Genomic DNA, 105,032 nt, shown 5'->3' with positions numbered 1-105,032 from the left:
CCGCCCCGGCCGTGAGCCTGGTACGCGCGCCATCCGGAACCCGACAGAACAATCGCAAGCCAGCCCAACAGGGCGACAGTCAGTGGCGGGGTCAGAGCCCCGGAGACGCCCTTACATCATCATTGTCGGTGGTCGCCCCTACGCTTGCGAGCAGATGGACGACGTGGCCGCCGACTCGAAGGGGATCGTCAAGATGAGCGAGGTCAGGACCGCGGAGGGGACCACCCTCGACGTCGGGGAGACCGGCCCGGGGGGCGGGCAGACACATCAGACGCACGACCTGGAACAGTTCCGCACCGAGCTCACGGCCTACGCCTACCGCATGCTCGGTTCCGCGTTCGAAGCGGAGGACGCCGTCCAGGACGCGATGATCCGGGCCTGGCGCGGCCTCGACCGGTTCGAGGGCCGCTCCGCCCTGCGCTCCTGGATGTACCGCATCACCACCAACGTCTGTCTCGACATGCTCAAGGGCCGCGAACGCCGGGCCCTCCCGATGGATCTGGGTCCGGCCCAGAAGACGGCCGAGGTGGTGCTGGGCGAACCGCTCGGCGAGGCCACCTGGATCCAGCCCATCCCGGACGGACGGGTACTGAGCGGCACAGCCGATCCGGCCGAGGCCGCCGTCCAGCGCGAGACGGTGCAGCTCGCCTTCGTGGCGCTGCTCCAGAACCTGCCGCCCCGCCAGCGGGTGGTCCTGATCCTGCGCGAGGTGCTGCAGTGGCGGGCCTCCGAGGTGGCCGAACTGCTCGACACCTCGGTGGCCTCGGTGAACAGCGCCCTGCAGCGGGCCCGGGCCACGCTCGCCACCGACGGCACCACGCCCGAGGAGGCGATCGCCAAGGCCACGGCCGGCGCCCGCGCGGGTTCCCAGGCGCAGGACGCGCAGAGCGAGTCGGCCCAGCTCCTGCAGCGCTACCTGGAGGTCTTCGAGAACTACGACATGGAGGGTCTGGTGGCCCTGCTGCACGAGGACGCGACCATGTCGATGCCGCCCCTCGACCTGTGGCTCAGCGGCCCGGAAGAGATCGTCGCCTGGATGCAGGGCCCGGGCCACGAGTGCGCCGGTTCCAAGCTCGTGGCCACCTCGGCGAACGGCATGCCCGCGTTCGGCCAGTACCGGATCGCGCCCGACGGCGGTTACGCCCCGTGGAGCCTCCAGGTGCTTCAGGTGGTGGACGGCCGCATCACCGAGGTGACCACGTTTCTCGACACGCCCACCCTGTTCCCTTACTTCGGCCTTCCGGATCGGCTCGGCTAGTGAGCCCCTCCCTCGAGGAGGCCGCGGCTGAGCTCTACGCGGTCGAACCGGGCCGGTTCACCGCCGAGCGCACCCGCCTCACCAAGGAGGCCCGTCAGGCCAAGGACACCGAGGCCGCCAAGGCCATCGGGGAACTGCGTCGCCCCACCACCTCGGCCTGGCTGCTCAATCAGCTGGTCCGAGGTGAACAGGGGGCGGGTGAAGAGATCGATCGCCTCGAGCAACTGGGCCACGAGCTGCGCGAGGCCCAGGCCGCCCTCGACGCGCAGCTCATGCGTGAGCTCACCAAAGAAAGACACCAGCTGGTCGCGGCCCTGGTCCAGCGGGCCGAAGAGATCGCCGAGCAGGCAGGGCAGAAGGTCAGTGCGGCCGTGCGCCGGGAGCTGGAAGACACGCTGGGCGCCGCAGTGGCCGACGAGCAGGCGTCGTTGGCGGTGACGTCCGGAAGGCTCACCCGCGCGCTCACCTACGCGGGGTTCGGCGAGGTCGACGTCACCGAGGCCACCGCCACCCCGCTCAGCGCCGTACATCCGTACAAGGCCCGGCGCAGCGACACCTCGGGAAAGCCCCTGCCCGCAAGCGCTTCCAGCAAGGCAGAAACGGCCGGCGGCGAGAGTGGCACGGTAGGCGACGAGAGCGGCACGGCGGGCACAGGCACAGGCACAGCAGGGTCTGGCCCCCAGAACGCCCCCACAATGAAACGCCGAGACTCCAAACTGGCTCCTGCACACCCCAAGTCCTCCCCCGACGACGACACCGACAGCACCGGCACTTCTTCCCGCGCCCACTCACGCCCGGCCGGCAAGCCTGAAAATCCCGAAAAACCCCGGCAATCCCCGCAAGAAGCCAAGGCAGCCAAGCTCGCGGCCCGCCGCGCCGAGGCCGAGGAACTGGTCAGCAGAGCCCGCGCCGACTTCGAAGCAGCCGAACAGTCGCTACGCCAGAGCGAACAGGAACTCGACGCAGCCACCTCCGAACAGGCCGACCTCCAGGCCAGGCTCAACGAACTCCAGGCCGAGATCGTCGTCGTGCGCCGAAAACTCGACGCCGGCGACCGACGGGTCTCGCACGCCGAACGCGACCTGACCCGACAGGAACGCCAGGTCAAAGACACCACCAAGGCCCTCGACCGAGCCGAAGCAGCCCTGGACCGCCTCGACCACGCCTGACCCGCCCCGCCAAGCCCGGCCCGGCCCGCCCCGGCCCGGCCCGCCAACCCAGCAGACCACCTCAGCAGACTGCTGCACGAGCATAAGGACAACGCCAGAGGTGGGTGCGCCGACCCGTCAGGCCGAACCCATAGGCCGAGCCGCCAGGGCCAACCCCGCACGCCGAACCGCACGCCGGACCCGTCAGGCCAACCCCGTAGGCCGACCTGTCAGGCCAAACCCGCACACCGAGCCGTCAGGCCGAACCCGCACGCCGGGCCGGGAAGTGCGTCATGTTCTGCACGATCTCCCCGGCCCAGGGCTCGTCCACCTCGTCCAGGCCGGCCGTCACGATCAGATGGCACAACTGCCCGTAGGCCAGAAACGCCTGCACTGCCGCAACCCCGGCTCCCGACCGAGACCGCGCGTACTGCCAGATCCGCCGGTTCCCGTCGGCCAGGGCCGCCCGGATCTCCGGCACATCACTGGCACTCTGGGCATGCACCTGCATCATGAGCAACGACCGGTCAGCGATCAGCCCGGCATAGGCATCGCCCATCGCCGTCAGGAGTTCGTCCGGCGAAGCGCCCGGCGCAGCAACTGCGCCGGCCTCCAGCGCTCGCTCGATCTCGTCGAAGGTGTGCTCCAGAGCCGCCAGGAACAACCCCAGCTTGTCCCTGAACAGGCGGAACACGTACGCCTGGGAGATCCCGGCAGCATCGGCCACCGCAGTCACCGGCGTGGCGTGATAGCCGGTCGCCGCGAACACCGGGATCGCCTTGGCCACGACCGTCGCCCGGCGCACCTCAGCGGTCGACCGGCTCCGCTTCTCGTCCATGTGAGTGAGTACATACTCACCACAGCCGGGCGTCAAACCCCTCAGGGCTCGTAGTCGTCGTGCAGAACCACGCGGGAGAACTCGATCTCCTCGGACATCCGCCAGAAGTGCAGCCGCCGGGCCTGGGGCGCGTTCCGTTGCAGCGCAACGCGGTAGCAGGTGGCGCCGTCCTCCCGCCGCACGGCCTGCTCATTGGGCCCCTGCCCAGTACGCAGCACATGCATCTGCCGGCCCGCCGAGGTGTCCGCCAGACCGGTCAGCACCTCCACCACCACATCAACAACCTTCGCCCGGTCGACCCCCGGGGTCTCCTCCAGCGAACTCACGAAACGCGGGCCGAGCCGGTACGGCCCCAGCGGGCGCTCGGCCTTCTCCCCGGCCGGGATCTTGCGGGCCCAGCACACCGTGACGTCGAAGCGGAAACGGTCGTCCGGGTCGGCAAAAAGGTCGTTCGAAGAGAGCGTCTCCCGATGATCGCGCTGGGCGCCCTTACGATTGCGGCGCCGCAGACGTTCCAGCTCCTTCTCCCGCGTGGCCACTTGCCCGTGCTTGCGCGAGAGCTCGGCCTCCAGATGCTGAAGTTCCAAGGTCGACGACCGCAGTTCCTGCTCCAGCCGGGCCTTCTCGAGCAACGTGGCCCGAACGGTGGCCCGCGACTCCTCCAGAGCCCTCTGCGTGCTCTGCAGCGCCTCCTTGCGCACCGGCCGTTCCAGCACCTGCACCGCCCGGGCGGCGAGCATCGTCGGCGAAGGCCGCGGAAGCATCCGCACCGGCGACCCGTTACGCAGCAACGCAACATCGTCGGCAACCTGAACGTCCGGCTTCTCGAGATAACTGGGGACGCCGATGCGCACGTTCGCGGTCAACCGCGGCCGGGTGGGTACGGGGTTGGGCGTCTCCTGCTCGGGCACAACCTTTTCCAGCAGCGGTGGCTCGGGCGCAGGTACCGCCGGATCCGGAAGTACCAGCCAGCCCGGCCCTCCCGGCAGCACCGCCAGCGAGCGCACCGGGGCGTCCTCGTCGACGTCCACGATGCTCAGCGAGGAACCTCCGGACCCGACCCGGACCGGCACCACCTCACCCACCGACAGCAGGTCACGCAGGTCTTCGGTCGAGTCGTCGGTGACCCGGGCCCGCGGGACCGAGGCCGAGATCCCCGGCAGCAGGGCAACCTGGCACGAGGCCGAACCCACCGACTGCACGCAGGCGAGAAGTACCTCCCCGTCCGCCACCTCGGCCAGCCGTTCGCCGGGCGAGGCGAGCATGCCGGACACATCCAGCCTGCGGGAGCTCTCGTCGAACACTCCCCGAACCTGCATACCCCGCTCGAAAAGACGTTCCGAAGGCACCCCCGGGCACAGCAGCCCGACCTGGATCGTTGCATAGCGCCCGTCGGTCAGACTGACCATCGCCTGCGACGGATTCGGGCAACCACTCACCACCCCGGAGACCTCCGGCAGGACCGCCCGGCTCGAGGAGCCCATCGGCAGGGCCAGCAGCCCGGCCGAGGCCGCGGCCTTCAGTCCGTCCTCGAGCAGTCGCTCGGTGGTCGTGATCCCCTCGGCCGCCGAATAGGCGAACCGCAGCCGCGAGCGGCGCAGGTCGTGCACCCACTCCAGGCCGGTCGGATAGACCCGCCCAGCGCCGCCGTACACCTGCGTGAGCTCTGGCATCCCCCGCGAGAAGGCCCAGGAAGCAGCCGCGTCCGAGATCAGGTACACGTCGGCCAGCCCGCTCAGCTCGGTGGCCAGCCGGTCCGCGTCTATGTACGGCCGGGTGGCTCCGCGCGCCATCGTCACCACGACCGTCGGCCGGGTGCGCCCGGGCCGATTCAGTTCCTCGGCAAGTTCCTCGGCCCGCCTGGGACCAGTGATCGTCTGAGCCGCCACAACCGTCCCCCTCGATTGCTCCCCCTGGCGATCATCGGCGGCCACCGGGGCAACCTGAAGATGCGACCAGGCCTGATCGCCGACGTGGTGAACGGCAAGCTGGTTGCCGTACCCCGCGGGGTGATGGCGGCCGGAGCCATCCTCCAGGGCGGGCGCGGCGGGGTGGACCTGCCGGAGAAGGACGTCGACCGGGTGAAGAGCCACCTCGCCAAGTACTACGCCAAGATGGACGACACGGCCCCCTGGGACCGCTAGGCGGTGACCAGGAATCCGGTCACCAGCAAGGCGACCGAGACCAGAGTCAGCCGGAACGCGGCATACCCACCGCGCACTCCGACCTGCCGCGACGCGCCGGCCAGCGCAAGAACGACTCCGGCGAGCAGCAGCACGATCCCGGCAACACGCCGTACCGTTCCGATTCCTTCGGCCCCCAGTACGCCGAACAGCAGGCAGCCCGCCGCCGCAGCGATCAGCACCGCCATTACGGTCAGAGACGCTGCAGGCCCGATTCTTTGGGGTAGGCCGCGCACTCCGGTGAGGGCATCCGCCTCGGTGTCGCCGACCGTGTTCGCGAAATGCGCCCCCGCACCCAGCAGGGCAGCCGCAACAATGGTGGACGTCGGTGGCGGCTGCCCGAGAACGGCCAGTGAGGCGATCACGGGTAACAGACCGAACGAGAGGACGTATGGAAGCGGGCTTACGGGGGTACTTTTCAGGCCTGCGTTGTAGCCGACGGCACTGAGCACCGCGATCAGGTGATACAGACCGGCGTCGTGCGCCAGCTGAGCGGAGACCAGCACGGCGGCGGCGGCCGCCAGGCAGGCCGCCGCCTGGACCACGGCCGCGCTGATCAGGCCGGCGCTGATCGGCTTGTCGTGGCGCTGCGCGGCCTGGTCGCGCTCCGCGTCGAAGCCGTCGTTCGACCAGCCCACACACAGCTGACCAGCCAGGATGGCCGCCCCGACGAGCAGGGCACTGCGCACCCCGGCGGCCGAGAGACCATCCTGGACCGCGAGGGCGTAAGCCGTCGCGAACACTGTGACAGCCGCGCTCGGAAGTGGATGACAGGCGTCCACCATTGCCCGAAAAGAACGCCCCATCAGCGCGTCAGGCCCGTTCGATCATCGCGCTGATGCCGTCCAGCACCCGATCCAGGCCGAACTGCATCTCTGACCAGATCAGGTCTGCCTCCGGCGGCGGTTCCCCCGGCCCGGGCACGTCGGCCTCCAGCGCCCCACTGGTCAGGGTCTGAGCCAGGGCGGGGAACCGCTCGTCGTCGAGAACCCGCCGGGCCACTGCCGCGAAGGTGGCCGCCGCAGGCACGGCGCCCGCCCCGATCTCGGCCGCCAGCAGCCCGTATCCCCGCATCAGGTTGCTCAGCAGCAGGATCGAGGCCAGCTTCTCGCCCTCGGAGAGCCCGGTGCCGCGCAGGCAACGCAACCCGTTCTCCATCCAGAGCATCTGATTGGGCAGCGGCGGCAAGGTGGTGATCGGGATCCGCATCACCCAGGGACGTCTGCGGTAGGTCGCGAGCACTTCGGTGGCCCAGTTCTGGAGACCCTCACGCCAGTCCTGCCCCTCGGGCGGCATCTCGGCCGGAGGGCCCACCCCGGCGTCGAGCATCAGGACCAGCAACTCGTCCTTGTTGCCGATGTGCCGGTAGAGCGCCATGGCGGTGACGCCTACCTCGGCCGCCACCTTGCTCATCGACACCGCCGCCAGCCCGTCGGTGTCGGCGATGCGTACCGCCGCATCCACGATCTCGGTCACCCCGACCGTAGGCCGCGGGCCCTTGACCGGGCGTTCCCGCATGCCCCAGACGGCCGCGATTCCTGCGGACACCGGAAGCTCCGCCTGGTCGTCATCCGCCATGACCCCACCATCTCACCAAGTCTTCTGTGTACACCCTAGACAGTTAGGTATACGCTCTACACAGTTTAGGTCATACACAGAACAGGGGCTGATGTGAACCGAACCGCTCAAGACCACCGATCTGCGAACGCGATCTCCACCCGCGGCCTGACCAAGCGCTACGGCGGCCACACCGTCCTGCGCGACCTGGATCTCGAGGTCGCCGCGGGCTCGATCTTCGCCCTGCTCGGGCCGAACGGCGCCGGTAAGACGACCGCCGTACGCATCCTCGCCACCCTCACCCCGCCCGACGCGGGAACCGCCACCGTGAACGGCCTGGACGTGGTGAGCCGGCGGCGGGAGCTGCGCCGGACGATCAGCCTGACCGGGCAGTACGCCGCTCTGGACGAACTGCAGACCGGGCGGGAGAACCTGCGCATGCTCGGCGCCCTGGCCGGGCTGGACCGTGGCCGGGCCCGGTCGCGGGCCGGTGAACTGCTCGACCAGCTCGACCTCGCCGAGGCGGCCGACCGGCAGGTCGTCACATACTCCGGAGGTATGCGCCGCCGGCTCGACCTGGCCGCCGGCCTGCTGCGCCGGCCCGCGGTGATGTTCCTCGACGAGCCCACGACCGGTCTGGACCCGCGCAGCCGGGAACAGCTCTGGCAGGTGATCACCGAGGTCGCCGAGGGCGGGACCACGGTGTTCCTGACCACCCAGTACCTCGAGGAGGCCGATCGGCTGGCCGACCGCGTGGCGATCGTGGACCAGGGGCGCAAAGTCGTCGAGGGCACCCCCGGTGAGCTGAAGCGGCAGGTCGGAGGGGAACTGCTGCGCATCTCACCGACCGATGCCCAAGCCCTCGACATCCTGACTTCCCGAGCCGGGACCGAGGCGAGCACCGACGTCCTCAATCTGGTTCTCACCATCCCGATCACCGACGACGCGGCCGGGATCCGCGGGCGGCTGGACCTTCTCGACCCCGACCGCACGCTGATCCGGCACTTCTCACTGCACCGCCCGGACCTGGACGACGTGTTCTTCGCCTTCACCGGGCACCCCACCAGCGCACCGATCCGCGACGAGGAGCCCAGCCATGTCTGACCTGACCCTCACCACCGGTCCCGGGACCGCAGCCACCGCGCTCAGCCTGACCGGCCGTACTCTGCGGCTCTCCCGGCGCAACACCGAGGCGCTGGTGATGTCGCTGGTCCTGCCGCTCATGCTGATGCTGGTCTTCGTCTACCTCTTCGGCGGCGCGGTGCAGACCGGCACCGAGTACGTGACCTACGTGGTGCCCGGCGTGCTGCTGCTGTGCGCCTCCTTCGGCGCCTCGCTCACCGCGGGTGCGGTGAGCCACGACATGAGCAGCGGCATCATCGACCGGTTCAGATCGATGGACGTCGGTGGCGGCTGGTTCCTGTGCAGTCACGTGGTTGCCAGCCTGGTTCGCAACCTGGTCTCCACCACCGTCGTCCTCGGGGTCGCCGTCGCCATCGGTTTCCGCCCGCACACCACCCCGCTGCGCGCCCTGGCCGCCGCCGGCGTCCTGTTCGCCTTCGTCCTGGCCCTCTCCTGGCTCTCTGCCGTGGCCGGGCTGATCGCCAGGACCCCGGAGGCGGCCAGCGGTTTCACCTTCGTCCCGATGTTCCTGCCCTACGCCAGCAGCGCCTTCGTACCGATCGACACGATGCCCAGCTGGCTCCGCGCGTTCGCCGAGAACCAGCCGGTGACGCCGGTGGTGGAGAGCGTGCGCGGGTTCCTGCTCGGCACCGAGGTCGGCTCCGCCCCGGGCCTGGCCCTGGCCTGGAGCGGTGGCCTGCTGCTGATCGGCGTGGCCCTGTCCGGGGTGCTCTTCCGACGCCGCACCGCCTGAGCCGAGCGGTCCGGACCCGCCCAGGAAATCCGGTTCGTATGCGTGTCGTACCGTCGGGTCGTGTCTCAGAAGCTGCTGATCATCTCCGATACCCATCTGCCCAAACGCGGCCACGACCTGCCGGCCGAGGTGTGGACGGCGGTGGCGGAGGCCGACGTGGTGTTCCACGCGGGCGACTGGGTGCTGGAATCGCTGCTCGACCGGCTGGAGGGACGGGCCCGCAAGGTGGTCGGGGTGTGGGGCAACAACGACGGGCCCGGCCTGCGCCGACGCCTGCCCGAGGTGGCCCGCGTGGAGGTGGAGGGCGTGCGCATCGCCATGACCCACGAGACCGGCTCCAAGGACGGCCGCGAGAAGCGTTGCGACAAGGCCTACCCCGACACCGACGTCCTCCTCTTCGGCCACAGCCACATTCCCTGGGACACCACCACCCCCAACGGCCTGCGACTGCTCAACCCCGGCTCCCCCACCGACCGCCGCAAGGAACCCGACCACACCTACCTGACCGCGGTGGCCCAGGACGGGGAACTGCGGGACGTCGTCCTGCACCGGATGCCACCCGGCCCTAGCCTGAGGCATGGCTGACGTCCGGATCGGCATCTCGGGGTGGCGCTACCCGCCCTGGCGAGGCACGTTCTACCCGAAGGGCCTCACCCAGGCCCGCGAACTGGAATACGCCGCCCAGCGCCTGAACTCGATCGAGATCAACGGGTCGTTCTACTCGCTCCAGCGCCCGTCCAGCTACCGCCAGTGGGCCGCCCAGACCCCCGACGACTTCGTCTTCACGCTCAAGGGCAGCCGTTTCATCACCCACATGAAACGGCTGAAGGACATCGACACCCCGCTGGCCACCTTCCTGGCCAGCGGGGTCCTCGCTCTCGGGCCGAAACTCGGCCCGATGCTCTGGCAGTTGCCGCCCACGATGCCCTACGAGCGCGACGTCCTCGGCCCCTTCCTGGACAAGCTGCCCACCAGCACCACCCAGGCCGCCCGGCTCGCCCGAGGGCACGACGGCAAACTGAAGGAGGACCGGGTACTCCTGGAACCCGACGCCGACCGCCCGATCCGCCACGCCCTCGAGGTGCGCCACCCCAGCTTCGCCGACGCCGACCTCGTGCAGCTGCTACAAGACCACAACGTCGCTCTGGTGATAGCCGACTCAGCCGGCAAGTTCCCCGTCCTCGAAGACGTCACCGCCGACTTCGTCTACGTGCGCCTGCACGGCGAAGAGGAGCTCTACGTCAGCGGTTACGACACCGCAAGCCTGGACCGCTGGGCAGACCGCGTGCGGCAGTGGCATTCCGGCCGCATCCGCCGCACCCCCAACACCATCACGACCCTGCCGCCCAGCCGCGCCGCCCGGGACGTGTTCGTCTACTTCGACAACGACGCCAAGGTGCACGCCCCGTACGACGCGATGTCGCTCGCCGAGCGCCTGGTGGTCTAGGTTCACCCGATCGGCTGGGCCCTGGCCATCAGGTACGAGCGGGCGGTCTGAACGCGATGGTCCGCGTTCATGAGCACGCGGACGTTGTCCACCCACTGCTCGACCGAGCCCACACCCGGCGGCAGGGCTCGCACGAGCGGGTCTGTGACTGCTTGCAGGAGCAGGTCCGGCACGGGTGCGCGGATGCCGAGTACCGGTCGGTCGACCAACAGCTCGGTGGGGATGCCCTCGCTGGTGGCCAGACCAGCGCCGCGTTGCGCCCGGTGCAGGACGGCCAGCGCCTGGGCCACCGCCTCCTGGCGTTCTGACCAGCGCTGCGCCGTGAGCGCTGCCGTCAGCACCGGCACGAGATCGCCGGCCATGGGGAGTTGGGTCGACATCGTTCCGAGCCACTTCGGATACGGCGGCCAGCGCCGGGAGAGCAGGAAGGCCAGGTGCATCGCCGTATTGACGATACGGGCGCAGATGACGCGGCTGCCGAGGTCGTCACCTCGATGACCAGTACGTCCGAGCACCGGCAGGTCTACCCCCAGACGGATCCAGTCCGCCGCGACGACGTAGCACCACACGTCGTCCGGGTACCAGGCCAGCTTCCGGCGCAGGCCGGTGAGGACGCCGAGGTCGTCGGTGAACACCTGTCCGGCGGTGACTTCCAGCAGCGACTGGCCGGTCAGGCAGAGCCAGTCCAGGCTGGTCATCGTGCCGGAGGCATCCAGACCGAGGCGTGAGGCGACGAAGGCCTCGGCGGTGGCGACCTCGGCCCGCTGCCGGACTGCCGGGTCCCAGCTGGTGGCGAAGCGCGTAGGCAGGCCCCGGTACGTGTCCGGAAGCCGTTCCTCGAGGTAGTCGGTGACAGCCCGAACCTGGTCACCCTCGACCAGGAGCGTCAGCCGCAGGCCCCAGTCGTGGTCGCGGGAGGTCTCATCGTCCAGCCCCAGCACGTCAGAGCCGCTGCCCAGGCGGGCGCCCGCATGAGGCAGCCCCGGCCAACGATCGCGCAGCAGCGGCGCCACCACGTCCTGGTAGTAACTGCGGGCCAATGTGATGCCGTCGGTCACGCCCATCATCGTGTCGGATACACGTCTCGACCCGAAAGCGAGATTATCCGGCCCGGCCCTCGGAGGGTCCGGCCTGAGCGCGAGGCCCGGATCTGCCCTGGGCGGCCTGGCACAGGCCGTCTCGACGGCAAACGCAGAACTGGCCAGGACCTGTTGGTCCTGGCCAGTTCTCGAGGTGGGCCATCAGGGACTTGAACCCCGAACCCGCTGACTCTGCGACGATCGCGCCGGACCTTTGCGGTTACTGCCTCTGAGCTGGGGTTTTGCTACAACGGCCCTACCGTCAGTTGGCGTCATCTGGAGCTGCCTCGGGTTGTTTATCCACCGTAAATCCACCCTGTCGGCGCATCCGCTGCTCGCGCCCGATCAGGCTACGCCAGGTCCAGTTCGAGCTGGATCAACACCGGCACAGCTGGCCGGCCAACCCGTGGCCGACATCGCTCAGGTGGCCAGCGGCTGGCGCAGCCGGGCGGACCTTCCCAAGGCATCGCGCAGCAAAAGGGACCAAAGACCATGCCCGCCTGCATGCCATAGCACCGACCTCCGTGGTGGCGTCGCGGTGGGTACAGGCCGGTCTTGCCGGTGGCGCTGTGGGCATGGGAGACCCGCACCAGAGGCTCGCAATCAGCCCCGCCCCGCCAACGGAAGCCACCCACCTGCACGGAGTGCAGACGCGGCCCGTGCTGAGAAGTGCGAGGTGAATTGGGGGCAAAAGAGGTGATCCACGCCACGTGGTTGCCAACACCCTGAGCGTGATCTACTTCTGAGCGTTGGGAGCCCGTGACATTAAGTAATGTCAGGCTAATCCTCGAGCTAAGGACATCCATGTCTCGCGTCAAGGCCGCAACCAAATCTCGCGCGTCTAAGGTCCTCGGAGTCACGCTTCTGTGCTTGACCGTGTCAGGTGGCATCGCTCAGGCCGCTAGTGTCAGCACCACTGGTTCTAAGGCTTGGAACTCAGGAACGTACGGCAGGACTCTTAACGTAGAGGACACTCAGTCAGAAGGCGACGCCGCGTACGCCAACTGGAACAGCAGCGGAAACAACCGCATTCAGACTGCCAGTGGCAAGGGCAACACGGCTTCGATAAAGGTCAACCCGCTTAACAACTTCCGGGCGTGCCGCGATCAAGGCTCCTTGAACCCGGACAACTGCTCCAGCTGGGTCACGCCCTGATCCGGTAGTCTCGCTTCGTAGCTACACGCCATTCGTATGGAGGTTTGCGGACGTGGATCCGTTGGTCACAGCAGCTGGGCTCACGTTCGCGTACCCCAACGGAAAGGTTCTGTTCGAGGATGTTTCCATTGTCGCATATGCAGGCACACTAACTTGTGTGGTTGGGCGCTCGGGCATCGGAAAATCGACTTTGCTATACTGCCTGGCTGGGGTTCTTCGGTCGGCGGGTGAGATTAAACTTGCTGGCCAGGCACTTTCAACATCAGCTTCTCAGAGGGCGTCCTTACGGCTCAAAAATTGCGGGTTCATTTTTCAGCGCGGTGAGCTTCTGCCCGAGCTGACGATATTGGAGAATGTAGCGCTTCCGTTTCAGCTAACTGGAAATTCCAGAAAGTCAGCTCATGAAGCGGCAGCAAAGTCACTGGACGAGTTGTCTATTTATGATTGCCGCGACAGGAAACCAAATGAGATTTCAGGCGGCCAGGCTCAAAGAGCCTCAGTTGCGCGAGCACTAATACACCAGCCTCCAGTGATTCTGGCAGATGAGCCAACAGCATCATTGGATCCAGTAAGTCGGGACAGAGTACTGGTTGCTCTACGTGCCGCACTCGAAAAAGGGGCGGCTGTCATCTGCGCGACCCACGATCCTGCCCTCGTAGATATCGCCGATGCCTGCCTTGATCTGGGAGACACCTCTCGTGCAGTTCGCAGTACTAGGTAACGCCAGCACGCTAGGTGCCCTCTTCTTCCGTAGGGGACGGTTCGTTACACGTCTATTGACCTTCACCGTAGGCGCAACCATAGCTATCTCTCTGTCCGGTGTCTTTGGGCTGGCTAGCTTCCTGACGAGCGTGGGCGAACGAGGTCAGAGCCGCGAAATAGGTGCCTACCAGAAAACCGGCTGCATCCAGGGAAGTTACCGTTATGACCCCGTTGGACTAGATCAGTACACCAACACGCTCCTGTCAGCAACCTGCGAAACGCCGCAGGTGCCTCCAGGATTGCCGCGATTTCCCCAGCCGGGCGAGGTTTTCCTGTCGCCCGCTTTGAGTGAATTGCGCGACAGCAACATGGCAATCGCGACGAGGTTCCCCAACGTCTCCGGACTAATTTCCCGGGCAGGCCTTACGAGTAGCGATGAGCTGCGATCTGTTGTTGGTGTCTTGCCCCGCAAATCGAGCACTGCTGGCATAACGACGTTCGAAACTTTCGGATCTGACCCACAAATCGACTATCTGAGCAGCTACCTCCGCTTTGACAGAGTGACCTTTTTAGTTATCGCACTCTTCTTTACCCTGCTTCCGTCAGGGTTCTTAATTGCGGCCTGCACCAAGATCAACGCCCGCGTCCGAGAGCGGCAGCTCGGCCTACTTTCAGTCATAGGGGTGCCAAGCCGGACCCTCCGACAGGCCTTCATGTTTGAGTCAGCCATGGGCGTAGGGATAGGCGCTTTACTCGGACTACTGCTTGCGCGCCCCATATTTGCAAATATCACCCCCCAGTTCGTTGCCTGGACCCCCTTCCCCGGAGACCTCCTAATCTCCTGGCATGCCGCGCCACTCATATTCGCGCTGATCGTGTGCACTGCTATCGGCGCGTCTTGGTGGGGTGCCAAGTCGGTTATGCAACATAGCATCCGATCAGGTATGGGAACTTCGCCGGGGCACGTACCTTGGCGTTGGGCAATTCTTGTCGCTGGACTAGCGGCCGGCGCTGTCTCAACTTGGTGGCACAGCGACTCCGCATGGCCATTAATCCTGGCTGGACGCATTGCAACGTTCGTGGGGCTGTTATTGGTTACCGCCCCTCTTTGCATCAGTGTGGGCAGGAAGATTAGTCAACTGGATGACGCGGTCGCGTCACTTGTAGGGAGCAGGCTCAGGCGCCCGTCTGGTGCCCTCACGCGTGCTTTAGGTGCGCTCATTTCGGGTCTTTTTGTTCTGTCCGCAGGAGCAACAACTATTGACGCTCTGGGTGATGATCCTGCGGCAATCGAACGAGCATATACAGCCGACGGCTACAATGTTGTCGAAGTACGACGGCCGTCTGAAGAGGTTCGTTCCATCCTCCGCAGGTATGACGTCGTCAGCGGAGCGCCATCTAACGACTCTGAAATTATGGGTACGTTGTCGGGCCGCTGTGAAACGATTGGCCGAGTAACGGGTGACCAGATCGAATGCACGAAACGCACACTCTTTGGGGTGACTTATGAAGGTCAGTCAGCCCCTACCAAGTACAAGGCAACCCCCGTTAGCCTGATGGGGCCGCGGGCGGAAACGCTGTCGGGTTTCGTTGTGCATGTAACTACCCAAGCAAGCCTTCGCGAAACGGATCAGACGGTTCTGATCCCCCTTCCCGTCGATCAGGCATATCGCCTGTACGACCAACTGGTAGGGGCTGACGCTGTAACAAACGTGCGAATGGGTGGAACCGCAACAGTGAGCGGTGCCAGCGAACTTTCCGCAATCTTAGATGTTTTCAGATGGGGCGCCGCGTTCGCGGTTATTATGTCTATGGTAGCTACGCTTGTCTCACTGGTATCCCTTTCGTATGATCGACAACCAGCCAATAATTACCTTCAAATAATCGGAGTAACGCCGCGAAAGGCAGCGGCCGCCGTGGTTCTGGAGATTATGTCCGCGGCGGGAGCGAGCCTCGCCCTAGGTGTCTTCTCGTCTTGGTTGTGGGCCATCGCAATTCAGAGTCCGGAACGACCGATGAGTCTTGTTCCCGTGATTCTTCCATTCATCGTATGTTTTTTTGCCTTGACGGCCGCTTCGGCAGCGCTCGTTACCGGTGTTTTTCGAAGTGGGAGTGCAAACATCGTGCCCGATCGGGACAACTTGGCGGCTGCCCACGACACGTTTGTAACGAGTGCTTGATCCAGAAGAGAGTAATTCGGCAGTGCACGAGGGTTGCTGATGCCGAGCTGCCGGGTGCCCCGTCGGGTCGGTGCCGCAGGTGCCGCATGCCCGGCGGGGCATCCCGGCCTGATGGGGTCTACTGCTGCGCTTCGTAGCGTTGCCGCCATGCTCTGCATCGGTCGAGGTAGTTCGGCAATTGTTCTGAGCCGAAGGCTTCGACGTCCCACTCACCTGGGGTGAGGGCATGATTGGCCGGGCTGGCATAGACGTAGGCCGGGCCAGCGCTGGTCTCCACGCGGGTGAGGGCGTAGGTGGGGGCCTCGAAGGCGTCGAGGGTTTGCCATTCGGCAACGGTGAGGTCGGTAAAGAGCTGCCCGGTGGCTGTGGCGCCATCGGCCGTGATGATCGTGGGGTACGGCTGGTCGGGTAGGGCGATGACCTGCCATCCGTCGAGGGTGGCCGGCGTCCTGGTGGCGTCGCGGTCTATGAGGACCTGGACGACGTCAGGGAAGAGAAGGCTTCCGTAGACGAACAGGGGCGCCGGGTCCGCCGATACTTGGGCCGTGCGGCCAGAGGCCGGCGAGGTGGGACGGCGTGAGGGGTCGCTGGTAGGCGGCACGAAGGGTCTGCTTCCGTGTCTCTGGGTCGGCGTTGTCGGCGAGGTTGACCCACCAGTCGATCCCCGCCGGGTAGGCCCAGAGGTAGGAGCGCAACAGCGGGTTTGAGCCTCGGCCGGTGAGCATGTCACCAATGCCTGCACTGGTCCAGAACGGGACTCGGGATCGAGCGTGGTCGGCGCATTCGGCAATGGAAACGCCCTGGTTGATGGCCTGGTGCAGCTCGGCCCGGACCAGCTGTAGGTAGTGAGTCAGCCGGACACGAGCGATCACCTGGCGGTCGTCAGGCGCGAGGAACAGGGGCATGGCCTGGGCGAGACCTTCGAACGTCACCTGGTACGGCGCGTTGACCGACAGGAGCCGGACCCAGGGCACGTTGGTCGTGGTGCAGACCTGCGCGTAAGAGGCGAACTGCACCGCGTGGCCCAGGAGCTCGTGCATCGCGAACTGGCGGACCTGGACCTGGGTGAAGGTGGCGTTGCGGCGGTTGAATCGCAGCCGCACGTTCGGGCCGGCGCCGTCGAGCCAGTAGGCCCAGTAGTCGTCGACGTCTGTGACCTCGACGGTGACGTCATAGGGCGCGGTGGTCTCGACCAGCTCGCGTAGGGCAGGGTCCAGGCTGCGGGCGAAGGCAGGGATCTGTTCGGCAGCTTCGTCACTGGTGACTGGCTGCTCAAGCTCGTTGAGCTGCTTGTTCAGGTCCGCTCCCCAAGGGATGCCCAGGTCACCGATGGCCTTGACGGCCTGGTCGCGGACGTCGTCAAGGTAATCCTCGGTCCATCCGCCGGCACTACAGCCCTGGGTCTCGTAGACGTACTGGTCGAGGGGGGTGCTGTGCCCGAGCACTGCGGCGAGGTAAGCGTGGTGGGCTCGGATGACGTCGCTGACGTCGGCGGCCTGGTCCCCGAGTCCGGCGGCTCGGTGGCTGAGCTGGGTGAATTGATCGTAGACGTCGAGTCGTCCTGCTGCCGGGGTGGCGGGCTGGTCGGTGGGGGCGCAGTCGTAGTCGATGACGGCCTCACCGCCTCGGCCGGCCTCGTGTGCGTGCCATGCCCGGATGACCTGCTCAACCTCGTCGCGGAGTTCGGCAACTTCGGCCGTGGCTTCGCCGGCGGGCAGGTTGGCGGGGTTAGTCACGCGGGGTGTCCCATCGCAGGGTGACGGACTGGTTCGGCCTCAGGTTGGTGCGGACGAGTTCGACGTTGATGCCGTCCTCGTCGCGACGCCAGGTCAGGCTCTCGGTGGCGCTGACCTCGGACCCGTCCGGGCGCTCCTCGATTGCAGAGCACTTCGACAGGGACTTGATGCCCGCGTGCCGCAGCCTGATCGTGAACAGGTCGGTGGCGCGGGGGACGCCCTGACGCCAGTAGTGGTCATAGACGAACCGGCCGCCTGTGGCCTGGAAGCTGATAACCGTGGACTCGCCGGCCGGAAGGGCAGGGAACAGACGGCAGGCAAACCGGATCGTGGTCGCGGTCTCGTGCTTGCGCTCGATGATGACGTTGCGCGAGTCGTCGCCCGTGGGAAGGGCTTCGAGCTTGAGCGGTGTCTCCATGTGCTCGAACCACAGTTCCCGGCTGAGGCTGGTGAACGGTGTGTCTGTGCCGTTGTGCAGCTCGTACCGGTAGGTGAGTGTGGACCAGCCGTCCTTATCGATGTCGATGTCGAGCGTCATGGACCGGTCGCGCAGCTCCCCCGGCAGCGAACGCAGAGCAGCCGCGCCATGGGAGGTGGCTGGGACAGCTGCCGTGGGGGTGGGCGCTGTCACGGCGTCTGGGCTGTCTACTTCCCAAGCTCTGGGGGCGAACCCCAGATAGCGGCCGGGGATGTGCAGGCCGTCGCTGATGCGTTCCATCAGCCCGACCGTGGTCACACGCTCGTGCCCGCGCATGATGCGGCTGACCCGCGACTGGGTAAGTCCTTCGACCGGAGCGGCAAGCCGGTCCTGGCTGACGATGTCCCACTGCTTCATCAGCTCGAACATGCGCTTAAAGTCCCGCGCGCGGCATGCCTGCTGGAAGTCCTCCCGCGCAAGAAGGCGCTCCGAGACCACGTAATCCGGTTCGACGGACATACTCACCCTCCCACCTGAGGCGACCTGCTGCGTTGCGACCGGTAGACGGAAGGTTATCGCGCCCAAGTCAACCCTGTATGGCCCGGTTGCCGGTTTCCAAGCGCTCGGGCGCTCCGGAAGCGATCGGCAACCGCTACAGCATGCCCCGCTCGCCTCGGATCATGCCGGGTCGGCATAGTCAGCGCTCACGTTTCCGCAGGTAAGCGCCACGAATCAGGCTTATGTCACCGGCCTTTCCCGGGTCGACGATCGGGGGTCCCCGGGAGAGGCCGGCCTCAAGCGATGTGATGAGAGGGAAGCTGTGAATATCGACGATGTGCCGCGACCCCGTGCGCCAGGTCACGAACCGCGTGAGGAGCGGGCAGGTGGCCCCTCGGAGGGGTGCCAGGAAGGGGCGCCAGCTGGGCGACGTATGAGGAAAGTTGTCCTGCGGGTGATGATTCCCCGACAGAAAACTCCCGGCCGCTGAGCGGTCCGGGGGCGGCGCTCGTCCTGCTCTGGTCATTCCCTCCGCCGGGCCGGACGTTGAGCGCCGGGGTGCGTGCCGGTCGATCCGGACGCGACTGCCGGCACGCACCCATTCATGGCTGCCCGCGCGTGCTCCTGACGGGGAGAGCACGCGCGGGCTCCGTTGTTTTGGCTGGCTTCTTGGGGAGACTACTTGTTGACGTCGATCAGCTCGTAAACCTGCTGCGCGACAATGGAATCGTCGTGCGCCACACGTCGCCTCTGCCGCGCGCGGCGGCCGGTGGTCCGGTCGCGGTGTCAGTGTTCCTCGACCCCACCAGGAACCAACGGGAGGCCGCCCGCGCGTGCTTGCTGGCCGAGCCGGCGGTGGCATCGGTCCGGGTTTCTGGCTTCACGCCGTGGGTCATGTTCGTGACGTTCGCGCCGGTTGGCCTCAGCTCAAGCGCGTGGCGCTGATCCCGGCTCCTCAGCCTGGATGCGCTGCTCGACGCGCGCCAACCGGTCGCCGAGCTGCTGCAACTGCTGCTCGATGCGGTTCAGCACCGTGACCACCTGGTCCTCGACCTGCCCCTGGGCCGGCCTCGCCTGACCTGCCGAAACGAGGATGCCAATCAGGTGATCCTCGGGCCAGTCCAGTGCCCGCGCGATGGCCTCAAGCGTCTTGTTCTGCACCCGGCGACTCGCGCCATGCTGAACCATCCGCAGCGTCGACACCGAAATCCCCGACAGCCGAGCAAGTTCCTGCTGCCCGACCCTGCGTGCCGCCATCCGCTCGTTCAGCGCGGCAGCAACCGCCGGCCAGTCCTCGCCGTCCACCTGTCCACGCGCCGTGTAGACCGCTGACGTTCCCCGCTCAGCCATGCAAGAAATGGTAACGGCGATTCCACCCCCTTTCCGCACCTCCCGCACCCCTATCTCATGCACCATTCGACCACCACATACTCGGCTCTCAATTTCATGCTGACCTCACATAAAGAATGTGAAGTCGATATTGCAGCGCCTACATAAGCGTTGATTCGCGCTTGTCGAGCGGTTCACGATGTTCTCGCAGCTCAGACCGGGCTGACACCGCAGGGAAAGCACTTCGCACCGCTTGATTGAGGCGGTGGGGTGTGGGCGGTTGAATGGCGAGAGTGGGAGCCGAAGAAATGGCTGTTGAGGGCCGTATCAATGTCCGTCACGAGGACGTGTTCACCCAGCCCATCATGGTTCTTTCGGTAGATGCCGTGGAGGACTTCGACAAGCGCAAGGCGGGAAATGTCGACCCGCAGGAACTGGACAAGCAGACCGGCCAGCGCCTGTGGGCGGTCAGCATCCTGGACCCGACCGCGCAGCAGGGACGCCGCGAGATCAAGGTCAAGATCCCGGCCGATCACCAGCCGGTACCGCCGGCCGGTCTGATGGCTCCGGCGGAGTTCGACGGGCTGCAGGTGATCCCCTACCTGGACTCCAACCGCGCCAAGCCACGGGTCGCTATCGCCTACCGGGCAACGGGTTTCCGCGCCCCGGCTCGGGCGCAGCGTCAGGCGTCGTAGTCCAAGTGCTCGCGCTCGGGTGATGTGGCGCCCCGTCCCCCTCGCCGGGTTCGGGGCGCCCCTTCCGGGCATCGCCCGTCGTCATCAGCACACGTTCCCCAGGATTGAGGTTTGAAATGCGTTCCAGCACTGGCAGTAAGCGTCGTGGGCCGTTGGCCAAGCCGTGCCGTACCTGCGCCGAGGTTCACCCGGTGGGGCGGCTGCACTTCGGGCAGTGCCCCGACTGCGCGCACCTGGTCGCGTTGCCGCTGCGGGGTGAGGGTGGCCGGTTCATCTCCTTCACCAACAGCGACCACACCAACGGCGGTGGCCTGTGAGCGGCAACGACTGCGGCGCCCACCAGGCACACCTACGGCACCTGGACGACCTGTTCGCCACCTGCCACGCCATCGGCCGGGCCTCGGTCCTACTGGACGCCGATCGGAACATCCCCGACAGCGACCGCCTCGTCCTGCTGCGCGAGGTCGTGGCCGACCTGCGCCGAGACCTGAACCTGCCTGACACCACCGACACGGCCACCTCGACCACCGCGACTGAGTCCACGGATGGGAGCAACCTCTGATGCTGGTCAACGGCACCCGGGTGGAAGACCTGGCCGGAACCGGCCTCACCACCCGGCAGCGCTACGTCGTCCCGCTGTGGGTCACCGTCCCGCTGTTCCTGGGGAAGCACCTGGCCCGGGCCTCGCGGTGGCTGCTACGGCAGGCGTTCACGTACTGGGGCCTGTCCCTGCCCGCGTTCGTGCTGCTGGTCATCTGGTCCCGCCTGGGCGGGTTGTGGGCGCTGACGGCCCTGACCTGGTGGCTCGCGCTGGGCCTGATCTGGGCCTACCGATGGCCGACCTCCTTCGACGTCGCCGTCTCCCAGCCGACGCGGGGTGTGTGGCGGTGGTGGACGAAGTACAAGCGGCGCTGGCACCCGGCGATGGACGGAACCGGCCTGACCCGCGTCACCCCGGACCGTGAGGTCTACGTCCCGGCCGTCACGAGGGTTCGGTCCACGGCGGTGGTCGACACGCTGCACCTGCGCCTGCTGCACGGCCAGACACCCGCCGATGTGGCGGCTCGGGCTGAGGGCCTGCGGCATGTGTACGCAGCTCACCGGTGCAGTGTGATTGAGGACGCTCCGGGTCGGGTGCGGGTGCTGTTCTACGCCAAGGACCCGTTGCGCCACTTGGTCGCACCGCTGGAACCTGCGCCGGTCCCGGTGCTGGATGCCCTGCCTGTGGCTCTGGGTGAGGACGGTGAGGTGTTCTGTCTGTGGCTGAACGGCCGGCACGTCCTGCTGGCCGGCGCATCCGGGTCTGGGAAGGGCTCGGCGTTGTGGTCGACGGTGCGGGCGCTGGCTCCGGCCGTTGCTGATGGCACGGTCCGCCTTCGCGGGGTGGATCCGAAGGGTGGGATGGAGCTGTTCCCCGGCCGGGCGCTGTTCGCCGAGTACGCCGATGAAGACCTCGACGCCATGCTTGCCCTGCTGGAGCGGGCGGTGGCGGACATGAACGACCGCAAGCGCCGTCTGAAAGACGCTGGGGTACGGGTCTTCACTCCGTCCAAGGCTGATCCGCTGGAAGTGATCGTGATCGATGAGCTGGCGTTCCTGACCGCCTACGCCCCCAAGGACGTCAAGGCGAAAGTCGCTGGCGCGATGCAGGTTCTGCTGTCTCAGGGACGGGCCGTCGGTTACAGCGTTCTGGCGGCGTTGCAGGATCCGCGTAAGGAGGTGCTGCCGTTCCGGGACCTGTTCACCTACCGCATCGCGTTGCGGCTGGCTGAGGACGCACACGTCGACATGGTCCTCGGTGAAGGAGCGCTGGAACGCGGGGCGGCGTGTCATGTGATCCCGGCCAGCTTGCCCGGCATCGCCTACGTCCGCGTCGAAGGAGCCCTGGAACCGGTCCGGGTCCGCTTCTCCTACCTGTCCGACACCGACATCGTCGACATGGCCTCACAGTGGCCAGCACCCGAGAACAGCGACTGGACGCCGCTACCCGACACACCGACCACCGACCCGACCGCCGGCCGGGAGACCGGCCCGGATGAGTCCTACCCCTTCCGCTTCTGGACCACCGGGGAAGGTGACGACGCGTGAGCGAGAACCCGGCCACCCCTGGAACGGCCATGCCAGAACCCAGCCACGACCAGAACCCGACCGGGCAGACCAGCCCGGCGCCCGCCTGGTGGTCCCGCTTCCACAGCCCTACGAACCCCGACCACAACGAGTCCGCCACCGACGAGACCGACCCGGCCGATGACCTCCTCCTGCCTGAATCACCTACCCCGGCGGTGTGGCCGGAAGGCTGGGCCGTCGTCCCTCCGGTTGGCTCGATCGTCACGGATGTCGGCGTCACGTTCTCCCTGGCCCCCATCTCGCTAACAGATCGGCCAGTGAGAGTGCAGTGCACCTCCTGCGACTGGGACGACACCGCACCCCAGCCGCAGGCCGTCGACGCCATCCGGGTCCACGCCCTGCGCCACATCGCCGACCCGCGCCCCGCATCGCTCACCCACCGGGCTGGCTCCACCCTCGACTGAAGGGACGCCGATGACCACCACCCCCGTTCCCACAGCCTCGGCCAACCTGGGCAACCCCATGCAGCCGGCCGCAGCCTCGATCTCGAACCTGACCCGCAACAGCCGCGCCGAACGCGCCCGCATGCCCGTCGCCCTCCACGTCGCCGAAGACGTCGCCATCGCCAACGGCGTCTGCGTCCGACCGATCACCCAGCGGGTCACCGACACCCTCACCGGCGAAGTCACCCTGGTCGACGTCCCCTGCGGGGCAACCCTTGAATCCAAGTGCCCGACCTGCGCCCAACGCGCCCGCCGACTACGCATGCACCAATGCCGAGCCGGCTGGCACGCCGAATCCGACCCCATCCCCGAAGAAGACCTCTCCACCTCCGCCCAGCAAGACCTGGTCGCAGCCCGCGCCGACGTCACCGCCGTCCGGGACGACTTCCTCGCCCGCGGCGACCTCGGCGTAGCTGAGGCCGCGTCAGAGACGCTAGAAGTCATTGACGCCGAGTTGGCCGAGCTGGGCGTGCGCGGACCACTCGAACGCGAACCCTCCGAGACCACCCGCCGGAAGCGCTCAACTCGCCGCCGCCAGGACGCGCCCGATCTGCCCAAGCGCACGATGGCGAAAACCACGGTGGGACAGACGTTCCCTGGCAACGATGGGAAGGTCTACCGGCCGTCCATGTTCGTCACGGTCACCCTGCCGGGCTATGGGCGCGTCGACGGCAACGGGGTGCCTCTCGATCCGGCCAGGTATGACTACCGCCGGGCCGCTCGGGATGCGATCCACTTCCCCAAGCTGCTCGATCGGCTGGTGCAGAACCTGCGACGCGTGGCCGGGTATGACGTGCAGTACTTCGCCACCGTCGAACCCCAGAAGCGCTTGGCCCCGCACGCGCATATCGCGATCCGGGGCACCATCCCGCGTAAGATGGTCCGCCAGGTCATCGCCGCCACCTACCACCAGGTCTGGTGGCCACAGGCGAACACGCCGGTCTACGTCCGCGAAGACGAACTGCCCGTCTGGGACGAAGACGCGGACGCACCTGACCTGGCCGGCAACCCTGCCAGCGAGTCAGTCGGCTACCTCGACCCCACCACAGCAGCCGTCCTGCCCACCTGGGACGAAGCCCTCGACGACCTCGACGCCGATGACGACCTCGAACCCCAGCACGTGGTCCGCTTCGGTATCCAGGCAGACATCCAGGGCCTGCTGGCCGGCTCCCCGGACGCCGACCGGCGCGTGGGCTACCTGGCCAAGTACCTGACCAAATCCATGGGTACGGCACACGGCGAGAACGAGAACCCGGCCGTCAAGGCGCACATCGACCGCCTCGTCCACGCCCTGCGCTACGAACCCTGCTCCCCACACTGCGCGAACTGGCTGCGCTACGGCATCCAACCCAAAGACGCCCGCCCCGGCCTCATCCCCGGCTCCTGCAAGGCCAAAGCCCACCGCCGCGAACACCTCGGCTACGGAGGCCGGCGCGTCCTGGTCTCCCGCAAGTGGTCGGGCAAGACCCTCACCGACCACCGCCACGAACGACGGGCCTTCGTCCTGGCCCTGCTCGGCGTCGACCCCGACAGCGCCGACGCCACCCGCGGCGACAAGACCGCCGACCGGTATGTGTGGGAGCCGGTCAACCCGAACGAACTGCCGCCGCTCTCAACGCGACTGCTGCACGCGATCAGCCAACGCCAAACCTGGCGCTCTGCCTATGAGGCGGCCAAAGACGGACGACCACCAAAACCCCTACAGCACAACACCATGGAAGGTGCGGCATGAACGCCACCAATAGTCAGCCTCGTCGGATCGCACCTCTGTGGAGCGTTGCGGACGTCTCCGAGTACCTCCAGGTCCCAGTGCAGACGCTCTACTCCTGGCGGTCGCAGGGCGGTGGACCTCCGGCCCGGAAAGTGGGCAAGTACCTGCGTTACGTGCCTGAGGACGTCGTGGCGTGGGTCAACGGCATAGGGACGGAGGTGGCCTGATGGCGCGTCCCTCGTTGCCCCTGGGCACCTACGGGAAAATTTCGACCCGCAAGGTGGGCCCGAGTTTCGTTGCCAGCACCTACTTCCGCGACCTCGACGGCGTGCGTAGGCCGGTGAGCCGAGCGGGCAAGAGCCGGACCGCAGCCGAACGTGCGCTCAAGGAAGCGTTGGCGGAGCGGCAGACGCCGATCAGTGCTGGTCAGCTCGGGCCGGCCTCGCCGTTCAGCAAAGCGGCCGAACTCTGGTTCGTCGAGCTGGAACGGCTCGTGGATGCGGGTGAGCGTAGTCCCGGAACGCTCGACACCTACCGATACATCTACGGCACACACGTCGAACCGGCTTTGGGCTCACTCCGGCTTCAGGAGGTAACTACCCCGGTCGTCGACCGCGCCCTGGTCACCATCCGGAAGAAATCTGCAAGCCGCGCTCGTTCGTCCAAGATCGTGATTTCGGGGATCATGCGCCACGCTGCCCGCAATGGCGCTGTGACGTCGAATCCGGTGCGAGAGGTCGGTCGGATCGAAAGCAAGCCGAAGCGCCGACCCAAGGCGCTCACCGCCTCCGAACGGCGGATCTGGTTGAAGGCAGTCCGGGAGAACGAGATCGCCAGCCGCTGGGACCTTCCGGACCTCACGCTGATGATGCTGGCCACCGGGTGCCGGATCGGCGAAACGCTGGCTATTGGCTGGACCGAGGTGGACCTTGAGGCCGGCACCGTCGATGTGGCCTGGCGCCTGATCCGCCGTCGCGGTCACGGCCTTCTGCGGCTGCCCTCGACCAAGAGCGGCGAGAAGGGCGAACGAACCATCCCGCTGCCCGACTGGGCCGTGGTCATGCTCAAGGACCGGCGAGAGCGGATCAGGGACGACGTCGAGCCGGTCTTTCCCGACAGCCTGGGTGCGTGGCGTGATCCGACGAACGTGCGCCGGGTTTGGCGCCAGGTCCGGGACAAGCTAGAGATGGAGGGCATGGTCAGCCACACCCTGAGGAAGACCGTGGCGAGCTTCCTGGATGACGCCAACGTCTCGACCCGGAAGATCAGCGATCAGCTCGGGCACGCCAAGGTGAGCATGACCCAAGACCGCTACCTGGGCCGGCGACTGACCGACCGCCAGACGGCAGAAGTGCTTGAAGAGATGTTCCCCGAACTGGAGCCGTAGTCCAGACCCACGCAGTGCAGAACGCCCCGGCCACCTAACTTTGGCTTGGGCGTTCTGCCTTTGTGGTGACGCTCGACCTACCTGTAGTCCACCACGCATTCGTCAAGCCACGTGGCGAAGAGGGACAGCGCGCACAGCAGGTGGAAGCAGTAAGCGCGGTCCCAATTCAGCTGGGCCTCGTGAGCGCTTGGATTGCGAATGCCAGCGAAGCATGCGACTCCGAGAGATCGCATCCCCTCCAGGCGATTGTTGTAGGTGTTCAGGCCGCGGTTACCCGGCGGGCGCAGGCGCGGCTGGGACGGTTCGGGATCCTTCTTGCTGAAAGCCATCTCTACAAGAGCACGTTCACTCTCCCACGCGATGCCCATACGTTGCTGCAAGTGATGATTGACGTTGCGGGCCGCCTCGTCGACAGCAGCACGCCAGTGACCCTGTGCCCACAATCTCTCCCCTGAGACCTTGATCAGGGGGTGTAGCTCTGTGACCGAAAAAGCTGTCGTGCTTGCCACATTCTCGTTACCCACGTAGACACCAATGGCCCTCGTCAAGAAGTGCCCAACTCGCCCCACGCCGTAGCAGAAGGCACCAAAGAGGGCACCACTTCCGATGCCGGTCACCCAACGATTGTCGGTGCCTTCTACGGGGTCGACGATCATCAGCACACCGAAGCTAACCCCCAGGCCTATGGCCCACCAAAACGATTTCGACCGCTTGGGCACAGCGTCTCCTCTCCCGTGTTATCCGAGGGAACCTAACCCATGAGATTGGGCCAGATGGGTGAAACCGGATGACGGTTGAGAATCAAGAGTTGCTCGGCCGGGCTGAGGTGGCGCGCCCTCTAGTCCCGCGCCGTCCGTCCCCCGACACCCACGCGACCAACGCTCAGTTCCTCTAAGGGGAGAGTCAGTCAGGCCGGCAGGGCGACCGGACTTTCCGTCCGGTACCGATGTCGTACATGGACGTCCCGGGAGTCGGGCCACTCCATGATCAAGTGACACCCTTCGGCGCAGGAGCCGACACAAGCTCGTGACGGGCAAGGACACCCATCACGAGTAAGTGCTGAGTAAGTGCCGAGAGACGCAGAACAGGCCAGGACCGATGTGGTCCTGGCCTGCGCCGGAGGTGGGCCATCAGGGACTTGAACCCCGAACCCGCTGATTAAGAGTCAGCTGCTCTGCCAATTGAGCTAATGACCCTCGGCTGCTCGGTGCCTTGCGGCCCCTTGCTGCGTTGAAAACATTAGCAGCCACCGGGCCGAAGCACGAAATCGGTTCCCGGCTCCCCCGCGTGACGGCCGGCACAGCCGGCACGCAGGGGAGCCCAGCAGGTCAGGAGGGGGGCAGGACGTACTTCTTGGCGGCCGCGCGGGCGGTCTCGCTGTCCGGGCCGGGCTGGGGCACGAAGAGGACCTCGCGGTAGTACTTCAGCTCTTCGATGCTCTCGCGGATGTCGGCCAGAGCTCGGTGACCGCCGTTCTTGGCCGGGGACGCGAAGTACACCCGGGGGTACCAACGGCGGGCGAGCTCCTTGATCGAGGAGACGTCCACGATCCGGTAGTGCAGGTGCTGCTCCAGCTCCGGCATGTCCCGCACCAGGAAGGCGCGGTCGGTGCCGACCGAGTTCCCGGCCAGCGGGGCCTTGCGGGCGTCGGGCACCCACTTCTTCACGTACTCCAGCACCATCGCCTGGGCTTCCTGCATGGTCACGCCGTTGTCCAGCTCCGCGAGCAGGCCCGAGCTGGTGTGCATGGTGCGCACCACCTCCACCATCGTGTCGACCACGCCCTCGGGCGGGCGGATCACCACGTCCACCCCCTCACCGAGGATGTTCAGCTGGGAATCGGTGACCAGCGCCGCGACCTCGATGAGGGCGTCCTTCCCCAGGTCGAGGCCGGTCATCTCGCAGTCGATCCAGACGATGCGGTCCTGCGAACGTTCGCTGTTCTCCGATGTCACGGCCGGTACTCTACGCTTCGAGGCGTTCGTCGGCTCTGGATGAACCGCCGGGTACCGGGCGCCACTAAAGTCTGGTGCCGTGAGCTCGCCGTCCCCGTACCAGCCCGCCCGGCCCGCCGGCGTCCCCGCCGACACGCCGATGGTGGCCCCGCGGCGCCCACGCTTCCGCACCACCATCCTGTGGGTGGCGGTGGTCGTGGTGCTGGTCGGCTCGGCCCTGCTCAGCCTCACCGCGATCACCCGGGAGACCGGCCTGCCCGGCCTGATCACCGGTTCGGTGCTGGCCGCGGTGCCGGTGTTCCCGGTGGTCTCGGCCTTCCTCTGGCTGGACCGCTACGAGGCGGAGCCGCCGCCCCTGCTGGCCCTGGCCTTCGCCTGGGGGGCGGGCGTGTCCACGTTCGGCGCCCTGGTGATCAACACGGCCTCGCTGATCGCGATCAACAACGCGGGCGGGGACCTCACCCATGCGGCGGTGTTCGTGGCGCCGGTGGTGGAGGAGGCCCTCAAGGGCGCGGCCGTGCTGTTGATCCTCCTCATGCGCCGGCGCGAGTTCGACGGGGTGGTCGACGGCATCGTCTACGCCGGGATGGCGGGCATCGGCTTCGCCTACGTGGAGAACGTGCTCTACCTGGGCCGAACCCTGGCCGACACCGGCAGCGGCGGCACGGTGTTCGTCTTCCTGCTGCGCTGCGTGGTCTCCCCGTTCGCGCACCCACTGTTCACGGCGGCGATCGGGGTGGGCATCGGGGTGGCGGTGCGCAGCCGGTCGCCGTTGCTGCGGCTGCTCGCCCCGGTGGCCGGCTATCTGGTGGCCGTGCTGCTGCACGGCGCCTGGAACTGGTCGGCCTCTTCGGGGCTGGCCGGCTTCGCCTCGGCCTACGTGGTGCTGCAGATGCCCGTCTTCCTGGCCTTCATCGCCCTGGCCCTGATGGCCCGCCGGCGCGAGGGCAAGCTGGTGGCCCAGCACCTGGACATCTACGGGCGCACCGGCTGGCTCACCCAGGCCGAGGTGGCGATGCTGGCGTCGCTGCCCGCCCGCCGAGAGGCGCGGGGCTGGGCGATGCGCACCGGCGGCACCGAGTCCCGCCGGGCGATGCGTGACTTCCAGGAGCTCGGGAGCGAGCTCGCCTTCCTGCGTGAGCGGATGGCCCGAGGCACCGCCTCGCCGGACGCCGCGAGCACGGAGTACGCAATGCTTGCCACGCTCTCCACCCTGCGCTCACGGTTCCTGCCGAGACCGGCTCATCCCTGAACCCGGTCGTGCCCGAGGCCACCCGCCAGAACTTCACCTGCGCTCACCTGAGGGGACGGGGCCGCCCCGAGGTTCAGCCCAGGAGATGGTCGAAGTCGCCGTCCTTGGCGCCCAGGATCATCGCCTCGATCTCACCGCGCGTGTAGATCAGGGCCGGCCCGGTGGGGAAGCGCGAGTTGCGCATGGCCACCTGACCGTCCGCCAGCGCCGCCATCTCGACGCACTGCCCCTGCGAGTTGCTACGGGCGGACTTCTTCCACTCCGCCTCGATCAGATCGGCCCGCATCCCGTTGTGAAAGTGCGACATCTCGACCTCCAGGTCCTGGCAGACGACGTGCCGCCGTCGATGCAGACGTCGGCACGTTCTCCTGCACGTTCTCCTGCGCGTGCATCTGCGCGCGCAGGCGGGCAGTTCAGGACTATACGGGCAGGGTGAACCGCCTGACCAGTACGTTTTGCACGCTGCGTTGTTACGCAGATACTCCTAGTCAGGATGTCGTGCAGATACAAGAGGGTTAACCCCTGAACCAGGTGCCCCGGCAGTGCCCTGGAGCCCCGGCAGCCCGAAAGCAGGCTGCGAACAAGCAGAATCAGGCCTGGGCCAGGATCTTCTGCAGGGTGCGGCGGGTCATGTCCGGCGGCTGGCTGTCCACCGTCAGCCGCTCCATGGTCTGCGCGTAGCGCTCCACGTGGTCCGGCTTGTCCAGGTAGTGCGCGCTGGTCAGGTGCTCCACGTAGACCGTGTCGGGCAGCTCCGGCTCGGGGAAGCGCAGGATGGTGAAGGCCCCGCCCTCCCCCACGTGCCCGCCGAAGCGGAACGGCATCACCTGAAGCGTCACGTTCGGTAGCGTCATCAGGTCGAGCAGATGCTCCACCTGCTCGCGCATCACCTTCGCGCCGCCGATCGGCCGGTGCAGGACGGCCTCGTCCACCACCGCCCAGAAGTGCGGCGGGTTCTCGCGGCGCAGGATCGACTGCCGCTGGATGCGGAAGTTCACCCGGCGCTCCACCTCGGCCACCACCGCACTGGGGGCGCCGGCGCTGATCACCGCCCGGGCGTAGGCCTCGGTCTGGAGCAGGCCCGGCAGCAGCTGGATCTCGTAACTGCGGATCAGGCTGGCGGCTTCCTCGAGGCCGACGAACGTCTCGAACCAGTTGGGCAGGACGTCGTCGTAGCTGTGCCACCAGCCCGGGTTGTTGGCCTCCCGGGCCAGGGCGACGAGCGCCTCGCGCTGCGCCTCGTCCTCGACACCGTAGTACTCGAGAAGATCGGCGATGTCGCGGTCCTTGAATCCGACCCGGCCCAGCTCGAGACGGCTTATCTTGGACTCGGACGCACGGATGCGGTACCCCGCCGCCTCCCGGGTCAGGTTCCTCGACTCCCGGAGACGTCGTAACTGGGCGCCCACCAGAATTCGCCGGACCGTCGGTCCACCCGGCGTCGTCACAGTGTGTGCACCTCACAAGAAGTCAAGAGGATCCGATCGCCGATGAGCGTGGCTCTTCGTGTCCGTTTGCCGCGACCCCGTGCCAGTGTGCCACCTCTGAGACGCCAAGTCCTAGCGGAAGCCACTTTCGTCGGATTTCGGACTGCTCACACATTTACGCCCGATGCACGTGCATCCGCACGAACCAATCGGATACTCTCGAGATGCACGTGCATTTGGCGGTAGCATTTGCACCGGCACATTGCGTGGCCTGAGGAGACCGGTCCGGCGAAAGGCCGAGTCTCTGCGGGGTCGGGAACGAGGTATGGGGCCTGTCGTGGTGATTGCACAGCCGCAGTCCGTGAACGTCGCACCGTCGCCTGATCAGGACGGCACCGAGAACGCCGTCGTGCTCGAGGCCGGCTCTGCCACCTGCCTGCTGCCGGCCACACCCCAGGCCGTGCCCCAGGGGCGCGCCATGGTCAGACGTGGTCTGGCCCATCTCGGGGCCGAGTCGGTCGCGGACGACGTGGCCCTGGTGGCCACCGAACTGCTCGCCAACGCGCTGGAACACGGTGTGCGTGATGCCGCCACCCGCGCGGGCGACCCGGACGAACTGCACCGCCGTCGGATCGACGGCGTTCGCATCAGCCTGGTCAGCAGCGGCGCCCACGTCGTCCTCTCGGTCACCGACCCCAGTCCCCGGCCGCCGGTGCGCCGTCCGCGCGACACCGCGGCCGGTGGGGGCCGGGGCATGCAGCTGGTCGAGTCGCTGAGCCTGTGCTGGGGCTGGACGCTGCTCGACGAGCAGGACGGTCAGCGGGCTCCGGGTAAGTCGGTGTGGGCCATGTTTCCCAAGACGGCCGCACACAAGCCCGCCCCCCAGGTCCGGATTCAGGGCGCCGCCTGAGGTCGAGGGCGGGCCTTGAGTCATTGAGGACGTTTGTGGGCACCAGTGCGGGCCCGCTCGCCGACGCGGTTGGTCACCTGGGGCGGGCCGGTCGGCCAGGGTAGGCGTGTTCCTGCGGCAGATCAGCTGATCTGCGCGACCCCGCCGAGAATGCGGACGGGGAGCGGCTTCTCGTTGTTGCGCCACTGCGTCACGTCGACCACGCCGGGCTCGAGCGGCCGGGTGCCGTCGAACAGCTGCTCCACCTGAGAGGCCGAACGGGCCACGAACGGCGTGGTGGAGCCCTGGAACACCTGCTCCAGACGTTCGACCACGCCCGGCGCCGTGCCGTCGGCGCAGACCACCGAGATGGCCAGGTAGCTGCCCTCAGGCAGGAGCCGGCGGTACTGCTCGATCACCTTGACCGCCATCTCCCGCCGCACGAAGTGCAGCACCGCGACCATCAGCAGGCCGATCGGACGGTCGAGGTCGAGGTGGTTGCGCAGCTTCGGCTCGTCGATCAGCGACTGCGGCCGGCGCAGGTCGTGGTCGAGCGCGAGCACCCCGGTGCGGGGCTCGCACAGGGCCCGGTTGTACGTCATCACGATCGGGTCGTTGTCCACGTAGACCACCCGCGCCCCGGGCCGGAACACCTGGGCCACCTCGTGCACGTTGGGCGAGGTGGGGATACCCGAGCCGAGGTCGATGAACTGGTCGATGCCGAGCTCGGCCATCTCCCGCACCGCGCGGATCAGGAACCCGCGGTTGGCCAGGGCGACCGTGCGGAAGTCGGGCACCAGCCGGGCGACCTCGTGCACCGCCTGCCGGTCGACCTCGTAGTTGTCCTTCCCACCGATCGCGTAGTCGTACATCCGCGCCGCACTGGGCCGGGACGTGTCGATCTCGGGCGGGATCCAGTCGTCGTCGGACGACGTCCAGGACCAGTCGACCTCGATCTGGCCGGCCTGGGAATCGTGGGGCTGCGTCGTCATCGTCGGCGTTCTCTCCGCGGTCGAACCGCCAGGACCAGACCAATCTAATAGCTGGCGCATAACCACCTGAATGGATGAAAACCCCCGCGCGCCGAATCCATCTACGCACTTCCATCCCACTGCGCCGCGGGTGCCGGACCGGTACTACGCTGAGGCCGTGATCACCTCGTTCGTGCTGCTGCAGGCCAGGCCCGACCGGATCCCCGAGGTCGCCACCGAGATCGCCGCCATCGAGGGGGTGCGCGAGGTCTACTCGGTCACCGGCGACGTCGACCTGGTCGCGATCGTCCGGGTGGAGAAGCAGGACGATCTCGCCGACATCATCGCCGACCACCTGGGCAAGGTGGAGGGCGTGGTCTCGACCCGCACCTACCTGGCCTTCCGCACCTACGCCCCGGACGCGGTGGACGACGCGCTCACGTCGGGCTTCGACGTCTAGGTCCCGTCCTGGTTCTGCGCCCGAACCCCACCAGCTACGGACGGGTGGGTCGCCTCGAGTAGGCGGGTCCCCCGTCCATAGTCGGTGACCTGGCACCAAAACGAGCCCGGCACCTGGAGCCGAGCGGTCACGAAAGTCCGGTTCCCTCCGGTTCGTCTGGTTAGCCTGAGGCGTGAGTGACGCGAAGCAACTGCGCGACCAGGCCGAGCGGGTGATCCGGTCGTGGCACGCCTACGAGATCAGCCGGAACGGGCGCCCGGTGATCGACTTCGAGTGCACCCCGCAGACCGAACCGGTCCCGCCGGCCACCAGTCGCATCGAGGTGTACCGCGAACTCACCCGCCTGCGCGCGGTGGCCGCCGAGTCAGGTGCCGCCGCCCGCGACGTAGGCGATGTGGTGCGAGCCCATCGGGCCTACGTCGGGGCTCTACTCGGGCGCCGCGACCCTCTGCAGACCTATCTGCGCGAAACTCAGGGATGCGCGGCGGAGGGCTGGCCGGAGCAGCACATCGGGCAGGTGTACGACCGGGCGGTGTGCGCCCTCGAGGACCTGGGCCTGACCTGGGGGCGGGACCTGAATCGCGAACTGTTCGAGTTGGAAGGGCCGATCAGCGCCGACCAGGCTGCCGAGCTGATCCCGACCATCGCCTCGGAGCTGAAACCGGCTGTGCAGGAACTGGTCCGGACGTCGGCGGACTACGCGCTGCGGGTGGAGCAGACGAGCGTCGACGACTACTGGGCCTACTGGCTCGACGGCTCGGGGACCGATGTACGCCTTCGCCTGAACCGGCGCTCCTCCACCTTCACCGAGGTGCAGGCGCGGCAGTTCGCCCTGCACGAACTGCTCGGCCACGCCCTGCAGTACGCCGCCTACAGCCAGGCCTGTACCGAAGACCCGGATGTGCCCTGGGTGCGGCTGCTTTCGGTACACCTGCCCTACCAGTTCATGCTCGAGGGCCTGGCCCAGGCCCTGCCCCTCGTCACCACCCCGGACGACGCCCAACTGACCGCCCGCGTCCGGCTGGCCCACTACCTGAACCTGGTGCGGGCCGAACTGCACCTGGCGGTGAACGCGGGTGTGCCGCTGGTCGAGTGCGCCAACCACGCCCGGGCCCGGGTGCCCTACTGGACCGACGCCACGATCAGCGACACCCTTTCCGAGCGCAGCACCAATCCCCTGCTGCGCTCGTATCTCTGGGCCTACCCAGCCGGAATCGACTGGTGGGTCTCGCTGGTCGACGACACGGACGTCCAAACTCGTGATCGTGTACTGCAGGCCGCCTATCGCCGACCGCTTACGCCTTCTCAGCTCGACCGCCTTCGTGAGGGCTGAACGCGTGCAGCGCAGCAACGTCGAAGTGGTCGTAGCTCACCGCCAACGCGCAACCCTTCGCGTGGGCGAGGTGTTCCTGAAGGTCGACGGCGACCCGGCCCACGCCGACATCGAGGTGCGGGCGATGGCCTTGGCCCCGATCCCGACCCCGGCGGTTCTCTGGCACCAACCGCCGGTGCTCGCGATCGCCGCCGTGCCCGGCCAGGCGCTCGGCGTGCTCGGTGAACCCTCGCCCGCACCATCCTCGGCCTGGGCAGCCGTGGGTGCTGCCATACGAAAGCTGCACGATGCGCCACTGCCGCCCTGGCCGGGCCCCGAACCGGCCTCGCTGGCAGCCGATCTGGACAAGGAATGCGCCTGGTTGCTCGACAATGCGGTGCTACCGGCCGCAGTTGTCCGGCACAACCGCGAAATCGCCCAGGCGGCACTGCAACCCCGGAAGAAGGTCTTCGTTCACGGCGACCTACAGATCACCCACGTGTTCGTCGACGGCGACGAGGTCACCGGCGTGATCGACTGGTCCGAGGCCGGCCCGGGCGACGCCCTGTCCGACCTCGCCACCCTCACCCTCGGACACGAGGAACGGCTGGACGATCTCCTCGCCGGCTACGGCCCCGACGCCGACCGGGAGGTGATCCGCGCCTGGTGGTCGCTGCGCAGCCTGCTGGCCTCACGCTGGCTGATCGAGCACGGTTTCGACCCGGACGCCCCGGGCTGCGAGTTCGACGTGCTGCGGGCCCGGATGCCGTGACCGCTCGGCCTCAGGCCACGTCGGCGTCGAAGTACCGCACCGAGTACTTCTTGGTGATCTTCTTCCTGGTCAGAGCGGTGTCGGCCTGGTTCCAGACCCGGATACCGCTGACGGTCACGTCGAGCCGCCGCGAGCGGGTGCCGGTGGGCAGCGCGAAACCCGTTACCTGCCAGACCAGGGCGGGCGAGCCGTAGTTGGGCCGGCCGTGCGCGATGGGCTTGTGGCGGCGCACCGCGAGCGCCTTGCCGTCGGCGGTGCGCACACTGACCTTGGCCCGGGCGAAGTCGATCTTCTCGTTCGAGGCGCTCAGCGACCAGCGCCCGGCCGGATCGAGCTCGTTGGGGAAATAGCCCGGCGTGGGCCAGGAGACCCAGGCCGGGCTCTTCGCCCTGACCCGCTCCCCCGGAATCACCCACAGCGCCCCGGCCCCGCTCGTGATGCCGCTCCCCATCTCGCCGACGAACGGGAACAACAGCCAACGCCGGTGCCCGGCAGCGGTATTGCCGGGCCCTTCATCGGTCATGTACTCCAGCACCGAGGCCGCACCGGTGCAGTCCAGGCACAGGTTGGAACGCCCGGCCGCCTCAGCCCCGGCCTTGCTCCAGCACTTCCAGCTGCGCGGCGGGAAATGGTTCAGCGAGTTCTCGGCGTCCATCATCAGCGCCGCCTTCTGCGCCTTGGCCGAGAGCCCGGCATCGAACGTCACCGGATCGAGCTGGGCCATCGCCCGGAAGAAGTTCACCGCCTTGAGCGTGGCCTGCTGCGTGCTCCGAGCCGGCTTCCCTGCCACGCAGCCGGAGACGGAGCCGCTCCACTTCACCTTGGCGGCCAGGGCCGGGCGCAAGCGCTTGAGCACCGCCTCGCGCACAGCGGCCCGGTCACCGGTATCGATCGGCCGGAACGCCGCTGCCTCTACCGACGGCGGCCCCGGATCCGCTTGGGCCGGCCCGCCCGGCAGGAACGAGACCAGCGCGACCGCGACCCCCGCCGCGGTCAGGGACAGACCCTGCTTCATCTGCCGCAGGCTACCCCTGCCTAGGCCCTGACCTGCACTAACAAGGTCGGCCGCGCGTCTGCCCGCATCCCGGGCCAGACCCGCCCAGAAACCGCACAGCCAGCACCTGGGGCATCTGCCGTCAAACGACCATTGACATCCGCCCCACCCGCCGCACATCATCGAGCCATGTCCAATCAGTGCCGAATGGATATTCATCCACGGCTGCGTCTCCTCTCGAGGGCGCTGGCGGCCGCCGCAGTCGTCGGGTTGCTGGGTGCCTGCTCACAGGTGCCCGGCGTGTACACGATCGAGAGCAAGAGCGACGTGCAGGCCGCGGGGGCCAGTCAGGCGTTCGACCCGGCTGCCTACGTGGACGGCATCTGGGAGTCGAAAGTGCTTCCGACGGTGCAGGAACAGGCAACGGACGCCGCGACCCTGGTTCCCGCGGTCGCGGACGATCCGGAGGCGGCGGGCGAGCAGTACGGTCACCGGGCCGGGGTCGGCAGTCCGTTCTCCTACCTGGTCAAGGGGTCCGGCACGGTCACCGAGGTGGACGCGGACAGCCCCACTGCGCCGCTCACCGTGCGACTCGACGGCAGTGACACCGAGGTCAGCATCAGCACGGGCGAGGTGATCGCCGGGACGGCGCTGCGCGACGGGCTCGGGTTCGTCAGCTTCAACGAGTTCAGCAACCAGCTCGACTACGCCGACGTGGCCACCGAGCTGAACCAGCGGGTGCGCGCCGACGTGCTGGACACCCTGCCGGCCGACCGCAAGGAGCTGGAGGGGGCGAAAGTCAGCTTCAGTGGCGCTTTCTCAGCCCTCGTCCCGGGCACTGTGCTGATCGTGCCGGTCACGCTCGAGGTGGCTTCGTGAGCGACGACGTGGTGCTCAGCGCGCAGAACGTGAGCAAGAACTACGGCGGGGTGCACGCCCTGCGCGAGGTCACGTTCAGCGCCTACCGCGGCAAGGTCAACGTGCTGGTCGGGGAGAACGGCGCGGGCAAGTCCACGCTCATGAAGATCCTGTGCGGGGCCGAGCGGCCGAGTTCGGGCACGATCCGGCTGGACGGCGAGCCGGTGGAGATCGACGGCCCGCGGACCGCCATGGCCCACGGCATCGGCATCATCCACCAGGAACTCAGCCTCTTCCCCAATCTCTCGATCGCCGAGAACCTCTTCGCCGGGCGGGAACTGCGCAGCCGCGGGTTCAGCGACCTGCGCACGCAGCGCAGCCGGGCCGCCGAGGTGCTGAACCGGCTCGGCCAGGGCCACCTGAGCCCGGACCGGCTGGTCGGGGACCTGCCGATCGGTCAGCAGCAGCTGGTCGAGATCGCCCGGGTGCTGCTCGCCGACGTGCGCATCCTGATCATGGACGAGCCCACCTCGGCGTTGTCGAACCACGAGGTGGACGTGCTGTTCTCGGTGATCGCCGACCTCCTGGCGGACGACGTCACGATCATCTACATCTCGCACAAGCTGGACGAGTTCCGCCGGATCGGCGACCACGTCACCGTGCTGCGCGACGGCCGGCTGGTGGCCCAGGAACGGATGGACCATACCGACACCGCCTGGATCGTGCGGCAGATGGTCGGGCGCGACCCGGACAGCCTGTTCACCCGCAATCGCAGCGAGGTCGGGGAAACTTTGCTCGCGGTCGAGGGTCTCACCGTGGCCGGGCCCACCCGGCCGCTGGTCGACGACGTCAGCTTCGAGGTGCGGGCCGGCGAGGTGGTCGGCATCTACGGCCTGATGGGGGCCGGGCGCACCGAGCTGATGGAGGCCCTGATGGGCCTGCGGCCCACGGCCTCCGGCACCGTGCGGATCAAGGGACGGGTGGAGGCGGGCGGGACGGTCCGGGCCCGGTTGGCCGCGGGGTTGGCTCTGGTGCCGGAGGACCGGCAGCGCGACGGCCTGGTGCAGACCATGTCGGTGGGCGACAACATCGTGCTCTCCACCCTGGGCCGGCTCACCCGCGGAGGGCTCTTCCGGCGCGGGGCCGAACGCCGTACGGCCGAGGGCAAGGTGTCCGAGCTGGCCATCAAGGTCGGCGACCTGGGCCTGGCCATCACCTCGCTGAGCGGCGGCAACCAGCAGAAGGTGGTGCTGGCCCGGGCCCTGCTCACCGATCCGGTGGTGCTGCTGCTGGACGAGCCGACCCGGGGTGTGGACGTGGGCGCCAAGAGCCAGATCGCCGAGGAGATGGCCGGTCTGGCCCAGGCCGGGTTCGGCGTGCTGTTCATCTCCTCGGAACTGGCGGAGGTGACCGCGATCGCCGACCGGGTGCTGGTGATGGCGGTGGGCCGGATGACCGCCGAGTTCGACGCCGACCAGCTGACCGAGGAGGCCCTGGTCGCCGCGTCGGCGTCCGAACCGGCCATGAATGTGGAGGTCAAGTAATGAGCGACACCGACGTCGCCGCTCCGGTGGCCAGGACCGGCCCCACCCCCGGGAAGCCGCCCAGCTCGGCCGCCCGGGCGGCCCTGCTCCTGCTGCGCGGCCGCACCGTGGTGGTGCTGGTCCTCCTGATGATCCTGTTCGGCTCGATCTCCGGCGAGTACCTGAGCTCGAGCAACCTGATCGTGATGACCAAGCACGTGGCGATCAACGCGATCCTGGCGATCGGCGTCACCTTCGTCATCCTGACCGGCGGCATCGACCTGTCGGTCGGCTCGATCGCCGGGCTGGCCAGCATGATCTGCGGCGGTCTGCTGTTCGGCGGTCTGGCCCTGCCGGGCGAGAGCACGCTGTTCTTCTCGGTCGGCATGGTGATCCTGATCGGCATGCTGGTGGGTGGGGCGGTCGGCTGGGTCAACGGGATCCTGGTGACCCGGTTCAAGGTGGCGCCGTTCATCGCCACCCTGGGAATGCTCTACGTGGCCCGTGGTTTCGCCCAGCTGCGCAGCGAGGGCGGCACCTACCCGAACCTGGCCGGCACCCCCGAGCGCGGCAACACCGGCTTCCACGTGATCGGGGTGGACCGCTGGCTGGGCATCCCGGTGGCGGTCTGGATCATGATCCTGGTGGCCGGGGCGGCGATCGTGGTGACCACCCGCACCCCGTTCGGCCGCCGGGTCTACGCCGTCGGCGGCAACGAGCGGGCGGCCGAACTGGCCGGGATCCGGGTGAACCGGGTGAAGATCGCGGTGTACGTGATCAGCGGGGCCTGCGCCGCGCTGGCCGGGCTGCTGCTCACCTCCGAACTGGGGGCCGCCTACCCGGACACCGCCACCACCTACGAGCTGAACGCCATCGCCGCAGCAGTTCTCGGCGGCACGGCGCTGTCCGGCGGACGCGGCACGATCATCGGCACGGTGCTCGGCGCGTTCGTCATCGGCTTCCTCGCCGACGGCCTGGTCCTGGTCGGTGTCTCGACCTTCTGGCAGTCGGTGGTCAAGGGCGCGGTCATCGTCTTCGCCGTGATCACGGCGACCGCCCAGCAACGCCTGGAAGCCTCGCTGGCCGAGCGCGCCGCCTGAATCCCCCCACTCGCAATGACGCGAAAGGACCCTCCCATGGCCCACAGACGACTCCTGCCGGTGATCTTCGCCGCCACCCTGCTGTTCACCGCGGCCTGCGGCTCGGACTCCGAGGACGAGACGGCCGGCGCCTCGGCCGAGACCAAGGCGAACCTGGTGGTGATCATCACCCCCTCCCCCGACAACGTCTTCTTCAAGGCCGAGCAGGACGCCGCCGACGCCAAGGCCAAGGAACTCGGGTACGAGACCCTGGTGATCAGCCACGACGACGACCCGACCAAGCAGAGCCAGGCGATCGACACCGCCATCTCGCGCAAGGCCGGCGCGATCATCCTGGACAACGCCGGGGCCGACGCCACCGAGGCCGCCGTGCAACGGGCCAAGGACGCCGGCATCCCCTCGTTCCTGATCGACCGGGAGATCAACTCCACCGGTATCGCGGTGGCCCAGATCGTCTCGAACAACGCCCAGGGCGCCGCGCTCGGCGGCCAGGAGTTCGCCACTCTGATGGACGGCAAGGGCCAGTACGCCGAACTGCTGGGCAAGGAGACCGACACCAACGCGGGCGTCCGCTCCAAGGGCTACCACGACATCCTCGACCAGTTCCCCGACCTGGAGATGGTGGCCCAGCAGACGGCCAACTGGGACCAGGCCGAGGCACTCAGCAAGACCCAGACCATCCTGCAGGCGCACCCCAAGATCAAGGGCATCATCGCCGGCAACGACACCATGGCCCTCGGCGCCCAGGCCGCCCTCGACGCGGCCGGCCGGGACGACGTGATCGTGGTCGGGTTCGACGGCAGCCCGGACGTGGTCGAGTCGATCAAGGGCGACCAGATCAAGGCCACCGTGCTGCAGCCGGCCAGCCAGATCGCCGAGATGGCGGTCGAGCAGGCCGACCAGTACATCAGCACCGGCAAGGCGAGCCAGCCCGAGAAGCAGTCGGTCGACTGCGTCCTGGTGAACGCCGAGAACGCCGCGTCGGTCACGAACTTCGCAGTCGCCAACTAGAGCTGGGAGAACATCCATGCTGGTCGCCGACCCCATCGGTGCCGAGAACTGGCGCCGGTTCCGTGCGGAACTGGCCGAGGCCGACGACCCGGGCCGGGCCCACCTGCTGGCCGGCCAGGCCGCCCGCCTGCGGGCCACCGACATCCGTATGATCAACCGGGCCGGACTCGGGCACGTCGGCGGTGACCTGTCGGTGCTGGACATCCTGACCACCCTGGTGTTCGGCGTGCTACGGATCGACCCCGAGCAGCCTGGGCTGCCCGACCGGGACCGGCTGATCCTCAGCAAGGGCCACAGCGCCGGGGCGCTCTACGCCACGCTGGCCGCGGCCGGGTTCTTCGCCGAGGCCGAGCTGGAGAGCTTCGCCCAGCCGCGGTCGGCGCTGAACGGGCATCCGAACCGGACCAAAGTGCCTGGGGTGGAGACGAACACCGGGCCGCTGGGGCACGGTCTGCCGGTCGCGGTCGGGATGGCCGTGGCCGGCGTGCTGGCCGGGTCGGCGCGCCGGGTGTTCGTCGTGCTCGGCGACGGCGAACTGCAGGAGGGCAGCAACTGGGAGGCCGCGATGACCGCGGGGCACCGGAAGCTGGCCAACCTCACCGCCGTGGTCGACCGGAACGGTCTGCAGCAGGGGGCCCGCACCGAGGACACGGTCACGCTGGAACCGCTGGCCGACAAGTGGACGGCGTTCGGCTGGCGGGTGCTGGAGGTGGCGGGGCACGACCATCGGCAGCTGATGGACGCCTTCACCGTCCCCAGCGACGGGCGCCCGACCTGTGTGATAGCGAACACAGTGAAGGGCAAGGGTGTTTCGTTCATGGAGGACCGGGTGGAATGGCACCACAAGGTGCCCAGCGGTGAGCAGGTCGCCGTCGCGCTGCAGGAACTGGAGGGAACCCCGGCATGAGCGCCGTAGTCGAGACCCCGCAGACGCACGACTGCCGGGTGGCTTTCGCCGAGGAGCTGATCGCGCTCGCCGAGCAGGACCCCCGGATCGTGGCGGTCTGCAACGACTCGGTGGGCTCGAGCAACCTGACCGCCTTCCGGGAGCGCTTCCCGGAACGGCTGATCAACGTGGGGATCGCCGAGCAGGACATGGTCGGGGTGGGGGCCGGGCTGGCGCTGAGCGGCTACGTGCCGTTCGTCTGCGCGGCGGCACCGTTCCTGACCGGCCGGGCCCTGGAGCAGATCAAGGCCGACGTGGCCTACAGCCAGGCGCCGGTGGTGCTGTGCGGGATGAGCCCGGGCCTGGCCTACGGCGAGCTCGGCCCCACGCATCACTCGATCGAGGACCTGGCCTGGCTGCGGGCGGTGGCGGGGCTCGGCATCGTGGTTCCGGCCGACCCGGCCCAGACCCGGGAGGCGGTGCGCTGGGCGGCTTCTGCGGCCGTTCCGGTGTTCCTGCGGATCGGGCGGTTCAAGGTTCCGGCGGTCACCCCGCCCGGCCAGAGCTTCCAGTTCGGGGTGGCCCAGGAACTACGGGACGGAGACGCGGTGACGCTCGTGGCCACCGGCTCGATGGTTTCCCGGGCGCTGCAGGCGGCGGAGATCCTGGCCGGGGAGGGCATCGGGGCCCGGGTGGTGAACATGGCCACGATCGCCCCTCTCGACGAGGAGGCCGTGCGGCGGGCGGTTCAGCAGACGCGTGGCATCGTCACGGTCGAAGAGGCGACGATCACCGGCGGACTGGGAGCGGCGGTCGGCGAGATCAACCTGCGGCAGCCGCGTCCGGTGCCGATGCGGATGCTGGGTTCGCCCCGCGAGTTCGCCCCCACCGGTGACACCGCCTTCCTGCTGGAGCATTTCGGCCTGACCGCGGAGGGCATCGCTGCCGCGGGGCGTGAGCTGGCCTGATGTCCACCGGCTACGTCCTGGCCATCGACCAGGGCACCAGCGCCACCAAGGGCGTGCTGCTCGACGGGACCGGGCGGATCGTGCGCGCCGCCTCGGCCCCGGTCCCGATCTCCTACCCACAGCCCGGCTGGGTGGAGCAACGCGCCGAGGACGTGCTGGAAAGTGTCGCTGTCGCTGCGGCTTCAGTGCTTGAAGACGTCGGTGCCGGCGAAGTCTCGGCCGTCGGGTTGAGCACGCAGCGGGAATCGGCACTGCTCTGGGACCTCTCGACCGGCAAACCGGTGGACGCCCTCCTCGGCTGGCAGGACCAGCGCGCCGGTTCGGTCTGTGGTCACCTTCAGGACCGGCGCGAACGCGTACGGCAGATCACCGGGCTGCCGCTGGACCCGATGTTCAGCGCGGCCAAGCTGAGCTGGCTGCTGGACCGGCACGATCCGGACCGGTCGTCGGCCCGGGCCGGGCGGCTGGCGGTGGGCACCGTCGACTCGTGGCTGCTGTGGTCACTCACCGGGCAGCACCGGATCGAGGCCGGGAACGCCTCGCGCACGCAGCTTCTCGACCTGAGAACGGGCAGCTGGAGCCCGGAGCTGCTGGAGATCTTCAACATTCCGGAAGCGGTTCTGCCCGAGATCATCCCGTCCGAGGGTGAGCTGGGCCGGATCACCGGCGGGCCGATGGGCGGGCTGAACCTGCGCGCCGTGCTGGGCGACTCGCACGCTGCCCTGTATGCTCACGGAAACGTAGGCACCGCGGCCAAAGTCACCTACGGCACCGGCTCCTCGGTGATGCAGCCGGCCACCGATCCTGAAGGTGACGACCGACCGACTGTCTGCCGCACACTGGCCTGGGCGGACCCACGTCCACAAGTGGCTCTGGAAGGCAACATCCGCTCCAGCGGATCCACCCTGACCTGGCTCGCCGAACTGTTCGGGACCACTCCCGAGAACCTTTCCCGGCTGGCCGGTGAGTCGAGCAGCGACGGCGTGCACATCGTCCCTGCTTTCGGGGGTCTGGCCGCCCCCTGGTGGGACGAGAACGCCCAGGGCCTGCTCAGCGGGGTGACCCTGGGCACCCGGCTCCCCCAGCTCGCCCGGGCCGCCGTGGAGTCGATCGCCCTGCAGGTGGACGCGGTGGTGCGGGCGATGGGCGGGGCCGGCTCGATCCTGGCCGACGGCGGCGCCACCAGCAGCGACGTGCTCATGCAGTTGCAGGCCGACGTCAGCGGTGTGCCGGTGCGGCGGGCCCGGGAGCGCGACCTCTCTGCCATCGGGGCCGGCCTCCTGGCCGCCCGCTCCGCCTGGGGTGTCCTGCACCCCTTGTCGTACGACGATTTCCACCCGGCCGGGTCGAGTGCCGACCTACGGGCCGCCTGGCTGGGTGCCGTCCGCAGATCCCGACTCGCCCGACTCGATGGAGAGTGACACCTTGACCGCATACCCCCGCTTCGGCGCCGGACTCTGGCACTTCGCCTCCTACCTCGACCGCTACGCGGTGGACGGTTACGGCCCGGCCCGCACCACGCTGGAGGCGATCGAGCTGGCCGGTTCGGTCGGCGAACTGTCGGTGGTCGACCTGAACTACCCCTTCACCCCCGGGGTGACCCTGTCGGAGGTGAAGGACGCGCTCAAGGCGGCCGACCTCACCGCGATCGGCATCACCCCGGAGATCTACCTGCGCAAGCACTCTCGCGGTGCCTTCACCAACCCCGACCCGGCCGTGCGGGCCTCCGCGCTCGACCTGATGCACGAGGCCGCCGGGGTGGTGCGCGAACTCGGGGCCGACTACGTGAAGATCTGGCCCGGCCAGGACGGCTGGGACTACCCGTTCCAGGTGAACCACAAGCAGCTGTGGGCCCTGGCCGTCGACGGCATGCGCGAGCTGGCCGGCGCCCACCCGGACCTGAGGTTCGCGATCGAGTACAAGCCGCGCGAGCCCCGGGTGAAGATGACCTGGGACTCGGCCGCCCGGACCCTGCTCGGGATCGAGCAGATCGGCCTCGACAACGTCGGTGTGCTGCTCGATTTCGGTCACTCGCTGTACGGCGGGGAGTCGCCCGCCGACGCCGCCCAGCTGATCATCGACCACGGCCGGCTGTACGGCATGGACGTCAACGACAACCTCCGGGGCTGGGACGACGACCTGGTGGTGGGCTCGGTGCACCTGATCGAGATCCTGGAGTTCTTCCACGTGCTGCGGCAGAACAACTGGGACGGGGTCTGGCAGCTCGACCAGTTCCCGTTCCGGGAGGACCCGGTGGACGCGGTGAAGACCTCGCTGCGCACCCTGAAGGCCCTGCACCGGGCGCTGGACCGGCTCGACGTGCCGGCCCTGCTCGAGGCTCAGGACCGCCAGGACGCGATGGCCTCGCAACGCATCGTGCAGGATGCGTTGCTCTCCGTCGGTACTGGCGACTGAGCAGTTCAGGGGTGCCCGGGTGGCCTCGGTAACGCTTCGGTTTCACTGTGCGATTACCGAGGCCTGAAGGGGTCTTAGGTACGGAAAGAGGCTCCTGGGGCTGCGATGATCTGGGCGATGAGTACCGTCCAGCCGCCCCTGACCGGGTACTACCGCGCCCTGCTGCGGTCGTACCTGACGACGGCGACCCCCGACCTGGCCGGCACGGTGCACGCCTTCGCCACGCCGGTGGAGAAGGCCGCCGACCCGCAGGAGCGGCTGTGGACGGCCTGGGGCGAGGTGATCCGCCAGGCCAGTGTGCGTGCCCCGGAGGAGCACACCCGCCTGGTCGAGCTGGTGGTGGCGCTGCGCGACCGCGGGTTCAAGCCGAACGCGAGCAACCCGCACATCATCTGGGGCCAGGTGCTGTGGACCGGGCTGCCGATGCTCAACGCCCAGATGCGCGAGGCCTGGAACTGGGCCGCGCCGCCGCAGACCTCGGACTACACCTGGCGCAACGTGAACGGCTTCGCCGCCCGGCTGACCGTGGCCGGGGTGGACTTCTCGCTGCTGGGGCTGTGGACGATCCGCTCCAGCCTGGAGGAGAAGACCCAGGTGACGGCCACCGAACTGATGGCCGCGGCCGAGTGGTTCCGCTACCTGACCCGGTCGCTGGTGCAGTGGTCGGAGGCCGACCGGCAGTTCGACGGCCCGGACGACCCGGCCTCACGCCCGGGCCGGCTGCTGCTGGAGCAGGGGTTCGCCCAGTCCGGCTTCAGCGCCCGCCGGCTGGCCTACTGGCAGCACCGCATCCAGCAGGGCTCGAGCCAGCAAAAGGCCGTCTGAGCACTGGTAGCGGATAATCGGCGCATGCCCTCGCAAGAGCAGTCCGCGCTGATCGTGCCCATCCCCGAGACCGAACCGGTGGTCGGGCCGCTGCGCGCCGAGCTCGACCGCAGCGCCGTCAAGGGCGTCCCGGCCCACGTGACCGTGCTCTACCCGTTCCTGCCGCCGGTGTCCCTGACCGAAGACGTGCGCTCCACCCTGCGCGACCTGTTCGCCACCCAGGCCCCCTTCGCGGTCGACTTCACCGAGGTGCGCTGGTTCGGCAACGCCGTGGCCTGGCTGGCCCCCGAGCCGAACATGGCCTTCCGGCAGCTCACCACCACCGTGTGGAACAGCTTCCCGGACACCCCGCCCTACGCCGGTGAGCACGACGGCGACCACCCGCACCTGACGCTGGGGCAGGACCACCCGGTGGAGGTGCTGCAGCGCGCCGCCGACGAGGTGAGCGAGCGCCTGCCGATCCCGGCCGCGGTCGGCGCGGTGCACCTGGTGGCCGGCTCGGACGAGCCGGGCTCGTGGCGCACGCTCGAGGTGTTCACCCTGGGCAACCAGGACTGAGCCGTCCGGGCGGTGCTCGTTGAGTAACCGGCCGGGGGACACGATGAAGCAGTCGTGGACCACTCACGCGATCAGCGGGACCGGGGGCGAGGGGGCCCGGTCGCGAAGTTCGTGCTGGCTCTGACGCTGCTCTCCCTCGTCGTCGCCGCGCCGATGCTGGCCTGGAACCTGCCGGGGCAGAAGAAGACCGCGCTCGGGATCAACTACACGTTGCGCAGCGCCGAGCTGGCCAGCGGCAAGAGCACCACCGCACGCTGGAACCCGTGTCAGACCGCGATCACCTGGCAGGCGAACCTCAGCGGCTGGCCGGCCGCCAAGCGGGCGGCCATGCTCAAGCAGATCCAGACCGGGGTGGCCAAGGTGTCGCAGGTGACCGGGATGAAGTACCGGTACGCGGGGAACACCACGTTCACCCCGCGGCAGGAGAACCTGGTCTCGGCACCGGCCGACATCGTCGTGGCGGTGATCAACCCCAAGACGACGAACTTCTCGTTCAGCGAGAACTCGCTGGGCTACGGCGGGGTGCTGTGGGCCACCTGGTACGGCGGGGACGGTGAGGGGGCGGCCGTGGTGCGGGGTTACGCGGTGCTCATCCCGGCCGGGATGAACAAGCTCAAGGCCGGGTTCGGCAAGGGCAACACCCAGGGCAACGTGATCCTGCACGAACTGGCGCACGCGGCCGGGCTGGACCACGTGCGCAGCAACAAGCAGCAGATGTTCCCCGACCTGACCGCCAAGTCGCCCAACGGGCTGGCCTCGGGCGACGTGCAGGGCCTGACCAAGGTGGGCAAGAAGGCCGGCTGCATCACCGTGCCGGAGCGGGTGAACATCCCCGACTACAGCTGACGGCCGGATGAGAGCCCTTTCATGGAGTTCTCCTGGAAGCCTCACGCGCGCTCGGAAAAGTACTCGTCATCGGCACCGAGGAAGTGCCGGACGATCCGAGAACGACGGAGGCACGGAGATCATGAAGGTTCGCAAGAGCTGGGTCGTGGTGGGTACGGCTGCGGTGCTGGGCGTCGGTGCGGTCACCGCGGGCGGTGCGCTGGCCGACGGGGTGGACCTGAACGACCGGGCTTCGGTGAGCTCGACAGTGACGCCGGGCACCGGCTCCGGTGAGTCGGTGCAGAACAGCTCGGACGCCGCTCAGGGCGAAGGCAACGCGGTGAACACCGCCAACACCTCGAACACGGCCGACACGCCGAACGACACCGACAACACGCCGAACACGCCGAACGACACGCCGAACGACACGGACGACGACTCCGACGGCAACGACACGGCCAACACCTCGAACACGGCCGACACCCCGAACGACACCGACAACACCCCGAACACCCCGAACGACACCGACACCGCCGACGACGTGAACACCGCCGACGACTCGGACACGGCCAACGACTCGGACACGGCCGACGACCGTGACGAGGACGAGTAGGCCGACCGGCCGCGCAGAAGATCTTCGCCAGGGGTTCAGTCGGATGGCTGAATGCCGATGTCCAGGCCATGGGGGCGAAGTGGCTACGGCTACGGCAGTGGTGGGGATTGCACGCGGGGGCCCGGTTCTTCGTCGGGCTCGCCGTGATCAGCCTGGTCCCGGTACTCGCGCTGGGCACGGTGATGGCCACGCAGTACCGGACCGAGCTGCGCGACCGCGGCGTGGCCCAGGGCCGGCTGCAGGCCGCGCTGATCTCCCGCCTGATCACCGACACCCAGCTCGAGCAGGTCACCCTCAAGAACGGGGTGAGCGTGGTGGAGCGGGCCCGGCTGGACCGGCTGGCCGACACCCAGGTGGACAGCGGGATCATCACCCGGTTCCGGCTGCGCGGGCCCGACCTGCGCATCGTCTACAGCTCCGACGGCTCCGGCCTGCGCTACGGGCCCGCCGTCGGTGACAGCACCGAGCTGACCGGCCAGTCGGCCGCCGACGTGCTGACCGCGCTGCGCGGTGACCCGACCGCGCTGATCATGAAGGTCGCCCAGGGGGACGAGCAGGTCGAGGTCATCGAGGCGTTCGCCCCGATGTACAACGTGCGCACCAACGAGCTGATCGGGGTGCTCCAGGCCGAGCTGCCCTACGGGCCGATCGCCGAGCAGATGAACGCCGGCCTGAACCGGCTCTACGCCGCCCTGGGCACCGGCCTGCTCATCCTGTACCTGGTGCTGGCCTCGCTGGTCTGGTGGTTCACCCGCGAACTGGCCCGCACCGCGGCCCGGTTCGAGCACCAGGCCCTGCACGACGCCCTCACCGACCTGCCCAACAAGGCCCTGTTCGCCGACCGGATCTCGCAGACCGCCACGCTGGTCGAGCGCGGCGGCGGGATCCACCTGGGCCCGGGCCGGCGCGGCGGCGGCGCGGCCGTGGTGCTGCTCGACCTCGACGGCTTCCGCGACATCAACGAGGCGATCGGCCCGGTCAACGGCGACATCGTGCTGACCACCGTGGCCGAGCGGCTGCGGACCACGGTGCGGGCCGTGGACACGGTGGCCGGCCTGGGCGGCGACACCTACGGCCTGATCCTGGCCGGGGTCGAGAAGCAGGACCAGATCGAGGCCGCCGCCGAGCGGATCAACCGCTCGATCGAGGAGGACATCCTGCTCGACGACTTCGACGTGCCGGTGCGGGTCTCCGGGCGGATGGGCGTGGTGTTCATGCCCAGGAACGGCACCAACGCCGAGGTCCTGCTGAACCGCGCGGACGTGGCCCTGAACGTGGCCAAGACCTCGCACAGCAAGCTGGTCTGCTACGACGACGAGCAGAACAACTACAGCCCGGACCGGCTGGCGATGATCGGCCAGCTGCGGGCGGCGATCGACAACAGCGAGCTGCGACTGCACTACCAGCCCAAGGTGGGCCGGCCCGACGGTCACGTGACCTGCGTGGAGGCGCTGGTGCGCTGGCAGCATCCGGACCGGGGACTGCTCTCGCCGGACCAGTTCGTGCCGCTGGCCGAGCAGACCGGGCTGATCGACGACCTGACCCGCTGGGTGCTGACCACCGCGCTGCGCCAGCTCACCGTCTGGCGCCGGGTGCGGCCGGACCTGTGCGTCGCGATCAACATCTCCGAGCGCAGCCTGAACCACCTCGACCTGCCGCAGATGGTGTTCGACGCGCTGAGCGAGACCGGCGCTGCGGCCTCCGCCCTGGTCCTCGAGATCACCGAGGCCGCGCTGGTCTCCGACCAGGAACGGGCCGGGCTGGTGCTGCAGCACCTGTCCGGGGCCGGGGTGCAGCTCAGCCTGGACGACTTCGGCGAGGGGTACACCAGCCTGAGCCAGCTCTCCGGGCTGCCGCTGAACGAGCTGAAGATCGACCGGATCTTCGTCAAGGACGTGCTGAACGGCCCGAACGACGCGGCCATCGTGCGCTCGGTGGTGGAGCTCGGGCACAACCTCAACCTGCAGGTGGTGGCCGAGGGCGTGGAGAACACCGAGGTCCTGGCCGTGCTCGACGAGATGGGCGTCGACGGGGCGCAGGGGTACCTGTTCAGCCCGCCGCTGCCGGCCACCGAGATCATGGACTGGATCGCGGCCAACACACCGGCGAACGATCGCGCGGAACCTCCGGGCGAGCCCCTGTAACAGCCCTGACGGTGCCAAGATGTGACGTATGAGCGACGGCGTCCCCGCAGAACCCATCCGGATCGGTCACGGCGAGCGTCAGGCCGCGGTGGAGGCGCTGAGGCACCACCACGAGGCCGGGCGGATCGACTCGCAGGAGTACGAGGAGCGCTCGGTCCGGGCCGAGGGCGCCCGGTCCCAGGGCGACCTGGACGCGCTGTTCACCGACCTGCCGCAGCCGCACGCGGGGCGGCCCACCCCCACCGCTGTGGTGGGCGAGACGCACAGCACGCTCACCCCCGGCGCACCGGCACCCGAGGCGGTGGCCAAGTCGCAGACGCCCGGGCGGGGAGTGCTCAACATCGGAGAGCCGTGGGGCACGACGATCGTGTCGGTCGCGCCCATCCTGGCCGTGGTGCTGTTCTTCGTTACCGACTCGTGGCTGTGGTTCCTGGCCATCCCGGTGGTGGCGGTGCTGGTCTACGGGCCCGACGGCCGTTACGGCGTGGGCCCGGACTCCCTCAAGGACAAGGACAAGAAGGACAAGAAGAAGGGTTAGCTGCTGCGTTCGCGGTGCGAGGTGAGCCGGTTGCGCAGCGTGCCCGCGAACGACTCGGCGATGCGCAGCTGACCGCGCAGGGCGTCGCACCGGGCGTCGGCGGCCACCCGGTACATGGCCAGGCGCTCCAGGATCTGCTCGTGCCCCTCGGCCGAGGTCTCGTCGTCCAGCTTGTCGAGCACGCCGAGCAGGTCGCGCATCTCGTCGAGGCTGAAGCCGAGCGGCTTCATGTCCTTGACCAGCTGCAACCGGGCCACGTCGGCCTCCAGGTACAGCCGGAAACCACCCTGGCTGCGGGCCGAGGGGGCGATCAGGCCGATCTCCTCGTAGTACCGGATGGTGCGCAGAGACAGTCCGACCCGCTCGGCCACCTCGCCGATGTGCATCGTGGGCTCGGACATCTCTCCCCTTCGCACCGGTCCGCCAGTTGAGTCCAGGCCGAACGGCGCTGGTGCGCGGCCGGTGCACCGGCCGCGACGGGTCAGTTTACGCAGGACGGCCCGGCTCCTGCCGGGCGTATGGCAGAAATGCCCTGAGACGCCGCTGAGAGACACTCACGCGGCGCAACTTCCCCAACGGTCTCACCCCGGAGCTGACCGGGATGGCACCTCACCCACCGGCCCCGGGACGAACGGCAAGGGGCCGGGACCGACCCGTCCAGGTCGATCCCGGCCCCACGTGCGGGCACTGCTGCTCAGGTGGTTCAGGCGGGCTTGCCGAACACCTGCGTCCAGTAGTTGCCGTTGCTGGCGTAGCCCAGGCCCATCTCGGTGTAGGTGCAGTTGAGGATGTTGGCCTTGTGACCGGAGGAGTTCATCCAGCCCTCGACCACCGCGGAGGCCGAACCGTAGCCCTGCGCGATGTTCTCGGCGGCGGCCCCGAACTTGTAGCCGGCGTCGGACATCCGGTCGAACGGGCTGCGGCCGTCCTTGCCGGTGTGGTCGAAGTACTTCTGGGTGGCCATGTCGTCGCTGTGGCCCTGGGCCGCGGCGTTCAGCTTGGAGTTCAGCTTGAGCATGGTGTTGCAGCCTGCGCTCTTGCGCTCCTCGTTGGTGAGCTTCAGCACCTGCTCGGCCTGCGAGCCCCCGCCGGAACCGCCCCCGCTGCTGGGCGGCGTGGTGGTGCTCGGCTTGTCGGCCGGGGTGGTCGGCTTCGGCTTGTCCGGCTTGGGCGAGGCGGTGCCGGTGGGCTTGGCGGTCGGCTGCTTCTTCGGGTTGCTCACCGTCATCGTGTAGGTGGACACGGCGGCCGACTTACCGGCCTTGGAGGTGAGCACGTTGACCGTGTACTTGCCGTTCGGCAGCTTCTTGGTCTTCAGCGAGAGCGCGTAGGGCGCCTTCTCGTCCTTGACCACCTGGCGCTTCTTACCGTCGACGACGAACACCACCAGGCTGCCGGCCTTGACCTTCTTGGGGCCCTTGATGGTGACGGTGCCCTTGACCGTGCCCAGGTCCTTCGGCGCCTTGGCGACGGCCGAGGGGGTGGGCGCGGCGGTGGGGGTGACCTCGGCCGGCGGCGCGGTGGTGGCCGAGGTGGGCGGCGTGGTCTTCGAGGAGTTGAAGTTGGCCGAGGCCAGCTTCGTCTCGTCGGTGGAGGGTGAGGAGGACCCGAACAGCGACGGCCCGACGAAGACGGCCAGGAGCGCGATCAGGGTCAGCGGAGCCAGGACGAGGATGGCGTTCCGTGTCCAGTTCGTTGACTGACTGGGCATGAGGACAAGACTCCCGAAAGTGCTCGCAGTGGCCGATTCCGATATGGACGCTAGCACCGCCCCGAGTGCGGCGAGAATGCCGAAAAGTGCCTCTGACCTCGTCACCTGCACTGTTCCGGCGAGGCTTAACACTGACTTGCCGGTGCCTTGTGACCGGCAGGCGGCTCAGAGCTTCGGGAGGATCACCAGGTCGGGCGACTCGGTGTCGTGCAGGGCGGCCAGGGTGGGGGCCCACAGCCGCTGTTTGATCACCGCCAGCGTGGGCCCGGCCTTGGGCGCCAGCTCGGCTGCGTATTTCACTGCGGTGGGCAGCACCTCGGTCTCGGCCACGGCCAGGTCGACGATGCCCGCCGCCTGCGCGTCGGTACCGCCGTAGCGCCGGCCGGTGACCATCGCCTCGTGCGCCGCGCGGGGGGTGAGCCGGCTCTGGATCAGCGAGGACATCGCCACCGTGAAGGGGATGCCGATCTCGACCTCGGGCAGGCAGAAATACCCACGGTCGGCCCGCATCACCCGGAAGTCGTGGGCCAGGGCGAAGATCCCGCCGGCGGCGAAGGCGTGGCCCTGCAGGGCGGCCACCGTGGGCACCGGCAGCTCCAGCAGCTTGGCGAAGAGCTGGTGCACGGCGATCACGTAGTCGGTGAAGCGCTGGTCGTCCTGCTCCCGCAACCACTGCAGGTCCAGACCGTTGGACCAGATCTTGCCGGTGGCGGTGGTGACCAGGGCCCGGGGACCCTCGGTGTGGGTGACGTCCTCGAGCAACCCGCTCACCGACGTCATCCATTCCGGACTGAACACGTTCTCGCCGTCTCCCAGGTCGAGCAGGAAGACGTCCTCGGTCCGGGTCAGGCTGGGCATGCTGGCGGATCCTCCTCAACGGCCGGTGAACTCGGGACGGCGGCGCTCGGTGAACGCGGTGACCGCCTCGATCAGGTCTTCCGAGGACATGAACGCCGCGTTCCAGGCCGCCACGTACTTGAGCCCGATTTGCACCTTACTCGCCCGCTCCGCGTCCAGGACCCGCTTCACCCCCTGAACCGTCAGCGGCGGGTTGGCGGCCACCTCACCGGCGAACCGGCGGGCCGCCTCCAGGGCCTCGTCCGGCCCGGGCAGCACCTCGTTCACCAGACCGATCCGCTCGGCCCGGGCGGCGTCCACGTCCTTGCCGGTGAGGGCCAGCTCGCGAAGGTGGCCCTCACCGATGATGGCGGGCAGCCGGTGCAGGCTGCCCAGGTCGGCCACGATCGCCATCCGCACCTCCCGCACGCTGAACCGGGCCTCGGCACTGGCGTAACGCACGTCGCAGGCGGCGATCACGTCCACCCCGCCCCCGATGCACCAGCCACTCACCGCGGCCGCCACCGGTTTACGGCACTCCGCGACCGCGGTGACCGCGTCCTGCATGGCGCGGATCTCGTCGTGCAGCTCGGTGCGCGGCCCGGCCATCCCCGGGCGGCCGCTGAACATGTCCCTCCAGCGCTCGGCGAAGGCGCCGAGGTCGAGGCCGTAGGAGAAGGTGCCGCCGGCTCCGGTCAGCACCACCGCACGCACCGACTCGTCCTGGTCCAGGGCCGCGAACACCCGGGGCAGCTCGGCCCAGAAGTCCGGCCCCAGCAGGTTGCCCTTGCCCGGGCCGACCAGCGTCACCTCGGCCACCGGCCCGTCCTGCCGGACCCTCAGCGACACCAGTTCCTCGGTTGCCTCGGTCATCGCCACACCTGCTCCCCGTCGTCGGAAAACCTGTGGCCACTGTAGGTCGCGACCACCTGCCCCGGCGCCGGTGGTGCGGCAGGATGAGGCCCGCAGAAGCCCGATCTTCACCGAAGTGGCCGGGAGGCACCGATGGCAGGCAGTGGCAGCGCACCGGACCGGGACCCGGTCACCGACCTGCGCCGGATCGCCTTCCTGCTGGAGCGCTCGCTGGCCTCCTCCTACCGGGTCAAGGCGTTCCGCGGGGCCGCCTCGGCCCTGCTGCCGCTGGAGCCCGGCGAGATCCGGCAGGCCGCCGCCGACGGCAAGCTCACCGCGCTCAAGGGGGTGGGCGAGAAGTCGGCCGCGGTGATCGGGCAGTCGGTGGCCGGGCAGGTCCCGGACTACCTGGCCGACCTGGAGCAGCAGGCGCAGGAACCGCTGGCCACCGGCGGCGAGAAGCTGCGGGCGGCGCTGCGTGGCGACTGCCACAGCCATTCGGACTGGTCCGACGGCGGCTCGCCCCCGGCCGAGATGGCCTGGACGGCCAAGGAACTCGGCCACGAGTACCTGGTGCTCACCGACCACTCCCCCCGGCTGAAAGTGGCCAACGGGCTGAGTGCCGAGCGGTTGCGGCGTCAGCTCGACGTGATCGAGGTGATCAACCAGCAGCTGGCCCCGTTCCGGGTGCTCACCGGGATCGAGGTGGACATCCTCGACGACGGCAGCCTCGACCAGGACCCGGAACTGCTGGCCCGGCTCGATCTGGTGGTCGCCAGCGTGCACTCGAAGCTGGCGATGCCGGGCAAGGCGATGACCCGGCGGATGCTGGCCGCGATCGAGAACCCGCACACCGACGTCCTCGGGCACTGCACCGGCCGGATGGTGCGCCCCCGCGAGGGCCGCAACCCCAAGGGCCGCGCCGAGTCGGAGTTCGACGCGGCCGCGGTGTTCGCCGCCTGCCAGGAGCACTCCACGGCGGTCGAGATCAACAGCCGGCCCGAACGACTCGACCCGCCGCGCCGGTTGCTGCGTCAGGCGGTGGAGGCCGGCTGCATGTTCTCGATCGACACCGACGCGCACGCCCCGGGGCAGCTCGACTGGCAGATCATCGGCACCTCACGGGCCGAGGAGTGCGGGGTGACGGCCGACCGCGTGATCAACACGCTCGGGGCCGAGGAACTGCTGGAGTGGACCCGCTCGTGAGGCGCATAAAAAAGACCCCGCCGGGAGTGACCCGCGCTGCGTCCCTGACACGCAGCCCGCATCCGCTCCCGGCGAGGCATGAGAAGCCTCTCCCATGAGCGCCTCACTCGGCAACGCACTGGGCACTAAAGCAGCAAATGTTGTGAGTCCGTGACGTTGATCCACTCGGGAACCGAGGGAAACAGTCGATCTGAGGCCGACATTCCACGGATTCCGCAGATCGGGCGATTCAGCTGCTGCGCGGGACCAGGGACATCGGCAGACCGTTCTTCGGCCGCAGCGTGACCAGAGCCTCGACCTTCGGCGACCGCACCCCGGCGGGGCGGCGCACGGCCCGGTCGCGCAGCAGCCCGGCCAGCAGGAGCACCGACTCCAGCAGGGCGAAGTCACGGCCGATACACAGCCGGGGCCCGGCTCCGAAGGGCAGGTAGGCCGGGTTGCGGTCGCCCTCCCCCGGGCCCGCCCCGAGGAAGCGTTCCGGATCGAAACGCTCCGGATCGGGCCAGCTGTCGGCCCTCCGGTGCAGCAACCAGGGGCTCACGATCACCAGCGTCCCCTCGGGCACCTCGACGCCGTCGATGGTGTCGGGCCCGCTGGAACGCCGGGTGATGACCCAGGCCGGCGGGTAGAGCCGGAGCGCCTCGTCGATGACCGCGCGGGTGTAGCTGAGCTGGGGTATGTCCTTCCAGCCGGGTGGCCGGCCGCCGAGCACCTCGTCGAGCTCGGCGTACAGCCGCTGCTGCACCGCCGGCGCATCGGCGAGCAGGTGCAGGGTCCAGACCAGGCTGGAGGCGACGGTCTCGTGCCCGGCGATCACCAGGGTGACCAGCTCGTCACGCACCTCCTGGTCGGTCATCCACGGCTCGGCCGCCTCGTCGCCGTGCCCGGCGGCCCGCAGCAGAACGCTCAAAAGGTCTGTGTCGGAGGACGTTATCGGCCGGGTCAGGCGACGACCGACGATCTCGGTGGTGGTCCGGTCGAGAGTCGCCACGGCAGAACGCATCCGGCGGGCCGAGAGCGTGGGCAGCCGGCCCAGGGGCCCGGCCGCCAGGGGCGAGGTGGCCCGGGCGATCACCTGCCGCAGTGCCCGGTCGACGGCGTGGACCAGCGGCTCGCCGGCATCGGCCAGGTCGTCGGCGAACAGCGTGCGGCCGACCACGGTGACCATCGCCCGCATGATCGCGGCCTCGGCGTCGATCGGGACGTAGGGCGCGGCCTGGTCCCAGGCCGCCCGCAGGTCCTCGGCCGCCCCGGCGGTGGCCGCCGCGACCTGCTCGAGACCGCCGTGGTGGAAGGCCGGCTGCATGGTGCGGCGGTGCCGGCGCCAGACCTCGCCGTCGGAGGTGAGCAGACCCGAGCCGGTGACCAGCGACAGGGCGCCGTACTGGATCGTGGCCTTGGTGTAGTTGCGGTGGTTGCGCTGCAGCACGTGCCGCGCCCCGGCGGGGGTGTTGACCAGCAGCACCGGCGTGGTCGGCATCGGGAACGCGACCAGGTCGCCGTGCCGGGCCACCGCCTGTTCCAGCCATCCCGGCGGGTTGCGCATGATCCCCGGGATGCCGGTGATCATGTCCAGCGGCAGTGGCCCGTCCGCGTCCAGCGGCGTGTAACGGGCGTTGCGGCGGGCCGTTGCGGAGCTCAGAGGTACAACCCCGTACGGTCGTCCTCGACCCGCGGGGCGGCCACCGCGTGGATGTCGCGCTCGCGCAGCAGGATGTACTGCTCGCCGTGCAGCTCCACCTCGGAGAGGTCCTCGGGGTCGTAGAGCACCCGGTCGCCGACCTGCACCTGACGCACGTGCTGACCGATCGCCACCACCTCGGACCAGGCCAGGCGCTTGCCCATCGAGGCGGTGGCCGGGATCACGATGCCGGCTCCGGAGCGGCGCTCGCCCGCGTCCTTGTCGACCGAGACCAGCAGACGGTCGTGCAGCATCCGGATCGGGAGCTTGCCGGAGTCCGGCCCGGAGGGGAAGGAACCCACCTCAGCCACGGCCCCGCACGAGGATCAGGACGCCCGCGATCACCACGAACGCCCCGGCCACGGCGGCCAGCCGCTCGGTGCGCAGTTCGCCCTCGGGGGTGTGGGTGACCGCCTGCAGCCGGGCCGAGACCAGCGCGGCGCCCTGCTGGGCGATCGCCTTCGGCTGGGCGCGGCTGCTCAGCTCGTCAATGGTGGCGGCCAGCCGCTCGCGCCGCTGCTGGATCTGCTGCTCCAGCTCCGAGGGCGTGCCGCCCGGGGCCTCGCCCGCACCGGCCGGGCCGGGGGGCCGGTTGTTGCTCGTGTTCTCGCTCACTGCAGCCTCTTTCGCCTTCTGACCGATGTCGGTGTCGCCGGGGGCGGGCGACGTCTCAGACCTGCAGCGCCTTGCGCAGCGCGGCGACGTGCCCGGTCGCCTTCACGTTGTACCGGGCCAGCTCGACCTTGCCGTCGGCGCCGACCACCACGGTGGAGCGGATGACCCCGACCACCGTCTTGCCGTACAGCTTCTTCTCGCCCCAGGCGCCGTAGGACTCAAGCACCTCGTGGGCCGGATCGGACAGCAGGGGGAAGGTGATCGCGTCGCGCTCGACGAACTGGGCCAGTTTGGCCGGCTTGTCCGGCGAGACGCCGACCACCGCGAAGCCCTCGGCCTGCAGCGCGTCCAGGCTGTCGCGGAAGTCGCAGGCCTGCTTGGTGCACCCCGGCGTCATGGCCGCCGGGTAGAAGTAGACGATGACCCGCCGGCCGGCGAAGTCCGACAGGGAGACCTCCGACTCGTCGGCGGCGGTCAGGGTGAAGGGCGGGGCGGTCTCGCCGACCTCGAGCTTGGTCACTTTTACTCCTCTGCGCAGATCGCCCAACCCTACCGGCAGGCCGGTCGCGGGCAGCATGACGTCGCCCGGTGCGCAACGGGCGTTCCGCACCACCCCCGGCACCCCCTAGGCTGGGCACCGTCGCGCGAGTGGTGTAACTGGCAGCCACGCAGGATTTAGGTTCCTGTGCCTTCGGGCGTGGGGGTTCGAATCCCCCCTCGCGCACTCTCCCCTTCTCGATCTGCCCCTTTGCGCGGAATCGGCAAATTCTTCGCCGGAAGTGACAACCAGATCGCCCGGCCCGGCGTCCTATAGGTGGCCACGGGTCCTGCCGACTCGTTCGCCACGGGCACTTCCGTTCGAGAGACAAAGGGCTGGCGGTTTGACGACGCTACGGGTGGGGCGCCTCAGCGTGTCCCGGATGCAGGCCGAGAACTGGCTGCTCGACCACACCGCGGGCGGCCGGACGGCCCTGGGCTACCCGGCCTACGACGAGTACCGGGCCGACGTCCGGAGCGCGCCGCTCGACGAGGCCGACCTGCTCGCCCCGGCCCTGCTGGCCGCCCCGCCCGCACCGAGCGACTACTACTGGCTGCGGCAGCGTCTGCCGGTGCTCAACCAGGCCCTGGAGTCGATCGCCCCGAACGCCCGGATCGCCGACGGCTCCACCCCCGCAGGCCTGATCGAACCGCTCTTCGCCGTGCTCGACGAGGCCGGCGGGGCCGAGGTCGGCCCAGCCACCCTGAGCCGGATCCTGCACCGTAAGCGCCCCTGGTTCATCCCTTTGTGGGACCGGCAGATCGGCTCCTGCTACCTCGCCGACGACGCGCCCACCACCGGCCCGGCCGGCGGTTCGGCCGTACGCCTGGCCGTCGCCGTGCAGCAGGATCTGGCCGCCGCCCCGGAGGTCTGGGCCGGGTTGGCCGGCATCGCCGACCGGCCACCGATCAGCCCGCTGCGAGCGCTGGCCGTGGTGGTGGCGCACCTGGGCGGAGCCGCCGGCGGCGTGCCGGAACCGCGCGACCGCAGCGGCGCCCAGGTCTGACATCCCCCTCGCGCACCGTCGCGCCTCGTCTGCTCTGCGTGACTTGCACCACAGAACCGATTGCGGACGTCGGTAGGCCTGTGTGGACGTCGGCCCACCACAGCGGGTTTCGGGGTCCGCTCGAACGATGTCTCGCAGGGCGAGACCCCAGCGATCACCTCTTGAGCGTTTCCGGGACGTGACTTAACGTGGACGCAGGTCATGAGCGCCAGCGACAAGCCCCGGCTCGCTGGCCGGCAACCCTCCTCCGCGGTGGGGTGCTCCGGGTGAAGACCTGGCGGCGGCCAAACGGTCCGCCGCAAGCGCGGACCCGTGCATTCGGGTCCCTGAACCAAGGAGCCCGGCATGTCCGCATCCTTCCGTAACACCCGCTACCGCCAGGCCCACCAGGGTGTCGCCACCCCGGCCGGCGGTATCGCCACCTTCTCCTCGCCCGAGGTCGCCCGACCCGGCGCCCCGACGGCAACGTTGACACCGGCCCGTCTGCCGATCGGCCCGCTGCTGCCGGTGGTCGGCGGCAACCTGGCCGCCCCGCTGGCCGGGGGCCGCACCGCCCGCGCGGTCAACCTCGACTACGCGGCGAGCGCCCCGGCGCTGCAGGCGGTGGCCGACCATGTGGCCGAGGTCCTGCCCTACTACGCCAGCGTGCACCGCGGGGCCGGCTACGCCTCCCAGGTCAGCACTGCGCTGTACGAGAGCGCCCGGCAGACCGTGGGTGCGTTCGTCGGCGCCCGCCCCGGCGACCTGACGATCTTCACCCGCAACACCACCGACGCCCTGAACCTGCTGGCCCACGCGGTCCCGGCCGACGGCGAGGTGATCGTGCTGGACGCCGAGCACCACGCCAACCTGCTGCCCTGGACCAGCCGCCCGCATCGGCTGATCCCGACCGCCGGCACGATCGCCGACACGGTCGCCGCGCTGGAGGCCGCCCTCGCCGAGCGCCCGGCCGCGCTGGTCACGGTGACCGGCTGTAGCAACGTCACCGGTGAGATCCTGCCGATCGCCGAGATCGCCCGGATCGCCCACGCCCACGGCGCCCGGATCGCCGTCGACGGCGCCCAGCTGGTGCCGCACCGCAAGGTCGACATCGCCGCGCTCGACGTGGACTACCTGGCCTTCTCCGGCCACAAGATCTACGCGCCGTTCGGCTCGGGCGTGCTGATCGGGCGCTCCGACTGGCTCGACGCGGCGCCGCCGCACCAGGCCGGCGGCGGGGCCGTGCGCTCGGTGAACGCCGAGGGCCAGGCCGACTGGACCACCGGCGTGGCCCGGCACGAGGGCGGCACCCCGAACGTGGTCGGCGCCGCGGCCCTGGCCGCCGCCTGCCGGGCGATCGCCGAACTGCCGGAGGACGCGATCGAGGAGCACGAGGCCGCGCTGTCGGCCCGGCTGCTCGAGGGCCTGACCCAGATCCCCGGTGTGCGGGTGCTGCGGGCCTGGTCCGACAGCACCGACCGGGTCGGCGTGGTCGGCTTCACGATCGAGGGCCACGAGGCCGCCCGGGTCGCGGTGTACCTGTCCGCCGAGCACGGGGTGGGGGTGCGCGACGGCAAGTTCTGCGCTCACCCGCTGCTCAACCGGCTCGGGGTCACCGGCGGCGCGCTGCGGGCCAGCCTGGGCCTGGGCTCGCGCAGCGAGGACGTGGAGCGCCTGGTGCACGCCGTGCGCACGCTGGTCACCGACGGCGAGAAGCTGGACTACGAGCTGATCGACGGCGCCTGGGCCCCGGTGAACGACGACCGCCCGGCCCCGAGCTGGTCCACCTGGGGTGCCACCAACCCGGTGGACAAGGGCTCGGAGTGCGGTTTCTGAGTCAGCGGCGGCGGCACCTCGTGAGCGGGAACGCTCACGGGGTGCGCAGCCCGGGCTCCGAGGTCTGAGCCACCACCTCGGCGACCTGAGGCCAGGACATCGGCCGCCCGTACAGCCAGCCCTGCCCCCGGTCGGCGGCCACCGCCCGGCAGCGCTCGGCCTCGGCCTCGTTCTCGATGCCCTCCATCACCACCCGGATCCCGAGCCGGTGCGACATCCGGATCACCCCGTCGACGATCGCCACCGTCTTGGCCTCCGACAGCAGGCTCTGGGTCAGCGTCTTGTCGAACTTCAGCACCTGCACCGGCAGCCGGCGCAGGTAGCCCAGGGCCGAGTAGCCGGTGCCGAAGTCGTCGATCGCCAGTTCCACCCCCAGCCCGCGCAGCTCGGCCAGCACCCCGATCGCCGGGTCGCCCTCGTCGACCAGGATCGCCTCGGTGATCTCGACGACCACCAGCCGGGCGGGGATGCCGAGGTGGCCCAGCTGCGAGCGGATCAGGTCGACGAAGCCGGGGGCGCGCAGCTGGATCGGTGAGGCGTTGACCGAGAGGCTGAGCCCGGCCCGGAACACCCCGGCCCGGGCGGCCGCGGCCAGGGTCTCGCCGATTAGGTGCTCGCCGAGCGCCACCACCATCCCGGTCTGCTCGGCCACCGCGATGAACTCGTCCGGCGGGATCGGGCCGAGCTCCTCGTCCTTCCAGCGGGCCAGCGACTCGAAGCCGCTGAGCCGGCCGTCGGTCAGGTCGACGATGGGCTGGCCGACGGTGTGCACCGAGCCGGCCGCGATGGCCAGGCGCAGCCGGTGCTCCAGCCGCAGCCGGCGTTCGCGCTGGGCGGCCACCGGGCCGGTGTAGACCTCGACCGAGGCGCGCCCCGAAGCCTTGGCCGCGACCAGGGCGGCGGTCGACTCGGCCAGCCCCTCGATCCGATTCCCGTCGCCGTGGGCCCGCACCCCGGAGTCGGGTTCCGGCAGCAGGCGCCCCACTCCCACACTCGCCGACAGGCCCGCCCCGGGAGCCTCACCTTCCAGCGCCGTCCCCACCGCCGTCCTCAATCTCTCACCCAGCACCGCACCCGCGGCGAGGTCGCCGGGGGCGAGCACGACGAACTCGTCGGCACCGGTACGCGCCACCATCACCTCGGCCGGGCCGAACTCCCGCAGCGCCCGGGCGGCGGCGACCAGCAGCCGGTCTCCCCCGCCCTGCCCGAGCCGGTCGTTGATCTCCTTGAAGCCGTCCAGGTCGAGGGTGAGCACCGCCCACGGCCGGTGCCCGAGGTGCAGCTCGCCGATCCGTTCCATCAGCGCCCGCCGGTTCGGCAGGCCGGTCAGCGCGTCCCGGAAGGCCTGGCTGCGCAGCCGCTGGGTGAGCCGCAGACGCAGGTAGGCGCTGATCAGCTCGCGGGCCAAGAGCAGCAGGCCGAGCACCCCGCCCAGCGCCAGGCTGCCGCGGGCCAGGGCGTCCTGGCCGTCCGAGCGCGCCAGCAGCATCGCGGCGGCCACGGCCAGGAAGGTGAGCACCACCGTGACCTGGGCGGCGACGACCTCCTGGCGGTCGCGGGTGCCGTCCGAGTCGGCGGTGGGGTTGGAGCGGCGGTAGCGCACCAGGGCCACGGCCATCAGCGGCCAGGCCAGCGACCACAGGGCCATCGCCTGCCAGGGCACCGGCCGGGCCACCTCCCCCGCGGCGAGCAGCATGACGCTGAGGTCGGCCAACCCGTGGAAGATCACGCCGGGCACGGCCGGCCACAGCCGGCAGCCGGTGTCGCGCAGGCAGACCATCAGGACGATGCCCAGGATCGAGCAGTCGGTGAAGACGATGACCCCGTTGATCACCGCGTCGCCGGTGAGCTCCTGACCCGCCCCGACCAGTCCGGTGCGCCAGCACAGCAGGGTGATGCCGCAGGCCAGCAGCAGGGCGTCGAGGCCGAGCCGGACGCCCGGCCAGTCGGCGCGGGAGCTGCGCGGGGCCCGGATCAGCGCGTACACCCCGAACGGGGCGGCCAGTGCGGAGATCGCGTCGCCCGGGGCCGGGTAGCCCATCACGTCGTCCAGATGGTCCACGGCGAGCACCACCTCGCCCGCACCCCAGATCATCATCGCCGTGCCCAGCAACAGCCGGAACGCTTCGTAGGGCATCCCGCGGACACGCCCGCTGCCGGCCACGGCCACCACGGCCCCGGACGCCAGCGCGCTGAGGCCCGATGCCCAGAGGCCGAAGCCTTCGGTGAGCCGGCCGGAGACGGTGAGGCCGAGGACGGCCGACCCGAGCGCGGCGATCAGGCCGAGGGCCAGCAGAACGCCGAGGGCGGTCGTCAGGACCGGCGGCTCGTCGGCGCTCCGGTGCGGGCGAGGCGAATTCTCGATGTCCGAACTCTAGCCAATTTTGGCCACTCTGCGTGCCCGTTCGATTGCTTTCAGGTAACCGTCACCAAGATCCAGTGCCAGCCGGTGGCTCCGTCCGGAGCAGGCGGAGCGGTCTCGCCGACCTGGACCGCCCCGTCACGGTCGGTAGCCCGCACGTCGATCCGGTGGGAGCCCGGGGTGGCGTCCCAGGCCAGGTACCACTGCCGCCAGGTGTCCACACTCGCCTCCGCGGCCAGGGTGGCCGGCTGCCACTCGCCCTCGTCGATCCGGACCTCGACCGCGTCGATCCCCCGGTGCTCGGCCCAGGCGATCCCGGCCACCATCACCTTCCCGGCCGGGATCTCGTCGCCGGTGGCGGGCACGTCGATCCGCGACGACGTCTTCACCGGCCCGAGCGCCGACCAGCCCCGCGGGGTCCAGTAGCCCTCGGCCCGGTCGAAGCGGGTGACCTCCAGGTCGACCACCCACTTGGTGGCCGAGACGTAGCCGTACAGGCCGGGGACCACCATCCGGACCGGGAAGCCGTGCTCCAGCGGGAGCGGCTCACCGTTCATCCCGATCGCCAAGAGCGAGTCCCGGCCGTCGGTCAGGGCCTGGATCGGGGTACCGGCCGTCCAGCCGTCCGAGCTCTTCGACAGCACCATGTCGGCCTGCCCGTCGACCCCGGCCCGTTCCAGCAGCGGCTCGATCGGCAGCCCGAGCCAGCGCGCGGTGCTGGTCAGGTCGCCGCCGACCTCGTTGGACACGCACATCAGGGTGAGATCGCGCTCGACGAGGTCCGAGCCGATCAGCTCGTCCCAGGTCAGGGTGACCTCCTGCTCGACCATCCCGTGGATGCGCAGCGACCAGTCCTCGGCCCGCAGCAGCGGCACGCTGAGCGCGGTGTCGATCCGGTAGAAGTCGTCGTTCGCGGTGATGAACGGCTCGACCCCCTTCACCCCGACCTCCACCCCCGAGGGCAGCGCCGGGGCCGGATCGGCGGCGGTCGGCAACCGGACCGCCTCGCGCGAGGTCTCGGCCCCCCGCAGCCGCGCCCCCAGCCAGTTGCCGATGCCCCCGGTGGCCACCCCCACTGCGAACACGGCGCCCAGACCGAGCGCGGCCCGACGGCCGGTGAGCTCCCGGGAGGCCGTGGCCGGCGGGGCGGCCTGATGCTCGCGGACCAGACGGGCCAGCGTCTTGAGCACGAACATGCCCGCGGCGGCCCCGGCCAGGCTGGGCAGGGCGGCGAAGGCGGTGGACTCGGGCCGGGTGGCGGCGGCGAACGCGGCCAGCGCACCGAGGCCGAGCACCAGCCAGGTACCGGCCACCCCGGTGCGGCTGCGCACCGACAGCACCCCGGCCAGGGCCGACAGCAACGCGGCGACCAGGTAGGCCACGCCCAGCAGGACCTGCTTGTCGTGGCTGCCGAAGGTGCTGATCGCGAAGTCCTTCAGCCCGGCCGGCACGTTGTCCACCACCACGTCGCCGAGCGCGATGATCGGCGCCGCGGGCGGTGCGACCAGACCGGCGATCACCTCGGCCAGACCCAGCGCGAACACCCCGGCGGCCAGGCCGGCCGCGGCCCCGAGACCCAGAAGCCTGTTCACCGGTCCTCCCCGGCCCGGACCAGCCCGCTCTCGTAGGCCAGCACCACCGCCTGGGCCCGGTCGCGCAGGTCCATCTTGCTCAGGATCCGGCCCACGTGGGTCTTCACCGTCTGCTCGCCCAGCACCAGGTGGGCGGCGATCTCGGCGTTCGACAGGCCGCCGGCGATCAGGGCCAGCACCTCGGTCTCGCGCGGGGTGAGCGCCCGCAGCTTCTCGGCCGGGCGGCCGTCGGCGGCCGGGCGCCGGGCGAACTCGGCGATCAGCCGCCGGGTCACGGTCGGCGCCAGCAGTCCCTCCCCCGAGGCCACCACCCGCACCGCCTGCACCAGTTCGTCGGCCCGGGCGTCCTTCAGCAGGAATCCGCTGGCCCCGGCCCGGAGCGCCTCGAACACGTAGTCGTCCAGGTCGAAGGTGGTCAGGATGAGCACCTTCGGGTGCCGGCCGCCGGGCAGCGCCATGATCTGCCGGGTGGCCTCGATCCCGTTCAGGTTCGGCATCCGCACGTCCATCAGCACCACGTCGGGCAGCATCGTGCGGGTGACGTGCACGGCCTCCACCCCGTCGGCAGCCGCCCCGACGATCTCCAGATCGGGCTGGGCCCCCAGCAGGGCGGAGAATCCCTCCCGCACCATTGCCTGGTCGTCGACCACCACGATCCGCGTCATCCCGGTCCTCTGCACGCCTCAGTACACCTCACCTGCCCGCACCGGGATCGCCCGGCAGGAACAGCTGCACCACGAACCCGTCGGCGGTCGGCCCCACCTGCAGCCGGCCGCCCGCGGCAGCAGCGCGCTCCCGCATACCGATGATGCCGTGCCCGCTCTCGGTCACCGCACCCACGTCGGTCCAGGCGATGCTGCCGTCGTCCGAGCGCGGCAGAGCCGGCGCCGTGCCCCCCGCCAGCCCGTTCGTCACCCCCACGGCCACTCCGGAGGTGTCGGCGTGGACCTCCAGCCGGACCGGCGTGCCCGGCGCGTGCCGCGAGGCGTTGGCCAGCGCCTCCTGGACGATCCGGTACCCGGCCAGTGACCGGCCCTCGCGCAGCACCCCGACGTCGCCGGTGACCTGGGCGTCGAGCTGCACCCCGGCCCGCCGGGTGGTCTCGACCAGCTCCGGCAGCAGGTGCAGGCCAGGCTGCGGGGCGTTCTCGGGCTGGGCGTTCTCCTGCCGCAGCACCGCCAGCAGGGCGCGGGTCTCGGTGAGGGCCGAGCGGGCGGTCTCGGAGATCGACTGCATCTCGTCGCGGGCGGCCTGGTCGAGGCCCGGCACCCGGTACTGCGCGGTCTCGGCCTGCACCACCACCAGGGACATGTGGTGGGCGACGATGTCGTGCAGGTCGCGGGCCAGCCGGGTGCGTTCCTCCAGGACCACCCGCCGGGCCCGCTCGCTCTCGCTCACCTCGGTCTGCGCCCGCAGCGCCCACCCGGCCCGGAGCAGGCGCCCGCTGAGCACCCCGACCAGGGCGATCGAGGCCAGGCCGGCGGCCCAGCCGTTCCCGGCCGCCGGATCGTCCACGCCCCACCAGAAGAGCAGCGTGACCAGCAGCCAGGCCCCGGCCGCCTCGCGCAGCGAACCCCGCACGCAACTGGCGAAGAGCAGCGCGAACAGGATCAGCCCGTGCACCACCAGCCACGGCCAGGGGGCTGAGTTCAGCACCGGCAGCAGGGCCCCGAGCACGAACGCGGTCGCGGTGCTGAACACCAGGGCCGGCAGCGGGCGGCTGACCGCGAGCAGCAGCGGTGCGCACACCAGGATCGCGACGAAGAACATCGGCCCGCGGCCGGTGGCATCGATGTCGTAGGTGGTCTCGGCGCTGCCGAAGGCGATCCAGAAGAAGACGAAGGTGACCAGCACCAGCAACCGCAGCAACCAGCGCGGCACCTTCGGCCCGGCCGGTTGCAGCAGGTCCACCAGCGGGTCGGTGGCGGTGGTGAGAACCGTTCGGACGCGGCCGGGTTCCTTCTTCACACGCACGCGCTCCCGGCGCTTGCGACGGAACGGGTTCAGGGCCATGGGCCGACTTTAGGCGGGGGCGGGCGCCGGCCGCGTCACTCTGCAGAGTTACCTGCCCGCCCCCGGCTCACTCCTGGGTATCAGGGGCGATATCGCTCCTCAGCGCGATGATCCGCACCCCACCGGATTCCTACCTTCTCGGCCTACCCCGCTGCCGGAGACACCGGCCGCCGGGTCTGGAGGAGCGGTGACACAGCGGATTCTGGCCGTCCTGGCCGGCGCGATGGTGGTTTTCGCGCTCGGCGGCTGGGGGCAGACGGTCGAGGGGACCGGCTCGCCGGACGCCCAGACGGCCGCGGCGGTACGGGCCCTGGGCAGCTCGGAGCAGCAGTTGCCGGCCCAGTTCGCAGACGTCCGGGGGTACGAACCGGAAATCGTCCGCCTGCCCTCGGGTGACCTGGTCCCGGTAACGCCGCACGGCGGGTGCTCCTCACCGTTCGGCGGATCTCCCTACGGCTTCTCCGACGCCTGCCGTCAGCATGACCTGGGGTACGACCTGCTGCGGTACGCCGAGGCCGAGGGACACGCGCTCGGGCCCTGGGCCCGCAAGGCGATCGATGCCCAGTTCGCCCGTCAGACCTTCGGCACCTGCGACGACCCGGGCTGCTGGATGATGGCCTCGCTCTACGTCGGGGTGGTCGAGTTCAACTCCTGGAGACAGGGTTACGGAGCTCCGCACCCCGAGACCCTGGCCGCGCTGCTGGGCCCGGTGGTGGCCGGAGCCCTGACCGGCGCAGGCCTCTGGGTACTGCTGCGGCGGAACTGGGACGGCATCGAACTGCCCCGGCCGGTGCTGGTCGGTGCACGATGAAAAGCCGAACAATGGACGATCGGGGCCGCCGAAGCGGGAACGGCTGGGTTCGGATGCGGGGTTGGGTCGCGCGACGGGGTTGGCAGACGGCCGGGGCGGCCGGGATGCTGGCGCTCGTGCTGCCCTCCCGGCTGCTGCCCCACCCGCTGCCGGTAGACCTCGCGATCGGTGCCGTGGCTGCGCTGTTGGGGTACCTCCTGGCCGCGGGAGCGCGGTCGGCTGTGCGAGCCGTCCTCCCCCGTGCCCCGGCCCTGTCGAGGCTGGCCCTGCTTCTGACCATCACCCTGATGGTCACGGCCGGCCTGCGGACCCGGGCCCGGCTGATCGACCTACGTACGGAAATCGGGCTTCCGGGAAGCGCTTCGGACGCCACCTACCACGCTGTGGTGGCCGTACTGGGTGCTTCGCTGTCGGCGGCGCTGGTCGTGGGTCTGGTGAGCTTGCTGCGGCGCCTGTCCTGGCCGCATCTGGCCTTCCTGGCCGCGCTGCCGCTGGTGTTCGGCGTGCTGGTCTCGGCCCGTTCCGGCCCGCAGAGCCTGGGCCCCAAGGGAGCCGAGTTCCTGGCCGACGCGAGAGATGCCGCGACCATCAGCGCGATCACGCAGCGCCCGGCCAGCACGCCGCACCGGATCTACATCCCCCTCGATGCCGCGCCCAGTCACCGCGGCCGGGCTCGGGCCGCCGTCGAGGCCACCGCGGGCGACGGCGGATTCGACACGGCCGCAGTACTTCTCATCATCCCGACAGGATCCGGATGGGTGAACCCGCGGATCGCCCGCACCGTCGAGGAACTGTACGACGGAGACCTGACCACGGTGGCGGTGCAGTACGGCACCACGCCGAGCTGGCAGGCCTATCTGCGGGGCGGCGCCGGGGTGCAGGAGAGCGCCCAGGAGCTGATCCGGGACATGCGCACCCGGATCGACCAGCTGCCGGCCGGACGGCGGCCGAAGCTGCTGGTCTACGGCGAGAGCCTGGGCGCCTGGGGCCTGCTGCCCGCACTGGACCGGCCGGACTCCGGGGTGGATGCCGCTCTGCTGACCGGGGTTCCGGGAAACCCACAGATCAGCAGCACCGACACGGCTGTGCTGAACCACCCCGACGATCCGGTGCCGGGGTGGTCGCTGCACCTGCCCCCGGTCTCGTTCCTGCGGGCCTCGGCCGACGCGATCGCCTCGGAGGCCGTGCCGATCGGGCACGGCCACCGCTACGGCGCCGAGACGACCGCGGCCTGGTGCGGACTTCTGCAGCTGCCCTCGTGCAGGGGCTAGTTCAGGATCGAGCCGAGTTCGGCGGCCAGCAGCCGGAAGGCCTTGCCCCGGTGGCTGATCGCGTTCTTCTCGTCGGCGCTCAGCTCGGCGGCGGAGCGGGTCTCGCCCTCGGGCAGCAGGATCGGGTCGTAGCCGAAACCGTTGCTGCCCCGCGGTTCCCGCAGCAGGGTGCCGGGCATCGTGCCGTGCCAGACCTTTTCCGTACCGTCGGGCAGGGCCAGGGCGGCGGCGCAGGCGAAGTGGGCCTGGCGGTGCTCGTCCGGCACGTCGCCGAGCTGGGCCAGGAGCAGGTTCAGGTTGGCCTGGTCGTCGCCGTGCCGGCCGGACCAGCGGGCGCTGAACACCCCGGGCGAGCCGCCGAGCACCCGCACCGCCAGGCCGGAGTCGTCGGCGATCGCCGGCAACTGCGTGGCCCGGGCCACCGCGTGCGCCTTGAGCAGGGCGTTCTCGGCGAAGGTGACGCCGGTCTCGACCACGTCGGGCACCTCGGGGAAGGAGTCCATCCCGAGCAGTTCGGCCGCCACCCCGGCAGCGCCGAGGATCTGCCGCAGCTCGACCACCTTGCCGGCGTTGTGGGTGGCCAGAACCAGCTGCCGGGTGCTCACTTCAGCCCCAGGGCGCCGAGCTGCAGGGCGGTCAGTTCGGCGCAGCCGGCCGCGCCCAGGTCGAGCAGGGCGTTCAGCTCCTCACGGTCGAAGGGGGTGCCCTCGGCCGTGCCCTGCACCTCGACGAAGCGACCGTCGCCGGTGCAGACGATGTTCATGTCGGTGCCGGCGTTGACGTCCTCCTCGTAGCAGAGGTCGAGCACCGGCCGGCCCTTGACGATGCCGACGCTGACCGCGGCGACGGAGTCGCGCAGCGGGGTGGCGTTGAACGAGCGCAGCAGCTTCTTCGGGCGGGCGAACTCGATCGCGTCGGCCAGGGCCACGTAGGCGCCGGTGATCGCCGCGGTGCGGGTGCCGCCGTCGGCCTGCAGCACGTCGCAGTCCAGCACGATGGTGTTCTCACCGAGCTCGCGGGTGTCCACCACCGCGCGCAGGCTCCGGCCGATCAGCCGGGAGATCTCGTGGGTGCGCCCACCGATCTTGCCCTTGACCGACTCCCGGTCGCCGCGGGTGTTGGTGGCCCGGGGCAGCATCGCGTACTCCGCGGTGACCCAGCCCTGCCCGCTGCCCTTGCGCCAGCGCGGCACCCCCTCGGTGAACGACGCGGCGCACAGCACCCGGGTGCGGCCGAACTCCACCAGGACGCTGCCCTCGGCGTGGTCCAGCCAGTTCCGGGTGATCTTGATGTCGCGCAGCTGGGCACTGGTGCGGCCGTCGACGCGGACGTCGGTGGTGGTCGTTGACATGGTGAGGAGCCTACGGGCTACCCACCCGGCCATCCGCCCAAGGGGCGGCCGCCACGACCGGGGCCCACCGACGTCCTCAGTTCCGGACCTCAGCGGGCCTCGACGCGCTCCAGAACGTACGACGCACCCGAGCGGGCGGCCTCCACCGGGCCGAGGTAGGCCCGCCGGGCCTCGTCGACCACCGTGTCGGTGTCGGTCCAGACCGGGATGTGGGTGAGCACCAGGCGGCGGGCGTCGGCCTCGGTGGCCGCCTCCCCCGCGCGCTTGCCGGTCAGGTGCACGTCGCGACCCTCGTCCCGGCCCTCGACGAACGAGGCCTCGCAGAGGAACAGGTCGGCGTCCCGGGCCAGCGCGACCAGGTTGGAACAGGAGTCGGTGTCTCCGGAGTAGGCCACCACCACACCGTCGTGCTCGACCCGCAGGCCGAACGCCGGGACCGGGTGGTTGACCGTGCGCGAGGTGATGGTGAACGGGCCGACCTGCACGACGCCCCCGTCGGTGAACGGCCGCACGTCGTACACCGAGGGCAGTTCGGTGGCGGCGTCCGGCCCGTAGGCGGCCAGGACGCGCTCGGCGGTACCGACCGGGCCGTAGACCGGCAGCGGCGCCGGCGGGTCGGTGGGGTCGAGGTGTGGGTCGTACCGGCGGGCCACGTAGAGGCCGCACAGGTCGATGAAGTGGTCGGGGTGCAGGTGCGAGATGAGCACCGCGTCGAGGGCCGACGGGGAGGCGAACCGCTGCAACGCCCCGAGCGCGCCGCTACCCAGGTCGAGGACGATGCGCCAGGTGCGGCCGTCGCCGTCCTCGGCCTCGAGGAGATAGCTGGAGGCGGGTGATTCCGGCCCCGCGAACGAGCCCGAGCATCCCACGATGGTGAGCCTCACCGGGGGCCTCCCGTCATTCTCAGCGCTCCGTCGACACCGGTCATGGAAATCGAGCCTACGGCCGGGCAGCAGTCAATCCCATCCGAACGACGAGTGACGCCCGCCTCTTCGTTAGAGTTGGGGTGTGTCGATCGCCCCCGTGGAGCTCGAGCAACCGGACACGGTCGAGAATCCCACCATTGACGTCCCCTGGGTCACGATCGTCTGGAACGACCCCGTGAACACCATGTCCTACGTGACCTACGTCTTCCAGTCGTACTTCGGCTACCCCAAGTCCAAGGCGGAGAAGCTGATGCGCGACGTGCACGAGAAGGGCCGCGCGGTGGTCTCCAACGGCAGCCGCGAGGAGATGGAACGCGACACCGAGGCCATGCACGAGTTCGGCCTGTGGGCAACCTTCCGCAAGGACGACTGATGGCATTCGGCAAGGCTCCGTTCCGGTCCACCCGCGCCGGGGTGCAGGTCAACCTGGACGACCAGGAGCGCGAGATCCTCGTGCACCTGCTCGGCCAGCTCCACGACCTGCTCGACGACGGCCGCTCCGACGAGGAGGTGGATCCGTTGGAGGCCCTGGTGGGTATGCGTGCCCCGGCCGACGGCGGGCCCCCGGCCCCGCCCGACGACCCGGCGGTGGCCCGACTGCTGCCCGACGGCAATCGGGACGATCCGGAGGCCGCTTCGGAATACCGCCGGCTCACCGAGTACGGGTTGCGCTCACGTAAGCGTGAGGGCGCCCGCACCGCCGCAGCGGCGCTGAACCGCCCGGCGCCGGTGGTCCTCACCGCGCCCGAGGCGCTGTCGCTGCTCAAGGCGTTCACCGATGTCCGGCTGGTGCTCGGCGAGCGGCTGGAGCTGAAGACCGACGAGGACGCCGAGTCGCTGCACGAGCGCCTGTGGGCCGGCGAGGAACCGGAGTCGTGGCTGGCCACGGCCTCGATCTACGAAGTGCTGACCGCCTGGCAGGAGCATCTGGTGACGGCCGTCTCGAAGCAGCGCTGACCTCTTTCGTCGTCTTGACGATAACTCCCCCCGGAGTTACCGTCGTGTCATCGAAAGCGTCACCTTGACGAAATGAGCTTCTGATGAGCGATCCCGTCCGCGCGTTCCGTCCCGGCCTGCTCACCGACCAGTACGAGCTGACCATGATCCAGGCGGCCCTGGCCAGCGGTGCGGCCCAGCGCAAGTGCGTGTTCGAGGTGTTCGCCCGGCGGTTGCCGGAGGGCCGGCGGTACGGCGTGGTGGCCGGCACCGGAAGGCTGCTCGAGCAGTTGGGCGACTTCCGCTTCGGCGACGAGGAGCTGGCCGACCTGGAGCGCCGCGGGGTGGTCGACGCGCCGACCCTGCGCTGGCTGGCCGACTACCGCTTCCGCGGTGACATCACCGGCTACGCCGAGGGCGAGTGCTACCTGCCGGGCTCGCCGGTCCTCACCGTCGAGGGCACCTTCGCCGAGGCCGTGATCCTGGAGACGTTCGTGCTGTCGGTGCTCAACCACGACAGCGCGATCGCGGCGGCGGCCAGCCGGATGACCGCGGCCGCCGACCAGCGGCCGTGCCTGGAGATGGGCGCCCGGCGCACCCACGAGGAGGCCGGTGTGGCCGCCGCCCGGGCCGCCTACATCGCCGGTTTCGCGGGCAGCAGCCTGCTGGCGGCCGGGGCCCGCTACGGGGTGCCCACCATCGGCACCGCCGCGCACGCGTTCACCCTGCTGCACGACGGTGAGGTGGAGGCGTTCAGCGCGCAGGTGGCCTCGCTCGGCGCCGGCACCACGCTGCTGGTGGACACCTACGACGTGACCACCGGGGTCGACAACGCGATCAAGGCAGCGGGTACGGAACTCGGTGCGGTGCGGCTGGACTCGGGCGATCTGGTGGTGCAGGCGCACGCCGTGCGGGCCCAGCTCGACCGCCTCGGAGCCCGGAACACCAAGATCGTGGTGACCAGCGACCTGGACGAGTTCGCGATCGCCGCCCTGGCCGCCGCCCCGGTCGATTCCTACGGTGTGGGAACGCAATTGGTCACCGGCTCGGGCGCGCCCACCGCCGGGATGGTGTACAAGCTGGTGGCCCGCGAGGGGGCAGACGGCTCGATGGTTCCGGTGGCCAAGAAGAGCACCTCCAAAGCCAGCGTCGGGGGCCGCAAGTGGGCCCTGCGCCGGCGCGACGCCGAGGGGGTGGCCGACCAGGAGCTGCTCGGCCTGGGCGGACAGCCGCCGTCCGGCGACGAGTACCGCGCCCTGCAGCGCACTCTGGTGGCCGGTGGTGAGATCGTCGGCACGGCGAGCCTGGAAGACGCTCGCGCCCGGCACAAGGCCTCCCGCGCCGAACTGCCGGTGACCGCCCGGCAGCTGTCCCGCGGCGAGGCCGCGATCCCGACCGTGATGTATTCGGAGGAGACCCGATGAGCAAGGCCCTGATCGTGGTGGACGTGCAGAACGACTTCTGCGAGGGCGGGTCCCTGGCCGTGGCCGGGGGCACCGCGGTGGCCGAGGCGGTGACCGCCTACCTGCGCTCGGACGCGGCCGGCGGCTACTCGGCCGTGGTCGGTACCCGCGACTGGCACATCGACCCGGGCACGCACTTCAGCACCGCCCCCGACTACGTGGACACCTGGCCCCGGCACTGCGAGGTGGGCACGGCGGGCGCCGACTCGCACCCGGCGCTGGACGTCTCGCTGGTGCAGGCCTGGTTCCACAAGGGTGAGCACCAGGCCGCCTACTCCGGTTTCGAGGGCCACCTGGCCGAGGACGAGACCACCCTGGCCGACTGGCTGCGCGAGCGCGGCGTCACCGCGGTCGACGTGGTGGGCATCGCCACCGACCACTGCGTGCGGGCCACCGCGCTGGACGCGCTGCGGGCCGGGTTCGGCACCCGGGTGCTGCTGGGGATGACGGCCGGGGTGGCCGCCCCGACCACCCGGTCGGCGCTGGAGCAGCTCGAAGCGGCCGGGGCTGAACTCGTCGGAGCGCCGGCGTCCCCTAACTTGAGCTGACCCTCGTCCATTGTTCGAAAGGTTTGAAGGCATGCAGAGCAACGTCTCCGGACTCCCCGGCCTGCCGGGCAGCGACCACCCGGGCACCGGACCGGTGGTGGAGCCGTTGCTCGACGGCCTGCTCGCCGACGTGGTGCAGGACGACCCGGACGGCGCGCTCTCGGCGCACCGCGACCACCGCCGGGCCTGGTACGGCGACCTGGTCGGGCCGCTGTGGGTGCCGGTGTCGGCCACCGAGCAGGTGATCTACGCCCTGCACACCTCGGACGCCGGGCTGCCGGTGGTGCTGTCCACCGGACCGGCGCCCGACGGCGACGACGCGGCCCTGCTGGAGAGCCTGCGCCGGGCCCGGTTCCAGCTGCTGGACAACCACCGGGTGGAGCTGACCGCGGTCGAGCTGCCGTTCGCCGGTGCGGGAGCGGGCTCGGCCGCCGACCGCGCCCGGATCATGCTCGACTCGCTCGACTTCACGGTGCCGGCCTGGTTCAGCGTCCCGGCCGGACCGGGCTGGGAGCCGGCCTTCGACGTGCTGGCCGAGGACGGCGCCGAGAGCGTCGCGCTGCGCCTGCCCACGTTCGGGCCGGGGACCTCGCCGGAGCAGGCCGCCTCGGGGGCCGCGAGCGCGATGCGGGTGCTGATCGACCGGGACCTGCCGTACGCGCTCAGCTCCGGGGTGACCGGCCTGGTCACCGACGCGTCCGGGTTCGGTCTGCTGAACGCGATCGGGGCCACCCGGGCCGCGCTGAACGGGGCCGAGGCGGCCGAGATGGCGGTGATCCTGGCCGAGACGGACGTGGCCCCGCTGGCCGCGGCGGTACGCCGGATGAGCGAGGCCGACGCCGCCACCGCCCGGGCCTTCCTACCGGTGGTGGTGCCGCCGTCGATCCGGCAGATGATCACCGCGCTCGAGGCCGAGGGGCTGATCGAACCGGACGCCGCCTGACCGGGCGGCCGACGGCCAGGCTGGCTAGCTTGGGGGCATGAGCCAGGAGCTGGTGGTGCACCAACGCCCGGGTGAGGGGCCTACGGTTCTTGCCCTGCACGGGATGAGCAGCACCGCCGAGGTCTGGGCCGACCTGGAGCGGCGCCTGGCCGGGCAGCACCTGGTGGCCCCGAACCTGCCCGGCCGCGGCCCGTCGCGGGGCGTTCCCGCGCGCCCAGGTATGCAGGGCCTGGCCGACGTGGTGCTGGAGCTGGCCGCCCGCTCGCTGTGGGCCCCGGCCGGCGAGCTGGTGGTGGTGGGGCACTCGATGGGCGCCTTCCTGGCCCCGATCGTGGTGCGCCGCCTGGCCGACGACGGTTTCCGGGTGCGCGGGGTGCTGCTGCTCGACGGTGGCCCCAAGCCCGACGACTCGTTCCTGATGAACCCGCTGATCGTGCGGGCGCTGTTCACCGTGGCCGCTCTGAAGGCCCGTTCGGTGATGTCGATGCGGGCGCCCCACGACGCGGTCGACTGCCTGACCCGGCCCACCCGCCTGGGACTGCTGGCCGGGCTGGAGATGCCGGTGCACCTGATCGCCGCCGCGAACGGGGCCGGGCCGGACAAACCGGAGTTCCTTTCCGACGCGGCCATCGAACGCGGGCGGTCAGTGCTGCCGCGGATGACCTGGGAGCGCATCGACGCCACCCACGAGAGCATGCTCGAGCATCCGACGGTGGCCGAGGCCGTGCGCCGACTGAGCTGACCGCTTCAGAAACGCTTCGTGACGGCCCGATCTCCGGCCGGGGCAGGCGTGTTCGCAGGGTGACCGTGTGAAATACCTCGAACCTGCGGGGAACCCTTGGCGTGTCTGCGGGTAGCCGTGTTAGAACTGGGTTAATGCTCGGCAACGAGGCCGTGTCGCCGCGCCATCGAGAAAGTGATCGAGCTCATGCCAGAGCCGGAGGTCCAGGCCATTGTGGCCGAGTTGTCGGTGAAGTATCCACTTTTCGCCGCGGCCACCATCCAGCGATGGGTCGACCGGGAGACGGCGCGTTACGTCAACGCCTCGATCCGGACCTTCGTCCCGATCCTGGTTCGCCGGGCGGTCGAGCGCACCCTGCGTGACCTCGACACCATCGAGGTCGTCGAGCTGAACAAGCCGAACCCCTACCTGCAGCCGGCCCGCTGAGCGTCACTCCCCCTCCCCCACCTCCAGGTGGGTGCGCCGGCCGTCGTGATCCAGGATGGTGAGGATCTCGGCCGGGCCGTCCACCGCCCCGAAGGTGTGCGGCACCATCGTCGAGAACGCCGCCGCCTGACCGGTCTCGACGATCACCACCCGCTCCGCCAGCAGCAGTTCGACGGTGCCGGAGAGCACGGTCATCCAGTCCCGCCCCGGATGCACCTTCTGGGCATCGGGCCGACGCGAGGCCGGTTGGGTGAGCCGGATCCGGGCCACCGTGAACCCGTTCGGCCCGTCCTGCCGGTTCAGCGTCCAGAGCGTGCGACCTCGCTCCTCGTCGTGCTGGGGCCGGATCACCACGTCCTCGTCACCGGCCGACTCGACCAGCTCGTCGAGCGACGCGCCGAGCGCCTGGGCGATCGCGGTGAGCTGGTCCAGGCCGATCCGGCGGTGCCCGGTCTCGATCCGGCTCAGCGTCGACGGGCTCAGGTAGCAACGAGCGGCCAGATCGTCGAGCGACCACCCCATGGCCAGCCGTAGCCCCCGGATGCGGGCGCGGACCAACCGGTCGACGGCGTCTTCTTGCTTCATACGCAAGATGGTATGCCGCAGCCGCAACCTGCTCCTAGGGTTGTCGCTATGGGAGAACATCAGCACGGCGCACATGCAGGTTCGGAACCCGGCTACTTCCTGGAGATGCTGGATCTGGACGGAGTGGTGCTGGCCGACACCTTCAGTTCGGTCACCAAGTGGATCGCCGGACATCTCGGCGATCACCGGGCATCCCGGATCCTCGATCTGGGTTCCGGCACCGGCACCGGAACCTTCGCCCTGCTGCGCCGTTTCACTGACGCTCAGGTGACGGCGCTCGACGCCTCGGCCGACATGCTGCACTACCTTCTCGAGCGGGCCCGGCGAGCCGGCCTGGACGGCCAGGTGGTCACGCATCAGGCCGATCTGGACTCTTCGCGCCTTCCGGCCGGACCGTTCGACCTGACCTGGGCCTCGGCATCGATGCACCACATGGCCGATCCGGCCCGGGTTCTCGCCGATCTGCGGGCCGCCCTGGCGCCCGGCGGACTGTTCGCCATGGTCGAGTTCGAGACGTTTCCCCGCTTCCTCCCCCACGACTTCGGGTTCGGCACACCGGGTCTGGAAGATCGCCTGAACGCCGTCGCCGACCGCAAGCGCGAGGAACACCACCCGACGGTCAATTCCGACTGGACAGCCCGTCTGACCGCCAACGGCTTCGAGGTGCGGGAAGAGCGGACCTTCCAGACCGATCTGCGGGCGCCGCTTTCCGAGGCCGCGCAGCGCTACGCCCGGGTGACTCTGTCCCGATTGCGTGAAGGCATGGGCGAGACGCTCTCGGACGAGGACCGGCACACGCTGGATGCCTTGCTGAGCGAGCACGGGCCGGAGCGCCTGGAGACACGCGCCGATCTCACGGTGCGCAGCTCCCGGCGGGCCTGGATCGCCGCCCCGGCCGGGTGAGGAGTTCGGCCGGGCGGTCAAGGAGGCGGGGCCGGACGCCGAGAAACGGGATCATCCGTTAGTCCGGAGGCTGCCGCATGTCCCTCTCCAACTCCCCCACGCCACTGGTCCCGATCACCGGTGTGGTCGGTGTCTTCCTGAACAAGCGCACCGGCGACCAGCTCCAGGTGCCGATCGTCGCCTTCTCGCCGGACTCCGGCATGACCTTCTACGTGGACCGCAACGGCAAGGTCGTGGACTACCGGCTGAGCCGCGAGGACGACGTGTGGAGCGTGGGGGTGTTCGCAGCCGCCGACACCCAGGGCATTCACGATGCGGTGGTGACGGAACTGGAGACGACGGGGCTCTCGCACCATCCGCTTCCGCACGCGCCCTCGGCGTCTTCGGCTGCGGGGAACTGAGCGCCGGGCCCGCGCTGCGCCGTCGGGGCCCGGGCTGCTTTCTTGGCCCGGAAATTGCGTTGCGCCGGGCGTTGCGGCGGGCGAAGGTGTGCGGCGATGAACATTGATGCGGTGCTGGCCGCCTTCGACGAGCAGTTGCGACGCACCGGTGAGGGCGAGGGGGCCGAGAACCCCGAGCCCGGACGGGCCCCGCGCGTCCTGAACACCGTGAAGCCGGAGTGGGCGGCCGTGACCTGGTCGCGGCTCGACGAGCAGGACGCCGACGAGGTGATCGCGGCCCAGATCGGCCGGATGGCCGGGCTGAACCTGGACTGGGAGTGGAAGTACTACTCCTACGACACCCCGGCCGACCTGCCCACCCGCCTCCGGGCGGCCGGGTTCGTCGACGAGGAGCCGGAGAGCCTGATGGTCGCCGCGCTCGACGAGCTGGACCTGTTCGACCCGCCGGAGGGTGTGCGGATCGACCCGGTGACCGACGCGGCCGGCGTGGACCGGATGGTGGCCGTGCACGACCTGGCCTTCGGCGACGGCAGCCACCGGGCCTGGGGCGACGCCCTGCTGCGCCAGCTGCAGACGGCTCCGGACGAGGTGGCGGCGTTCGTGGTGATGGCCGGCGACGAACCGGTCTCGGCCGGACGCATGAACTTTCACGAGGGAAGCGACTTCGCCAGCATCTGGGGCGGGGGCACGGTGCCGCAGTGGCGCCGCAAGGGGATCTTCCGCGCGCTGGTGAGCCATCGGGCCCGCTACGCGATCGACCGGGGCTTCCGGTACCTCCGGGTCGACGCTGCTCCGACAAGCCGACCGATCCTGGCCCGGATGGGCTTTCACGAGATCGCCACCACGGTGCCGTTCATCCACCACGCGTAGCTCCGCGCCCGGCCGCATCGAGAGGCCAGGCTCGAAGGGCCAGGCCAGGCGGGCCATTTCGCGGGCGACCTGCCCACGAACCCCGGGCACTCCACGCCTCATCGAATTCGCCCACCCTGGGATTGCGACCAGACCGCGAGGGGCCTGGCGGTCATGGCGGCCAATTGGCTTCGACGCCCGCTCGCGGCGACAGCTCCCACCAGCGATGCCCGACAGTTGGGGTGGCCCTGGAGGGGATGGAGGGAGTTTGTCGAGACAATGCTTGGACGTCCAAGGGTTCTCTCGACAAACTCCCTCTGTTCTTTGCGGGTGCTCAGCGTGATTCGGGCAGACACACGGTGAGGGTAGGGAGGCCGAAGGCTCCCGACTGAGGTGCTATTAGGCAGCGGGCTAGCGGCGGGTTGGCAGCGGCGGGCCGGCGGCAGGTCGGCGACGGCGGGCCGGCAGCAGGTCGGCAGCGGCGGGCCAGCTGCGGCAGGTCTGCGGCAGGTCTGCGGCAGGCCAGCGGCGGCAGGTCGGCGGCGGCGCGGCGGCGGCGCGGCGGCGGCGCGGCGGCGGGTCGGCGGCGGCGGACCTTGCCTTCCTTTCAGGCAGGAGCCCCAGACGCTGATGTGTTGCGGCGTGCCGCTAATGGTTCGCCGGACGCGCTGGATGCTTGGGTTCCAGCAACGCTGCGTACGGCGCTGCTGATGGTGGGGTCGGCGGGTGGCGTCGGGGAGCAGGAACTGGCTGCTCTGAGCGCAGCTGTGCGAGGCCGAGTCGTAGGGCTTGTGGATTGGGGCCGTCGGGCGCGTCTACACGTCTTTCTCGGCCAGTTCGCGGAACTCGTCGGGGACTCCGCGCCGTGACATGGCGGGCAGGTAGCCGACGGAGTTGCGGCCGTATTTGGCACGTACCGCGTCCATCGAGGTGTCTACGGCCAGCCGCGCCGCGCCCGTTTCGGTGCCTTCGCGGCGGGGGTCGTCGGGGGCGACCGCGAGCTCTTGCTGCACCACGTGCCGCACCACGAGGTTGGACACCGAGATGGCGAGCAGGCTGATCTGCACCTGAGGCAGGTCTTCGGGGCGGCGCGGTCGCTCCTCCTTCTCGCCCGCTGCCTGGTCGCGAAGGGCCTGCCAGGCCAGTTGCTCGGCGATCTCGGTGAGGGTGAGGGTGGCGGCCACCGGCTCGTTCAGGGTGAGCGAGCGGGTGACCGAGCGCAGGTCGGGGAAGCGCACCCGCACCGTGACCGTGCGCCCGGCGCGGTGTTTCGCCCGTAGCCGCACGGCCACTCGCTCGGCCAGGTGGTTGAGCACCGCCCGGACCATCTCGGGGGTGGCCTCTTTGCGGCCCATGGCCGACTGCGCGCCCACCGACCGGGCGCGGGTGGCCGAGGTGACGCGGCGGGCATCCTCGTTGTGGGCCAGGGCGCTCAGCTTCTGGCCGGCGGCCTGGCCGAGCAGCCGCTGCACCGAGCCGGGTGAGGCCTCGGCCAGCTGGCCGATGGTGCGGATGCCCTCGGACTTCAGCTTGGCCTGCGCGACCGGGCCGATGCCCCACATCAGGCCGACCGGCAGCGGGTCGAGGAACTCGCGCTCCCGCTCGGGAGCCACCACGACCAGCCCGTCCGGCTTGGCCACCTGCGAGGCCACCTTGGCCAGGTGCTTGGTGCGGGCGACGCCGACCGAGATGGGCAGGCCGATCTCGCGCCACACCCGGCGGCGCAACCGGTCGGCGATCACGTCGGGTGGGCCGAACAGGTGCACCGAACCCGAGACGTCGAGAAAGGCCTCGTCGATGGAGATGCGCTCGAGCTCGGGCGTGACGTCGTTCAGGATCGCCATCACCCCGTCGGCCAACTGCTGGTAACGGTCGAAGTGGCCGCGCACGAACGTGATGTGCGGGCAGAGCTCGCGGGCCCGGCGACCGGGCATCCCGCCGGAGACGCCGAAGCGTTTGGCCTCGTAGGAAGCGGCCAGCACGACACCACCGGCTGCGCTGCCACCCACCGCGATCGGGCGGCCGCGCAGCGAGGGGTCGAGCAGTTGCTCGACCGACGCGTAGAACGCGTCCAGATCAGCGTGCAGAATCGCTGCCCCCGCGTACATGCCCCGATTCTATTCGAACATTTGTTCGAACACCAGGAGTGGCGGGGCATGGGGCAAGAACGCAAGGCCGCATAGGCGTAGACCGCTGGGGCCCGGGGTGGTGCGGCGCGCAGCGCGTTCGGCAGACGGGCCGGTCGCGTGCTTGGAGGCGGGACAGGCGGGAGCGCGCAGGCCGACACAGCGCCGACACCCAACTCTCACAGGCCTCACAATCATGCTGTGACCAGCACTGTTGACCCCCGCGACCCGCTCGGCCTGGCCGCCGACGCACCTCTGTTCGCGGCCTGGCTGAAGATCACCGCCGAGGTCGAGCAGGGCGACACCCGTTTCTTCAGCATCCCCGGCCACAAGCAGCGCACCGAACTGACCGGGACGATCGTTGCGGGCGATGTGCCGCTCTACGCCGGCCTGGAGTCTCCCCAGTTGAGTAGCGGCCTGCTGGCCGAGGCCCAGGCCCGGGCGGCGACCTTGTGGGGAGTCGACTGGTGCCGGTTCTCGGTGGGCGGCTCCACTCACGCCAACCAGGCGGTCGCCCTGGCGCTGGGCGAACCGGGCGACACGGTGATCGTGTCGCGCACGCTGCACCGTTCGATGCTGACCGGGCTCATTCTGGCCGGGCTGCGTCCGGTGTGGGTCTATCCGGAACTCGACAGGAGGCAGGGGCTTCCGTTGCGGATCGCCCCAGAAGCAGTTACTGACGCGCTGATCGAGCACCCACAGGCCAAAGCCGTTCTTGTCGGCGACCCTTCATACGTCGGAACAACCGGGGACGTGGCGGGGCTGGCTGCCGCTGCACACTCCAGGAACGTGCCACTGGTGGTGGACGGAGCCTGGGCGGCGCACTTCGGTTTCCACCCGGCTTACCCCGAGCACGCCTTGGCCCTGGGGGCCGATGCGCTGGTGATCAGTGCGCACAAGACACTGCCGGCGATGGGCCAGGCCGCGCTGTTGCTCGCCCGCACCACCACCGGGCTGCTCGACCCCTCCCGACTGGAGCGCGGTTTCGAGGCCGGGCACACCACCAGTCCGTCCGGGGCGATCCTGGCCAGCATCGATGCGGCCCGGGCACTGCTGGAAACCCACGGTGAGCGGCTGCTGGGCGACCTACGCGACCTGCGCACCCACGTCCTCAAAAGACTCTCGGGCACAGCGGGTCTGGAGGTGCTCGACGGACCGGGCCTCGACCCGGCCAAGCTGGTGATCCGACTGCCCGGCACCGGCGCGCTCGGTGGCCGGGTGGACCAGCGTCTGCGCAGTCAGGGGTTTCTGCTGGAGATGTCCGACCGGGACACCCTGATCCCGATGCTGACCGTGGCCGACGATCTCGCCGGAGTAAATGCCCTGGTCGATGCCCTGATCACCGCGGTCGAGGCCGAACGCGGGCCCGCACGAGGGGATTCCGGAGCTCTGGCCTGGCGCACGGTTCCGGTGACCGGCCTGCCCCCGCGCGAGGCCTTCTTCGCCCGGCACGAAACGGTTTCCGCACAGCAGGCCATCGGCCGGATCAGCGCGGAGCTGATTGCGCCCTACCCGCCCGGGATACCGGTGCTGGCCCCGGGCGAGGTGATCACCCCGGAGATCGTGAGCGGGCTGCAGCAGGTCCGGGCCGACGGCGGGCGGATCGCCTACGCCGAGGACCCGGACCTGGCCACGTTCCAGGTGGTGGCCGGGCCGTGAGGCCCTACTTCTGCCCGACGAACCAGCGCCGCAGCGTGTCGATGCGCTCCTGAAGCTGCTCGGCACTGGCCTTGGCCACCTCGGGGCCACCGCACGCGTCGCGGACGTTGCTGTGCACCACCCCGTGCGGCTGGCTGGTGCGTCGCGACCAGGCCCCGACCAGGCTGTGCAGTTCTTTGCGCAGCGCGGTGATCTGCCGGTGCCCGGTGACCTCGGTCGGTTCGGGAGCGGCCGCGGCCGGCTTGTTCTTGCTCCGGGCCAGCTGGTCGGCCTGCCGCTGCCGCAGCAACGTGGTGACCTGGTCGGGCTCGAGCAGGCCGGGGATGCCGAGGAAGTCCTCCTCCTCCTGGCTGCCGACCTCGGCGTGGGTGCCGAACTCCTGCTTGTCGAAGAGCACCCGGTCGAAGGTGGCCTGCGACTCCAGCGCCTCGAAGGGGGTCTTCTCCAGCTCGCCGGAGGCCTTCTCCTCGCGGTTGGCTGCGGCGAGCAGATCCTCCTCCGGGTACTCGTCCTCGGCGGTTTCCTTCTTCGGCCGGTCGAGCGCGTGGTCGCGCTCCACCTCCATCTGGGCAGCCAGGTCGAGCAGCACGGGAACGCTGGGCAGGAACACCGACGCCGTCTCACCGCGCTTGCGTACCCGGACGAAGCGCCCGATGGCCTGCGCGAAGAACAGGGGTGTGCTGGTCGACGTGGCGTACACGCCGACCGCCAGCCGGGGCACGTCGACGCCTTCGGAGACCATCCGGACCGCGACCATCCAGCGCGAGGTCCCGGCCGAGAACGCCTCGATCTTGTCCGAGGCGCCGTCCTCGTCGGAGAGCACCACGGTCGGCGACTCGCCGGTGATCTCCTTCAGCGTGCCGGCGTAGGCGCGGGCCGTCTCCTGGTCGGTGGCGATCACCATGGCCCCGGCGTCGGGCACCCCGCGGCGCACCTCGGTGAGCCGCTTGTCCGCGGCCGCCAGCACCGACGGGATCCACGAGCCCTGCGGGTTCAGCGCGGTGCGCCAGGCCTGGCCGATCATGTCCTTGGTCAGCGGCTCGCCCAGGCGCGCGGCCACCTCGTCGCCCGCGCTGGTCCGCCAGCGCATGGCCCCCGAGTAGGCCAGGAACATCACCGGCCGCACGACTCCGTCGCGCAGCGCGTCGGAGTAGCCGTAGGCGTGGTCGGCCCGGGAGCGGCGGATGCCCTCCGCGTCCTCCTCGTACTCCACGAACGGGATCGGGCTGGTGTCGGACCGGAACGGGGTACCGGTGAGCGCCAGCCGCCGGGTGGCCGGGTCGAACGCCTCGCTGACCCCGTCACCCCAGGTGAGCGAGTCACCGGCGTGGTGGATCTCGTCGAGGATGACCAGCGTCTTGCCGGCCTCGGTGCGCGCCCGGTGCAGCAACGGCTTCATCGAGACCTGGGCGTAGGTGACCGCGACCCCGTCGAACGAGGCGCCGTGGGCGCCCTGGGCGTTGCTGTAGTTCGGGTCGAGGTGAATGCCCACCCGCTGGGCCGCGTCGGCCCACTGCCGCTTCAGGTGCTCGGTGGGGCAGACCACGGTGACCCGCTGGACGACCCGCCGCTGCAGCAGCTCAGTGGCGATGCGCAGGGCGAAGGTGGTCTTACCGGCGCCCGGGGTGGCCACCGCGAGGAAGTCACGGGGGTTGGTGGCCAGGTACTTGTCCAGCGCCTCCTGCTGCCAGGCGCGCAGCTTGGACGAGGTGCCCCAGGCCGCCCGGGCCGGGAACGCCGGGGGCAGCTGCGAGGCCGCGGCCGAGCTGGCGTGGGCCGGGCTGGAGGGGCCCGGGCCGGTGTCGAAGAGCGATGCCGGGTTGGAGCCGGGGGTCACGCCGCCGTCCTCTCTGGTGTTCTGCGGATCTGCCGGTGCCCCGACGGATTTCGGACCTGCGGAGTGCCGCTGCCGGCCCATGATCGGCTCGTGGTGGGTCTCGTCATCGGCTCACGAGGCTACCTGCTGCCGGCCGTCCCGGTGCGCCGCCGGCACGATGACGCAGGCCACGACGAACCTCACACAGGTGCTGAGGCCGGCCTCGCGCGGAACCCGGCCAGGGCCACCAGCAGGGCGAACGCCCCACTACAGACCCACATCACGGTGAACAGCCGGGCATCCCCGCCGACCGGGTCGTGCCAGGCGGCGAATGCGGCCCCGGTCAGCCCGATGCCCAGCGCCGCGCCGAGTGCGTCGGACAGCTGCAACGCAGAGGAGTTGCGGCCCTCCTGACCGGCCTCGCTGTAGCGCAGGGTGAGCACGCCGGTGCTGGACATGGCCAGGCCCATGCCTACGGCGCAGCAGGCCCACAGGGGTAGCACCAACCAGCCGGAGGCGGGCGGGCGGATGAGCAGGGTGAGGCAGAACAGCGCTGCGGAGATCAGCAGCGCGCCGGAGACGAAGAGCAGATGCCGGGGTATGCGCATAGAAGGCCGCCCCTGGATGTACGAGCCCACCGTCCAGCCCGCCACACCGCCGGTGAGCACCAGCCCCGCATGGGCGGCGGAGAAGCCGTGCTGACTGGTCAGCATCAGGGGCAGGAACGACTCCGCCCCGAAGAACATGCCGGCGAACAGCCCGCGCAGGGCGATCACCGTGGGCAGGCCGCGCCCCAGGCGCAGCGTGCCGCGCGGCGCCAGCGGCCGGAACCCGGCCACCACCAGCGCCAGGCCGACCGCCACCGCGAGCACGGTCAGCACCGCCCCCAGGCTCTGCGCCTCGCCCAGACTCCACTGCAGACCGAGCACCCCGGCGGTGACGGCCACACCGCACAGCGCCCGACGGCGCAGGTGCGAGCGGGTCAGCCCGGCCGGGTCTCCCGGTTCACGGGTGGGACCGGAGCGCAGCCGGGGCACCAGGGCCAGGGCCGGCGGCACCGCCAGCGGAACCACCAGCAGGAACACCAGGCGCCAGCTCACCGCCTCGGCCAGCCAGCCGGCCAGCGCCGGGCCGGCCACCCCGGGCACCACCCAGGCGGCCGAGAACAGCGAGAAGACGCGGGGCTGCAGCTCGGACGGGAAGACGTCGGCGACCACCACGTACAGGGCCACCACCAGCAGCCCGGCGCCCGCCCCGGCCAGCGCACGGCCGGCCAGCAGCACCGGGTAGACCGGGGCCAGACCACAGATCACCTGACCGGCGCCGAACAGCACCAGCCCGGTGACCACCGGCCAGCGGGTGCCTGCGGTGTCGCACCAGCCGCCGGACAACGTGACCCCGAGCAGCTGCGCGGCGATGAAGGCGGAGAACGCGAAGCCGTACTCGCGCACCGCGTCCAGGTCGCGGGCCAGCACCGGCATCGCCGTGGACACCGCGATCGCCTCGAAGGCGATCAGCGTGATCAGGGTGATGATGCCGGCCAGGCTCGCCCAGTAGGGGGCCAGCGAGGCGGGCGCCGGGTTCGGCGCCCCGGCCTCGGGGCCCTGCGAAGGAAGACGTTTCAGGGGTTACTTGCCGCCCTCGTCGTCGCCCCCGCCGTGCTGCAGACCTTCGTAGATCTCCTTGCACATGGGGCACACCGGGAACTTCTTCGGGTCGCGCCCGGGCACCCAGACCTTCCCGCACAGGGCCACCACCGGCTCACCGGAGAGCGCCGACTCCAGCACCTTCTCCTTGCGCACGTAGTGCGCGAACCGCTCGTGGTCGCCGGGCTCGACCTCCTGCTCGACGTGCTCGCGCTCGAGCAGGCCGGTGGTCGACCCCTCCGGGGAGGACATCGGGTCCAGCTGGGGTTCGGGGTACGGCGTGGTCATGGCGTGCGAGTCTACGCCCGATCCCGGCGTCTCAGTTCATCGTCGGATCGTCCGGATAGGTGGACACCAGGGCCAGTTCACCGCGCTGGCGGCGCAGCACCTCGCCCCACAACCGCTCGGGCCGGTCGGTGAACGCGTCCCGCGGCTCGGAGTCGACCACGAACCAGGCGCCGTCGGCGATCTCGCCCTCCAGCTGCCCGGCCGCCCACCCGGCGTAGCCGGCGAAGATCCGCAGGCCGGCCAGGCCGGGCACGATCACCTCGGGCGGGGCGTCCAGGTCGACCAGGCCGATCGACCCGATCAGCAGGCGCACCCCGACCGGCTCGGCGCCCTGGCCGGGCATCGCGACCAGCCCGAGCGCCGAGTCGAGCTGGACCGGGCCGCCCTGGAAGAGGCGGCCCGGTGCGGTCGTGTAGGGCTGCCAGGCCGGCAGCACGGACGAGACGTCCACCTCCATGGGCCGGTTCACCACGAGCCCGAGGGCGCCGTCGTCGCCGTGGTCGAGCATCAGGATCACCGTCCGGCGGAAGTTCTCATCCTCGAGCGTCGGGCTGGCGACGAGGAGGCTGCCGCTCAGCCGACGCGTCTGGATGGGCATATGCACATCATCAGGGTCGGGGACGGGTGCACGCAGCCCAAGACGCAGACAGACTCACCCATGACACCGGGTGAACCCTGTGAGGATGCCCACAGCGACCTCACGCCCGGTGGGCCACCGCGGCGTCGTGCACGGCTCTGGCCACCACGGCGCTCACGTCCGGGTGGAACACACTGGGGACGATGTAGGCGGCGTTGCGCTCGGAGTCGGTCACCACCCCGGCGAGGGCCTCGGCGGCGGCCAGCAGCATCGGCGTGTTGATCGTCTTGGACTGGGCGTCGAGCAGACCGCGGAAGACCCCGGGGAACGCCAGGACGTTGTTGATCTGGTTGGCGAAGTCGCTGCGGCCGGTGGCGACCACGGTGGCGTGCTGCGACGCCTCGACCGGGTCGACCTCGGGCACCGGGTTGGCCATCGCGAAGACCACCGCGTCCTCGGCCATGGTGGCGATGTCGGCGCCGGTGAGGATGCCCGGGGCGGAGACCCCGACGAAGACGTCGGCCCCGGCCAGCGCGTCCTTCAGCGAGCCGGTGACGCCCCGCGGGTTGGTGTTCTTGGCGGTCCAGTGCAGGTTCTCCGGCAGGCCGGGACGGCCCGGGTGCACGACCCCGTCGATGTCGCAGACCACCACGTCGGACGCGCCGGCCGCGATCATCAGCTTCAGGATCGCGGTACCGGCCGCCCCGGCGCCGGACATCACGATCCTGACCTGGGAGATGTCCTTGCCCACCACCTTGAGGGCGTTGGTCAGGGCGGCCAGGGTGACGATCGCGGTGCCGTGCTGGTCGTCGTGGAAGACCGGGATGTCCAGGGCCTCCCGCAGCCGCTCCTCCACCTGGAAGCAGCGCGGGGCGCCGATGTCCTCCAGGTTGATCCCGGCGAACACCGGGGCGATCCGGATCACCGTCTCGACGATCTCGTCCACGTCCTGGGTGTCCAGGCAGATCGGGAAGGCGTCGATGTCGGCGAACCGCTTGAACAGCGCGGCCTTTCCCTCCATCACCGGCATCGCCGCGAGCGGCCCGAGGTTGCCCAGGCCGAGCACGGCCGAGCCGTCGGTGACCACCGCGACGGTGTTGCGCTTGATGGTCAGACGGCGTGCGTCCTCCGGGTTCTCGGCGATGGCCTGGCAGACCCGGGCCACGCCCGGGGTGTAGACCAGCGAGAGGTCGTCGCGGTTGCGGATCGGCACCTTGGACTCGATCCGCAGCTTGCCCCCCAGGTGCATGAGGAACGTGCGGTCGGAGACCTTGCCGATGGTGACCCCGGCCAGCCCGCGCAGCGAGGCGATCACCTCGGGCACGTGGTCGCCGCCGCGGGTGGCGCAGGTGACGTCGACCTGCAGACGGTCGACCCCGGAGGCGGTCACGTCGAGCGCCGTGACGATCGCCCCGGCGTGCTCGATGGCGTGCGTCAGCTCGCTGACCGCGGTGGAACGGGCCGGCAGTTCCAGCCGGACCGTGATGGAGGAGGAAACACTAGGAGCGCTCGGCATGCGCTCCATTGTGGCCTGTCCGGACAGTTCCGGTGACCATTGTTCGTTGAGTTATCAGGCCCGGATCAGGACACCGGTCGGGACATTCACCGGGACATTCACCGGGACAGGATCTGCAGCAGCTCGCCGGGCTCGGCGTCGATGAAGCCCTGGTACTCGTCGCAGCCCATCTCCCGCAGGATGCCGAGGGTCTCGGCGTCCTCCACCCCCTCGGCCACCACCAGCAGGCCCATCCCGTGGCCGAGACCGAGCACCGAGGCGACGACCGCGCCGGCGGTGAGGTCACCGGCCAGGTCGGCGACGAACGAGCGGTCCACCTTGAGCACGTCGACCGGCAGCTCGCGCAGGTACTGCAGCGACGACCAGCCGGTGCCGAAGTCGTCCAGGGCGATCACCACGCCCAGCGCCTTGAGCTCGTGCAGCACCTGCCGGGCGCTCGCCGGGTCGTCGGAGAAGGCGTGCTCGGTGACCTCGAGCACCAGCCGGTGCGGGGCCACCCCGGACTCGGCCAGGGCCCGGGCGACGGTGCGCACCAGGCGCCCGCTGACCAGCTGCTTGGCCGAGACGTTGACCGCCAGGGTCAGCCCGGCCGCCGCGGGCCCCAGGTCGGCCAGGTCGGCCAGCGACTGGCGCAGCACCCACTCGCCCAGCTCGACGATCCGCCCGGTGCGCTCGGCGATCGGCAGGAACACGTCCGGGGCCAGCACCCCCAGCTCCGGGTGCCGCCAGCGCAGCAGCGCCTCGACCCCGGTGACCCGGCGCGCCCCGCAGGTGCGCCGGCTCTGGTAGACCAGCTCCAGCTCGCCGTCGCCGACCGCCCGGCGCATCGCGGTGGCCAGCTCCAGCCGCTCCTCCACGTTGTCGCGCAGATCGGCGTCGAACAGCTCGTAGCGCCCTCGGCCGCGGCCCTTGGCGTGGTACATCGCGGTGTCGGCGTCGCGCAGCACGCTGCCCACCGGGTCGTCACCGGCCGGCGCCGAGTCCACCACGGTGATGCCGACGCTCACCCCCGGCGAGACCTCGGCGTCGCCGATCACGATCGGCGTGTCGAGCACCTCGATGATCCGGGTGGCCATCGCGACCGCGTCGGCGACCGCGTCCACCGCCATCACCACCACGAACTCGTCCCCGCCGAAGCGGGCCACCAGGTCGGCCGCCCGGCACCGCTGGCGCAGCCGCTGGGCCACGGCCAGCAGCACCTGGTCGCCGACGGCGTGCCCGAGCCCGTCGTTGATGTCCTTGAAACCGTCCAGGTCGCAGAACAGCACCGCGAGCCGGCCCTTGGGGCCCGGCGGACGCGAGGCCGGCCCGAGCCGGCCGATCGACTCGGCCAGCCCCTCCATCAGCACGGTGCGGTTGGGCAGGCCGGTCAGCGAGTCGTGGGTGGCGCGGTGGGTGAGCTCACCGGCGTCCGTCTGATCGGGCTCGAGCAGGCGGTTCACCGCGACCAGCCCGCGCGGGCCGCCGTTCTGGTCGTACAGCGCGGCGACGGTCGAGGAGATCTCGACCTCCCGGCCGGAACGCCGGCAGACCTGCCGGACCACCCCCTGCCATCGCCCCTGCACGTGCACCTGGCGCCGGGCGACGGCCTGGTCGCCTTCGGCGTAGACGGTCTCGACCAGCTCGCTCAGCCGGCAGCCGACCGCCTCGGCCGCGCTGATCGCGTACGTGCGCTCGGCCGCCGCGTTCCAGTGCGTGATCGTGTCGAACCGGTCGAGGCCGATCACCGCGTCGGGCAGGATCGGCAGCAGGGAACCCACCACGTTCAGCGGGTCGGGCTGAGGATGCGGGCCGGGGTGGAGCCCCGGTCGCACCTCGATCGCCCGCGTCGGCATCGGGGCCAGCGCGGGCACAGCGTGAACCGGGGGCGCCAGTCGCAGCCCTCGGTCCTGATTCAGCTCGGATCGCGTCACGATGCAGCACACGGTATCGTCCGTGTCGCATTCTGTAACGACGATTGATCCGGAATCGCCCGTTACCCGACCTGGGAACTTGCCGTGATCGCACCTGTGGGCAGCGCGGCGGCCGCGCCGGACTAGGAGCGAATCGTGGATTCCCGGACAATCAGCTCGGGCAGGTAGACCACCTGCCGGTGCCGGTGCACCCGGCCCGCCCCCTCGGCCGCCTCGGTCTCCTCGGCCAGCAGCTCGGCGGCGGTGCGACCGATCTGGTGGCGGGGCTGGCGCACCGAGGTGAGCGGCACGGCGGCCGCGGCGGCGAACTCGATGTCGTCGTAGCCCACGATCGCCAGGTCTTCCGGCACCCGGATCCGCAGCCTGGTCATCTCCTGCAGCAGCCCCAGGGCCAGCAGGTCGTTGGCGCAGAAGGCGGCGGTGGGGCGACGCGACGCGGGCATCCCGGCCAGCCGCTGGCCCGCGGCCCGGCCCTCGGCGACGGTGAGCGCGGCAGTGGGAAGGACCGACGGCTCGGCCCCCTGGACCGCCTCCTGGAACCCGGCGAGCCGGTCCTGCACCTGGCCGACCGACTCCGGGCCACCGACGAAAGCGATCCGCTCGTGGCCGCTCTCGCGCAGGTACTGCCCGGCCAGCCGGCCGCCGTACACGTCGTCCACCGACACCGAGCAGTACTTCTCCCCGCCGGTGCGGTCGACCAGCACCACCGGCACGCCCACCCCCGGCGGCAGCGACGCGTCGACGCCGGCCGGGTTGACCGGGGTGACCAGGACCCCCCGCACCCGCTGCTCGAAAAGCAGCTCCAGATACTCGTGCTCACGCTGGCGGCTGTTGTCGCTGTTGCACAGGAAGACCGCCAGCCCGGCGTCCCGGGCGGCCTCCTCGACGCCGCGGGCCACATCGGTGAAGAACGGGTTCGCCGCGTCCAGCACCAGGTAGCCGATCGTGCGGCTGGCCCCGGCCCGCAGGTGCCGCGCCGACTCGTTGCGCACGAAGCCGAGCCGCTCGATCGCGGACTCGACCCGTGAGCGGGTCGCCGCGCCCACCCGGTCGGGCCGGTTGAGCACGTTCGAGACGGTGCCCACCGAGACGCCGGCCGCCGCCGCCACGTCCTTCACACTGACCGAAGCGGCCACCGAACTCCCTTGTCCGCGCGAATCGGCCCCGAATCCGGGCCGAGACCGAGATTGAAACGCCTCAGACCGATTTTGACCAGCACCACCGGCCACCCGCCCGAGCCGAACCGGCCCGCCGGGCCGACACCGACGTCCACAAGCAGTAAACCTTGACGCATCCACGATGCGGCCCATAGCGTCACCGGACCTGAATCGTTTCAAGCCTACCCTGTCAGATCCCGCCGAACACGGAGTGGTGTTTCGCATGAACCGGTACTGCTTCCTGCTCCAGGTCCGCCCCGAGCGACTGGCCGAGTACAAGGAGCGTCACGCCGCGGTGTGGCCCGAGATGCTTCGGGCCCTGGCCGATTCCGGCTGGACCAACTACTCCCTCTTCGCCCGCCCGGACGGCCTGCTGGTCGGCTACGTGGAGGCGCAGGACCTGACCGCGGCCCAGGAGGCGATGGCCCGCACCGAGGTGAACACCCGCTGGCAGGCCGAGATGTCCGAGTTCTTCGTGGGCCTCGACGGCCGGGCCCCGGACGAGGGTTTCCTGCTGCTCGAAGAGGTCTTCAACCTCGAGGACCAGCTCGGCCGCGGATAGCCGTGCGGCGGGGCCACCGGGAGAACCGGTGACCCCGCCGCGAAGCGGTGGATCTGATCAGGCCCGGGCCTCTTCCCGGGCCTCGGTCGCCGCCGGGGTCATCGAGACCGTCTTGCGCAGGGCCACCTCTTCGATGAAGAACGTGGCGATCAGCCCGACCACCCCGACCAGGGCGGCCACCAGGAAGATCCGCGCGGTGCCGTCGCCGTAGGCGGCGCGCACCACCTCGGCCACCGGCGCGGGCAGGCTCTTCACGTCGAGCGTGCTGCCCCCGGAGGCGGCCGCCGAGGCGTCCACCCCGATACCGGCCAGGCCACTGGCGATCAGCGAGCCGACGTGGCTGGCCAGGATCGCCCCCAGGACGGACACCCCGACCGCACCACCCAATGAGCGGAAGAACGCGATCACCCCGCTGGCGGTGCCGATCTCGGTGGAGTCCACGGTGTTCTGCACGGCCAGGACCAGGTTCTGCATCGAGGCCCCGACGCCGGCCCCGACCAGGACCATGTAGAAGCCGATCAGCACCAGCGAGGTGGTGTGGTCGATGGTGGCCAGCAGGCCGAACCCGACCACCAGCAGAGCCACGCCGCCGACGATGTAGCGCTTGTAGGCGCCGGTGGAGACGATCAGCCGGCCGACGATCGTGGTGGAGACCATCAGCCCGAGCATCATCGGCATGGTCAGCAGACCGGCCTCGGTGGGCGAGTAGGAGCGGGCCACCTGGAAGTACTGGCCCAGGAAGACCGAACCGCCGAACATCGCGATACCGACGGCCAGAGAGGCGATCACGGCCAGCAGGGTGGTGCGCTTGCTGATGATCGACGGGGGGACCACCGGCTCCTTGGCGCGGCGCTCGACCACCACGGCGGCGGCCAGGACGACCAGGGCGCCACCCAGGAAGGCGGCGGTCTGCCAGGAGAACCAGGCGAAGTCGTCACCGGCGAAGGAGACCCAGATCAGCACGGCGCTGACGGCCCCGGCGATCAGCGTGGCGCCGGCCCAGTCGATCGAGGCCTTGCGCGGGCGGTACTCCAGGTGCAGCGTCTTCTGGATCAGGCCGAGGGCGATCACGGCCAGCGGCACGCAGACGTAGAAGCACCAGCGCCAGCCCAGGCTGCTGTCGACGATGACGCCACCGATGAGCGGGCCGCTGATCGTGGCCAGGGCCATCACCGAGCCCAGGTAGCCGTTGTAGCGACCACGCTGACGCGGCGGGATCATCGCGCCGATCACGGTCTGAGCCAGGGCGGTGATGCCACCCATGCCGATGCCCTGGATCACCCGGAAGCCGATCATCTCGCCGACGTTCTGCGAGGCCCCGGCGGCCGAGGAACCGATCACGAAGATCACGATGGACAGCTGCAGCAGCAGCTTCTTGTTGAACTGGTCGGACAGCTTGCCCCAGATCGGGACGGTGGCGGTCATCGCCAGCAGGGTGGAGGTGACCACCCAGGTGTAGGCGCGCTGCGAACCGTCCAGATCGGCGATGATCGTGGGCAGGGCGTTGCTGACGATGGTCGAGCTGACCATGCCGACGAACAGGGCGGCGAGGATGCCGACCAGGGCCTCGACGATCTGCCGGTGCGACATCTCGGCGTGTTCGTGCTGAGCCGGCGGATTCACCGTGCTGGAACTCATGCGTGGACCTTTCCCGAAGTGCTGTGGGCCACCCCGCCGGTGGGATCGCTCTCGTTGGTGACGTGCTGGAAGGCTTCGTCCAGGCGGACGAGCTGCGCGCACAACTGCCGCACCTCGCCGTCGGACCAGTCGTGGAGGGCCCCGGTGACCAGGGCCACGCGCTGGGTGCGCAGCTGGGCCAGGCGCTCGGCGCCGGCCTCGGTGACGTGGGCCAGCCAGGCCCGGCCGTCCTGCGGGTCCTGCCGGCGGCCGGTCAGGCCGGCTGCCTCCAGGACCGCGAGCTGACGGCTGACCACCGAGGTGTCGACCCCCAGCAGCTCGGCCAGGCCGGACGAGCGCACCTCACCCAGGCTCTGCACCTGGCTCAGCATCATCAGGGAGCTGAGCGAGATGCGGTCGGCCTGGCGGCCGGTGAGCGCCTTCATCGAGCGGCCCAGCGACTGCAGCTGCTGGAAGAGGTCGGAGACGGCCTCGGCGGTGACGGGCACGGCAGCCCCTCTCGTTTATTTGCTTGCCTCACACAACTATAGGCGGAACGGTTGCGTGCGGCAACTAATTCCCCCGTCCGGAGGCCGGGCCGGGCCGACCACGAAGTGCGCTTATAAGCTGGCGGGGTGTCAGCAGCTGATCCCCAGCACCACCCGGCGGCCACCTCCGAACCCGACCTGGGCCCCAGCACGGATGCGACGGCCCGCGCCTACGTCACCATCGAGCAGGAACTCACCGTGCTCATCCGCCGGGCCCGCGGCTTCTCGGCGCAGATGTCCCGGGAGTTCCATCCCGACCTGGAGCCGGGCGCCTACGCGATGCTGCTCTGGCTGGACGACGTCGGCTCGGCCCGGATGACCGAGATGGCGGCCTACTTCGGGATCGGCAAGCCGACCGTCTCGCGGCAGCTGCAGCTGATGGAGAAGCTCGACCTGATCACCCGCGAGGTCGACGAGAACGACCGGCGGGCCCAGCGGCTCACCCTCACCGAGAACGGCGCCACGCTGGTGCACCAGGCCCGCGCGGCCCGGCGCAACAGTTTCAAGGTGAAGATGGCGCACTGGAGCCAGGACGACCTCGACCGCTTCGCCGGGCTGCTCACCCAGCTGAACGAGGACCTCAGCCGCCCGGCCGGGTGAGCAGGTCCAGGGCCTGTCCTGTGGATCAGCGCCGTAGCGAGGAGGTGCCCGGTGACGGCCTGGGCGTGCCCGGTGGGCGCCCTCGTAGTGTTTCTACGTGGGCGCCCGCCGGGCGCGTCCAGGCTGCCCACCGGGTGCCCCGCAGTAGGCGACTGATCCACGGGACAGGACCTAGGGTCGTTCCCGACCAGGAGACCGACGGATTTGGGGACGCACTGTGGCCGGGAACGACGAGTTCGACGTGATCGTGATCGGGGCCGGGCCCGCCGGTGAGAACGTGGCGGCCCGGACGGTGGCGGGAGGGCTCAGCACCGCCATCGTGGAACGGGAGCTGGTCGGTGGGGAGTGCTCCTACTGGGGCTGCATCCCGAGCAAGACGCTGATCCGTCCGGGTGACGTGATCGCCGCCGCCAAGCGGGTGCCCGGGGCCGACGCGGCCGTCACCGGCACCATCGACGTGCAGGCGGCCCTGGCCCGCCGCGACTACATGACCTCGAGCTGGGACGACTCCGGCCAGGTGCCGTGGCTGAACGACAGCGGCATCGCCCTGGTGCGCGGTCACGCCCGGCTCACCGGTCCGCGCACGCTCACCGTCACCGACTCCGAGGGCGGCACCCGCACCCTCACCGCGAACCGCGCGGTGGTGCTGGCCACCGGCACCAAGGCGGTCGTCCCGCCGATCCCCGGGCTGGCCGAGGCCGACCCGTGGACCAACCGCGGGGTCACCGAGATGAAGGAGATCCCCGAGCGTCTCGTGGTGATCGGCGGCGGGTTCGTCGGGGCCGAGATGGCCCAGGCGGTGCGCCGGCTCGGCGCCTCCGAGGTGACGGTGCTGGAGGGCGGGCCGCACCTGCTCTCCCGCGAAGAGCCGTTCGCCGGTGAGGAGGTGGCCAAGGCCTTTGCCGCCGAAGGTATTTCGGTGCGCACCGGGGTCAAGGTGACCGCGGTCGCCCGGGCCGAGGACGGCACGGTCACGGTGACTCTGGACAACGGCGACGAGATCACGGCGGACGAACTGCTGGTCGCCACCGGGCGCAAGCCGTTCACCGACGACCTGGGTCTGGACGCGGTCGGCCTGGAGCCGGGCAAGCCGGTCGAGGTCGACGACCAGCTCGTCGCCACCGGCCTGGACCAGGGCGACGAGCCCTGGCTGTACGCGGTCGGCGACGTGAACGGCCTGGCGCTGCTCACCCACATGGGCAAGTACCAGGCCCGTCTGGTCGGCGACATCCTGCTGGGCAAGGAGGCCCGCGACCGTTCCAGCCGGGACGTGGTGCCCCGGGTGACCTTCACCGACCCGCAGGTCTGCGCGGTGGGCCTGACCGAGAAGCAGGCCCGCGAGCGCGGACTCGACATCCGGGTGATCAGCTACCCGACCGGCGGGGTGTCCGGCGCGACCACCTCGGGCGACGGCATCGAGGGCACCAGTCAGATCATCGTCGACACCGCCCGCGAGGTGATCGTCGGGGCCACCTTCACCGGGCCGGGAGTGTCGGAGCTGCTGCACTCGGCCACGATCGCGATCAGCGCCGAGGTGAAGATGCAGGACCTCTGGCACGCCGTGCCGAGCTTCCCGACGATCAGCGAGGTCTGGCTGCGGCTCATGGAGGCCTACGGGCTTTAGGTCGTGTCCTGCGGACCACTCGCCTACTGCGGGGCACCCGGTGGGCAGCCTGGACGCACCCGGCGGGCACCCACGTAGAACCACTACGAGGGCGCCCACCGGGCACGCCCAGGCCGTCACCGGGCACCTCCTCGCTACGGCGCTGATCCACAGGACACGCCCTAGACCGAACCACAAACTAAGGACGCCCGACAGCACTAGGGCTGTCGGGCGTCCTCTAGTTGGTTGGATCAGTTGGAAGGGGCCTGCTGACGCGGAGCCCGCGCCGGACGGCTGCCCGCCGGGCGACCCCGGCCGGCACCGTTACCACGCGGGGCGCCACCCTCACGGTGACCACCGCCGCTGTAACCGGCTCCCCCACCGCCGGACCGGCGACGCTGACCGCCGCCGGCACCCCCGGTGCCCCGGCGCTCGGAGCTGCGCTGCGGCAGAGCCCGCACCACGACGGCCTCGCCGGACTCGGCCAGCTCACGGACCACGGCGTGACCCGGGTGCACCGAGTCGGTGGTCGCAGTGACCGAGGCGTCCCGGTGCAGCCGGCTGATCTCGCGGGACTGGCCCGGCTCGGCGAACGCGACCACGGTGCCCCGGGCCCCGGCGCGCGCGGTGCGGCCGGACCGGTGCAGGTAGTCCTTGTGGTCGCCGGGCAGGTCGTAGTGCACGACCAGGTCCACGTCGTCGACGTGGATGCCCCGGGCGGCCACGTCGGTGGCGACCAGGACGCGCGGCGAGCCGGCGGCGAAGGCGTCGAGCGCCCGCTGCCGCTGGTTCTGGTTCAGGTTGCCGTGGATCGCGGTGGCCTCGGCCCCGGCCCGGGACAGCTGGCGGGCCAGCCGGTCGGCGCCGTGCTTGGTGCGCACGAAGAAGATGGTGCGCGCCGGGCGCACCGCGATCTCGCTGGCGACCAGCAGCTTCTCGGCCGGGCCGCTGAGCGCGAAGACCTTGTGGTCCATCGCGGTGGCGGCGTCGGTGGTCGGCTTGACCGCGTGGAACGCCGGGTCGGTCAGGTACTCGGTGACCAGCTTGTCCACGCCGCCGTCGAGCGTGGCCGACAGCAGCAGGCGCTGCGCGTCGGCCGGGGTGGCGTCGAGGATGCGCCGGACCGCGGGCAGGAAGCCCAGGTCGGCCATGTGGTCGGCCTCGTCGAGAACGCTGATCTCGATCTGCGACAGGTCGGCCGCGCGGCGGTCCATCAGGTCGATCAGGCGGCCCGGGGTGGCGACCACGACGTCCACGCCACGACGCAGGGCGTCCATCTGGCGGGAGATCGACAGGCCACCGACGACCGTGGTGACGCGCAGGCCCAGCGGGCGGGCCAGCGGGTTCAGCGCCTCGTTGACCTGGCGGGCCAGCTCACGGGTGGGCACCAGGATGACGGCGCGCGGGGTGGCCGCGACGCGCTGCTTGGGCTCGGCGGCCAGGCGCGCCAGCACCGGGATGCCGAAGGCCAGGGTCTTGCCGGAACCGGTCTGGGCCCGGCCGAGCACGTCGCGCTTGGCCAGCGCGTCGGGCAGGACCCGGGTCTGGATCGCGAACGGCTTCTCCATGCCCTCACCGGCGAGGGCCGAGACGAGCTGACGGGGCAGGCCGAGCTCGGCGAACGACTGCTCGGCCGGGGCCGGGGCCTCGGCGGCGGCGATCAGGGCCTGCTCGAGCGGGCTGGGGCCGGCCTGCGGACGGGGACGCCCGGAGGAACGACGGGGACCACCCGGACGACCACCCGAGGAACGACGGGAGTTCCCGCCGAAACGGGACGCGGACGTGCGGGGACGATCAGAGGTGTACGGCATGTAGTGCGACTACTCCATCGGTGTGCATGAGGCCACGCCGTTCGGAGACGCCGGGCCCCGCGTACGGGGCACGACCTGAGGCTCCGGCGGCCGGCTGCGGCCTTGAGACAGTGCCGCGGGAGCGGCCGTGTCTGTGATGGAGCGACTCTTTACGTGCGACCACGCGGGCGGCTCGCCCGCGAGAGCGGCGGCGCAGATCGCGACGCCAGGGTGGTTAGCGTAGCAGTGACTAGATTTCTTCCCGGCGCCGACGATCTTGCCGGGACCTGTCCGGCTCGCGAACCGTGCGTGACCTGTGATCACCCGGTGCCGGTGGGCTCACTCCAACGGCCCACCGGGCCGGCCGAGCACCCGGTCGAGGTAGGCGTTGGAGAACAGCCCCTCGGGGTCGAGCCGGTCACGCAGCGCAGCGAACTCGTCGAGCAGGGGGTACACCCGGCGCAGGGCCTCGGCGTCCAGGCCGTGGATCTTCCCCCAGTGCGGCCGGCCGCCGTAGTCGGCCATGATGCGCTCGACCGCGCCGAAGTAGGCGCTGTGGTCCGAGCCGGCCGGAACGTGCACGGCGATGAAGGCGGTCTCCCGCCCGGAGGCCATCGACAACGGGATGTCGTCCGGTGCCAGCACGCGGATCTCGACCGGGAAGGGGATCCGCCAGCCGGAGCTCTCCACCGCGTCCCGCACCCGCCGCATCGCCTCCGGCAGGGCCGCCCGCGGGATCGCGTACTCCATCTCCTTGAACCGGACCCGGCGGTTGGTGGTGAAAACCCGCTCCGAGCGGTCGGTGTAGGTGCGCGAGCCCCAGAACCGCACGGCCACCCGGTTCAGCGGCACCACGGCGGCCGGGACCCGCCGGCCGGTGGCCACCATCACCCGGAACACGTCGTTGGCCATCAGTTCCTCGTCGAACCAGGTACGCATCCGGCCCAGCGGCGCCAGCCCCTCCTCCAGCGGCCGCCGGGTCTTGTAGCGGGTCTGCACCCGGTCGGTGTGGGGGAACCAGTACAGCTCGAAATGGTCGATGCCGTCGGCCAGTTCGCCGAACTGGTCGAGCACCTCGAACAACGGGCGGGAGACCTCCTCGACCTCCAGCGCGAAGGCCGGCACGGTCTGCAGGGTGACGTTCGCGACCACCCCGAGCGCCCCCAGGTTCACCCGCGCGAACTCGAACACGTAAGGGTTCTCGGCGGCCGAGCAGCGCAGCACCTCACCGTCGGCGGTGACCAGTTCGAGCGCGCGCAGCTGGGTGGAGAAGGCGCCGTGCCGGGCGCCGGTGCCGTGCGTGCCGGTGGCCAGCGCCCCGGCCACCGTCTGACGGTCGATGTCGCCGAGGTTGGTGATCGCCCGCCCGGCCGCGCTGAGCAGGTCGTTCAGCCGGTGCAGGGGCATTCCGGCCTCGACCGTGACCAGGCCGGTGGTGGTGTCGAGGCTGAGTACACCGGCGTGCCGGTCGAGGCGCACCTGCACGTCTTCCGGGCAGGCGATGCCGGAGAACGAGTGGCTGGAGCCGACCGGGCGCAGACGCCGGCCCTGGGCCGCGGCCTCCCGCACCGCATCGGCGATCTCGGCGGTGCCGCGCGGGCTCACCACCGTGCAGCCGGCTCGTTCGCATCCCGCCCAGTTGGACCACTCGGCCGCACCGTTCACCGCGACGCCCCCATCAGCCGATGCAACGAAATAGGACAAGCGTTCAGATCGCCATAGCTTGACCCTCCCGACCAGGCGAGTCAACGGTTTCCGGCAACCGCTTGACCGATTCGCGGCGATACGTCGACGCTTGCCCCATGACCGCGCCCCCCTCCCCCGAGGCGACCAAGGTCCGGCTGGACACCGCCACGGCCCACCTCGACCCACCGGTCGCGGTGGTCGACCTGCCCGCCCTGGACGCGAACGTGGCCGATCTGCGGCGCCGGGCCGCGGGTAAGCCGATCCGCCTGGCCAGCAAGTCGATCCGGTGCCGCGCCGTGCTCGAGCGGGTGCACGCCGAGCCGGGTTTCGCCGGCGTCCTGGGCTACACCCTGAGCGAGGCGATCTGGCTGGCCACCGATCCCACCCACCCGTTCGAGGACGTGGTGGTCGGCTACCCCACCGCCGAGCGGGAGGCCCTGCGGCGACTGGCGGCCGACGAGACCGCCCGGCAGCGGGTCACCCTGATGGTCGACTCGGCCGAGCAACTCGACTTCGTCGACGCGGTAGCGCCCGGCCATCCGGAGTTCCAGGTCTGCCTGGATCTGGACGCCTCCCTGCGGGTGGCCGGCGGGCGGGTGCACATCGGCACCCGTCGCTCCGGCGTCTTCACCGCGGAGGACGCGCGGGCGATGGCCCGTACGATCGGCGCCCGGGCGGGTTTCCGGCTGACCGGCCTGATGGCCTACGAGGGGCAGGTCGCCGGTCTGGGCAACCGCCCTCCGGGCAAACCTCTCTACGGCCTGGCCGTCACTGCGATGCAAGCGTTTTCGGTGCGCGAGCTGGCGCAGCGGCGCGGCGAGGTGGTTGCTGCGGTGAGCGCCGAGTATCCGCTGCGCTTTGTGAACGGCGGTGGCACGGGCAGTTTGGAGACGACGGCGGCCGAGGCGGCGGTGACCGAACTGACGGCCGGGTCGGGTCTGTACGGGCCGGGCCTCTTCGACGGCTACCGGCACTTCAGCCCGGCTCCGGCCGCCCTGTTCGGCACCGACGTGGTCCGCCGTCCCGGCCCGGGGTTCGTCACCGTCACCGGTGGCGGCTGGATCGCCTCCGGCCCGGTCGGCACCGACCGGGTGCCGATTCCCACCTATCCGCAGGCTCTTTCGCTGATCAAGACGGAAGGAGCCGGCGAGGTGCAGACGCCGCTGCACGGGGCCGGCGCCGACGCTCTGCAGATCGGCGACCGGGTCTGGTTCCGGCACGCCAAGGCCGGCGAGCTGGCCGAGCACGTGGCCGCCCTCCAGCTGGTGGCGGCCGACGGCAGCACCCAGGAGGTACCCACGTATCGTGGCGAGGACAAGCATTTCCTCTGAGTCCTGATCCGAGTCCTGAGGAGAACCGATGGCCGACGTGGTGGTGGCCGGTGGCGGGATCATCGGACTGACCTCGGCGGTGCGGCTGCTCGAGGCCGGCCACCGGGTCAAGGTCCTGAGCGCGCACCCACCGGAGCAGACCGTCTCCTCGATCGCGGCCGCGGTCTGGTACCCGACGCACTTCGACGCCGACGACCGGCTGCTGCGCTGGGGGCAGCAGGCCCTGACCGAACTGACCCGGCAGGCGGGCGAAGGGGTGCCCGGGGTGACCATGCGGGCCAGCCGGATGCTGCTGCGAGGCCTGACCGCCCGCCCGTGGTGGGCCATCGGCGTCCCTGAATTCCGCCTGGAACCGCCGCCCGAACGGCGATTCACCGGCGAGTGGCAGTTCACCGTGCCGGCCGTGCAGACCCGTTCCTACCTGTACTGGCTGATCGAGGTGGTGGAGGCGCTCGGCGGCACGATCGAGCGGCGGCAGCTGACTTCCCTGGCCGAGGCCGCCACTTCGGCCGACGTGGTGGTCAACGCGACCGGGCTGGCTGCCGGGGCGCTCGTGCCGGACGCGGCGGTGCATCCGATCCGGGGCCGCATCCTGGTGCTGAGCAATCCGGGCATCACGGTCTCGGTGCGCGACGAGGACGATCCGGAGGGCGGCGTCTACGTGCACCCGCGCAGCCGCGACGTGGTGGTGGGCGGCACTTTCGAACCAGGTCAGGACGACATCTCCCCCGACGCCTCGGTCACCGACTCGATCCTGCGGCGCTGTACCACGCTGGTGCCCGAACTGGCCCAGGCCCGCGTCCTGCGCGAGGTGGCCGGACTACGCCCGGGACGGCACGGCGGGCCGCGGCTGGAAGAAGACGCCCGTCCGCTGCCCGGCGGGGTACGGCTGATCCACTGCTACGGGCACGGCGGGGCAGGCATCACGCTGAGCTGGGGCTGCGCCGACGAGGTCACTGCCTTGGTGCAGAGCTGAAGCGGGCAGCGGTGCGGGTCCCACCCGCTGCCAGGGTGGGACCCGTACCGTGACTACACCTGCTGCTACAGCTGGGTATCGATCTCACTCCCTGACTGGGTAAGGGTCACCGTGACGCTGGAGACCTCCAGGCCGGTTACTTCTTCCATCTGCTGGAACTCCTGGAGTGCCTCCTGGACCGAGCTCACCGTGGTGTTCTCGTTCAGGAAGGCGTTCACGGCACTCTGGTCAAGTTGCCGATCGAGTGCCTGCTGCTGATCGACTCTGTTCTGATCGGCGGTCACCTCCTGGGACGCTTCCAGGGCCTGATCCGCGAGGATCACGTCCTGCAGCTGGGCCTGCTGGATCCCGAAGGCCTCCAGCGCGGCCTGGTTGGCATCGGCCCGTTGCTGTGCCTCCTGCTGGGCCACCAGCTGGGCCTCACGCTCGGCCTGACGGTCCAGGGTCGCCTGCTGCGCCTCTCCCCGGTCCGCGAGACGGGCCTGAAGGTCCGTCGCGGCCTGGGCCTCCTGAGTACGCAACTCGTTCTGCTGGGCGAGGAACTGGGCCTGCTGGCTGATCGCTGTGCTGGTTTCCCCGAGGTCACCGATGGGGCCGACAGTCATGTCTGTACCTCGATTCTCGCTCGTGGTGACGGACAACCCAAGCTTCGGCCAGAACCGCCGGATCGTTATCCCCCGGGTGCGCCGATCGGCGGAACCGGCGCGTCGATTCCCCCGGCCGGGCCAGTCTGCGATTGCGGTCCGGCCGGGCCCGCAGTCGAATCCACCGCCGCCTGGATCACCGGGGCCAGCAGGGCCACCATCTCCTCCCGAGGGGCCGAGGCCAGCGGCTCCACCCGGATCACGTAGCGGGACATCATGATCCCGACGATCTGGGCGAAGGCCCGGGCGGCCTGCGGCCGGGGAGTGCCGAAGGCCTGCTCCAGCCGGGGCATCAGGATCTGCTCCAGCACGCTGCGCAGGATGCCGGCCCCCAGCTCACCGGTCATCGCCCCGCGCAGCAGGGCCAGCAGCGGCGCCCGGCGTTCCTCGTCCTCCCAGACCCCGACGACGAGCCCGGCCAGCCGCTGCCCGAACTGTTCTCTCGGCCCGGCCGCGAGCAGTTCGGGCAGCACCTCGAACGGGTTCACCGGAAAGTCCACCGAGGCGATGAAGACCTGTTCCTTGGACTTGAAGAAATGGTGCACCAGAGCGGGATTCACCCCGGCGTCGGCCGCGATCGCGCGGATCGTGGTGCCCTCGTAGCCCCGGTCGGAGAAGAGTTTTCTTGCGGCGGCGAGGATCTCGTCGCGCGTGCCGGAGTTTCCCGGCCGCCGTCCGGCCACTTGCCATCACGTCCTTACGCCGTCCTGCGGCGCAGTGTCACCGCCCCCAGCCCGAGGGCGAGCACCACCGCCGTGGCCACGATACCCAGATCCCGCGCCAGGTCCTCGTTCGAGCCGGCTGCGATCAGCCCGACCGCCTCCACCGCGTACGAGAGCGGGAACACCGCCGAGACCGCCTCCAGCACCGGGTTCATCGCCTCCCGGGGCACGAAAAGGCCGCACAGCAGCACCTGCGGCATGACCACCAGAGGCATGAACTGCACGGCCTGGAACTCGCTGCTGGCGAAAGCGCTGGTGAACAGGCCCAGGGCGGTGCCGAGCAGGGCGTTCAGCGCGGCCACGAAGATCAGCAGGCCGGCCGAGGAGGCCACGTCCAGCCCCAGCCCGGCCACCGTGACCAGGACCAGGATCCCGACCTGGAGCAGGGCGGTCAGGCCGAAGGCGAGGGCGTAGCCGAGCAGCAGGTCGGCGCGGCCCAGCGGCATGGTCATCAGGCGTTCCAGCGTGCCGTCGCGCCGCTCGCGCAGGGTCACCACCGAGGACACCAGGAACATCACGGTGAACGGGAAGATGCCGATCAGCGCGGGCCCGGCCCGGTCGAAGCGCTCCGGCTCGTCCAGCACGTAGCGCAGCAGCACCATCAGGACCGAGGGGAAGAGCACGAGCAGGGCGACGGTGCGCCGGTCGTGCGCCAGCTGCTGCAGCACCCGGTGGGCGGTGGCCCAGATCCGCCGGGCGCTCACGCCGCCACCTCCGCACTGTGCACCAGGCTCACGAAACCTCGCTCGGCATCCGGTTCTCCGGTGCGTTCCAGCAGGCGGGCGGGGGTGTCGTGGAACAGCAGCCGGCCCTCGCGCAGCAGCATCAGCCGGTCGCACCGCTGTGCCTCGTCCATCGCGTGGCTGGAGATCAGCAGGGTCACGCCGTCTGCGGCCAGATCACCGAAGAGCTGCCACAGTTCGGCCCGCAGCACCGGGTCCAGCCCGACCGTGGGCTCGTCCAGCACGATCAGCCGGCTGCGGCCGAGCAGGGCCACGGCCAGGCTGACCCGCGAGCGCTGCCCCCCGGAGAGCGCCCCGGCCAGCTGGTTCTCCCGGCCGGTGAGCCCGACCAGATCGATCGCCCGGCGCACCTCGGCCGGGTCGTCGCGGCGGACCGCGGCGAAGTAGCGCAGGTTCTGGGCCACGGTGAGATCGGGATAGACGGCGGCGCTCTGCCCCGAGTACCCCACCTGCCGGCGCAGGGCCGGTGAACCGGCCGGATGTCCGAGCACGGTGATCGAGCCGCCGGAGATGCGCTGCACCCCGACCAGCGCCCGGATCAGCGTGCTCTTGCCCGACCCGCTGGGCCCGATCAGCCCGGTGACCTGCCCGGCGGGCAGGTCCGCATCGATGCCGTGCAGCACCTCACGGCCGCTCCGGGTCACCCGCAGGCCCCGGACCTGGATTGAATTAGTCATGTGTTTAATTTGCTCCTGGGCCGGATGCCTGTCAACGCCCCCGGGCAAAACGGCAGGGCCCGGGTCGGACGACCCGGGCCCTGCGGTGACGGAACTACTCAGGCGAAGAAGGTACGCAGCCAGTCGTACTGCTCCAGCTGCTGGTACGCCTGACCGCCCTCGTGCTGGTTGTAGGCGTACTCCCGGATGCTCTTCTCGCCCTCCCAGGCGTTGTAGGCGCCGTACACCGTGGAGGGCGGGCAGGTCGGGTCCATCAGGGCGACCGAGAACAAGGCCGGCACGCGACCGTCCCGGGCGAAGTTGACCGCGTCCAGGTACGACAGGGTCTCGAACAGGCGGTCGGTGCGTTCCCGGCGGCGGGCCAGGAACCGCACGAGCTCGTCGTAGGG

General features: G+C 70.0%; 105 protein-coding genes, 2 tRNA genes, 1 pseudogene and 1 riboswitch (1 of these 109 only partly in view). Of the genes and pseudogenes, 59 read left to right on the top strand and 49 right to left on the bottom strand.

Annotation, left to right across the window (positions count from 1 at the left end):
* The first annotated feature begins 193 nt into the window (after positions 1-193).
* Positions 194-1,258 carry a sigma-70 family RNA polymerase sigma factor gene (locus QSK18_RS31655; protein ID WP_502894295.1) on the top strand — a complete coding sequence of 355 codons (1,065 nt, stop codon included), beginning with the start codon at positions 194-196 and terminating at the stop codon, positions 1,256-1,258.
* A complete protein-coding gene (locus QSK18_RS31650) occupies positions 1,258-2,427 on the top strand; it encodes a hypothetical protein (protein WP_285626717.1) in 1,170 nt (389 codons plus the stop codon). Before QSK18_RS31655 ends, QSK18_RS31650 begins: the two co-directional genes overlap by 1 nt.
* Before the next feature lie 235 nt (positions 2,428-2,662).
* Here the strand turns inward: QSK18_RS31650 and QSK18_RS31645 are convergent, their stop codons facing one another.
* Complete coding sequence (locus tag QSK18_RS31645) at positions 2,663-3,244, bottom strand: TetR/AcrR family transcriptional regulator (protein ID WP_232808986.1); 582 nt, start codon at positions 3,242-3,244, stop codon at positions 2,663-2,665.
* Between the two features lie 41 nt (positions 3,245-3,285).
* A complete protein-coding gene (locus QSK18_RS31640; RefSeq protein WP_285626715.1) occupies positions 3,286-5,133 on the bottom strand; it encodes a hypothetical protein in 1,848 nt (615 codons plus the stop codon).
* Positions 5,134-5,205: 72 nt separating this feature from the next.
* On the opposite strand from QSK18_RS31640, the pseudogene QSK18_RS31635 reads away from it, so the two are divergent.
* A pseudogene (locus QSK18_RS31635) lies at positions 5,206-5,388 on the top strand (hypothetical protein); the annotation flags it as partial.
* Here the strand turns inward: QSK18_RS31635 and QSK18_RS31630 are convergent.
* Together QSK18_RS31630 and QSK18_RS31625 are read right to left on the bottom strand one after the other, a co-directional pair.
* Positions 5,385-6,170 (bottom strand): UbiA family prenyltransferase, encoded by a 786-nt coding sequence (locus QSK18_RS31630; RefSeq protein ID WP_232808989.1) that lies wholly within the window; start codon positions 6,168-6,170, stop codon positions 5,385-5,387. The pseudogene QSK18_RS31635 and the gene QSK18_RS31630 sit on opposite strands and share 4 nt — an antisense overlap.
* A 70-nt stretch (positions 6,171-6,240) precedes the next feature.
* Positions 6,241-7,005, bottom strand: coding sequence for a TetR/AcrR family transcriptional regulator (locus QSK18_RS31625; protein WP_232808990.1), 765 nt, complete (start codon positions 7,003-7,005; stop codon positions 6,241-6,243).
* 93 nt (positions 7,006-7,098) lie between these two features.
* On the opposite strand from QSK18_RS31625, the gene QSK18_RS31620 reads away from it, so the two are divergent.
* From QSK18_RS31620 to QSK18_RS31605, 4 genes are read left to right on the top strand one after another with little or no spacing between them, the layout of a single operon-like run.
* Positions 7,099-8,088 carry an ATP-binding cassette domain-containing protein gene (locus QSK18_RS31620; protein ID WP_285626711.1) on the top strand — a complete coding sequence of 330 codons (990 nt, stop codon included), beginning with the start codon at positions 7,099-7,101 and terminating at the stop codon, positions 8,086-8,088.
* A complete protein-coding gene (locus QSK18_RS31615) occupies positions 8,081-8,860 on the top strand; it encodes an ABC transporter permease (protein ID WP_232808992.1) in 780 nt (259 codons plus the stop codon). The genes QSK18_RS31620 and QSK18_RS31615 overlap by 8 nt, the downstream gene beginning before the upstream one ends.
* Before the next feature lie 60 nt (positions 8,861-8,920).
* Positions 8,921-9,445, top strand: a complete 525-nt coding sequence (locus tag QSK18_RS31610) for a metallophosphoesterase family protein (RefSeq protein ID WP_232808993.1) — start codon at positions 8,921-8,923, stop codon at positions 9,443-9,445.
* Positions 9,438-10,307 carry a DUF72 domain-containing protein gene (locus QSK18_RS31605; protein WP_285626708.1) on the top strand — a complete coding sequence of 290 codons (870 nt, stop codon included), beginning with the start codon at positions 9,438-9,440 and terminating at the stop codon, positions 10,305-10,307. The genes QSK18_RS31610 and QSK18_RS31605 overlap by 8 nt, the downstream gene beginning before the upstream one ends.
* Positions 10,308-10,309: 2 nt before the next feature.
* Here QSK18_RS31605 and QSK18_RS31600 read toward each other — a convergent pair whose 3' ends face one another.
* Positions 10,310-11,371, bottom strand: coding sequence for a DUF4037 domain-containing protein (locus QSK18_RS31600; RefSeq protein WP_352396697.1), 1,062 nt, complete (start codon positions 11,369-11,371; stop codon positions 10,310-10,312).
* Between the two features lie 1,222 nt (positions 11,372-12,593).
* Here QSK18_RS31600 and QSK18_RS36115 point away from each other — a divergent pair.
* Both QSK18_RS36115 and QSK18_RS31595 read left to right on the top strand, forming a co-directional pair.
* On the top strand, positions 12,594-13,262 hold the full coding sequence (locus QSK18_RS36115) for an ABC transporter ATP-binding protein (protein ID WP_352396696.1): 669 nt from the start codon (positions 12,594-12,596) through the stop codon (positions 13,260-13,262).
* Positions 13,210-15,423, top strand: coding sequence for an FtsX-like permease family protein (locus QSK18_RS31595; RefSeq protein ID WP_232808996.1), 2,214 nt, complete (start codon positions 13,210-13,212; stop codon positions 15,421-15,423). Before QSK18_RS36115 ends, QSK18_RS31595 begins: the two co-directional genes overlap by 53 nt.
* A 118-nt stretch (positions 15,424-15,541) precedes the next feature.
* Here QSK18_RS31595 and QSK18_RS36110 read toward each other — a convergent pair whose 3' ends face one another.
* Genes QSK18_RS36110 through QSK18_RS31585 form a run of 3 tightly spaced genes read right to left on the bottom strand, consistent with a single transcriptional unit; the run spans position 15,542 to position 18,096 of the window.
* Positions 15,542-16,024, bottom strand: a complete 483-nt coding sequence (locus QSK18_RS36110; RefSeq protein WP_232808997.1) for a gamma-glutamylcyclotransferase family protein — start codon at positions 16,022-16,024, stop codon at positions 15,542-15,544.
* The gene (locus QSK18_RS31590) at positions 15,909-17,159 is read right to left on the bottom strand and encodes a peptidase MATCAP family protein (RefSeq protein ID WP_232808998.1); all 1,251 of its coding nucleotides are present in this window, start codon (positions 17,157-17,159) and stop codon (positions 15,909-15,911) included. Before QSK18_RS31590 ends, QSK18_RS36110 begins: the two co-directional genes overlap by 116 nt.
* On the bottom strand, positions 17,152-18,096 hold the full coding sequence (locus tag QSK18_RS31585; RefSeq protein WP_232808999.1) for a hypothetical protein: 945 nt from the start codon (positions 18,094-18,096) through the stop codon (positions 17,152-17,154). Before QSK18_RS31585 ends, QSK18_RS31590 begins: the two co-directional genes overlap by 8 nt.
* 648 nt (positions 18,097-18,744) lie before the next feature.
* Here QSK18_RS31585 and QSK18_RS31580 point away from each other — a divergent pair.
* Positions 18,745-19,020 carry a hypothetical protein gene (locus tag QSK18_RS31580; RefSeq protein ID WP_232809000.1) on the top strand — a complete coding sequence of 92 codons (276 nt, stop codon included), beginning with the start codon at positions 18,745-18,747 and terminating at the stop codon, positions 19,018-19,020.
* On the opposite strand, the gene QSK18_RS31575 is transcribed toward QSK18_RS31580, so the two are convergent.
* Positions 19,003-19,425: a helix-turn-helix domain-containing protein gene (locus QSK18_RS31575; RefSeq protein ID WP_232809001.1), complete on the bottom strand. Its 423-nt coding sequence runs from the start codon at positions 19,423-19,425 to the stop codon at positions 19,003-19,005. The genes QSK18_RS31580 and QSK18_RS31575 overlap by 18 nt on opposite strands.
* A gap of 287 nt (positions 19,426-19,712) precedes the next feature.
* On the opposite strand from QSK18_RS31575, the gene QSK18_RS31570 reads away from it, so the two are divergent.
* The 8 genes from QSK18_RS31570 to QSK18_RS31535 all read left to right on the top strand — a co-directional run bounded on the left by QSK18_RS31570 (position 19,713) and on the right by QSK18_RS31535 (position 25,767).
* Entirely contained in the window at positions 19,713-20,099 is a 387-nt protein-coding gene (locus tag QSK18_RS31570) for a hypothetical protein (RefSeq protein ID WP_232809002.1), read from the top strand.
* Positions 20,100-20,215: 116 nt separating this feature from the next.
* Complete coding sequence (locus QSK18_RS31565) at positions 20,216-20,416, top strand: hypothetical protein (protein WP_232809003.1); 201 nt, start codon at positions 20,216-20,218, stop codon at positions 20,414-20,416.
* Positions 20,413-20,661 (top strand): hypothetical protein, encoded by a 249-nt coding sequence (locus QSK18_RS31560; RefSeq protein ID WP_232809004.1) that lies wholly within the window; start codon positions 20,413-20,415, stop codon positions 20,659-20,661. Before QSK18_RS31565 ends, QSK18_RS31560 begins: the two co-directional genes overlap by 4 nt.
* Positions 20,661-22,187 carry an FtsK/SpoIIIE domain-containing protein gene (locus tag QSK18_RS31555; protein WP_232809005.1) on the top strand — a complete coding sequence of 509 codons (1,527 nt, stop codon included), beginning with the start codon at positions 20,661-20,663 and terminating at the stop codon, positions 22,185-22,187. The genes QSK18_RS31560 and QSK18_RS31555 overlap by 1 nt, the downstream gene beginning before the upstream one ends.
* Positions 22,184-22,630, top strand: a complete 447-nt coding sequence (locus QSK18_RS31550) for a hypothetical protein (RefSeq protein ID WP_285626699.1) — start codon at positions 22,184-22,186, stop codon at positions 22,628-22,630. The genes QSK18_RS31555 and QSK18_RS31550 overlap by 4 nt, the downstream gene beginning before the upstream one ends.
* A gap of 10 nt (positions 22,631-22,640) precedes the next feature.
* Positions 22,641-24,401, top strand: a complete 1,761-nt coding sequence (locus tag QSK18_RS31545; protein ID WP_232809007.1) for a replication initiator — start codon at positions 22,641-22,643, stop codon at positions 24,399-24,401.
* The gene (locus QSK18_RS31540) at positions 24,398-24,607 is read left to right on the top strand and encodes a helix-turn-helix domain-containing protein (RefSeq protein ID WP_232809008.1); all 210 of its coding nucleotides are present in this window, start codon (positions 24,398-24,400) and stop codon (positions 24,605-24,607) included. The genes QSK18_RS31545 and QSK18_RS31540 overlap by 4 nt, the downstream gene beginning before the upstream one ends.
* A complete protein-coding gene (locus QSK18_RS31535) occupies positions 24,607-25,767 on the top strand; it encodes a tyrosine-type recombinase/integrase (protein WP_232809009.1) in 1,161 nt (386 codons plus the stop codon). The genes QSK18_RS31540 and QSK18_RS31535 overlap by 1 nt, the downstream gene beginning before the upstream one ends.
* 77 nt (positions 25,768-25,844) lie before the next feature.
* Here the strand turns inward: QSK18_RS31535 and QSK18_RS31530 are convergent, their stop codons facing one another.
* From QSK18_RS31530 to orn, 3 genes are all read right to left on the bottom strand, one after another.
* Entirely contained in the window at positions 25,845-26,486 is a 642-nt protein-coding gene (locus QSK18_RS31530) for a TIGR02391 family protein (protein WP_232809010.1), read from the bottom strand.
* Between the two features lie 404 nt (positions 26,487-26,890).
* Positions 26,891-26,963: transfer RNA gene (locus tag QSK18_RS31525), tRNA-Lys, on the bottom strand.
* A gap of 132 nt (positions 26,964-27,095) precedes the next feature.
* The gene (gene orn, locus QSK18_RS31520; RefSeq protein ID WP_232809011.1) at positions 27,096-27,722 is read right to left on the bottom strand and encodes an oligoribonuclease; all 627 of its coding nucleotides are present in this window, start codon (positions 27,720-27,722) and stop codon (positions 27,096-27,098) included.
* Between the two features lie 79 nt (positions 27,723-27,801).
* On the opposite strand from orn, the gene QSK18_RS31515 reads away from it, so the two are divergent.
* Positions 27,802-28,974 (top strand): PrsW family intramembrane metalloprotease, encoded by a 1,173-nt coding sequence (locus QSK18_RS31515; RefSeq protein WP_285626695.1) that lies wholly within the window; start codon positions 27,802-27,804, stop codon positions 28,972-28,974.
* 73 nt (positions 28,975-29,047) lie between these two features.
* Here QSK18_RS31515 and QSK18_RS31510 read toward each other — a convergent pair whose 3' ends face one another.
* Positions 29,048-29,281 carry a DUF397 domain-containing protein gene (locus tag QSK18_RS31510; protein ID WP_232809013.1) on the bottom strand — a complete coding sequence of 78 codons (234 nt, stop codon included), beginning with the start codon at positions 29,279-29,281 and terminating at the stop codon, positions 29,048-29,050.
* Between the two features lie 283 nt (positions 29,282-29,564).
* Positions 29,565-30,422, bottom strand: coding sequence for a Sco1979 family transcriptional regulator (locus QSK18_RS31505; protein ID WP_232809014.1), 858 nt, complete (start codon positions 30,420-30,422; stop codon positions 29,565-29,567).
* A 340-nt stretch (positions 30,423-30,762) separates the two neighbouring features.
* Here QSK18_RS31505 and QSK18_RS31500 point away from each other — a divergent pair, with 340 nt between their 5' ends.
* On the top strand, positions 30,763-31,311 hold the full coding sequence (locus QSK18_RS31500) for an ATP-binding protein (protein WP_232809015.1): 549 nt from the start codon (positions 30,763-30,765) through the stop codon (positions 31,309-31,311).
* Positions 31,312-31,433: 122 nt separating this feature from the next.
* On the opposite strand, the gene QSK18_RS31495 is transcribed toward QSK18_RS31500, so the two are convergent.
* Entirely contained in the window at positions 31,434-32,282 is an 849-nt protein-coding gene (locus tag QSK18_RS31495) for an SAM-dependent methyltransferase (RefSeq protein WP_285626692.1), read from the bottom strand.
* Between the two features lie 157 nt (positions 32,283-32,439).
* Between QSK18_RS31495 and QSK18_RS31490 the strand changes: the two genes are divergently transcribed.
* The 3 genes from QSK18_RS31490 (at position 32,440) to QSK18_RS31480 (ending at position 34,805) form a co-directional block, all read left to right on the top strand.
* A complete protein-coding gene (locus QSK18_RS31490; RefSeq protein ID WP_232809017.1) occupies positions 32,440-32,721 on the top strand; it encodes an Lrp/AsnC family transcriptional regulator in 282 nt (93 codons plus the stop codon).
* A gap of 172 nt (positions 32,722-32,893) precedes the next feature.
* On the top strand, positions 32,894-34,054 hold the full coding sequence (locus tag QSK18_RS31485) for a hypothetical protein (protein WP_232809018.1): 1,161 nt from the start codon (positions 32,894-32,896) through the stop codon (positions 34,052-34,054).
* Complete coding sequence (locus tag QSK18_RS31480; RefSeq protein WP_285626675.1) at positions 34,044-34,805, top strand: phosphotransferase family protein; 762 nt, start codon at positions 34,044-34,046, stop codon at positions 34,803-34,805. The genes QSK18_RS31485 and QSK18_RS31480 overlap by 11 nt, the downstream gene beginning before the upstream one ends.
* A 10-nt stretch (positions 34,806-34,815) precedes the next feature.
* On the opposite strand, the gene QSK18_RS31475 is transcribed toward QSK18_RS31480, so the two are convergent.
* Entirely contained in the window at positions 34,816-35,820 is a 1,005-nt protein-coding gene (locus QSK18_RS31475) for a CAP domain-containing protein (RefSeq protein ID WP_285626672.1), read from the bottom strand.
* A gap of 186 nt (positions 35,821-36,006) precedes the next feature.
* Between QSK18_RS31475 and QSK18_RS31470 the strand changes: the two genes are divergently transcribed.
* The 14 genes from QSK18_RS31470 to QSK18_RS31405 all read left to right on the top strand — a co-directional run bounded on the left by QSK18_RS31470 (position 36,007) and on the right by QSK18_RS31405 (position 50,063).
* The gene (locus QSK18_RS31470) at positions 36,007-36,678 is read left to right on the top strand and encodes a DUF2291 family protein (protein WP_232809021.1); all 672 of its coding nucleotides are present in this window, start codon (positions 36,007-36,009) and stop codon (positions 36,676-36,678) included.
* Positions 36,675-38,201 carry a sugar ABC transporter ATP-binding protein gene (locus QSK18_RS31465; RefSeq protein WP_285626668.1) on the top strand — a complete coding sequence of 509 codons (1,527 nt, stop codon included), beginning with the start codon at positions 36,675-36,677 and terminating at the stop codon, positions 38,199-38,201. Before QSK18_RS31470 ends, QSK18_RS31465 begins: the two co-directional genes overlap by 4 nt.
* Positions 38,201-39,280, top strand: a complete 1,080-nt coding sequence (locus QSK18_RS31460; RefSeq protein WP_285626665.1) for an ABC transporter permease — start codon at positions 38,201-38,203, stop codon at positions 39,278-39,280. Before QSK18_RS31465 ends, QSK18_RS31460 begins: the two co-directional genes overlap by 1 nt.
* A 36-nt stretch (positions 39,281-39,316) precedes the next feature.
* Positions 39,317-40,291 carry a D-ribose ABC transporter substrate-binding protein gene (locus QSK18_RS31455; RefSeq protein ID WP_232809024.1) on the top strand — a complete coding sequence of 325 codons (975 nt, stop codon included), beginning with the start codon at positions 39,317-39,319 and terminating at the stop codon, positions 40,289-40,291.
* Between the two features lie 16 nt (positions 40,292-40,307).
* Complete coding sequence (locus tag QSK18_RS31450; protein ID WP_285626661.1) at positions 40,308-41,198, top strand: transketolase; 891 nt, start codon at positions 40,308-40,310, stop codon at positions 41,196-41,198.
* On the top strand, positions 41,195-42,145 hold the full coding sequence (locus QSK18_RS31445) for a transketolase family protein (protein ID WP_285626658.1): 951 nt from the start codon (positions 41,195-41,197) through the stop codon (positions 42,143-42,145). The genes QSK18_RS31450 and QSK18_RS31445 overlap by 4 nt, the downstream gene beginning before the upstream one ends.
* Positions 42,145-43,566 carry an FGGY family carbohydrate kinase gene (locus tag QSK18_RS31440; protein ID WP_285626655.1) on the top strand — a complete coding sequence of 474 codons (1,422 nt, stop codon included), beginning with the start codon at positions 42,145-42,147 and terminating at the stop codon, positions 43,564-43,566. The genes QSK18_RS31445 and QSK18_RS31440 overlap by 1 nt, the downstream gene beginning before the upstream one ends.
* A gap of 4 nt (positions 43,567-43,570) precedes the next feature.
* On the top strand, positions 43,571-44,560 hold the full coding sequence (locus tag QSK18_RS31435) for a sugar phosphate isomerase/epimerase family protein (protein ID WP_232809028.1): 990 nt from the start codon (positions 43,571-43,573) through the stop codon (positions 44,558-44,560).
* Between the two features lie 117 nt (positions 44,561-44,677).
* Entirely contained in the window at positions 44,678-45,385 is a 708-nt protein-coding gene (locus tag QSK18_RS31430; RefSeq protein WP_232809029.1) for a DUF3632 domain-containing protein, read from the top strand.
* Positions 45,386-45,409: 24 nt separating this feature from the next.
* Positions 45,410-45,943, top strand: coding sequence for a 2'-5' RNA ligase family protein (locus tag QSK18_RS31425; RefSeq protein WP_285626650.1), 534 nt, complete (start codon positions 45,410-45,412; stop codon positions 45,941-45,943).
* A gap of 54 nt (positions 45,944-45,997) precedes the next feature.
* Positions 45,998-46,789 (top strand): zinc metalloprotease, encoded by a 792-nt coding sequence (locus QSK18_RS31420; protein ID WP_232809031.1) that lies wholly within the window; start codon positions 45,998-46,000, stop codon positions 46,787-46,789.
* Positions 46,790-46,910: 121 nt separating this feature from the next.
* Entirely contained in the window at positions 46,911-47,381 is a 471-nt protein-coding gene (locus QSK18_RS31415; protein WP_285626646.1) for a hypothetical protein, read from the top strand.
* Positions 47,382-47,449: 68 nt separating this feature from the next.
* On the top strand, positions 47,450-49,525 hold the full coding sequence (locus tag QSK18_RS31410; RefSeq protein ID WP_285626643.1) for a putative bifunctional diguanylate cyclase/phosphodiesterase: 2,076 nt from the start codon (positions 47,450-47,452) through the stop codon (positions 49,523-49,525).
* Positions 49,526-49,553: 28 nt separating this feature from the next.
* A complete protein-coding gene (locus tag QSK18_RS31405) occupies positions 49,554-50,063 on the top strand; it encodes a DUF1707 SHOCT-like domain-containing protein (RefSeq protein ID WP_285626640.1) in 510 nt (169 codons plus the stop codon).
* Here the strand turns inward: QSK18_RS31405 and QSK18_RS31400 are convergent.
* The 4 genes from QSK18_RS31400 to QSK18_RS31385 form a co-directional block, all read right to left on the bottom strand.
* A complete protein-coding gene (locus QSK18_RS31400) occupies positions 50,060-50,464 on the bottom strand; it encodes a MerR family transcriptional regulator (RefSeq protein ID WP_232809035.1) in 405 nt (134 codons plus the stop codon). The genes QSK18_RS31405 and QSK18_RS31400 overlap by 4 nt on opposite strands.
* 302 nt (positions 50,465-50,766) lie before the next feature.
* Complete coding sequence (locus tag QSK18_RS31395; RefSeq protein ID WP_232809036.1) at positions 50,767-51,774, bottom strand: CAP domain-containing protein; 1,008 nt, start codon at positions 51,772-51,774, stop codon at positions 50,767-50,769.
* Between the two features lie 165 nt (positions 51,775-51,939).
* Complete coding sequence (locus tag QSK18_RS31390) at positions 51,940-52,632, bottom strand: enoyl-CoA hydratase-related protein (RefSeq protein WP_285626630.1); 693 nt, start codon at positions 52,630-52,632, stop codon at positions 51,940-51,942.
* A 15-nt stretch (positions 52,633-52,647) separates the two neighbouring features.
* Entirely contained in the window at positions 52,648-53,484 is an 837-nt protein-coding gene (locus QSK18_RS31385) for a crotonase/enoyl-CoA hydratase family protein (RefSeq protein WP_285626627.1), read from the bottom strand.
* A 132-nt stretch (positions 53,485-53,616) separates the two neighbouring features.
* Between QSK18_RS31385 and QSK18_RS31380 the strand changes: the two genes are divergently transcribed.
* On the top strand, positions 53,617-54,669 hold the full coding sequence (locus QSK18_RS31380; RefSeq protein ID WP_285626624.1) for a PHP domain-containing protein: 1,053 nt from the start codon (positions 53,617-53,619) through the stop codon (positions 54,667-54,669).
* A gap of 229 nt (positions 54,670-54,898) precedes the next feature.
* Here QSK18_RS31380 and QSK18_RS31375 read toward each other — a convergent pair whose 3' ends face one another.
* From QSK18_RS31375 to bcp, 4 genes are all read right to left on the bottom strand, one after another.
* Complete coding sequence (locus QSK18_RS31375) at positions 54,899-56,239, bottom strand: cytochrome P450 (protein WP_285626620.1); 1,341 nt, start codon at positions 56,237-56,239, stop codon at positions 54,899-54,901.
* A gap of 68 nt (positions 56,240-56,307) precedes the next feature.
* Positions 56,308-56,604, bottom strand: coding sequence for a GroES family chaperonin (locus QSK18_RS31370; RefSeq protein ID WP_269809639.1), 297 nt, complete (start codon positions 56,602-56,604; stop codon positions 56,308-56,310).
* 49 nt (positions 56,605-56,653) lie between these two features.
* The gene (locus QSK18_RS31365) at positions 56,654-56,965 is read right to left on the bottom strand and encodes a DUF3618 domain-containing protein (protein WP_232809042.1); all 312 of its coding nucleotides are present in this window, start codon (positions 56,963-56,965) and stop codon (positions 56,654-56,656) included.
* 55 nt (positions 56,966-57,020) lie between these two features.
* Positions 57,021-57,485 carry a thioredoxin-dependent thiol peroxidase gene (bcp, locus tag QSK18_RS31360; protein ID WP_285626615.1) on the bottom strand — a complete coding sequence of 155 codons (465 nt, stop codon included), beginning with the start codon at positions 57,483-57,485 and terminating at the stop codon, positions 57,021-57,023.
* Positions 57,486-57,607: 122 nt separating this feature from the next.
* Between bcp and QSK18_RS31355 the strand changes: the two genes are divergently transcribed.
* From QSK18_RS31355 to QSK18_RS31345, 3 genes are all read left to right on the top strand, one after another.
* A tRNA-Leu gene (locus QSK18_RS31355) sits at positions 57,608-57,689 on the top strand.
* Between the two features lie 196 nt (positions 57,690-57,885).
* Positions 57,886-58,509 carry a DUF6308 family protein gene (locus tag QSK18_RS31350; protein ID WP_285626612.1) on the top strand — a complete coding sequence of 208 codons (624 nt, stop codon included), beginning with the start codon at positions 57,886-57,888 and terminating at the stop codon, positions 58,507-58,509.
* A gap of 197 nt (positions 58,510-58,706) precedes the next feature.
* Positions 58,707-58,820, top strand: a riboswitch (SAM riboswitch).
* A 34-nt stretch (positions 58,821-58,854) separates the two neighbouring features.
* On the top strand, positions 58,855-60,324 hold the full coding sequence (locus QSK18_RS31345; RefSeq protein ID WP_232809045.1) for an aminotransferase class V-fold PLP-dependent enzyme: 1,470 nt from the start codon (positions 58,855-58,857) through the stop codon (positions 60,322-60,324).
* Positions 60,325-60,358: 34 nt separating this feature from the next.
* Here the strand turns inward: QSK18_RS31345 and QSK18_RS31340 are convergent, their stop codons facing one another.
* The 4 genes from QSK18_RS31340 to QSK18_RS31325 form a co-directional block, all read right to left on the bottom strand.
* Positions 60,359-62,461 carry a putative bifunctional diguanylate cyclase/phosphodiesterase gene (locus tag QSK18_RS31340; protein WP_232809046.1) on the bottom strand — a complete coding sequence of 701 codons (2,103 nt, stop codon included), beginning with the start codon at positions 62,459-62,461 and terminating at the stop codon, positions 60,359-60,361.
* Between the two features lie 278 nt (positions 62,462-62,739).
* Positions 62,740-64,278 carry a molybdopterin-dependent oxidoreductase gene (locus QSK18_RS31335; protein WP_232809047.1) on the bottom strand — a complete coding sequence of 513 codons (1,539 nt, stop codon included), beginning with the start codon at positions 64,276-64,278 and terminating at the stop codon, positions 62,740-62,742.
* The gene (locus QSK18_RS31330; RefSeq protein ID WP_232809048.1) at positions 64,275-64,943 is read right to left on the bottom strand and encodes a response regulator; all 669 of its coding nucleotides are present in this window, start codon (positions 64,941-64,943) and stop codon (positions 64,275-64,277) included. Before QSK18_RS31330 ends, QSK18_RS31335 begins: the two co-directional genes overlap by 4 nt.
* Before the next feature lie 28 nt (positions 64,944-64,971).
* Positions 64,972-66,291, bottom strand: coding sequence for a sensor histidine kinase (locus tag QSK18_RS31325; RefSeq protein ID WP_285626606.1), 1,320 nt, complete (start codon positions 66,289-66,291; stop codon positions 64,972-64,974).
* A 187-nt stretch (positions 66,292-66,478) separates the two neighbouring features.
* Between QSK18_RS31325 and QSK18_RS31320 the strand changes: the two genes are divergently transcribed.
* Positions 66,479-67,102 (top strand): phospholipase A2 family protein, encoded by a 624-nt coding sequence (locus tag QSK18_RS31320; RefSeq protein WP_232809049.1) that lies wholly within the window; start codon positions 66,479-66,481, stop codon positions 67,100-67,102.
* A 104-nt stretch (positions 67,103-67,206) separates the two neighbouring features.
* Positions 67,207-68,373, top strand: coding sequence for an alpha/beta-hydrolase family protein (locus tag QSK18_RS31315; RefSeq protein WP_232809050.1), 1,167 nt, complete (start codon positions 67,207-67,209; stop codon positions 68,371-68,373).
* Here QSK18_RS31315 and rdgB read toward each other — a convergent pair.
* The 3 genes from rdgB to QSK18_RS31300 all read right to left on the bottom strand — a co-directional run bounded on the left by rdgB (position 68,370) and on the right by QSK18_RS31300 (position 70,608).
* The gene (rdgB, locus tag QSK18_RS31310; RefSeq protein ID WP_285626602.1) at positions 68,370-68,978 is read right to left on the bottom strand and encodes an RdgB/HAM1 family non-canonical purine NTP pyrophosphatase; all 609 of its coding nucleotides are present in this window, start codon (positions 68,976-68,978) and stop codon (positions 68,370-68,372) included. The two genes, QSK18_RS31315 and rdgB, sit on opposite strands and share 4 nt — an antisense overlap.
* Positions 68,975-69,724 (bottom strand): ribonuclease PH, encoded by a 750-nt coding sequence (rph, locus tag QSK18_RS31305; RefSeq protein ID WP_232809052.1) that lies wholly within the window; start codon positions 69,722-69,724, stop codon positions 68,975-68,977. Before rph ends, rdgB begins: the two co-directional genes overlap by 4 nt.
* Before the next feature lie 89 nt (positions 69,725-69,813).
* The gene (locus QSK18_RS31300; RefSeq protein ID WP_285626598.1) at positions 69,814-70,608 is read right to left on the bottom strand and encodes an MBL fold metallo-hydrolase; all 795 of its coding nucleotides are present in this window, start codon (positions 70,606-70,608) and stop codon (positions 69,814-69,816) included.
* Positions 70,609-70,732: 124 nt separating this feature from the next.
* Here QSK18_RS31300 and clpS point away from each other — a divergent pair, with 124 nt between their 5' ends.
* The 7 genes from clpS to QSK18_RS31265 all read left to right on the top strand — a co-directional run bounded on the left by clpS (position 70,733) and on the right by QSK18_RS31265 (position 75,708).
* Positions 70,733-71,023, top strand: coding sequence for an ATP-dependent Clp protease adapter ClpS (gene clpS / locus QSK18_RS31295; protein ID WP_232809054.1), 291 nt, complete (start codon positions 70,733-70,735; stop codon positions 71,021-71,023).
* A complete protein-coding gene (locus QSK18_RS31290) occupies positions 71,023-71,607 on the top strand; it encodes a DUF2017 family protein (RefSeq protein WP_232809055.1) in 585 nt (194 codons plus the stop codon). The genes clpS and QSK18_RS31290 overlap by 1 nt, the downstream gene beginning before the upstream one ends.
* Before the next feature lie 83 nt (positions 71,608-71,690).
* Positions 71,691-73,010, top strand: coding sequence for a nicotinate phosphoribosyltransferase (locus tag QSK18_RS31285; protein ID WP_232809056.1), 1,320 nt, complete (start codon positions 71,691-71,693; stop codon positions 73,008-73,010).
* Entirely contained in the window at positions 73,007-73,597 is a 591-nt protein-coding gene (locus QSK18_RS31280) for an isochorismatase family protein (protein ID WP_285626590.1), read from the top strand. Before QSK18_RS31285 ends, QSK18_RS31280 begins: the two co-directional genes overlap by 4 nt.
* 31 nt (positions 73,598-73,628) lie before the next feature.
* The gene (locus QSK18_RS31275; RefSeq protein WP_232809058.1) at positions 73,629-74,540 is read left to right on the top strand and encodes a hypothetical protein; all 912 of its coding nucleotides are present in this window, start codon (positions 73,629-73,631) and stop codon (positions 74,538-74,540) included.
* Between the two features lie 37 nt (positions 74,541-74,577).
* Positions 74,578-75,282 (top strand): alpha/beta fold hydrolase, encoded by a 705-nt coding sequence (locus tag QSK18_RS31270; protein WP_285626585.1) that lies wholly within the window; start codon positions 74,578-74,580, stop codon positions 75,280-75,282.
* Positions 75,283-75,468: 186 nt separating this feature from the next.
* On the top strand, positions 75,469-75,708 hold the full coding sequence (locus tag QSK18_RS31265) for a three-helix bundle dimerization domain-containing protein (RefSeq protein ID WP_232809060.1): 240 nt from the start codon (positions 75,469-75,471) through the stop codon (positions 75,706-75,708).
* A 3-nt stretch (positions 75,709-75,711) separates the two neighbouring features.
* Here QSK18_RS31265 and QSK18_RS31260 read toward each other — a convergent pair whose 3' ends face one another.
* The gene (locus tag QSK18_RS31260) at positions 75,712-76,293 is read right to left on the bottom strand and encodes a helix-turn-helix domain-containing protein (protein WP_232809061.1); all 582 of its coding nucleotides are present in this window, start codon (positions 76,291-76,293) and stop codon (positions 75,712-75,714) included.
* 48 nt (positions 76,294-76,341) lie between these two features.
* On the opposite strand from QSK18_RS31260, the gene QSK18_RS31255 reads away from it, so the two are divergent.
* The 3 genes from QSK18_RS31255 to QSK18_RS31245 all read left to right on the top strand — a co-directional run bounded on the left by QSK18_RS31255 (position 76,342) and on the right by QSK18_RS31245 (position 78,467).
* Positions 76,342-77,196 (top strand): class I SAM-dependent methyltransferase, encoded by an 855-nt coding sequence (locus tag QSK18_RS31255; RefSeq protein WP_285626580.1) that lies wholly within the window; start codon positions 76,342-76,344, stop codon positions 77,194-77,196.
* Between the two features lie 77 nt (positions 77,197-77,273).
* Positions 77,274-77,597 carry a hypothetical protein gene (locus tag QSK18_RS31250; RefSeq protein WP_232809063.1) on the top strand — a complete coding sequence of 108 codons (324 nt, stop codon included), beginning with the start codon at positions 77,274-77,276 and terminating at the stop codon, positions 77,595-77,597.
* Positions 77,598-77,693: 96 nt separating this feature from the next.
* Complete coding sequence (locus tag QSK18_RS31245) at positions 77,694-78,467, top strand: GNAT family N-acetyltransferase (protein ID WP_285626577.1); 774 nt, start codon at positions 77,694-77,696, stop codon at positions 78,465-78,467.
* A gap of 794 nt (positions 78,468-79,261) precedes the next feature.
* On the opposite strand, the gene dinB is transcribed toward QSK18_RS31245, so the two are convergent.
* Positions 79,262-80,554: a DNA polymerase IV gene (gene dinB, locus QSK18_RS31240; protein WP_285626574.1), complete on the bottom strand. Its 1,293-nt coding sequence runs from the start codon at positions 80,552-80,554 to the stop codon at positions 79,262-79,264.
* A 219-nt stretch (positions 80,555-80,773) separates the two neighbouring features.
* Here dinB and QSK18_RS31235 point away from each other — a divergent pair, with 219 nt between their 5' ends.
* Positions 80,774-82,231 (top strand): aminotransferase class I/II-fold pyridoxal phosphate-dependent enzyme, encoded by a 1,458-nt coding sequence (locus QSK18_RS31235; protein ID WP_285626571.1) that lies wholly within the window; start codon positions 80,774-80,776, stop codon positions 82,229-82,231.
* 4 nt (positions 82,232-82,235) lie between these two features.
* On the opposite strand, the gene QSK18_RS31230 is transcribed toward QSK18_RS31235, so the two are convergent.
* From QSK18_RS31230 to QSK18_RS31200, 7 genes are all read right to left on the bottom strand, one after another.
* Positions 82,236-83,978 (bottom strand): DEAD/DEAH box helicase, encoded by a 1,743-nt coding sequence (locus QSK18_RS31230; RefSeq protein WP_269809646.1) that lies wholly within the window; start codon positions 83,976-83,978, stop codon positions 82,236-82,238.
* 269 nt (positions 83,979-84,247) lie between these two features.
* Positions 84,248-85,561, bottom strand: a complete 1,314-nt coding sequence (locus QSK18_RS31225; protein WP_285626721.1) for an MFS transporter — start codon at positions 85,559-85,561, stop codon at positions 84,248-84,250.
* Positions 85,562-85,675: 114 nt separating this feature from the next.
* Positions 85,676-85,981, bottom strand: coding sequence for a DUF3039 domain-containing protein (locus QSK18_RS31220; protein ID WP_232809069.1), 306 nt, complete (start codon positions 85,979-85,981; stop codon positions 85,676-85,678).
* A 31-nt stretch (positions 85,982-86,012) separates the two neighbouring features.
* Positions 86,013-86,579 carry a YqgE/AlgH family protein gene (locus tag QSK18_RS31215; protein ID WP_232809070.1) on the bottom strand — a complete coding sequence of 189 codons (567 nt, stop codon included), beginning with the start codon at positions 86,577-86,579 and terminating at the stop codon, positions 86,013-86,015.
* 100 nt (positions 86,580-86,679) lie between these two features.
* Positions 86,680-88,074, bottom strand: a complete 1,395-nt coding sequence (locus QSK18_RS31210) for an NAD-dependent malic enzyme (RefSeq protein ID WP_232809071.1) — start codon at positions 88,072-88,074, stop codon at positions 86,680-86,682.
* 98 nt (positions 88,075-88,172) lie between these two features.
* Complete coding sequence (locus QSK18_RS31205) at positions 88,173-89,987, bottom strand: putative bifunctional diguanylate cyclase/phosphodiesterase (RefSeq protein WP_285626564.1); 1,815 nt, start codon at positions 89,985-89,987, stop codon at positions 88,173-88,175.
* 122 nt (positions 89,988-90,109) lie between these two features.
* Entirely contained in the window at positions 90,110-91,123 is a 1,014-nt protein-coding gene (locus QSK18_RS31200) for a LacI family DNA-binding transcriptional regulator (RefSeq protein ID WP_232809073.1), read from the bottom strand.
* A gap of 244 nt (positions 91,124-91,367) precedes the next feature.
* On the opposite strand from QSK18_RS31200, the gene QSK18_RS31195 reads away from it, so the two are divergent.
* A complete protein-coding gene (locus QSK18_RS31195) occupies positions 91,368-91,706 on the top strand; it encodes an L-rhamnose mutarotase (protein WP_232809074.1) in 339 nt (112 codons plus the stop codon).
* Between the two features lie 57 nt (positions 91,707-91,763).
* Here QSK18_RS31195 and QSK18_RS31190 read toward each other — a convergent pair whose 3' ends face one another.
* Both QSK18_RS31190 and QSK18_RS31185 read right to left on the bottom strand, forming a co-directional pair.
* The gene (locus QSK18_RS31190) at positions 91,764-93,344 is read right to left on the bottom strand and encodes an MDR family MFS transporter (RefSeq protein ID WP_232809075.1); all 1,581 of its coding nucleotides are present in this window, start codon (positions 93,342-93,344) and stop codon (positions 91,764-91,766) included.
* Entirely contained in the window at positions 93,341-93,832 is a 492-nt protein-coding gene (locus QSK18_RS31185) for a MarR family winged helix-turn-helix transcriptional regulator (protein WP_232809076.1), read from the bottom strand. The genes QSK18_RS31190 and QSK18_RS31185 overlap by 4 nt, the downstream gene beginning before the upstream one ends.
* 126 nt (positions 93,833-93,958) lie before the next feature.
* Between QSK18_RS31185 and QSK18_RS31180 the strand changes: the two genes are divergently transcribed.
* Positions 93,959-94,471, top strand: a complete 513-nt coding sequence (locus QSK18_RS31180; protein WP_285626557.1) for a MarR family winged helix-turn-helix transcriptional regulator — start codon at positions 93,959-93,961, stop codon at positions 94,469-94,471.
* 217 nt (positions 94,472-94,688) lie between these two features.
* The gene (locus QSK18_RS31175; protein WP_285626554.1) at positions 94,689-96,095 is read left to right on the top strand and encodes a dihydrolipoyl dehydrogenase family protein; all 1,407 of its coding nucleotides are present in this window, start codon (positions 94,689-94,691) and stop codon (positions 96,093-96,095) included.
* Between the two features lie 230 nt (positions 96,096-96,325).
* On the opposite strand, the gene QSK18_RS31170 is transcribed toward QSK18_RS31175, so the two are convergent.
* Both QSK18_RS31170 and QSK18_RS31165 read right to left on the bottom strand, forming a co-directional pair.
* Positions 96,326-97,885 (bottom strand): DEAD/DEAH box helicase, encoded by a 1,560-nt coding sequence (locus QSK18_RS31170; protein ID WP_285626551.1) that lies wholly within the window; start codon positions 97,883-97,885, stop codon positions 96,326-96,328.
* Positions 97,886-98,203: 318 nt separating this feature from the next.
* Complete coding sequence (locus tag QSK18_RS31165) at positions 98,204-99,529, bottom strand: D-arabinono-1,4-lactone oxidase (protein WP_285626548.1); 1,326 nt, start codon at positions 99,527-99,529, stop codon at positions 98,204-98,206.
* Positions 99,530-99,666: 137 nt separating this feature from the next.
* Here QSK18_RS31165 and QSK18_RS31160 point away from each other — a divergent pair, with 137 nt between their 5' ends.
* Together QSK18_RS31160 and QSK18_RS31155 are read left to right on the top strand one after the other, a co-directional pair.
* On the top strand, positions 99,667-100,881 hold the full coding sequence (locus QSK18_RS31160) for an amino acid deaminase/aldolase (RefSeq protein WP_232809081.1): 1,215 nt from the start codon (positions 99,667-99,669) through the stop codon (positions 100,879-100,881).
* Positions 100,882-100,909: 28 nt separating this feature from the next.
* The gene (locus tag QSK18_RS31155) at positions 100,910-101,857 is read left to right on the top strand and encodes an FAD-dependent oxidoreductase (protein WP_232809082.1); all 948 of its coding nucleotides are present in this window, start codon (positions 100,910-100,912) and stop codon (positions 101,855-101,857) included.
* Between the two features lie 65 nt (positions 101,858-101,922).
* On the opposite strand, the gene QSK18_RS31150 is transcribed toward QSK18_RS31155, so the two are convergent.
* The 5 genes from QSK18_RS31150 to QSK18_RS31130 all read right to left on the bottom strand — a co-directional run.
* Complete coding sequence (locus tag QSK18_RS31150; RefSeq protein ID WP_232809083.1) at positions 101,923-102,462, bottom strand: hypothetical protein; 540 nt, start codon at positions 102,460-102,462, stop codon at positions 101,923-101,925.
* A gap of 65 nt (positions 102,463-102,527) precedes the next feature.
* Positions 102,528-103,184, bottom strand: a complete 657-nt coding sequence (locus QSK18_RS31145; protein ID WP_232809084.1) for a TetR/AcrR family transcriptional regulator — start codon at positions 103,182-103,184, stop codon at positions 102,528-102,530.
* Between the two features lie 14 nt (positions 103,185-103,198).
* Positions 103,199-103,927 carry an ABC transporter permease gene (locus QSK18_RS31140; RefSeq protein WP_232809085.1) on the bottom strand — a complete coding sequence of 243 codons (729 nt, stop codon included), beginning with the start codon at positions 103,925-103,927 and terminating at the stop codon, positions 103,199-103,201.
* Positions 103,924-104,643 carry an ABC transporter ATP-binding protein gene (locus tag QSK18_RS31135; protein WP_232809086.1) on the bottom strand — a complete coding sequence of 240 codons (720 nt, stop codon included), beginning with the start codon at positions 104,641-104,643 and terminating at the stop codon, positions 103,924-103,926. The genes QSK18_RS31140 and QSK18_RS31135 overlap by 4 nt, the downstream gene beginning before the upstream one ends.
* Positions 104,644-104,741: 98 nt before the next feature.
* A protein-coding gene (locus QSK18_RS31130; protein WP_232809087.1) for an acetylxylan esterase crosses the window boundary here: on the bottom strand, positions 104,742-105,032 show its 3' portion. It continues 663 nt past the right edge of the window; only the last 291 of its 954 coding nucleotides appear in the window; its start codon lies off the right edge, out of view; the stop codon is at positions 104,742-104,744.

The organism is Kineosporia sp. NBRC 101677 (assembly GCF_030269265.1).
Taxonomy (GTDB): domain Bacteria; phylum Actinomycetota; class Actinomycetes; order Actinomycetales; family Kineosporiaceae; genus Kineosporia; species Kineosporia rhizophila.
The sequence above is the reverse complement of the archived record's forward strand: the minus strand, read 5'-3'. Positions and strand labels throughout refer to the sequence as shown.

What these genes read in the sequence shown, in the direction of transcription:
- QSK18_RS31655 (WP_502894295.1), top strand. Translation starts at nt 194, where the DNA reads ATGAGCGAGGTCAGGACCGCGGAGGGGACCACCCTCGACGTCGGGGAG.
- QSK18_RS31645 (WP_232808986.1), bottom strand. Translation starts at nt 3,244, where the DNA reads ATGGACGAGAAGCGGAGCCGGTCGACCGCTGAGGTGCGCCGGGCGACG.
- QSK18_RS31625 (WP_232808990.1), bottom strand. Translation starts at nt 7,005, where the DNA reads ATGGCGGATGACGACCAGGCGGAGCTTCCGGTGTCCGCAGGAATCGCG.
- QSK18_RS31615 (WP_232808992.1), top strand. Translation starts at nt 8,081, where the DNA reads ATGTCTGACCTGACCCTCACCACCGGTCCCGGGACCGCAGCCACCGCG.
- QSK18_RS31605 (WP_285626708.1), top strand. Translation starts at nt 9,438, where the DNA reads ATGGCTGACGTCCGGATCGGCATCTCGGGGTGGCGCTACCCGCCCTGG.
- QSK18_RS31600 (WP_352396697.1), bottom strand. Translation starts at nt 11,371, where the DNA reads ATGGGCGTGACCGACGGCATCACATTGGCCCGCAGTTACTACCAGGAC.
- QSK18_RS31595 (WP_232808996.1), top strand. Translation starts at nt 13,210, where the DNA reads ATGCCTGCCTTGATCTGGGAGACACCTCTCGTGCAGTTCGCAGTACTA.
- QSK18_RS31585 (WP_232808999.1), bottom strand. Translation starts at nt 18,096, where the DNA reads ATGTCCGTCGAACCGGATTACGTGGTCTCGGAGCGCCTTCTTGCGCGG.
- QSK18_RS31575 (WP_232809001.1), bottom strand. Translation starts at nt 19,425, where the DNA reads ATGGCTGAGCGGGGAACGTCAGCGGTCTACACGGCGCGTGGACAGGTG.
- QSK18_RS31570 (WP_232809002.1), top strand. Translation starts at nt 19,713, where the DNA reads ATGGCTGTTGAGGGCCGTATCAATGTCCGTCACGAGGACGTGTTCACC.
- QSK18_RS31565 (WP_232809003.1), top strand. Translation starts at nt 20,216, where the DNA reads ATGCGTTCCAGCACTGGCAGTAAGCGTCGTGGGCCGTTGGCCAAGCCG.
- QSK18_RS31555 (WP_232809005.1), top strand. Translation starts at nt 20,661, where the DNA reads ATGCTGGTCAACGGCACCCGGGTGGAAGACCTGGCCGGAACCGGCCTC.
- QSK18_RS31545 (WP_232809007.1), top strand. Translation starts at nt 22,641, where the DNA reads ATGACCACCACCCCCGTTCCCACAGCCTCGGCCAACCTGGGCAACCCC.
- QSK18_RS31540 (WP_232809008.1), top strand. Translation starts at nt 24,398, where the DNA reads ATGAACGCCACCAATAGTCAGCCTCGTCGGATCGCACCTCTGTGGAGC.
- QSK18_RS31535 (WP_232809009.1), top strand. Translation starts at nt 24,607, where the DNA reads ATGGCGCGTCCCTCGTTGCCCCTGGGCACCTACGGGAAAATTTCGACC.
- QSK18_RS31510 (WP_232809013.1), bottom strand. Translation starts at nt 29,281, where the DNA reads ATGTCGCACTTTCACAACGGGATGCGGGCCGATCTGATCGAGGCGGAG.
- QSK18_RS31495 (WP_285626692.1), bottom strand. Translation starts at nt 32,282, where the DNA reads ATGACGACGCAGCCCCACGATTCCCAGGCCGGCCAGATCGAGGTCGAC.
- QSK18_RS31475 (WP_285626672.1), bottom strand. Translation starts at nt 35,820, where the DNA reads ATGAAGCAGGGTCTGTCCCTGACCGCGGCGGGGGTCGCGGTCGCGCTG.
- QSK18_RS31470 (WP_232809021.1), top strand. Translation starts at nt 36,007, where the DNA reads ATGGATATTCATCCACGGCTGCGTCTCCTCTCGAGGGCGCTGGCGGCC.
- QSK18_RS31460 (WP_285626665.1), top strand. Translation starts at nt 38,201, where the DNA reads ATGAGCGACACCGACGTCGCCGCTCCGGTGGCCAGGACCGGCCCCACC.
- QSK18_RS31455 (WP_232809024.1), top strand. Translation starts at nt 39,317, where the DNA reads ATGGCCCACAGACGACTCCTGCCGGTGATCTTCGCCGCCACCCTGCTG.
- QSK18_RS31450 (WP_285626661.1), top strand. Translation starts at nt 40,308, where the DNA reads ATGCTGGTCGCCGACCCCATCGGTGCCGAGAACTGGCGCCGGTTCCGT.
- QSK18_RS31445 (WP_285626658.1), top strand. Translation starts at nt 41,195, where the DNA reads ATGAGCGCCGTAGTCGAGACCCCGCAGACGCACGACTGCCGGGTGGCT.
- QSK18_RS31440 (WP_285626655.1), top strand. Translation starts at nt 42,145, where the DNA reads ATGTCCACCGGCTACGTCCTGGCCATCGACCAGGGCACCAGCGCCACC.
- QSK18_RS31430 (WP_232809029.1), top strand. Translation starts at nt 44,678, where the DNA reads ATGAGTACCGTCCAGCCGCCCCTGACCGGGTACTACCGCGCCCTGCTG.
- QSK18_RS31425 (WP_285626650.1), top strand. Translation starts at nt 45,410, where the DNA reads ATGCCCTCGCAAGAGCAGTCCGCGCTGATCGTGCCCATCCCCGAGACC.
- QSK18_RS31415 (WP_285626646.1), top strand. Translation starts at nt 46,911, where the DNA reads ATGAAGGTTCGCAAGAGCTGGGTCGTGGTGGGTACGGCTGCGGTGCTG.
- QSK18_RS31410 (WP_285626643.1), top strand. Translation starts at nt 47,450, where the DNA reads ATGGGGGCGAAGTGGCTACGGCTACGGCAGTGGTGGGGATTGCACGCG.
- QSK18_RS31405 (WP_285626640.1), top strand. Translation starts at nt 49,554, where the DNA reads ATGAGCGACGGCGTCCCCGCAGAACCCATCCGGATCGGTCACGGCGAG.
- QSK18_RS31400 (WP_232809035.1), bottom strand. Translation starts at nt 50,464, where the DNA reads ATGTCCGAGCCCACGATGCACATCGGCGAGGTGGCCGAGCGGGTCGGA.
- QSK18_RS31395 (WP_232809036.1), bottom strand. Translation starts at nt 51,774, where the DNA reads ATGCCCAGTCAGTCAACGAACTGGACACGGAACGCCATCCTCGTCCTG.
- QSK18_RS31390 (WP_285626630.1), bottom strand. Translation starts at nt 52,632, where the DNA reads ATGCCCAGCCTGACCCGGACCGAGGACGTCTTCCTGCTCGACCTGGGA.
- QSK18_RS31385 (WP_285626627.1), bottom strand. Translation starts at nt 53,484, where the DNA reads ATGACCGAGGCAACCGAGGAACTGGTGTCGCTGAGGGTCCGGCAGGAC.
- QSK18_RS31380 (WP_285626624.1), top strand. Translation starts at nt 53,617, where the DNA reads ATGGCAGGCAGTGGCAGCGCACCGGACCGGGACCCGGTCACCGACCTG.
- QSK18_RS31375 (WP_285626620.1), bottom strand. Translation starts at nt 56,239, where the DNA reads ATGATCACCGGCATCCCGGGGATCATGCGCAACCCGCCGGGATGGCTG.
- QSK18_RS31370 (WP_269809639.1), bottom strand. Translation starts at nt 56,604, where the DNA reads ATGCTGCACGACCGTCTGCTGGTCTCGGTCGACAAGGACGCGGGCGAG.
- QSK18_RS31350 (WP_285626612.1), top strand. Translation starts at nt 57,886, where the DNA reads ATGCAGGCCGAGAACTGGCTGCTCGACCACACCGCGGGCGGCCGGACG.
- QSK18_RS31345 (WP_232809045.1), top strand. Translation starts at nt 58,855, where the DNA reads ATGTCCGCATCCTTCCGTAACACCCGCTACCGCCAGGCCCACCAGGGT.
- QSK18_RS31340 (WP_232809046.1), bottom strand. Translation starts at nt 62,461, where the DNA reads ATGCCCTACGAAGCGTTCCGGCTGTTGCTGGGCACGGCGATGATGATC.
- QSK18_RS31330 (WP_232809048.1), bottom strand. Translation starts at nt 64,943, where the DNA reads ATGACGCGGATCGTGGTGGTCGACGACCAGGCAATGGTGCGGGAGGGA.
- QSK18_RS31325 (WP_285626606.1), bottom strand. Translation starts at nt 66,291, where the DNA reads ATGGCCCTGAACCCGTTCCGTCGCAAGCGCCGGGAGCGCGTGCGTGTG.
- QSK18_RS31315 (WP_232809050.1), top strand. Translation starts at nt 67,207, where the DNA reads ATGCTGGCGCTCGTGCTGCCCTCCCGGCTGCTGCCCCACCCGCTGCCG.
- rph (WP_232809052.1), bottom strand. Translation starts at nt 69,724, where the DNA reads ATGTCAACGACCACCACCGACGTCCGCGTCGACGGCCGCACCAGTGCC.
- QSK18_RS31290 (WP_232809055.1), top strand. Translation starts at nt 71,023, where the DNA reads ATGGCATTCGGCAAGGCTCCGTTCCGGTCCACCCGCGCCGGGGTGCAG.
- QSK18_RS31285 (WP_232809056.1), top strand. Translation starts at nt 71,691, where the DNA reads ATGAGCGATCCCGTCCGCGCGTTCCGTCCCGGCCTGCTCACCGACCAG.
- QSK18_RS31280 (WP_285626590.1), top strand. Translation starts at nt 73,007, where the DNA reads ATGAGCAAGGCCCTGATCGTGGTGGACGTGCAGAACGACTTCTGCGAG.
- QSK18_RS31275 (WP_232809058.1), top strand. Translation starts at nt 73,629, where the DNA reads ATGCAGAGCAACGTCTCCGGACTCCCCGGCCTGCCGGGCAGCGACCAC.
- QSK18_RS31270 (WP_285626585.1), top strand. Translation starts at nt 74,578, where the DNA reads ATGAGCCAGGAGCTGGTGGTGCACCAACGCCCGGGTGAGGGGCCTACG.
- QSK18_RS31265 (WP_232809060.1), top strand. Translation starts at nt 75,469, where the DNA reads ATGCCAGAGCCGGAGGTCCAGGCCATTGTGGCCGAGTTGTCGGTGAAG.
- QSK18_RS31260 (WP_232809061.1), bottom strand. Translation starts at nt 76,293, where the DNA reads ATGAAGCAAGAAGACGCCGTCGACCGGTTGGTCCGCGCCCGCATCCGG.
- QSK18_RS31255 (WP_285626580.1), top strand. Translation starts at nt 76,342, where the DNA reads ATGGGAGAACATCAGCACGGCGCACATGCAGGTTCGGAACCCGGCTAC.
- QSK18_RS31250 (WP_232809063.1), top strand. Translation starts at nt 77,274, where the DNA reads ATGTCCCTCTCCAACTCCCCCACGCCACTGGTCCCGATCACCGGTGTG.
- QSK18_RS31245 (WP_285626577.1), top strand. Translation starts at nt 77,694, where the DNA reads ATGAACATTGATGCGGTGCTGGCCGCCTTCGACGAGCAGTTGCGACGC.
- dinB (WP_285626574.1), bottom strand. Translation starts at nt 80,554, where the DNA reads ATGTACGCGGGGGCAGCGATTCTGCACGCTGATCTGGACGCGTTCTAC.
- QSK18_RS31220 (WP_232809069.1), bottom strand. Translation starts at nt 85,981, where the DNA reads ATGACCACGCCGTACCCCGAACCCCAGCTGGACCCGATGTCCTCCCCG.
- QSK18_RS31215 (WP_232809070.1), bottom strand. Translation starts at nt 86,579, where the DNA reads ATGCCCATCCAGACGCGTCGGCTGAGCGGCAGCCTCCTCGTCGCCAGC.
- QSK18_RS31210 (WP_232809071.1), bottom strand. Translation starts at nt 88,074, where the DNA reads ATGCCGAGCGCTCCTAGTGTTTCCTCCTCCATCACGGTCCGGCTGGAA.
- QSK18_RS31195 (WP_232809074.1), top strand. Translation starts at nt 91,368, where the DNA reads ATGAACCGGTACTGCTTCCTGCTCCAGGTCCGCCCCGAGCGACTGGCC.
- QSK18_RS31190 (WP_232809075.1), bottom strand. Translation starts at nt 93,344, where the DNA reads ATGAGTTCCAGCACGGTGAATCCGCCGGCTCAGCACGAACACGCCGAG.
- QSK18_RS31170 (WP_285626551.1), bottom strand. Translation starts at nt 97,885, where the DNA reads ATGCCGTACACCTCTGATCGTCCCCGCACGTCCGCGTCCCGTTTCGGC.
- QSK18_RS31160 (WP_232809081.1), top strand. Translation starts at nt 99,667, where the DNA reads ATGACCGCGCCCCCCTCCCCCGAGGCGACCAAGGTCCGGCTGGACACC.
- QSK18_RS31155 (WP_232809082.1), top strand. Translation starts at nt 100,910, where the DNA reads ATGGCCGACGTGGTGGTGGCCGGTGGCGGGATCATCGGACTGACCTCG.
- QSK18_RS31150 (WP_232809083.1), bottom strand. Translation starts at nt 102,462, where the DNA reads ATGACTGTCGGCCCCATCGGTGACCTCGGGGAAACCAGCACAGCGATC.
- QSK18_RS31135 (WP_232809086.1), bottom strand. Translation starts at nt 104,643, where the DNA reads ATGACTAATTCAATCCAGGTCCGGGGCCTGCGGGTGACCCGGAGCGGC.